Raw genomic sequence first — 111,856 nt, forward strand, 5'->3', positions numbered from 1 at the left:
CGAAGGAACGGATGTGGCGCAGCCAGATTCGGTGCGGCAAATGGCGGAGAACTATGCAGATCTGATCCAGAAGTTCCAACCCAGCGGCCCGTACCGGGTGCTCGGCTGGTCATTCGGCGGTGTGGTCGCGCATCAAATCGCGGCCACCCTGCGCACCCGCGGGTGTGTGGTCGAACGGCTGATCGTGCTCGACGCCTATATCCACAAATTCACCGACCGGCCTGAAATGGATCGCGCCACCCTGACCGAAAGCGTGCTGGAGGAATATGTCCGGAACAACCAGATCGAATTGACTCCGGATCTAGGCCATCTCACCTACGAGAAGGTCCGAGAATACGCGGACCGACAGGGGCTGATCGACGTCCTGCCGCCGGACTGGTTCTTCGAGGTGATCATGGACAATATCATGCTGAACCGAAATCTGGCCGACAATCATGTTCCAGATGTCTTCGACGGCGATATCGACATGGTCGTCGCCGAAGTGGAAAAGCTAGAGGCCCTGCGGCCGGAAAGCTGGCGACAATATGTCACCGGGACGGTGCGCGAATATTCGGTGGCCTGTCGACACGCAATTATGCTGGAGCCCTCGGCAATGCGCTTGTATGGCCGACATCTGGCCGAACTATTGCGGCTATGATCGCCCGAACAAGTGCTTGCCAGCCGGGTTTGGTGGCTGGCGCGACCGCGCCGCACCCCCGGACGACCAGCACCGGGGATATGGGCCGCCGATGGCGGCGCAGTTGATCGCCGATACGCAGGCGTCGGGTGCTTCCCGAGCGAGGCGCGGTTCACCATGCACGCCGTGGACTCAACCGCGCCTGCACCGCATCGCACTCACCCAGACCGTCGATTGACACAGGAGAGATTCCCATGGTCGCAGTCGTCATCCGCCCGTTGGCGCACAGCGAGGAAATCTTCGCCGCTGCGCATGCCTACACCGGACATTCGGTCCGCGTACATGGCCGGTTGGATATCGGGGCACTTGCGGCGGCGTTCGACGCGGTGGTCCACTCTCATCCTGTGCTCGGAGCGCGGCTCGAACGGGACACCCATGGTCGGCACACGCTGGTTACTTCCGCTGCTCGCCCGCGCCTCTCGGTAACCGAAGGTGATCCCGACCAGCTTCTCACTGGTGCCATCCTCGATCAGGCTAGAGCGCTCGGCACCGTGTGCGTGGTGCGCGAACGTGCTCGGGCGAGCGTGACCCTGCTGACCAATCACTGCATCGCCGACGGCACCCATACCGTGACGATCTTCGCCGATCTGTGGTCGTACTACACCGATATCGTCGAAGGGCGCGCGATCCAGCCGCGCGAAGCCGGCTTTCCGCTCCCGGCCGAGGAGCTGCTGGTGGCGCGGGGCATCGAGAAGTTGCCCCTTGATCAGGCCGATCCCGACCAGACCCAGGTGCCGCCACCGATGCCGGAGCCCGATCCGCAACCCGTCGACGACGCAGGGTTCCTACTGCTGCACACCACTCGCATCCGGCTTACCCGGGATCAGACGGGTGCCCTGAGTGCGCTCGCGCGTGATGCGAATGTGACCGTCAACGGGTTGGTCTCGGCGGCAATTCTTCTGGCGGAATCTCGCTTCCGCGGGCTCACCATGTCCGAGCTGATCTTCACCTGCGCCGTCGACCTGCGCACGCGCGTCAGCCCCGCGGTGGGGCCGACGGAGGGAACCAATATGGTCGGGTCGGCGGTCTACACTCCCACCGACGCGTCGCCGACGGATCTGGTCGAATTGGCGCGCGACATCAATGCGTCCGTCCGTGACCAGATCGCGGACGGCATCCCGCAGCAGATGCCGCTGCACATCGCTGACATGTCCGCGGGCGCTGTGGTCGTCCCGACCCAGCTGATCGTCGGCGCGACGAACCTGGGCCGCGTGCCACACCTGCCGACTCCCGCGGACCTCACCCTCGACGACTTCCGAATCACGATGGCGGGCAAGCCCTTGGCAATCGGTAGCCCGCGCGCATCAAGCGCCAGTTGCAATATCAGCATCTTCGACGAACGGCTCAGCATCGAGGTCCACCACGCGGAATCCGCGTGCACTGCAGAGCGCCGGCGAATGGATCTCATCCAAGCCGGACTGCTCGCGGCCATCGCTGGCTGATCGCGCCCGCACGCGGGCACGCGCATCAGGTGCGCCACGGCCGCCCGCCGGCGTTCCGGGTCTAGAAGTCCTTCAGCGACGCATGGTCACCAGAGCGGCTTAGCGAAGTGAAGCGCACTTGAGCGGTAAAGCCGATTGAGGTTCCCCTGCTCTCTCGGAGGGCTCTGATTGTGGTCCCGATAAGCTCGGAAGGAGTCATTCTTGGCAGCACCGAAGTACCCGATGAGTTGAAGACGCGGGCCGTGTGGCTGTATCGGGAGTCCGATCCGCAGCTGACGATCCGCAAGCTGGCCGAGTAGGTCGGGATGCATCACGAGGCGTTGCGGAACTGGATCCGCCAAGCCGAGGCCGATGCCGGCGAACGCACCGACAGACCGAGCACTGACATGCTCGCCGAGAACCACGCCTTGAAGAAACGAGCGGCGGAGTTGGAGCGGGCCAACGAGATATTGCGTTCTGCGAGTGTGTATTTCGCCTGGGAGCTCGGCCTGACCCGGCGGTGATGCGGTTCATCGAACAGAACAGCCAACACCCGGTCGAGCTCCTACTACGGGTCCTGGGCATCGCGTCCTCGACCTACTACGAATGGAAGAAGCGCGCGCGGCAACCGTCGGATCGCCGGGTCGAGGTGCGGACCGAGATCAGCGTTCGACCGGTAGCTGTGATCCCGAAGGGCCAGCCACCCGGCCGCCATCTTTCGCAGTGGAATCAGTCGGGCCACCGAGTCGGCACGGCACCGATGTTGTCCACGAGGGTCGACATCGCCTGATCGAGTAGCTTTGGCAGCGAAGCAGTTTCGCCTTCCAGCCACGTTTCGTATGCAGCCAGTGCCAGTGCCAGTGCCAGTGATACTTGGGCGACCATGCGGGGCTTCAAATCCGTTGCGCTACAGCCGGTTCCGGCGGCGACGAATTCGGCGATCACATGGCGCCAGGAGGTGCTGCGCAACACCGAATGGGCCAGCAGCTCCGGTGTGGTGAGGATCAACTGCATCCGCTTCTCGATGGGGTGGGGCTCGCGTTCTCGGGAAACTCACTGAACTGCAGCACCGCTCGTTGCACCACCATCGGCAGGGGAGTTTCCGCGGGCGTATCACACTGATCGGACAAAAGACGGCACCGGCAGGCCTCGCCACCAACGGACACTGCCGCCGATGCAGCGAAGGGGCCTGTGTTGTTGGATAATCGCACGTTGTGTGGCCGGCAACATGACAGCATCCCCGCGAAAGCCGGAAGATTTCTATGCCAGTAGCTCGACGCGCTTGGTTTCATGGACTGAATACACTGCGAAAACTTGGTAAGAGCATCGAAAAAGATCAAGTCTCCAGTGGCCGAAAGTTGCTCTGAACTGGATGTTTTGGGCAGAGCGACGGGACTCGAACCCGCTAGGACCAGTTCCACAAACTGGTGCCGCGACCGCTTTGGCTTCGCTCTGCGTGGACCCGATCGGACTTGAACCGACAACCGACTGCGTGCAAAGCAGTTGCTCTCCCGGTTGAGCTACGAGCCCGGGAATGAAAAAGGGCCGCTACCACTTTCAGTGGTGCGGCCCTTGACAGGTTTTGAAAACCCCTATCAAGGACCGATCGGATGCGAGGCATACTTCGAGGAGCCGGCGACTCGCCGCTTCGCCTCGAATTCCTGATGCCCGGTCATTTCCGATCCCTCCGTCGTTGTGTGTAATCAAGGTAGCAGCAGAACCGCACCCACAAAACTGATTTAATTCGAGCACCCCCGCACGTCTCCGGGGGTTCGGAAACGCCCGACCGCGTTCCAATGTTGTTGCAGGTAACAGGCTTACGGTCCGCCACCTGTCGGTGCCCGCGGTGATGACCTCTCCCATCCCCGACGACCCGGTCGTCACTATCGCCGACAGCGACCTGAGCACGTGTGATCCGCCGAAGCCGAAGGAGTACCGCGCCGATCTCTCTTTCCTGCTCGCGTCCCAGGACAGTCGATTGGTCGCGATCATCGAGCCGCAGACCGCGGCTCCGAAGCCGCACAAGCGGCGCAGCTGGCCGGCGTATGTGGTCAACGCGCACCGCACCCACCACTGCGACGCTCATCTGCTGGTGATCGCCCGCAGGCAGCAAGTCGCTCGCTCGTGTGCCAAGCCGATCCGTCTCGGCCATCGCGGTTTCACGCTCGCACCGCATGTCATCGGCCCGGACAACACTCCTGATCCCACCGACCCCGCCTTGACTGCGGCCAATCCCGAACTCGCGGTACTCGCCTGCCTGACCGGCGCACTGGACTTGGACATAGTCGCCAACCAGCACCTGATCCTCGGGTTGATAGCGAACCTCGATGAGGACCGCAAACGCCGCTACAATTCCGCCATACGCGACGCATCCTCCCCGCAGATCCGACACTCCATGGAGGCGCTCATGACGACCGTCTATCGAGATAAGTTCTACGAGAAGATCAAGGCTGAGGGGCGGGCCGAAGGGGCTGCGGAGCTGCTGCTCGACATTCTGCGCGAACGAGAGTTCCCGGTGTCGTCCGAGCTGCGCGAACGCGCGATACACGCAGACGAGGAACAGCTCCATGCGTGGGCGTTGCGGGCTATCAAGGCGACGTCCATTGAAGAGGTCTTCCTCGACTGAGGGTGCTCAGTCGGGCATACCCGCCGCGACCCCATCCAGGATCAACTCCAACCCGAATCGAAAGTCATCGCCGGTGGGGTCGTCGCTCGGGGGTGCGCTCTCGAAGAGGCCGGATGAGAACAGGGCTGCCGCGTCGGGGAACCGGTTGGGGTCTACCAGGATTGCCATTTGACGCCCGTAGTCCTGCTCGTGCTGGGGCTGGGCCCCGCCGTCGGCCAGCCAACCGTCGGAGAGCTGCTGAGCCAGTAGGTCGGCGTGGCGGACGTAGCCGCCAACGACGGTGAGAATACCGAGTTTTGCGCCCGGGTCCGCCCCGGTGTCGCGCAGGGCGCGTAGCCCGGAGTCGACCCAGGCGAGGAGGTGCGGGCCGCGTGGGGGGCCGGCGATGGGGAGTTGGGCCAGCCAGGGGCGGCGGCGGTGGACCGCCCACTGCGCTAGCGCCCATTGCCGCAGCAAAGCACGCCAATCATCGTGCGGGGGAGCATATTCCGGTGGTTCACCGAATCCGAGGTCGCCCATCAGGGTGAGTAGTTCATCTTTGGAGCCGACGTGGCGGTAGAGCGACATCGGCGTCACTCCGAGTTCGGCGGCGAGCTTGGGCAGGGTGGCGCCCGCCAATCCGTCGCGGTCGGCCAGCTCGACGGCGGTGCGCACGACCCGCTCCACGTCCAGTCCGGCGGGCCGCCCGAGCCGGGATCCGCGCTGTAGCCGCCACAGCCGGGCGAGATCGTCGGGCAGGTCGGTCAAGGATCTCACTCTCCAGTCTGATGCGGGGCCGTTCGAAGTGAGGGTATAACACTTAAAGTATAAGCAATATACTAATGGTCACCGACGCGACCGTCTGGAGTGAAACCCCATGGACAGCACCATGATCCGCAAAGTCACCGGCACCGCGGGCCTGATCGCCACCCTCCTCACACTGGTCGAACTACCCCTCTACTTCGTCTACTCCGGACCACCCCCGGACTGGAACGTCTTCACCCGCAGCATGTTCGGCCTCACCGGCCTCACCTTGTTCGTGGTGTTCATGTCCGGCATCCGCTACCTGGTCAAAATCCACGCCCCGGAGTACGAATGGGCGGGCGGGCTCGCCACGGCGGCCGGTCTGATGTGGCTCACCGTCGCGTTCGTCTCCACCGGTCTGGAAGTCGGCGCGGTGATCGAGGCCCCCGAACCGATCGACCCGACCATCGCGGTGACCGGCACCTACATCCTGTACGGCTCGATCTCGAAGCTGCTGATGGCACTGTTCCTGTGCGCGTTCGCCTTCGGTATGGCCAAGGCGCGGCTGCTGCCGCGCTGGACCATCCGATCCGCCTACGTCCTGGCCGCGGTGCTGCTGCTGTTCGTCCCGTCGATGTACTTCGGGAACAACCCCGCGGACTTCTACGCCGCCAACGGCTGGGGCACGACCGCCACCATGGGCGGTGTGATGATGCTGTGGCTCGGGTCCGTCAGCATCGCCCTGGTGCGCGCTACCTGATCCCGATCTGCAATTCCAGCGAGCCGTCCGGACCGGTCGCGTGCAGCGCCTGCGAGATCAAGCTGCCCAGGTCGATCCGCGAGATCGGGCCGGGCACCATCGCGAACAGCGGCTCGAACACCGGCAGCAGCGTGCGCAGCTCCGGCCCGAGCGTGCCGATTTTGACGGCGAGCTCATCGAGCAGCGGCACCAATCCGATCACCTCCGGGGTGTCGGTGAGGTAATCGCCGGGAGTGTCGCCGATCCGGATGACCCGCGCGATCGCGCCCGCGACCTCGGCGACGCGCGGTCCGAAGTCGGCCCAGGCCCCGGCGGCACCGCTGAGTTCCCCACCGCCCCAGGCCATCTGCTCGGCGTGGGCCTGCATGTCGATGAGCATCCGGCGGATCAGATCGGTGCGGCTGAGCAGCGTGGCCGCCAGCAGGTCGGTGGATCTGGACAACTGCGGGATCACCGCGTCGGTGCCCGCGAGGCCGACGCTGAGATTGGTGACGATCGCGCTCAACGCTTGCGGATCCACCTGCCGCAGCAACTCGGTCGCGGTGCGCGCGACCTCGGGGATCGACACCGGAGCGCTGACCATCGCGGCGTCGACGCGCTGCCCGTCGCGCAGGTAGGGCCCGCCGCCGCGGGCGGGCCGGAACTCGAGGTAGGGCTCGCCGAGCCCGGACAGCGCCTCGATCCGCACCGCGCTGCTGAAGGGCAGTTCGTAGTCGGCGTCGTAGTCGAAGGCGACCTCGATACCGTCGCCGATGTGCCGAAGCGTGGTGACCGTGCCGATCTCGATGCCGGACAGCAGCACCTTCGAGCGCGGCAGCAGCCCGCCGGAATCCGGCACCACCAGGACCGCGGTCCGGCGTTCGGCGAACCAGTCGACCTTGACCACACCGAAGCTGAGATAGGCGACACCGACCACCAGGATGATCCCGATCGCGGCCAGCGACACCAGCGGGCCGAGGCGCCGGGCCGCGCTGTCGTCGGGATTCATCGCACCACTCCGATCATCTTCAGGGCGTTGATGATCGCCGCGACCTGCTCGTCGGTGCCGACCGCGGGCGCGCCCTCGATCTCGACCCGCCCGATGTTCAGCCTCGGCGCCTGGGCGAACGGGATGATCTCGTCCCGGATCAGCGACACCAGCCGATTGAGGTTCGACGGCGCGTTCAGATCCAGCGGCCGGTTGGTGAACAGCAGGGGGACAAGGGCTTTGGCGGCGGCGTCGCTGGCTTCCAGCAGCGGCCCGAGCCACGCCACCGCGTGCCCGATGATGCCGAGCCCGCCGATCACGCCCAGGGTCAGCACCAGCGACTTGGCATCGGCGGGAATCTCGACCGCCCCGCGGGCGCTGAGCAGTTCGTCGAGCTCGCGGGGATTCTCCAGGACCGCACCGAGATCCTGTTCGATGGCGTCCAGGAACCGATCGACCGAATTCAGGTTCCCCGCGACGTCTTCCACGTCCTTGCCGAGCACGTCGAAGACGCGCGCGGTCTCGGCGGGTTGCTCGGGCAGCACCCGGTTCAACCGGTTGATCATGTCCTGCACCTGCTGCACCGCACCGCCGCCAACGAAGGTCGACATTCCCGAGAGCAGGTCCTCGATCTGCAGCGCGGGCCGGGTCCGGGCCAGCGGGATGGTGCCGCCGGGCGGAATGGTGCGATCGAAACCGGTTGCGGGCGTGCTGAGTCCGAGGAAGATGTCACCGAGGATGGTGTTCTGCCGCAACTGCACGGTGGTGTCGACGGGCAGCCGCACCGTCGCGCTGATGTCGACGACCGCCTCGACCCGGCCGGGCCGCTCCGGGGCCGGATCGACCACCCGCACCTCGCGCAGGCTGCCGATCTGGGCGCCGTTGGCCACCACCTTGGCCTGGGCGGGCAGGTTGAGCGCGTTGGCCAGTTCGATGCGCACCTGATAGGTGGGGCCGGCCACGGTCGCGCCGGGGACCGGCACCTGGGCGGGGTCGAAACCGCATCCCGTCAGCAGCAGGATCGTGGCGACCGCCAGTACCGATTTCCTCATGTGCCCGCCGATCCGAGAAGTAGTGGCACCAGGCTCGCGTCGGTGCGGCACCGGCCGGGCACCAGCACGTTGACGGCCGCGCAGATCTGGTCGGCCTGCTCGCGCGGCAGCGCCACCCGCGGCGGCGCGTAGGTCAGCCGCGGCTTCCCGGTGACCGGATCGAGTATCCGCACGAAGGAGTCCACGATCGGCGGGATCATGGTGATGAGCTGTTGCAGCGTCCCCACGTTCGCCGAGAGCAGCCGCAGCCCGGGCAGCGCCCCGTCCAGCGCCCCCAGCAGCGGCCGCCCCCACTCCCGCGCCAGCTCGTTCAACCACGGCAGGATCACCAGCAGCGAGTTGATCAGCTGCACGGTGGTGTTCCACAGCTGGTTGATGAACGCGATGCCGGTGCTCGCCCGGGCCAGCACGACGGTGATGTCGTCCCAGTTGACCGCGATGCTGTTCATCAGCCCCGCATACGAGTCCAGCAGCGCCCCGATGTGGCCGACGGCGGCATCGGGGGCGCGCAGGGCTCGGCCGAGGTCTTTGATGAGCTTGTTGAGTGCGGGCCCGGTGCCCGCGGTCGCGTTCTCGAAGGCCAGCACGCTGTCGTGGATGCGGGTGCGCTCGCCGGGTTGGGTGGCGCCGTTGAGCTGGCCGGCGAGCTGCGAAAAGCCTTGCAGCGTCTGGCTGATGCTCTTCGGGGTGAAGGTCTTGGTGATGCAGGTGCGGGGGTCCCAGCGGTCGGCGGACATGGAATCCCCGAGCACCGCCAGGTCGCGGTCGGCGACGAGGCTGTCCGACACCGTCGTCGCGGTGACCTCGCCGCGCAGGGCATGCTCTGCGTTGAGATGGAACTCGACGCGCACCCCGGTGCCGTCGGGCCGGATGGAATCGACGCCGCCGATCGGGATGCCGAGCATGGTGACGTGGTTGCCGGGGTAGAGGCCGACCGCGTCGGGCATCAGCGCGCAGTAGGAGATGGTCTTCTTCATCGGATCGAACACGACCAGATAGGCCAGGATCGTGACGACCGCGAGCACGAGCGTGCCCGCCACGGTGACGAAACCGGGTGCGCCGAGTATCCGTTTGAGCATTTCAGCACCCCCGGCCCGGCACCGGCACGCACACGTTCAGCATGGAGTGATCGATGACAAGGCCCTCCTCGGAGGTGGACGCCGCGACGAGCCGGTCGCGCAATTCGCGCCACGCGGGCAGCGCCGCGTCCAACTGGCCGCTGAGCTGCCCGAGTTGCGGCAGCAGTTCGCGTAACCGGCTGGTCATCGGTTTCAGGATGTCCTGGTAGGAGGGTTCCAGCGCCGCGATCCGGGAGAGCAGTTGCGCGGCAATCGTCAGCGCCACCTCGATTTCGGCGCGCTTGTTCAGGCCGAGCACCATCAGCATGCCGAGCTCGCGGACGAACGTGCCCAGCAGCGACTTGTTACCGTTCAGGGCCCGCAGATACTCGTCCATCACGGTCAGCGCCCGGGACACGTCCTGGTTCTGGCGCTCCAGGATGGTCACGAAACTCTGTGCGGCCGTGCCCATCTGGCGCAGCGCGTCGGGGCTGTCCCGCATCGATTCCTGGAGCGTGGCGAGGTTCGCGCGCAGTGTGTCGCCGTCGACCTCGGCGACCGGAGCGGCGGCGTCCTGCAGGGTCTGCACCAGGCTGTAGGGCAGGCGCACGCGGTCGGGCGGAATCATCGTCTTGCCCAGGGGTTTCTCGCCGGCGGGGAACACCGCGAGATAGTGCCCGCCGACGGCGGTGAGCATCCGAATCTCCAGGCTGGTGTCCGCGCCGAGGAAGACCTCCCGGTCGACGGTGAACCGCATCCGCACCCGGTCGGGCAGCAGTTCCAGCTCGGTCACCGAGCCGACGGTGATCCCGGCGACCCGCACCTGCGCCCCCGCCCGGATCGACTGCGCCTCGGAGAGCTCCGCGGTATAGGTCGTTTTGCCCAGGGGGAGTACATAAATGACGGCGGTGGCGAGCAGGAGCAGGGCGACGAAGGCCGCGCCCGCGACGCCGAGCCGGAACTCGCGGCGGTTCTTGGCCGCCTCGTGCCGGTCGGGGGTGTGCGGCAGCCACCGTGCCGCCGCGAACAGTGTCATCCGTTGCATATCGCCACCCGCTGTCCGGCCACCAGCACCGAAAGAACCTGGGGCAGTTCGGCATTACCTCTGGAGCAGGCCAGGCTGACCTGACCCGCGCCCGCATTCGCCGGCGGCAGCAGGTTGCTCATGGTCTGGAGCAACCCCGGTAGTCGGCCGATCGCGTCGGCGGCCGCTTGCGGATCCGGGAACAGCAGCATCAGGTCCTGGTAGACGTCGGGATTCGCGGACTCGGTGAACCCCAGGGTGTCCAGCAGTCGATTCAACGGCCCCAGTGCCGTCGGGGCGACGGCGGCGAAGTCGAGCAGGCCGTCGAGTTTCGCGCGGAAGGCGGTGAACACGTCGGCGATGCCTTGCAGCAGTGTCACCAGATGCGGTGACTTGCCGCCGATCTGGGTGGAGATGGTGTGCAGGTTCGCCACGATGGTGGCGATCACCGCCTGCCGGTCGGTGGTGTAGCGACTGAGTTTCTCGATCGCGTCCAGCGCGGGCCCGATCCCGGAGCCGTTGCCCTCGATGACGGCGAGCATGCTCTCGGTGAACTGGTTGAGCGCGCCGGGGGAGAACTCCTGGATCACCGGCTGCAAGCCGTTGAACAGTTGCGTGATGTCGAACGAGGGCACCGTGTTGGTCACACCGATGGCCGCGCCGCCGCGCAGCAGCAGGCCGGGCCGGTCCGGCTGGCGGATGTCGACATACCGCTGACCGGTGAGGGTTTGGTAGCGGATGGCGAGCACGCTGGTGTCGTACACGGGCCGAGCGCTCTGGACGGTCAACCGCACCGCGGCGTGGGTGCCGCGCAGATCGATGCCGACCACCTTGCCGACGCCGACGCCGAACATGCGCACGTCATCGCCGGTCTTCAGGCCGCTGGCATCGGTGAATTCGGCTGTGTAGGAGGAGGTGTCGCCTTCGATCGGCCGGGTGATGGCGTTCACCACGATCAGCAGCAGGGCGATCATGGCCGCGGCGAACAGCGTCAGCCGGACCAGGATCGCGCGCAGGGACAGGGGTTTCACCGCACCGCTCCCAGCGCGTCGTAGCTCTGCTGCCCGAGCAGCGGGACGGCCAGACCGGGCATGCCGCGCAGCGTCACCGCCACCGAGAGGGCCGGGCCGTCGGGCGTCTGGACGAACATGGCGTGCAGCCGGGTGATCAGCTCGTCCATCTCGGCCTTGGACCGGCGCGGATCGGGCACCGTCGCGGCAAGGGCCGCCACCACCGGCGTCAACGCCGTGGTGTACCCGTCGAGGTAGTGCTGTGCCACCGCGCCCACCCGTCCGATCGCGGGGAAGGCCCCACCGGTGACCATCGCGATGGTGGCGTCGTAGCGCGGCCGGTCGCGCAGGAAGATCTCGATGTTCAGGATGTCGCTGACCAGCCGGAAGGTGGAGCCGGTGAAATCACCCACGCCGGTGAAGAACGCCGCGTACTGATCGAGCAGGTAGTCCGAGGGGTAGCGCTGGGTGTCGGCCACCGCGGTGCTCAGCGTGAGTATCGCCTCGAACAGTGGTGTGAAGGAACGCAATTGGCCGCTGAACTGGTGGATCAGTTCGCTCAGTCGTGGGGTGAGCACGTCGGTGGAGGTCTCGGTGAGCGCCCGCAGCAGCTCGCCCATGGTGACGTCGTTGACCTTGCTCGCGTTGAGCCCGGACAGGTCGACCAGCGCGCCGTCCCGCAGGGGCGCACCGCCGGTGGCCGCGCGCAACGTGACCGCGCTGACCCCGAAGAGGTTTTCCGGGGCGTAGTCGACGCTCAAAGTGTCGGTGAGCGAAGCGGTTTGGCCGCGATCCAGGTCCAGTGTGATCAATTGCTGGCCCTGACCGACCGGCTCGATCTCGGCGACCGAGCCGACCAGCATCCCGTCCAGCCGCACCCGCGTGCCGGGCAGGACGCCCTGTCCGATCTGCTCGGTGCGCAGGTGTAGTCGCAGTAGGTCGTCGGGTCTGTCGTCGAGTCCGGCGCGCCAGGTCAGCGCGGCGACGGCGGCCGCGACCAGCGCGAGCGCGCCGAGGGTGCGGGCGCCGCGCCGGCTCATGGTCACCCCGGGAATCGTGTAGTTCGGCATGGGCTCACCCGGGGAATTCGATAGCGGAATTGATGCCCCACAGCGCGATGGTGAGCACCATGTCCAGGGCGATGATCGAGACGAAGCTGGCCCGCACCGCGCGGCCGGAGGCGATACCGACGCCCTCGGGTCCGCCGGAGGCGAAAAAGCCGTAGTAGCAATGGATCAGGATGACGGTGACACCGAAGATCAGGATCTTCACCACCGCCGCGAAAATGTCGTAGCCGCTGGTGAATTGGAAGAAGTAGTGGTCGTAGACCCCACCGGCCTCGCCGTGCAGCGCCACGATGACCGTCGCGCAGGCCAGGTAGGACAGGATCAGCGCGATCAGGAAGGTCGGCACGATGGCCACCGCGCCGGCGATCACCCGGGTGGTCACCACGAACGGAATCGACCGCAGCCCCAGCGATTCGATCGCGTCGATCTCCTCGGAGATGCGCATGGCGCCGATCTCGGCGGTCATCCGGCAGCCCGCCTGGGCCGCGAACCCGACGGCGGCGGCGATCGGCGCGAGTTCGCGGGTGTTGGCGAAGGCCGAGACCACCCCGGTGACCGGGCCGAGGCCGATCAGGTCCAGCGCCGCGAAGGATTGGATGCCCACGCCCGCACCCATCGCGACACCCAGCACGATGAGCATCGGCACGGTGCCGCCGCCCACGATGAGCGAGCCGCGGCCCCAGGTCATGTCGGTGATGGTGCGCATGGTCTGGGCGCGATAACGCTTGAGCGTCAACGGAATCGCCCACAGCGCCTGGAAGACGAAGCCGAGCAGGAAGCCGGTGTGCTCGACCGGCTGGAGCAACCGGCCGGGCCGGCGCGCGACGCGGTAGGCCCAGCCCAGGCCCTTGGGCGCGTACGGTGCGGCCGTCATCACGCCACCCGCAGCGGCATGAACATGGTGACCACCTGGGTGATCACCAGGTTCAGCAGGATGATCGAGGCCACCGAGACGACCACCGCCGCGTTCACCCCGTCGGCCACGCCGCGCGGGCCGCCTTTGGCCTCCAGCCCGCGCTGGCACGCCACGATCACCACCAGGAACCCGAACAGCATGGCCTTGGCCAGCGAGATCCATACGTCGGCCACCACCGCGAAGGAGCCGAAGGTCGCCCAGTAGCTGCCCGGCGTCACGTTCTGCGCGCTGATCGCCACCGCGTACCCCGAGATCACGCCGACGAAGATGATGAGGATATTGAGCAGCGGGGCCACCAGCAGCATGGCCGCCACCCGCGGGATCACCAGGCGCTGCACCGGCGAGATCCCCATGGTGCGCAGCGCGTCGATCTCCTCGCGTACCGTGCGCGCGCCCAGGTCGGCCGCGATCGCGGAAGCGCCCGCGCCGCCGAGCAGCAGCCCGGTCGCGATCGGAGCGCCCTGCTGGATCACCCCGAGCCCGCCCGCGGCGCCGATCATCGAGTCCGCCCCGAGCTGATGGATCAGGTTGCCCACCTGCACCGAGACCACCACCCCGAACGGTACCGCCATCAGGATCGCCGGAATCGCGGTGACGGTCACGAGATACCAAGCCTGCCGGAGCATTTCGTTCCATTGGAAGCGCAGGCCGATCAGGTCGGCGACGCCGCCACGCACCGATTCGAGGCCCATGTCGACCGCGCGGCCGAAGGTACGGATACCGGAAACGATTGTGCCGGTGACATTGTGGCGAACGATCTGCAAAGCGGTCGCCGGACCGCTGTCGACAGGAGCCGTCGAGGCATCCTTCATGAATCCTCCCTCACCCGCCGCGCCGACGCATCCCACCGTCGGCACCGGCTCGGACAACCGTAAAACAACGACGTCAATTTCGCGTCGAAACCGATGAGGAGCACGTAGGATTCGAGGAATTCCCAGGTGTGCGCTCCGACGGTGCGGTACTCGTTGAGTAAACTTGCGCGGCCGGGTCCAGCGAACCGGGGATTCCAAGAAAGCGACCGACCATGATGGAGGAGAGGGTGCCGTCCACGAGACGTGAGCACATCCTCGACACGGCACGCGAACTCATCGTCCGGGACGGCTACGCCAGCGTCAGCATGCATGCCATCGCCCGCGCCGCCGGGCTCACCCGCCCCGCCGTCTACACCGAATTCAGCGATCGCGACAGCCTGCTGGACGCGCTGCTGGACCGGGAGGAAGAGCGAGCGCTGCTGATGGCCTCGGCCGCCATCCCGGAGCTGGAACCGGGCTCCGATCCCACCGAGGTCGCGGTGCGGGGCACCGACATCTTCCTCGACATCGTGCTCGAAGCGCCCGACACCTGGCGTTTCGTGCTGATGCCCGGCGAAGGCATGCCGCGCGCCGCCTACGAGCGCGTCGCCGCCGGCCGCAACGCGCTGCGCAGCCGGGCCCAAAGCCTGCTCGGCTTCATCGCGGCGATGGGCGGCAGCGACATCGACGCCGAATTGTTCAGCTACGCGGTGATCAGCGCGGCGGAGACCGCGGCGCGGCTGGTGCTGGCCGAGGACGGCCCGCAGCGCCGGGACGCCGTCGCGGCCACCCTGCACTGGCTGACCCGCCGTGCCGTCGCCGCGGCCGGCGCCGGAAGGGCTTGACCGATGGCCAGAGCGCGGACCGAGCCGCCGCCCCGGCGCCGCTACGCCAAGCGACTGCTGCCCGCCGATCGTCGTGAGCAACTGCTCGACACCGCGTTGCGCATCGTCGCCGCGGCGGGTTTCACCGAGGTCACCATCGCCGCGGTCGCCGAGCACGGCGGGGTGACTCGCCCGGTCGTCTACGACTCGTTCGGCAATCGCGACGAACTGCTCGCCGCGCTCATCGAACGCGAGACCTCCCGGATGCGCGCGGCCGTCACCCGGGCGCTGCTCGACGACCACGACTCGGGCGACGGGCCCCGCGAGGTGCTGATCACCGCGCTGCGGCGGTTCCTGTCCGACGTACGCACCATGCCCGGCACCTGGCGGCTGGTCTATTTTCCGATCGACGGCGTCCCGCCGCTGCTGCGCGACCATATTCGCAAGGCCCGCAACGAGTTCCGGCTCCCGCTCCGGCTGCGGCTGGGGGAGTGGCTGGCGAGTCAGCCGCCGGCTGCGGGCGGGGACGCGGTCGACCTGGACGTCTTGGTGGAGATCGTGCAGGGCGGTTTACAGACCCTGGCGCGCCGCGTCCTGGACGACCCGGAGCAGTTCGGCGTCGAGCGGGTGCTCGCCGCGATCGAGCTGCTGCTCGGCGAAATCGCCTGAGCGGCACTGCCGCGCGCCTCGGTGGCGCGACTGTCCCAGACGTGACGAGTGGTGCGGTGCGGGGTGGTGGCCGAAGAAGCAAGCCGTTGTCCATGGTGGCCAGTTGCGGCACCTGTGCGTTATGGCTGGTAACAATATTTCGTAATTTCGTGTCCAGATCGCCTGGTCGATTGATACATTTCGCCAAACAACACTGTAATTTTGAGGACCAGCACCATATGTTCGACTGGGATATCCTGCGCAGCACCTCGAGTGTCCACGTACTCATCCGGCTCGCCGAGGAACGCGGGATGACCGCCGCGGAGTGTCTGGAAGGCAGCACGCTCAGCGCCGGGGCGGTGATTGACCCAGACGCCGAGATCACCGCGCGCCAGGAAGTGGTGGTGGTGCGCAATCTGCTCGCGCGTTTCGGCTCCGAACCCGGCCTGGGCGCGGAAGCCGGTGCGCGCTACCACGTTTCGCTCGACGGCCCGTGGGGTTTGGCACTGCTGTCCAGCCGCACGCTGCGCGAGGTGATCGAGGTGGCGCTGCGGCATCTGGATCCGGCGGTCGCCTTCGGCCGGCTCACCTTCGCCGAGCGGGCCGGTGAGGGCCGATTCTTGTTGGACGGCAGTGACATTCCCGAAGACGTGCGGGCCTTCCTCACCGAACGGGTGCTCGCCGGGGTGCAGGCCTTCGGCAAGCAGCTGTTCGGCGTCGCGGCGCCGGTGCTCCGGGTCGGTTTCCGGCACGGCGCACCCGCGGACACCTCGCGCTATCGGACGATCTTCGGTGTCGAACCGGTTTTCGGGGCGTCCGCCGACCTGGTCGCCTTCGACGCCGCCGATCTGGATATCCCGTTGCCCCGGGCGGCCGACTGGGCGCGCGGCACCTGCGAACAGCTGTGCCGCGAACTGTTGACGCAGCGGCGTGCCCGCACCGGCGTGGCCGGGGCGGTCCGGAATCTGCTGGTGCGCAACCCGGGGGAGATCCCCGATCAGGCCGCGGTCGCCTCGGGGTTGTTCATGAGCGCGCGCACGCTGTCGCGGCGGTTGAGCGAGGAGGGGACCTCGTTCCGCGCGTTGCTGGACGAGGTGCGTCAGATGCTCGCGGAGGAGCTGCTCGCCCACACCGATATGACCACCGAGCAGGTGGCGGCCCGGCTCGGGTACGCCGAGGCGGCCTCGTTCATCCGGGCGTTCCGGCGCTGGAAAGGTTGTCCGCCACAGGAATACCGGGCTCGGACGGCGGGGCCGGGGGAGCGGCGGGTGCCCGAGCTGGTTGGGTAGTCGGCACGCGTCGTCTCCAGGGGGAGTCGACTCCACACCTGTCAACTCGCTGGGCACCTGAGCGGGACCCTGATGAAGCGTCGGCGCTGCTGTGCGCCTCGGATATAACATCCCAGTCTGTAGATATGCGCATCTATGTATGTGTGCGCTGGCTTTCGTCAATTCAGGGGTCACGTACCGAGGTTCAGCGGATTCGGTCTGTGGTCCATCGACCAGCTGACGAAGGGGGAGCGGCCTATCCGGTTCGGGTGATGATCGCGAACCAGGCGGGAGCGCCGTTCTCGTGATACCTGGTGGAGATACGGTCCGGCTCGAGGGTGACGACCGCCCAGCCCGTATCGAACGCGGCCAGCAGATCCGGCCCGCTGACCGGGTGCGGCCCGGTATCGGGCCCGATGTCGCTGAAGCACAACAGGTACAGCGTGGCGCCGGGGTCGGTGACCGACGCCAGGCTCGCTACGTATCGAGGTCGCTCGTCCTGGTCGAAGGTGTGGAACAGCCCGGAGTCCAGGACCGTGGCGAAGCGGCGTCCCAGCCGATCGAGGCGGAACGCGTCGGCCACGGCGAACTCGGCGGGGATCGCGCGCTGTTCCGCTGATTCGCGGGCAATGACCAGGGCGGTCTCGGCTACGTCGACGCCCAGCACCGGCACACCCAGCGCCGCGATGTGCAGGGCGTTCTCCCCGGTGCCGCAGCCCGCGTCGAGCACCGGGCCGGTGAATCCGCCCGCGGCCGCCACCCGCGCGACCGCCGGTTGCGGGCCGCCGACATCCCAGGGCGCGGGGCCGTCCTGGTAGGAGGCGTCCCACGGTTGCCCCGTCTGCTGCTCGTGGCTGGTGGGAGGTCGGCCGTCGAACGGATCAGCACCCATGCGCCCAGCCTATTACCGAATCGGCCGAAAGGGTCAGCGGTCCAGCAGGGCGAGCAGATCGTATTCGATCTCGGCGATCCGACGTCCGATCCGCGCGGCCTGCACCGTGCGCTCGGCGCCGCAGCGGAAACCGATGGTGCGGCTGAGGAATACGCCCGCGGTGCGGAGCGTGGTCAGGACCTCGCCGTAGTGCACCGCGCGTTCGTCGAGGCGGGTGCCGCCGGCGGCCTGGTAGGCGGCGAAGAAGTCGGCGCGCGTGCCGATGCCGGTGAACTCCTGATCGTCGGCGCCGAAGCGCCAGGTGCGCAGGCATGCGTGGGCGAGGTCGGTGGCGGGGTCGCCGAGATGGGCGAGTTCCCAGCCGAGCAGGGCGCGCAGTCCGTCCGGCCCGACGGCGTACCTGCCGGTGCGGAAGTCGCCGTGCACCAGGCACATCGGGCGCGGGCCGAGCCGCGGCAGGTGATCGCGGCACCAGCGCAGTCCGGCTTCCAGCGCGGGGCGCGGCGGGCCGCCGAGATCGAGCAGGGTGCGGACGAGCTCGAGTTGGTCCGCGAGCGGGCGCTGCGGCAGGAAGGGAAGGTCGGCCGCGGTGCGGGAGTGGACGCGTGCCAGTGCCGCACCGAGTTGGCGCACCAGTCGCGGGCGGACCTGGTCGAGGGCGGCGGTGCCGATGAGGGCCCAGGGGCGCGTTTCGCCGTCGGCGCGTTCCATCACGTAGCAGTCGTCGAGTGCGTCGCCGGGTTGGGCGGCGGCGACCGGGCGGGGCACCGGGATTTCGGCGGCGTGCAGGTGACGCAGGAGGGCGAACTCCCCGGCTCGGTCGAGCGCGTCCGCACGGCCCGCGATGATGTCGGGGTTGCGGGCGCGTCCGTCGGCGCGGTCGCGGCGCAGGATCAGCGGGTGACCGACGCCGGCGGCGTCGAGGACGTCGAAGGACCAGGTCGCGCTCGACCCGGGGAGCCGCTGTAGGTCGAGCACGGTGAGCGGGCCGGGCAGTTCGCGGGACAGCAGTTCGGTCAGATCGGCGAGCGATGGTGTGCCGGTGGACATCTCAGCTCTCGGTCCGGGTGTACTCGGGGTTGGCGATCCGGAGCCGCTCGGCGGCCGAGGCGCGCAGGTAGGTCAGTGTCCGTTCCCAGTCCGGTAGCGGCGCGGGGTCGCGCAGGCGCCGGACCAGGGCTAGTTCGAGGTCGGCGTAGGAGTTCTCGGCGGCGAGCAGGCGGCGTAGCCGGTGCTCGTCGGCCAGGCGGATGCCGGCGCCTGCCTCGATCTCGCGTGCGGCGATCAGCAAGAGATCTGTGACGGTCCGGGTTTCGGCGGCGGCCCGGCTGCCGAGTGCGGGGAGTGCTCGCTTCGTCAGGTATCGCGCGACGGCGTGCAGCAGGACGACGCGGCCGAACGGTAAGTCGCGCACCAGTTTCAGGATTCCCGCCGCGGCCGCCGCTTCCAGGGCACGCGCTCCGGGTAGCGCGGCCCGGGTGTGCGTGGCGAGGTGCGCGGCGGCCACCTCGACGAGGTCGTCGGCGGCAGGCAGATCCTGCGGCATGCGTGCTCCTGTTCAGCCGGGCCCCGGGTCGTAGCCCCGGGATTGGCCGAGGGCACGGCGAACAGTTCCGCGGCGATGCGGCGCAGCTGCACGTCACCCGCGCCTCGATGATGCGGTAGCGGCGCTGCCTACCGTAGAGGTGTTCGAGCGGCGTGTGGGCTGAATTGCGCACGCCGCCACAGGTTTATCCGGGCGCTGGGTGGACCGGCCGGGTCAGCGGCCGGTCCAGCGGGGCTCGCGCCGCTCCAGGAAGGCCGCGATGCCCTCGCTGGTGTCCGCGGAGGCCAGCGTCGTGAGCATCGCCTGCTCGGTGGTCGCCCACGCGGCGGCGTCGTTCGCGGCGTTGGTGCGCTCGACGGCGATCAGGCTCTCGCGCACCGAGATCGGCGCGTTGCGGCAGATGCGGTGCGCCAGTTCGGTGGCGAGTTTGAGCGCCGTGCCCTCCTCGGCCAGGGTGTTGACGAAGCCGACCTGGTAGGCCCGCTCGGCCGGCAGCGGATCGCCGGTGAGCAGCATTTCCTTGGCGATGTTCAACGGCAGCGCGCGCTGGGTGCGGAACAGCGCGCCGCAGGTGGCGATCACGCCGCGGCGCACCTCGGGCAGACCGAACTTGGCGGTGCGCGCGGCCACTACGAGATCGCAGGCGAGCACGACCTCCATGCCGCCGCCGAACGCGAAGCCCTCCACCGCCGCGATCAGGGGTTTGGTCCGGTGGCGGCGAATAACGCCGTACTCGCCGCCGCGTTCGGTCTGCCCGCCGGAACCGGCGGCGAGGTCGGTGCCCGCCGAAAAGCCCTGTCCCACACCGGTCAGCACGACCGCCCACACCTCGGGGTCGTCCTCGGCCTCGTTGAGCGCCCGGTCCAGCCCCGCGGTGAGCGCGGCGTCGAAGGCGTTGCGCTTCTCGGGGCGGTTGAGCCGGATCACCGCGACCCGGTCCAGCTTCTCGTAGTCGACTGTCATCGCACGCTTTCTGCTCGGTGGACGAACCGCTGTCATCCTCACACCCGAGCCGCCGGGTCAGGAACGCAGTGCCGGGAGGCGACGGCGGCCGCGCGCGGCCATGCCCTGGAGCAGGGCGATCAGCGCCCGGGTCTTGCGCCGCGACACCGGGAACCAGGTGACCTCGGACTGCTGCGTCGGCAGCCGCGGCACCGTGATCGCCTGCTGGCGGCAGTATTTGCGGATACCGGCCGCGCCGCCCCAGCGGGCGCCGATGCCGGACTGCTTCCACCCGCCCATGGGCAGCGCGAAGCTGAACATGTTCGCGAACGTGTCGTTGACATTGACCGCGCCCGCCTCCAGCCGCCGCGCCACGCGCAGGCCGCGCTGTTTGTCGCCGGTCCAGACGGTGGCGGAGAGGCCGTAGACGGAGTCGTTGGCGAGCCGGACCGCTTCGTCCTCGTCGGCGACCTTCATGACCGGGACGGTGGGGCCGAAGGTCTCCTCGGTGAGGCAGGACATGCTGTGGTCGACATCGACGAGCACGGTCGGTTCGAAGAAGGTGCCGGTGCCCGTGGGCTTTCCGCCGACGGTGGTGCGCGCGCCGGCGGCGAGCGCCTCGTCGACGTGGCGCTGGACGATGTCGCGTTGCGCGGGCGTGGCCATCGCGCCGACGTCGGCGGTGTAGGGCTCGGCGTCGTCGCCCTGGCGCAGGGCGGTGACGCGCTCGGTGAGTTTGGCGACGAAGTCGTCGTAGACCGGTTCCTCGACGTAGACGCGTTCGACGGAGATGCAGACCTGGCCGGAGTTGAACATCGCGCCGTAGGCGATGCCGTTGGCGGCGCGGTCCAGGTCGGCGTCGGCGAGCACGATCGCGGGGTCCTTGCCGCCGAGTTCGAGGCTGCACGGGATCAGGCGGTCACCGCAGGCCGCGGCGATCTTGCGGCCGGTGCGGGTCGAGCCGGTGAACTGCACGTAGTCGACGTTCTCCACCACCGCGTGCCCGGTGTTGCCGGCGCCGGTGACCACCGCGAAGATCGGGGGCGCGCCGATCTCGGTCCAGCCGCGGGCGATCTCGACGGAGCTGAGGGGTGTCACCTCGGAGGGTTTCACCAGGACGGCGGCGCCGGCCATGAGCGCGGGCAGCGCGTCGAAGAAGGGGTTGAGCAGCGGGAAGTTCCACGGCGTGATGACCCCGACCACCGGATAGGGCCGGTAGCAGGTGGTGAGCTGTTTGGTCTTGCCCAGCAGGTTGTGTGGTTTGGGGTGGTCGTCGGCGAGGAAGCGCGCGGCGTTGTTGGCCCAGTACTTCATCAGGTCGGCCGCGGCGGGCACCTCCATATCGGCTGTGGCGTGCGGTTTCCCGGTTTCGGAGCGCACCACCTCCGACAGTCGCGCGGCGTTGTCGATCAGCCAGTCCTGCCAGGTGAGCAGCCAGGTCCGCCGGCCGGCGGGGCCGAGCTCCTCCCAGGCGGGCTGGGCGGCGCGCAATGCCGTCACCGCCGCCGTCACCGCCTCGCGGTCCTGGTCGGGCACCTGCCCGACCACCGTCCCGTCGGCCGGATTGTGTACCTGGATGGTGTCGTCGCTGTGCACGGTGGTCATCACAGACCTCCACTGTCGCCGGATATTTCGGTCTGTCTCCATGCTGGACGCCGCGTCGCGCGCGCGGGGCGGAATCCGGCGGGTAGGTGCTGGTGGGATTGATCCGGGACGCGCCCGGAGGATAAATAGACAACACTGTTCGTAAACGGCTATGGTCGTGGTATGACGAAGTTCGACGGCAAGAGCTGCCTGATCACCGGCGCGGCCAGTGGCCTGGGCCGCAGTACCGCGCACGCGGTCGCCGCCAAGGGGGCGTCACTGGTACTGACCGACATCGACGACACCGGGTTGCAGCGTACCGCCGCCGACCTGCGCGCGGCCGGAGCCACAGTGCACCTGGCCGAGGCCGCCGATGTCAGCGAGCACGCGGCGGTCGTCGCGCTCGCGGCGAAGGTGCACGCCGAATTGCCCAGTGTCGACGTCGTGATGAACGTCGCGGGCATCGCGACCTGGGGCACGGTCGAGCGGCTCACCCACGAGCAGTGGCGGCGCACCATCGATATCGACCTGATGGGCCCGATCCACGTGATCGAGGAATTCCTGCCGCCGATGATCGCGGCCGGGAACGGCGGGCACCTGGTGAACGTCTCCTCGGCGGCCGGTTTGTTCGGGCTGCCCTGGCACGCGCCCTACAGCGCGGGCAAGTTCGGCCTGCGCGGCGTCTCGGAGGTGCTGCGGTTCGACCTGCGCCGGCACCGGATCGGCGTCAGCCTGGTCTGCCCGGGCGCGATGGCCACGCCGATGGTCGACAGCGTCGACATCGCGGGCGTCGACCGCGAGACCGAGCAGGTGCGGAAGGCGATCGGGCTGTTCGTGCGGCACGCGGTCACCCCGGAGGCCGCGGCCCGGTCGATCGTGCGGGGCGTGGAGCGCAACCGCTATATGGTGTTCACCTCGCCCGATATTCGCGTCGGCTACTACGCGCAGCGGTATCTGCCGCTGACCTACAACCTGGCCATGCGCGGCCTGAACTGGGGCATGCACCGCATGCTGGATCAGGCGGGGGTCGACAAAGCGGAGACGGTGCGCGCACGATAGTCGGCATCTGAGACAGTCGTCGCGAGGGGTCGCCATGGGTCAGCCGTTGTCCACCGCCACCGGTTCGATCACGCCGGACACCCGCTTCGACATCGGACCGGTGCGGTACCCGAAGTTGTTCGGGCGCAATACCGTTCCGATTCCGATGTCGGACGGCGCGGTGCTCTCCGCGGATATCCTGCGCCCCGGCGACAGCGCCGGACCGACCGGCGAACCGCTGCCCGCGATCATCAACTTCACCGCCTACAACAAGGCCCTGAACCGGCACGGCATGCGTTTCCACACCGTGCTGCGCCGCGCGGCCGCGCGGCTGGCGCCCTCCGATCGCACCCGGATGACCGCCCGGGACGTGCTGCGCACACCCGCCGGCGGCGTGCTGGAACCCTTCGCCATCAACCGCACCGCGGTCGCGCGCGGTTATGTCGGCCTGATGGTGGACGTGCGCGGCACCGGAAGTTCCACGGGCACCTGGGATTTCTTCAGTCCGCGCGAGCAGCGCGACTATCTCGAGGTGGTGCGGTGGGTGCGCGCCCAGCCGTGGTGCGACGGCGACGTCGCGGTGCAGGGCCTGTCCTACGGGGCGATCGCGGCGCTGCTCACCGCCGGTCAGGGCGCCGAGGGCGTCAAGGCGTGCTTCGCGATCGAGGCGGGGGAGAACCCGGTGCGCGAACTCGGGCTCACCGGCGGCGTGCCGACGCCGGGCATGCTGGTCTGGATGCTCGCGGTCACCGGCGGTAAATGGCTGCCGGCCTGGCCGGGTCTGCTGCGCGCCGGGCTGGCCGGGAAGTTCCTGCGGGACCGGCTGATCGGCGACACCGGCTGGCCCGCTCGCGCGCTGCGCCTGGCGCTCACCGCCGAGCACGAGGACGGCTATCTGAATCCCGGGTGGGACGCCCGCCTGTGCAAGTACGAGGACATCACCGTGCCCACCTGGATCCACGGTGGCTGGCACGATGTCTACAACCGGTCCAATTTCCGCCTCTACGACCGCATTCCGGTGCCCGGCGGCCCGAAGCAGGTGCTCGTCGACGACTCCTATCATCTGACGCCCGGCTCGGGATTCGGCGATCCCGGCAATCCGCAGGCGCTCGACGAACTCCAGTGCGCGTTCTTCGACCGGTGGGTCAAGAGCATCGACAACGGCATCGACGGCTACGGGCCGATCACCGTGCGCCGCCAGGGTGATGGCGCGTGGATCCGCCGCGACAGCTTCCCGGACCCGGCGGCCGGGGTGCGCAGGCTCTATCTCACCAGCGAAAGCAGCGGCACGGCAGCCCATTCCGCCGCCGACGGCGGCCTCGCGGACATCGCCGCCGACGCCGAACACCGCCTGCCGTTGCCCGCGCGCCGGGGCAGCGCCGCCTCCAGCAACACCGCGGTGCTGAGCATGGGCATCGCGCTGCTGTTCGGGCCGGAATTCGGCAACGACGACCGCCGCAACGAGGCCACCGCCGTCACCTTCACCAGTGCCGCGTTCGCGACCGACACCGTGCTCACCGGCCCGATGAATCTGCACCTGCGCGCGGTAGCGGAGGGTACCGACGCTTTCTGGTCGATCACGATCTGCGCGGTCCGCCCGGACGGCGCCTCGGTGCCCCTGACCCGCGGCGCGCTGCTGTCCTCCTTGCGCGCAACCGATTCGGCCCGCAGCGACTACGTCGACGGCGAACTGCTCTTCCCGCTCCATACCCTGACCGCCGAGACCGCCGCCCCGCTGACGCCGGGCCTGCCCTTCGACATCGACATCGAGATCAACCCCACCGAGGCGCTGCTGCGCGCGGGCGAGCGCCTGCGGGTCTCGGTCAGCTGCAGCAGCTTCCCGCGGCACTTCATCGCGCCCTGGAAGCAGCGCCAGATCCGGGGCCAGGCAATCGTTCTCGACCCGGCGCACCCCAGCTACCTGAGCTTGCTGACGGCCCCGAAGTAGCGCCCGCACCCCCGCCGGTTAATAGGCGGCGCGGGGCTAGCCGCTGACGTACTATCGCGAGCGGAGACACCGGCCGGGAGATGAAGGGGGGACGGTGTGAGACCTCGCCTACCAGCGGCGGCGCGTAACGGCGCCGGATGGTTGCGGCGCTTCGCCGCGACGACGCCGGGCGCGATCGGGGTGGTGGTGCTCGTCGTCGTCACGTTGTGCCTGCTAGCCGGGTTTACCAGCGCGAATCAGCTGAGCGGCAAGATATCCCGGCACGAGACACTGCTCGATCGCACCGAGCCGCTGGCCTACGCCGCGCAGAATCTCTACGTCTCCCTGTCCGCGGCCGATGCCGCCGCCGCCGAGGCCTTCCTGTCCGGCGGTATCGAAGCTCCCGACGTGCGCGTCCGCTATCAGACGGCGCTGGCCGACGCGGCCGCCGCGCTGGCCGAGGCCACCGTCGGCGCCAACGATCCGCAAACCCGCCTCATCGTGGCCCGGGTCAGCGCCGAACTCCCCGCCTACACCGGCCTGGTCGAGGCGGCCCGCGCCAACAACCGCCAGGGCTTCCCGGTCGGCGCGGCCTATCTACGCGAAGCCTCGGCGCTGATGCAGGATTCGCTGCTGAAGAACGCCGAGCAGCTCAGCACCGACCGCTTCACCGCCGTCAACGCCGAGCAGGGCCGGATCGGCGCCCTGCCGTGGACCACCATCGGGTTGCTGCTGCTGGTGCTGATCGCCTGCGGCGCGGGCTCCTACGTCCTGCTGGAGCGCACCAATCGCCGATTCAACCTCGGGCTCGCGGCCGCCGCGGGCGCGACCGTGCTGGCCTTGATCTGGGCGGTGGCCGCGACCACGATCGCCGGGGCGGCGCTCGACGGCGGCGATTCCGGGGCGGCGCACCGGTTCGAAACCCTGGCCCAGGCCCGGATTCTGGCGCAGCAGGCACGCACCGCCGAAACCTTGCAGCTGATCACCCGCGGTGACATCGCCGAGGGCGAAGAGGTCTTCACCCAGCACACCACCGGCGTGCGCGACCGGCTCACCGCGGTGACCGGCCCGGATTCGGCTGCCTCCCAACGCTTCCAGGGCTGGACGGCCGGGCATCGCAAACAGGTCGAGGCCTATCAGGCGGCGAAGTTCAACGAGGCGGTCGATCAGGCCATCGGCCGCGGCCCGGAGACCTCGGCCGCCAAGTTCACCAGCCTGGACGAATCCCTGCGCACCGAACTCGGCGAGGTCCGCGGCGAATTGCGCGGCGGCGTCGACTCCGCCGGTGACGCCCTGTCCTACAGTCCCTCCGCGACCCTGCTGCTGATGCTGTTCGCGGCCGCGGCCGTATTCGTCGGCCTGTGGCCGCGGCTCAAGGAATTCCTGTGAGGGCCCGCGCGCTCGCGCCGCTGCTGGGGGCGGTGCTGCTGCTGGGCGGCTGCGCGGCCGATTCCTCGGTGCCGCAGACGAACCCGGTCGCCCTGGTGAATCCGGCGCCGCCGGAACTCACCCCCATCACCTCGGCCCCGCAGGCCGAGACCGACTGCGACGCCGAAACCAGCCTGCGCCCCGGCCCGCTGCCGCAGCCCGGCGCGATGCCCGCCGGTTCCCCGATGGCCGCGATTGTGGCCAACGGCCGGGTCCGGGTGGGCGTCGACCAGAACACCTACCTGTTCGGGTTCCGCAACCCGACCACCGGTGAGCTCGAGGGCTTCGACATCGACGTCGCCCGCGAGATCGCCTACAGCCTGTTCGGGGACCGCGGCAAGGTGGAACTGCGTTCGGTGACCGCCGCCGAGCGCATCACCGCGCTGCGCGATCGCCAGGTCGACCTGATCGTGCGCACCTTTTCCGCCACCTGCCAGCGCCGCCGCGACGTCGACTTCTCGGGCGTGTATTACCGTGCCACCCAGCTCATCGCGGCGCCCCGGACCTCCGGCATCCGCAGCGCCGCCGACCTGGCCGGCAAGCGGGTGTGTGTGGCCACCGGCACCACCGCCGCGGGCCCGCTGTTCACGCTGCCGTTCCGGCTGACGGTGCTCGGGGTGACCAACTGGACCGACTGCCTGGCCGCCCTGCAACAGGGCCATGTCGACGCGATCAGCGCCGACGCGCCGATCCTGTACGGGCTGATCGCCCAGGACCGGCACCTGGCGGTGCTCGGCGACTCGATCGGCAGCGGCGCCTACGCGGTCGGCATCGCCAAGAACAACCCGGATCTGGTCCGCTTCGTCAACGGCGTGATCGAACGGCTGCGCACCGACGGCAGCTGGGAGCGCATCTATGCCACCCACCTGTCCCAGCTCGGCCCCTCACCGGGCCCGCCGGCGACGCGATACGGCGAGTGAGGCCCGCCGCGATGCTGCCGCTCTCCGTCGCCGAGATCGATCGTGAACTCGCCGATCGCACACAGCAATTCGACGCACTGACCAGCACCCTGCTGGAGCTGGACAATCATTCCGGGCTGAACCTGGTGCGCCACTTCCCGCCCGCCGGGCTGACCGCGCAGCGCTGGGAGCCGGTGCGCCGCGCGCTGGATCTGATGTGGGAGGACCACGGCCGGATGAAGGCCATCCTCGATCAGGCGCGCGCCCTGCGCGGCACCCGCCACCGGCTCGACGATCGTGCCCGGGTGGAGTTGACGCAGCTGCTGCGCGGCCGCCCGCACGAGGCCGGGCGCACTCCGATCCCGATGGCGCAGCGTTCGCTCACCGGTCCCAGCGAACACGTGCTGTTCGTCGGTCTGGCCGATACGTTGGACCGTATGCGCGCCACCTTCCCGCGGATCGCCGAGTTCCTCGAGGGGGTCGACGCGGTCAACAGCCGGGTGGTCTCGGGGCTGGGTCCGTTGCAGGCGCAGGTGGAGCCGGTCAAGGGCGTGTCGCCCGAATTCCGTGCCATCGCCGAGGATATCGACGCGTTGCTGCGCAGTGCGGGCACCGACCCGCTGGCGCTCACGGCGGGGGAGATCGACGCGCGGATCGCCGAGATCGGCGCGGCGGTGCGGCAGCAGTCGGCGGTGCTCGCCCAGCTGACCGCCCTCACCAAGGATTGGCTCGCGGCCGTGGCCGAGACCCGGCGGCAATGGGAGGCGCTGCGCGCCGCGCGGGATCGAGCCGCCCGGGTGAAAGCCGACGCCGAGCACCGCATCCTGACCGCGCCGCTTCCGGTGCGTACCGACCCGACCGAGCGGCTCGGCGCCGAGTTGTCCACCCTCGCTACCGCTGGGCCCGATGGCCGCTCCGCAAGCTCCGTGAACGCCGGCCCGGCGGCGGCCCTGCTGGGCCTGCGCCGCCGGATCGTGGCCGCGACCGACGCCGCCGCCGCGGACGAGGCCCTGGCCCAGGGCCTGCTCGAGCGCCGCGCCGAGCTGCGCGGGCGACTCGGCGCCTACCAGGCCAAGGCCGCGCGCCTGGGCATCAGTGAGGACCGCGAAGTGCTGGCGGCCCACCAGATCGCGGCCGGGTTGCTGACCCGCACGCCGTGCGATCTGGCGGCGGTCACCCGCGCCGTCGCCGACTTTCAGCAGTTGATCGGGGAGAAGAAAGCCGGGAGATCGCGATGACCTGCAACGAACCCGGATGCGGCGGCACCATCGAGGACGGCTACTGCGATGTTTGCGGCAGCGCGCCCTCGGAGGCGAAAACGATCGAATCGGTCGAGCAGACCCCGCCGACCCAGCCCACCGAAGGCCAGTCCTGCGGCGAACCCGGCTGCACCGGAACGATTTCCGACGGCTACTGCGATGTCTGCGGCGCGGCGCCGAGCCAGCCTACGACCTCGGCGACGATGCCGACGACCGAGGCCTCGACCGGCACCGGGCGCTCCTCGCGGTCGGTCCGCACCGGGCGCTCGTCGTCGAGCCAGAGCAAACGCGGCGGGCTGGGCGGCGGCCTGGTGGAGATGCCGCGCCAGCCCAAGGTGAACCCGCTCGCGGCCATCCTGACCAATCCGCAAGTGGCCGAGGACAAACGGTTCTGCGGCAGCTGCGGGCGCGCGGTCGGTCGCGGCCGCGACGGCAGACCGGGCCGCACCGAGGGGTTCTGCCCGCACTGCGGCACGAAGTTCTCCTTCACCCCCAAGCTGGTGGCCGGCGACCGGCTCGGCGGCCAGTACGAGGTGAAAGGCTGTCTCGCCCACGGTGGTTTCGGCTGGATCTATCTGGCGGTCGACCACAATGTCGGCGGCCGGTGGGTGGTGCTCAAGGGCCTGCTGAACTCCGGTGACGAGGACGCCATGAAGGCCGCGCTCGCGGAGAAGCGGTTCCTGGCCGAGGTCGAGCACCCCAGCATCGTCAAGATCTTCAACTTCGTCGAGCACGTCGGCGAGGACGGCATCGCGGTCGGCTACATCGTGATGGAGTACGTCGGCGGCACTTCGCTCAAGCAGATCCTGCGCCGCCACCGCGACACCGAGGGCGGGCACCTGCCGCCGCCGCAGGCCATCGCCTACACCCTGGGCATGCTGCCCGCGCTGGGTTATCTGCACGCCAACGGCCTGGCCTACTGTGACTTCAAGCCCGACAACGTGATCCAGTCCGAGGATCACCTCAAACTCATCGACCTCGGCGCGGTCATCTCGATGGACGACGAATCGAGCCCGATCTACGGCACGCCGGGCTATCAGGCGCCGGAGATCGCGGAGACCGGCCCCACGGTCGCCACTGAGATCTACACGGTCGGGCGCACCTTGGCGGTGCTGATGCTGCGCCTGGGGCTGCGCAACGGAATCCTGGGGCCGCTGCCCGATCCGGCCGAGGAACCGCTGCTGGCGACCTACGATTCGCTGCACCGATTCCTGTTGCGCGCCACCGATGCCGAGGCCGAGGCGCGGTTCCCCTCCACCGAGGAGATGACCGATCAGCTGACCGGTGTGCTGCGCGAGGTGCTGGCCACCGACGACGGCGTGCCCCGCCCGGGTATGTCGGCGTTCTTCGGCCCGCCGCGCGCGGTCTTCGGAGTCGGCGCGGACGCCGTCATCGCGGCGGCCGATGTCATTGCGGCGCTGCCGGTTCCGCTGGTCGACCCGAGCGACAGCGGCGCGCCGCTGCTGGCCACCACCGGCGGCACCGCGCCCGCGGAACTGGAACCGGCCTTCGCGGCGGGCCTGCAGGCGGTGGTCACCACCGGCGAGCGGTCGGTGGAGATCCCGCTGCGCCTGGTGCGCGCCGCGCTCGACATCGGCGATCACGACGACGCCTTCCGCCGCATCGAGGACCTCGCCGCCACGCTGCCCGGCGACTGGCGCCTGGCCTGGTATCGCGGCCAGGCCCGGCTGCTGGCGGGTGACTTCCGTGACGCCTACGCCGATTTCGACGCTGTCTACGCCGCGCTACCGGGTGAGCCCGCGCCGAAACTCGCCCTGGCCGCGGTCGCGGAACTGGCGGTGCACGCCGCCGCGGGGCGTCGCGACAGCGGCAACGGCGCGGCGGAGGGGGACAGACAGATGGCGGGTGTGCCCGCGGATCGATTCCAGGCGGCGCGATATTACGAGCTGGTGTGGCGGACCGACCGCACCTTCGTCAGCGCGGTATTCGGCCTGGCCCGGCTGCGCCGGCACGCGGGCGACCGCGACGGCGCGGTGGCCGTGCTCGATCAGGTCGACGCCTCCTCGGCGCTGTATACCGAGGCCCGGATCGCGGCGGTGGCCACGATTCTGGCCGATCGCGGCCCGGACGACCTGACCGAGCAGATCCTGCGTGCAGCGGGTGATCGGGTGCAGGCGCTCAGCATCGACTCCACCCGTCGCCGCGCGCAGGTGCGCATGCAGGTGCTCGATGCCGCGCTGGGCTGGCTGAACGCGGGCAAGGCCCCGGCACAGCACACCTCGCTGCTGGGCGCGCCGCTCGATCACGCCGGCGTGCGCACCGGCCTGGAACGCTGCTATCGCGACCTGGCGCACGAAACGCCCGATATGTGGGCGCGTTTCGAGATGGTGGATCGCGCCAACCGCGTCCGCCCGAGAACCACGCTATGAGCGCCGATCCGCCGCCCGACGCGGCGCCGGCCACCCGGTCCCTGCCCGACTCGACCCCCACTGTGAGCGCCGACTTGACTCCGACCACGCTGCCGACCGAACCGCTGCCGATTCCCGAGGCACGCCGGCGCACCGCCTGCCCGAACTGTCAGGCCCCGGTGGGCGTCAAGGACCGGTACTGCGAGGAGTGCGGGCAGGAGATCGGGGCGCGCCGGGTCGCGCTGCCCCGGCCGGTGGCCGAGGCCGACGCGCAGGCCGGGCCGACGGTCTGTGAGAGCTGCGGCGGCCAGGACCACGACGCCGACGGCTACTGCCGCGGCTGCGGCCAATTACGGTCCCAGCCGGATCGTTTCGAAGCCGACCTGGGCGCGGTCTACCTGGCCACCGATCGCGGGCTCAGTCACGCCCGCAACGAGGACTCGGTCGCGGCCGCCGTCATCGATGCCGCGGGCGGTATCCCCGGCACCACGGTGATCGTGGTCAGCGACGGTGTCTCCTCCTCGGAGGATCCGCAGGCGGCCTCCGGCGCGGCGGTGCGCGCGGGCGTCGACGGCTGCCTGGGCGCGCTCGCCGACGGCGACTCGCTCACCGAGGCCGTCTATGCCGGGTTGATGGCCGCCATCGCCGCGGTCCGAGGCGTCGCCAAGCCCAACGGCCAGGCGCCCTCGTGCACCTATGTCTCGGCGATCGTCCGGGGTTACGGCACCGGCGAATTCGAGATCGCGCACGCCAATATCGGTGACAGCCGGGCCTATTGGCTGCGCACCGAAGGCTCGGGCGCGACCGGCCGGCCCTCGCAGCGGCTCACCAAGGACGATTCCTACGCCCAGACCCTCGTCGACTTCGGCACCGACGACGAAACGGCCATGCAGCATCCGCGCGCGCATCACCTGATGCGCTGGCTCGGCGCCGATTCCGGCGCCGACCCGAGTTCGGACAGCTGCGTGGGCACCTTCACCACCACCGGCCCCGGCGTGCTGCTGCTGTGCAGCGACGGCCTGTGGAACTACCGGCCCGGCGCGGAGGATCTGGCGGCCATCGCCACCGCGGCCGATCGTATGCCCGCCGCCCGCGAACTCGTCGAATTCGCGTTGCGCAGCGGCGGCCGCGACAACATCACCGTCGCGGTGGCACCCATCACCTGAGCATCGAGCAGGAGTAGACAGTGAGTTCGCTGGAAAACCAAGGCATTTCGGTAGCCGTCGACCAGAACGAGTATCTGGCCGAGGGCGCGGACACCGTCGATGCCATCGTCACCGTGGAGGCGGGCGCCGATTTCGTCGCGGCCGAACCGCCGCCGGAGCGGGTCGAGATCCTGATCATCGACTGTTCCGGGTCGATGGCCACCGGCCGCAAGTTCCAGGGCGCGCGCGAAGCGACCCTGGCCGCGATCGACGTGCTGCCCGAGGGCACCCGCTTCGCCATCATCGAGGGCACCGCCAAGGCGCGCTTGATCTTTCCCAAGGACGAGCCCTCGCTGCCGGCGACCCGGGCGAACGTGGCCGCGGCGCGGCGCCAGCTGGACAAGCTGCGCCCCTCCGGCGGCACCGCGATGGGGACCTGGCTCGGGCTGGCGCGTCAGCTCGCCAAGAAGCACGAGGGCGCGATGGTGCACGCCATCCTGCTGACCGACGGCAAGAACGAGCACGAGGAGCCGGAAACCCTCGCGGCCGAGATCAAACTGTCCGAGGGCCTGTTCACCTGCGACTGCCGGGGAGTCGGCGCAGATTACGTGGTCAAGGAAATGCAGCTGATCTCCAACGCGCTGCACGGCGGCACCGACGTGGTCAAGGACGCCGAGCACCTGGCCGCCGATTTCCAGGCCATGATGGCGACCTCGCTCGCCAAGGCGATTCCCGAACTGACGCTGCGGGTCTGGACACCGGCGGGCGCGGTGGTGAACTACGTCAAGCAGGTGGCCCCGGCCATCGTCGACCTGACCGGGTTGCAGTCCGAGAACAGCCCGCAGGTCCGGGATTTCCCGCTCGGTTCCTGGGGTGCGGAGGAGCGCGAATACCACTTGCAGGTGCGTGTCGAACCGGCCGCGCCCGGCCGGGAGAAGGCCGCCGCGCGCGTCACCGTCTTCGCGGGGGAGCAGGAGGTCGGCAAGGGGCTGGTGCGCGCGGTCTGGACCGAGGACACCGAGCTGTCGGCCCGGATCAGCGAGCGGGTCGCCAAGTACACCGATCAGGCCGAGCTCGCCCAGGTCGTGCAGGAGGGCCTGGATGCCCGCAAGCAGGGCGACGTGGACACCGCGACCGCGAAACTGCGCCGGGCCGTGGAGCTGGCCACCCAGGCCGGCAATGTCGAGACCGCGAAGCTGCTGCGCAATGTGGTCGAGGTCGACGAGCACGACGGCACCGTGCGGTTGCGCGCCAAGGTCGAGGCGTTCGACGAGAAAGCGCTGGAGGCCCGCTCGGTCAAGACGGTCCGGATCCCGCCGAAGAAGTCCTGATGGTTACCTGTCCGGACGGGCACTTTTCGCTCTCGACCGACTATTGCGACCAGTGCGGTACGCAGATCGAGTCGCCGCCCCGGCCCGAGCCGGCCGTGGCGGACCGCTGCCCGGAGTGCGGCACCCCGGGCGCCGGCAGCCGTTTCTGCGAGGGCTGCGGGCACGATTTCGTGCTGGGCACCCCGGCCCGGCCCGAACCCACCCTGATCGGCCCCGCGCCGACCCTGGTGGGTAGGCCCCCGGAGCTGGCGACCATTCCGCCCGATCCGCGCCCGATCCCGGAACTCACCTGGATCGCGACGGTCACCGCCGATCGCGCGTTCTACGAGCGGGTCCAGGCCCGCAACGGCCCCGACGCCGACCAGGTCGCGTTCCCGGCCTACTTCCCGGAGCGCCGGATTCCCTTGCACGGCAGCGACATCCTGATCGGCAAGCACAGCGTCTCCCAGGGTGTGAACCCCGATATCGACCTGGGCATCCCACCCGCCGACGCCGGCGTCTCGCGCGCGCACGCCACCCTGCGCCTGACCCGGGACACGGCCACTATCACCGACCTCGGCTCCACCAACGGCACCAGCCTCAACGATTCCGAGACGGATATCCCGCGCGATACCGCCGTCCCGGTGCACCCGGGCGACCGTATTCACCTGGGTGCCTGGACCACCATCACATTGAGCCGGGGGTAGGGCCGGCTCAGCCGTTGCGGGTGCGGGCGGTGAGATCGTCGAGCAGGATCATCAGCTCGCCGGTCTCCTTGGTGACCGCCATCAGGCGGATCTTGAGGCCGAGCAGGTTCGCGCCGTCCACGGGGGTGTCGAGCTGATGCTGGACGTGCTGCCACTCCGCGCTCGCGGTGACCTTGCCCAGCTGCACATCGCGGGTGCTGCCGTCGGTGCTGCCGAGGCTGGCGAACAGGCGGATCGAGGCGTGCGGGGAACGCACCCAGAGATTGAGCGCCTCCAGCTGCCCGGGGACCGCGAAGGATTCGCCGGACTTGGTGACCAGGTCGACCTCGAGATCGTCGACGGCCGATTTGATCAGCAGCACCAGGGCGCGATGGTCGGCGCGGGGCCGCCCGTCGGCGTAGTCCCGGAGTTCCTTGGCGGGAGCGCCTTCGGCGAACGTGGTGAGATGACTGCGGCCGGCGCCCGGGCCGGCGACATCCCAGTTGTCCTTGTTCTCGAAGTCGTCCAGGAGCACCTCGTTCGAGGTTTCCGACATCCCCGCTGTCCCTTCGTTCGCTCGGCGACCGGACATGCTCCGGCGCTGTCCGTAACCCTACAATTTCGTGCGGCCGATCGTGCGTGCGCGCCGGGCGCCGTCACGAAAGCGGCTGGGCGTTCCTGGCGGTGAGCAGGGCGGTCATCTGCCCGGCCTCGTTGCCCTGCTCGTTCACCATGTCCAGCGCGACCCGTTTGATCACCGCGTTGGACCCGGTGTTGAACGCGGCCTGCGCCATCTCGATGCCGCCGTGATGGTGGCGAATCATCAACTGCAGGAACAGGATCTCGGCGTCCGCGCCACGCAGCCCGGCCAGCCTGGTGATCTCGGAGGTGGCCGCCAGGCCCGGCATCGGCGGCCCGCCGTGCGCGTGCTGCCCGGCCATCCAGGCCATGGGTTCGGCGGTGGTCAACGGCAATTCGTGCAGTTGCAGCCAGCCGCGCATCTGGGCGATCTCGCCGGTCTGGGCAAGCACGATGCGCTCGGCGATACCCCGGATCTGCGGGCTCGCGTCGGCGGCCAGCGTGCGCGAGAGCAGCACCGCCTGCTCGTGGTGCACCGACATGTCCTGGGCGAAGCCGATATCCACCGCCGAGAGCGTCACGGCGGGCGCCTGCGGCGCCGGCGCGCGGACCCAGAAGCCCAGGACCGCACCGGCCAGCAGGCAGGCGACCGCCAGCAGCACCTGCCTACGCGCCAATGGTCGGCTCCTGATCGGCGGGCGGGGTGTACACGCCGTTGTCCAGCTCGAAGATCAGGAATCCGTTGTCGCTGCACGTGGTCCAGATCTGGGTGCCCCGGAACACCGGCGGCGACAGGCACATGTCGGCGGACATGTCGTTCTTGGTCACCATGCCCGAGCGCGGCCCCAGCGCCTCGCCGGGTTGCAGCTTGCCGTTGAGCATCTCCCGGGCCAGCGGCACGAAATTCCAGACCGGCACGCCGACGAAGGCCAGATCGGAGTTCACCGAATTGGGCAGCTGGAAGGCCTTTCCGGTCTGCGCGGGTGGATTGAAGTAGGCGATCTCGCGGATCGCGCCGGGATCGCGCACGTCGAAGACGCGGATGCCGGACGCGAGCCAGCTGCAGGCCAGCGCGGTCGGATCGTTCGGGCGGTCGGCGACGCAGTAGTGCGCGTCGTAGGAGAACAGCGGGCTGCCCGCGGCCGAGCGGGCGTGCTCGCCGAGCCGGGCGGGGGTGTTGATCTCGAGTTTGACCGTGGCCTTGCGCACGGCGCGAGCCGGATCGGTGACATCGATGAGTTTCACACCGCCGGAACCGGCTTCGTCGCCGACGAAGATGTGCGGGCGACCGGCGTAGGTGACCGGCACCGCCTGCTGGTTGAAGTACCCGTCACCCCAGTGATAGGTCGCGATCTGCGGCACCACCGGGTAGGGGTCGCGGCGCTGGATCGCGCTGATGTCGAGAATGTTGATCCCGTTCTGGATCGACAGGTACATCTCGGTGCCGTCGGGACTGATGCCGAAGCCGTGCGCGGTCAGCGATTGCAGTCCGTGCCAGATCACCCGCGGGGTCGACGGGTCGCTGACATCGATGGCGGTGACCAGGCCGGGGCTGGTGCTGGTGGCCCAGTAGGTGTTGCCGTCGGGGGAGAAGCCGCCCTCGTGCGAGAGGAACGGCAGCGGCATGGTCAGGTCGGTGCCCGGCCCGGGGTTGAGCAGGCGCGGGTGCGCGCAGTCGGAGATGTCGTAGATGGAGAAGTAGGCGGTGCCGGTGGTGATCGGCACGGCGGTGGCGGCCAGCAGCTTGCGGGCGTGGTTGACCTTGAGGCTCTCCCAGGTGCCCCCGAGCATGGCCGGTTCGTCCAGGCTCGCGGTCTGCACGGGGTTGGCCGGGTCGGAGGCGTCGATGACGTGCACGCCCGGCGCGGCGCCGTTGAGCAGATTGCCGGGGAAGAAGGTCCCGGTGTAGGAGCAGTGGTCATAGACCGCCGACAGTGTGCCGCCGCCCTGCTGCTGCAACCCGCCGACGAAGGAGGTGTTGCAGCGGTAGCCCGCGGCGCTGCGCCCGCTGAGCCGGTCCTCGGCCGGAACATCGCCCTGCACACCGGTTTCCGGTAGCGAGCCGGGGCCGCAGTCGGCGCGCGGTACCGCGTTCTGTTCGATCTCGGGCCAGTTGTACACCGCCGCACCGGCGGGCCCGGGTGCGATCCCGGTACACGAAACAGCCAGTGCCACAGCGGCGGTCAGCAAGGACAGTCGAGCCACGGAGCCCCTCCCAAAGTCACGCTTGCACAGCTCTACCGCGCCACTCGGCAGCCCCTCCTAGGCGGTAGATCTGGAACACGTTACAACTCTGCCGTGGTTTTCCGAGGCGATTGCGAGAATTCCGGCTCGGTGCACCGCACCCGCCGGGAATGGCCGAAACTGAGGCGTTCGTCCGACGGGCCGGGCCGCGAAGGTCAGTGCGAGGTGTGCGGGAGGACGTGGGGTGTCAGGCCTTTGGTGGCCGGGCCCTCCAGGACGGTGCCGTCCGGGGCGAAACGCGACCCGTGCAGCGGGCAGTCCCAGGATTTCTCCTCGTCGTTCCAGCGCACGATGCCGCCCAGGTGCGGGCAGACCGCGGAGACCTCGGTGGTGGTGCCCTCGACCGTGCTGACGGCGGTCGGCTTCAGGCCGTGCCGTTCGATCGTCCCGCAGCCCTCGGCGGGCGCGGTGCCCGGACCGCCGGCCAGTCGCAGGGACCACCCGCTCGCCATCTGCTGGGCCACACCGGCATTGGCCTTCAGCGCGGCGAACCACCCCTTGGCTTCGGACGGCTGCCAGGAAGCGAAGGCGCCGGCCCACGCGGGCGGTTTGCCGGTACGCCGCCCGGCCAGCGCCATCGCCGCGGCGACGCCGTTGGTGAGGCCCCACTTGGCGAAGCCGGTCGCCACGGTGATCCGGTCCTGGCCCGGCAGCAGCGGGCCCACATAGGGCAGTTCGCCGATCGGGTGATAGTCCTGCGCCGACCAGCGGTACAGCGGTTCCGCGCCGGGGAACCAGCGCCGGGTCCAGTCGATCAGGGCTTCGACCTGCGTGCTCGCCGAATCGGTGCGGCCGACCCCGTGCGCGCCGCCGCCCACGAGCAACAGGTCACCCTCCGGGGACGGGCTGTATCGCAGCGACTTCGTGGGCTCACCCGCGCTGATGAACATCTCGCGCGGAATATCTTGCGGCACACGGTAAGCGGTGAGGTAGGAGCGTTGTGGTTCGAGCCGGGCGAAGAACCCGCCGCGATCCAAAATCGGTGTACCCGTGGCCAGCACCACCGAGCGGGCGGCGAGTTCTCCGTGTTCGGTGTCGATGATCAGGTCACCGGCGGTGCCGCCGCGTACGCCGAGCGCCCGGGTGGATTCGTAGATCGGCGCGGCATACGCCTCGACCTGCGCGGCCAGGGCCGCGATCAGCGCCATCGGGTCGACCTGCATCTGATTGTCGAGCCGCACCGCACCGTGTGCGGGAAAGGGCATGTCGAGCCTGCCGAGCAGTTCGGTGGGCAATCCGGCCCGCTGCGTGACGTCGTACTCGGCCCGGACCCGCTTCAGCTCGCCGGCGGTCTGGGCGTAGGTGAGCGCCGGGACCCGCTGATGGACGACATTGCGTTCTTCGCAGAACCGTAGGAGCCAGTCCTGGGCATCGCGATTGGCGTCGATGTACTCGGTCAAGGTACCGAGGGAGTGCCGGTCGGCGATGCGCTGTGCGCGCGTGCCCTGCAGCAGGCTGATCTTGCCGGTGTTGAGTCCGCTGGCGGCGGCGCCTACGCGGCGCGCCTCGAGCAACGCCACCTCGATGCCGTTCTCCGCCAACAGCAGCGCTGTCACCAATCCGGTGATTCCGCCGCCGATCACCACGGTATCGAACCGTAGTCCGGCGGTCAGCCGCAGCCGCGCAGGCACTTCGGCGTCGTTCATCCAGAGTGACGTCATATTCGGGGCATAGCCGATCGGGCCGCCCCGAAACCTGAACGGCAATGTTCCGGATTCTGATTGAGCCCGAAAGCGTGGGGTAGACGGCCAGTGTCCACCTGATTACCGAAATATCGGAGGTAGATAGTGACCGAGCATAAGAGTGGTCCCCGCGAAGGCGTCGAGGGCGTTGTCGAAGACGTGAAGGGTAAGGCCAAAGAGGCGGCCGGCACGGTTTTCGGAAAGGACAGCGTCCGCGAGGAAGGCCGGGCCCAGCAGGACAAGGCCGAATCCCAGCGCGAAGCCGCGAAGAAGGAAGCGGAAGCGGAGAAAGAACGCGCGGCTGCGAGTATCGACGAGCAGCGCCAGCGCGCCCACCAGCGCGGCCAGGACTGATACTTGGCGATAATTCCGCGGATCGCGAAAAATGGGCCGCCCGGCCGAATAAGCCGGGCGGCCCGTCTTTTTCACCGGATGACTTTGTTCTCCATGGTCGGCAGCTGCCGGGTAATGGCCAGTTGACGCTCGGCCGCATCGATGACCTCGATGGCGCCGACCCGCAGCAGCCCCGGATCGGCCTCGGGGGCGTGCGGATCGCCGATCTGCCCGGCCCACAACGCGATATGGGTCGCGTTCTCCGGCGGCGGGCCGGTCTGCGCGGGGGAGTTCGGGCCGAAGATCAGCACCGAAGGTGTGCCGAACGCGGTGGCCAGGTGCCCGACACCGGTGTCACCACAGATCACCAGGGCCGCGCCCGCGACCGTGGCGGCCAGCTGCTGGAGCGTGAGTTCACCTGCCACCACCGAGGTTTCGGGCAGGCCGGCGTGCTCGGCGACGTGGCGGGCCAGTGCGAGTTCGGCGGCCGAGCCGGTCACCAGGATCGGATGACCGGCCGCGTGCAGGCGCGAGGCGACGGTGGCGAAGCGTTCGGCCGGCCACTGCCGGGCCGGGGTGCTCGCACCGGGATGAATCAGCACGTGGGTGCGCTGGCCCAGGGCCTCCGGTGGCGGATCCAGCTCGATCCGGGCCGGATCCGACGGTATCCCCGCCGATTCCAGCAGCCGGCACCAGAGCTGGGTCTCGTGCAGATCGGGCGGCCACTCCGGGCCGCGCACCAGCGGGAACTCCGGATGCCGGTAGGTGATGAGCTGCTCGGGGTCGATGGCGTAGAGATCGGCGATGCCCTGCGGGCCCGGCCCGTGCAGGTTCACCGCGCTCGTCGGCGGCGGCGCGTTCCAGCGCAGATCGCCCAGGATCGGGGTGGCGTGCAATTCGTCCACGCACCCCGTCAGGTCGACGATCGGGCGTAGCCAGCCGGGCGCGGCCAGCACGATGCGGTGATGCGGGCGGGTCGCGCGCAGGCCGCGCAGCGCGGGCAGGGCGGTGAGCAGGCCACCGAGGCCGCGCGCCCGCAGCACCAGGGTCACCGCGGGGTCAGCGGTCGAGGACATGGGCGCCTCCCGGCGTTCGATCGTCGGCGCCCGGGCACGTCGGCGGCCCGGGGCGAGAACGCCACCGGGCCGCGAAGTCGCGGGCCGTCCTCTCGAGTGATATCCCGCCCGAGTGACCCGAAACAAACTGGAGTGTTACTTCGGCACGAGAATGCCGGTGAGATCGGCCTTGTTGATGGGGGTGTCGGGATTGGACTGGGCCGCGCACATCAACTCGATCGCGGTGATCGAGTTGTCGATGGTCTGATCGTTGGGCACGTCCTTCTGGCCCTGATCCTGCTCCAGGAACTTCGCCACCGTGGTGCGCTGCTTGTCCTTGTCCTGCTTGGTGAATTCGCTACAGGGCGTCTCGCCGCCCTTGCTCACGGCCTTCTCGGCTTCGGAGCACCCGGAGGTGAACAGCGCCACCGCGGCGAGGCCGGCCACCGCGACGGTGGTCACACTACTCAGACGTTTGTTCATCGATTTCTCCTGTGGGTGAGGGGGATTCAGAAACCGGCCAGGCCGGAGGCGAGATCGGGAATGTCGAGCGCCGCGAGCACCTGGTCGCGCGTTTCCGGGCAGGCGCCGATGGTGGCGGTGTCGACCACGGTGCGGTCCCGCACGATCAGATCGTTCAGGCCGCCGTTGCGCGCGCCCCAGTTGTGCACGGTGCCGTTGTAGGCGACCCGCGCCAGCACCGAGCCCTGCGACTGCCAGTCGCCGACCTCGTCGCGGAACATCTCGCAGAGCTGATTCGCCGCTTCCGGCGTGATCTGATCGGCGTTCGGAATCTCCGAGCTCTTGGTCGGCGAATCGAAAGTCATCGTGATCTTGGGCTGGGACGGGGTGGCGGGCCCGACCGGGCCGTCCGGCGCGGCCGGAGTATTGGTGCACCCGGCGAGCGCCAACGCGCCCGCGGCCACCAGGAGAGCCAAACGGTGTGCTTTCATCAGTGCCCGCCGTCGTCCGAACTCAGCGTTTCGTGCTTGCGGACCCGGCGGTGCTCGGCGTAGACGACGAAGGCGCCGATACCCAGGCACAGCACGGTCGCGATACCACCGATGATCGCCCAGCCCGCGAAGCCGTAACCGGCCGCGGTGACGGTCAGCGCGAGCCCGACGATGCCGAGCATCACCAGGATGATGCCCGGCCAGTTCCGGGCGTCCTCCAGGGTTTCGCCCGCGTGGCTCCGGGTGGTGCGTTCATGATCCGGGAAACCTTGTTCATCGACCATGGCAAGCTCCTTTCTCGGCCGAACTGTCGAGCAGCCGCTGTGGCAGCGTTACCCCGGTTCGGCGGCGTCAATCGTGACGTCTATCGGCTGACCAGCGGCGCGGGTTCGAGCTCGTAGATGGCATAGGCCGCGCGGAGGACCGGTTCGGCCACATTACGCACCCGGATGCCGCCCGGCGTGGTGCCGCGCTCGGTGCCGGCGTGGGCGTGTCCGTGCAACGCCAGATCGACCTGGAACTCGTCGATCGGCTCGCCGAGCAGGTAGGAGCCGAGGAAGGCGTAGATTTCCGGCGGCTCGCCGTGCAGGGTGTCGCTGACCGGGGAGTAGTGGGTGAGCACGACCGTCACGTCGGTGTCGAGTTCGGCCAGCGCGCTGCGCAGCGATTCGGCGACGTCGACGGTGTGCCCGGCGAATTCACGCATCAGGCGCTCACCGAAGATGCTGGCGCACTTGCCCGCGAAGCCGCCGCCGAAGCCCTTGCATCCGGCGATGCCCAGGGTCTGGCCGTCGATCTCGAGGGTGACCGAGGTGCCCTCCAGCACGGTGATGCCGTGCTCGACGAGCAGGGCGGTGATCTCGTCCTGCTGGTCGCTGTGGTGGTCGTGGTTGCCGAGCACCGCGACCACCGGCAGGCCGAGGTCGGCGACCTCGCCGGCCACCACCCGGGCCTCGGCCACGGTGCCGTGCCGGGTCAGGTCACCGGCCAGCAGCAGCGCGTCCGCGCGCTCGGGCAGATCGCGCAGCACCGGGCGGAGCTGACCGGCCGATTCCGTGCCCAGGTGGATATCACCGACGGCCGCGATACGCATGGTGCTCAACTCCTTTCGGGCGCGGTGAGGTCTTCGGTCCCCTCCGGTGCGCAGGGCAGGGTGACGTGCACGTCGTTGTGGATGCGCGCGGTGGGCAACTGCTCGCGGACCACGGTCTCCATGGCCTGTTTGCGCTGCACACTGCTCACCTCGCCGCCCAGCACCACCACGTCACCGCGAATGGTGACGTGGATGCCGAGTTCGCTGGTGCGCGGATCCTCGGCCAGTGCGCGGCGCAGACGCGCGACCACGTATTGCGGTGTCTCCATCTACTCGACTCCCTCGGTGTCGGTGCCCCCGTTGCTGATTCCCGTTTTCGCGATACCCAGATCGGCGAGCAGGCCCAGGAAGGCGCGCGCGTAGGGCGAGTGCTCGGTCCGCTCGCGCACGGCCGCCCAGTCCACCTGTTCGCGCAGATCGCGGGCGATCTGCAAGAGCGGGCTCAGGTCCAGCCGGTGCGCGTCGAAGACGAGCAGTTTGTCGACCATCAGGTCGGTGCCGCTGACCACGGGCGCGGTCGTCGGGCCGATCCGCAGGGTCTGGGCGCGGTCCAGCAGGTCGTCGGTGACGTCGCGGTTGTTGGGCCGGAAGATCACGTCGATCAGGGTGTCGCCGTCGTAGACCTTGCTGAGCCAGTCCTCGGGTGGTTCGCACACCCGCAGGCCGTCCGCGGCCAGCGCTGCCATCGCCGACTCGATGTCCTCGGGTTTGACGAAGATATCCACGTCGTGCTGGGTCACCGGGCCACCGCGCGCATACACCGCGCAACCACCCGCCACCGCGAACCGGATGCCCGTGCCCGACAGCACGGTCACCGCGCGGGTCAGCGCGTGCAGCAGTTCTTCGGTGGTCGGAACCATAGGGCGGTGGTACCCGGCGCTTTCGCGGTTAATCCCGGCCACCGGGGGTATAACGCGTTCTACCTCGCGGGTTGGAGGCCAGGTGGATGTAGACAATGGGCACACCGGCGAGAGCGGCTACCGCCAGGCTCGAACCGAGACCGAGACCGAACGGCTGGACCGCAACTGGGAACACCTGATCCAAGAATTACGCGTCGTCCAGACCGGCATCCAGTTCCTGATCAGCGCCCTGCTGATCCTGCCCTTCCAATCCGGCTTCGCCCAGCTCTCGGACCCCCTGCGAGTGCTGTACCTGGCCACCTTGTCCGCCGCCGTCAGCGCGACCGTATTCCTGGTAGCGCCGGTGTCCTGGCATCGCACCCTGTTCCGCCGGCGCCGCCTCGGCAAGATCGTCGCCGCCGCCCACCGCTGCGCCCAGGCCGGCCTGGTCCTGCTGGGCATCGCCCTCGTCGGCGCGGTCATCCTCGTCTTCGAAATCGTGGTCCCCAGACCATGGGCAGGGGTCTTGGCGGGCACGCTGGTCGCCCTGCTGTTCACCATCGCCTGGCTGATCGCGCCATGGCGCTGGCGCCATGATTCCGAACCCGGTCCAGCGCCCGTCGTGCGGCGGAAAGACGAGCTCGACTGCTAGCTATCGCGGATGATTTCGGCCAGGACCGCCGCGGCGCGTAGTAGGGCGAGTTGGCGGCGGGCGATGGTGTGTAGACGGTTGTCGAGGGTGGTGCGCGAGTCGCCTACGTCGTGAAGGTCCCGGATCGCTGTGATCGCTTGTCGCACTTCGGGAATGCCGTAGCCGGCGGCCCGGAGGGCGGTGGTGATGCGGGCGTCGCGGATCGCGATGAGCGGGTAGCGGCGGGCGGAGCCGGAGCGGGTTTCGACGCGGTCGGGAGTGAGGAGGCCGGCCTGTTCCCAGAAGCGGAGCGTGGAGGCGCGCAGGCCGAGCGCTCTGGATAGTTCGGTGATGGTCATCGTGTCTGCTGCGACGGGTTCGGCGTCGGTGGTGGCTTCTGCTTCGATAACTCTCAGAGCGGCGCGGGCGGCGAGGGCCTGGTCGCGTTCCCACTCGAGCCGTGCGGGCAGTGCACAGATCAGGGATGCGGCCTCGGCGAGCGGGAGAGCGCGAATCGCGCGCATCGCGTGCCGGGCCTCGACCGGGCCGACAGCTTCGGCGAGGTCGCGGTAGGCGTGCAGGTCGCGGACGTGGTCCGCGCCGAACTGCCGGTAGCCGTTGGGTGCCCGCATCGCGGTCGGGATGACGCCGAGCCGCTCCAGGTCGCGGATCTGCTGCACCGAGTAGCCGGTCGCCGTCGCGACGGCGGTGACAGTCAGCATCCCAACCCTCCATAAGCACTTCAAGTTCATGCTTGAACCATGAGTATGGACCAGATCCTGGAAGCGCTCCGCGGCTGCGAGGGAGTACTCGAGCTCGCACCGGCGGCGGGCGGCCCGTTCCCGGAGATCGCCTGGGGTGACCACTTCTTCTATTACGCGCCCGACGGCCAGGTGCCCCAGCGGGAGCAGCCCTACGCGACCATCGTGACGAAGAACTACCCCGACGACAGCGCCTGCGACCTCGACCCACCCGGTCGCTGGCGGATGAACATCCACGTCGGCAGCGACGTCTTCACCGAACTGCTCGGCATGGCTCCCCGGGCGGAACCGGAGGCCGTGGACTTCACCGCGGCCGACGTCGTCCTCCCACATCCGGTGTATCGCCGCCAGGGCTGGATCGCGATCGTCAACCCGGGCGTGCGCACCCACGCACTGGCGCTGGGCCTGCTGCGCGGCGCGCACGATGCCGCGCGGCTTCGGGCGATGCGCCGGGTGCGTGCCGGAGATTAGATCACTGTGCCCCGGTGTACGCAGACCATGCAGTTCCCCGGCCTAAGAGTCGAAACAGCCGTAGGACAATAGAATTGCGCAATCCGCAGCCAGCTGGCACGCGCTGGTCGGGGTTCGCGTGCGCTGTTACTCGCTCGAGCCGCTGCCCGACCCGCGGTTGGGCCGACGATGCACCGGTACAGGGTGATGTCGTGATGAATACCGGCTAGCGCGCGGTCGCGACCGCGGGCAGCGGGACCGGCCGGATGGGGGACCTGCGTATCGGGGTGGCGCGCTCGTAGGCCGCCACCGTATCGGCGGCCACACGATCCCAGATGAAACGTTCGGCGACTCGCTGCACCCCGGCCGCGCCCCAGGCTTCGCGCACCGGCGCATCGGCGAGCAGGGTGTGCACGGCGCGGGCGATGGTGGCGGGTTCCGATGGCGCGACCAGCCGCCCGGTGACCCCGTCGAGCACGGTATCGAGCATGCCGCCCACGGCGGTGGCGACCACCGGCTTACCGCACGCCATCGCCTCCAGCGGGACCAGCCCGAACGGCTCGTACCAGGGCGTGCACAGCACCACGTCGGCCGAGCGGTAGAGCCGCGGCATGGCGGCGTGTGAGACCGGGCCGAGCATCCGAAGCCGTTCTGACACACCGCAATCGGCGGCGAGGCGGCGCAGGCGGCGGGTTTCGGCGTCGGCGTCGAGGTCCTCGTCCACCGCGCCGCCCGCGATCACCAGTTCGGTCTCGGGGAGGTCGGCCAGGGCGCGGACCGCGAGGTCGAATCCCTTGCGGCGCACCAGTCTTCCCACCGCCAGTATGCGATGCGGCTGGTGGCGGGTGGCGGCGCCGCCGTCGGGGGTGAAGGTCGACGGGTCGACACCCCCGGGCACCACCGAGATCCGGAATCGTGGAATCCCCATGCGCGAGAGTTCACCGACCTCGTCGGTGCAGGTGGCCAGGACCTGGGTGGCGCGGGTGGCGATGAGCCGTTCGAAGCGGATGCGCGGGCGCGGGCTGGTGTCGGCCAGGCCGTGGAACCGCCGTCGCACGGTGCCGAGCCCGTGGAAGGAGACCACGACCGGTAGTGCGTGTGAGCGCGCGGCCAATTCGGCCGCCAGCGCCGACATCCAGAAGTGCGCGTGCACCACGTCCGGTCGCCGCAGCGCCCAGTGCTTGCGCAGGAAGGTCCCGAATTCACCCAGGTAGGGCAGGATTTGATCGCGCGGCAGCGGGCGCGGCGGCCCCGCGGGCACGTGCACGACCCGATAGCCCTCCCGCGCGCAGACCTCGGTGCGGGTGTGCGGGTCCTGGCGCCGGGTATACACCGTGACTTCGTGTCCGGCCCGGACCAGCGCCGTGGCGAGCGCCCCGATGGCGACGGTCCGGCCGCTGGCCGGGCCTCCGCCGAGTTCGGTTAGCGGAGAAGCGCATTCGGCCACCATCGCGATTTTCACGGCGGACTCCTATCACAGACACCCAGGTAGTCTGTGCCGGTTATGCCCCGGGATGTGCCCGGGCAAACGTCGCCGGCGGCGCTTATCCCGCCGTCAGCGCGGGAAATTGCGCGGCGCGTCTGTCGCGGGCACACACTCGCCGGTGCGGGAAGCCGTCGTGGCGCGCGCGATCAGAACCCGCTCGAGTGTCGAACCTGAACCGGCGCTGCGATTTTCGTCCCGGATTCCCCTCCGATGGCCCGCGGGCGGAGCTACTTTCGTCCGGAACCGTTTCGCCCGGCCGGCCGCCGCGCCGGTTCGGTGTACAGAACTGAGCGGGCGTGCCAGACTATGGGGAGGTTGAGACTACAGCCGACCCCGGTTCTCACAGCGACCGCCTCGATGGGGAGACAGTCGGTGCCAGGTCGGCGGAAGTGGTTGCGGCAGGATGAAGCCGCACGCTCCCCGCAGGCGCCGCAGCTGGCGCGAATCGGAGATCCCCCCAGCTAGTGGGAGGTAAGTCATGTCCACGGATGCAGTTGTGCTGCACCCCCAGACTGGTGCGCAGGCGTCTAATACCGAAGGCGCCACCGAGCCGGATTCCACCCCGCGATTCCATCCCAGCCGGACATGGTCGCAGCGCGACGAGCGCCGGCGCCAATGCGTGGTGGTGCGGGTCGAAGGTGAACTCGACGCCGCCGTCTATCCGGCTTTTCGCAGCACGCTCGACGACGCGATCGATGCCGGCGCGTCCGCGGTGGTGATCGATCTGCGTGGCGCGCGGTTCGTGAGTCTGCGGGCTGCGGCCGGCCTCGGTCCGGCCAGTCAGCGCGCGGCACGCAACGGCGTCGACCTGCGCCTGGTGACCGGGCGTCCCGAACTCGAGCGGTCCTTCGAAGTCACCGGTGTGCGAGCGTTGTTCGCGTTCTACCCCTCGATGCGGGCCGCCCTGGACGCCTAGATGACGTAGGTCCTCGAACCCTCCGATCCGCTCGCCCGCTCGCCGCCCGCGTCGCATACTGGCGCTTGTGATGGAGAGTGGATCGGTGCACGAGGCGGGGGCGGGCTCCGATGACCCCGTGGCGTTGAACCGTGTGATCGGAATGGGTAAGCCGCAGAGCGTCGGCAGCTTTCGGTACTGGTTCGACGCGGAGCGCTGGGAGTGGTCCGACGAGGTGTCGCTGATGCACGGGTATCCGGCCGGCACCGTCACCCCGACCACCGAGTTACTGCTGACCCACAAGCACCCCGAGGACCGCGCTCAGGTCGCCAGCGCGCTGGCCAAGACCGCCGAGCACGGCGATCCGTTCTCCAGCCGGCACCGCATCATCGACACCGCCGGGCACGTGCACCACGTCATCGTCGTCGCCGACCGGATGCGCGACGAGGACGGCGTGGTCGTCGGTACGGCCGGCTACTACATCGACGTCACCGACACCCTCGAGGAACACCGTCAGGAGACCCTCGACGACACCCTGCCCGAGCTGTACGAGGCGCGCGCGGTGATCGAGCAGGCCAAGGGCGCGCTGATGCTCGTCTACGGGATCAGCCCGGAGCAGGCGTTCAAGGTGCTGAGCTGGCGCTCGCAGGAAACCAACGTCAAGCTGCGCGCGCTCGCGGCCCGGCTGATCGCCGACATCGCCACCATGGTGCATTCGACGGTGCACTTGCGCACCGAATTCGATCATCTGCTGCTGACCGCGCACGAGCGAATCGAGGCGGGCGGCTGACCAGCTTCGGGTTTGCCCCCGCTCGCACCGGGTAAGCGCCACCGTGAGGAACGTCGCGGTAGGCGCAAGGCGGGCTGTGCCCGGTGGCCGGACCGCGCAACCGGCGACGCGAGCAAGGTGGTGATGGGCGATGGGGGAGTGGACTTCCCGATCCTCAACGAAAACGACGACGATCGGGGTGCAGTTGCCCGCTCGGTTCGAACAGCTCACGATGCTGCGCGCCCTCGCCGAAACCGTCTCTCTCATCGGCGATTTCGCGCTCGACGAGGTGACCGACATCCGGCTCGCGCTGGATGAGGTGGCGACCTCGCTGATCATGGAGGCGGTGCCCGACTCCATTCTGGATTGCGAATTCAGTTACGACGACCGGCAGATGCTCGTGCACGTCGCCTCGGTGGCGAGCTCGGAGGCCGTGGTCGGCCAGGCCGGATTCGGCTGGCACATCGTGCGCACGCTGACCGCCTCGATCGCCGCGGTGCAGGAGCCGTTCGACGTGGAAGTCGGCGGCTACCCGACGATGGTGGACTTCAGCTGGGTGCGCGGAGTGGCTGATGACGGGTGAGTCGCGATCCCCCGGTGACAGCTACGACAATATCGAGCCGCTCTTCGAGAAGATCGCCGCACTGGCCCCGGACGACCCACGCCGGGAACCCATGCGGGAGGAACTGATTCAGCGCTGCCTGCCACTGGCGGAGCACATCGCGCGCAAATTCTCCGGTCGCGGGGAAATCTTCGACGACCTGCTGCAAGTCGCCCGCCTGGGTCTGGTGCAGGCCGCGGACCGCTTCGATGTGACCCGCGGGTCCTCGTTTCTGGCGTTCGCGGTGCCGACCATCATGGGCGAGGTGCGCCGGCACTTCCGGGACAACACCTGGGCGGTGCGAGTTCCACGGCGGGTCAAGGAGATTCAGCTCAGCATCGGGCCCACCATCGAGCGGATGTCGCAGCGGCTGGGCCGGGTGCCGCGGGCCCGGGAGATCGCCGCCGAACTGGATGTGGATCTGGTCGAGGTGACCCAGGCGCTGATCGCCGGCAACGCCTATCAGTCCCAGTCCATCGACGCGGTCGCCGGCGACGATATCGACAACGCCCCGCTGCCGCTGCTGGAGAGTCTGGGCGAGGAAGAGCAGTCCTACCACCTGGTGGAGGACTTCATGGCGGTCAAACCGTTGATCGAGGACCTGCCGGAGCGGGAACGGCAGGTCCTGATCATGCGGTTCTTCGAGAACAAGACCCAGACCCAGATCGCCGAGGTGCTCGGCGTCTCCCAGATGCACGTCTCCCGGATCCTGTCCAAGACCCTGAGCGCGCTGCGGGAGCAGGCGCTACGGGACTAGCGCTAGCGCGGTACCGGGGGCGGCCCCGGCACCGGCGGCTGTGGTGGCCGCGGATCGTCCGGATTCGGCGCGGGGCTCGGGTCTCCGGGCTGTGGCGGCACCGGGTCGGGCGCGGGGAAGGGGTCGGGCGCGGGGTACGGCGGCACCGGGTCGGGGGCCGGCAGGGGATCGGGCGTGGGCTGCGGTCCCGGCAGCGGTGGCTGCGTCAACCCGGGCTCGTCGATCGGCGTATCAATCATGGTTGCCGGGTACCCAGGGCGAGAAGCGCAAACCGGAGCCGATCTCAGCTAACTGTCAGCGCCCGGTTTGCCGTGTGCGCGCATCGGGTACTAGGTAGGGAACCGGAACCACCGCTCAGGGCGCTAAGGAGGGTCGTCATGGACCGCCAGCGACGGCCAGTCGCCCGGAATCCGCATATCGGACCGGGTGATTCGCGGCCGCTGAAATCTGCACAGCAAATCAATTCGCCCAGCGAACAGCCCGACTGCGAGGACCAGACCCTGGTCACGCGCAATCACGAGGTGATCCGTCGCTGGGCCGAACAACGCGGTGCGCGCCCGGCCACCACCCCGTTCAGCGAGATGAACGGGCGGCTGGGCAACCTGCGCTTCGACTTCCCCGGCTACGGCGGCGCGATTCTGCAGCCCGTCGAGTGGGAGAAGTGGTTCGACACCTTCGACGCGCGGCATTTCCGGTTCCTCTACCAGGAGCGGCACCCCGACGGGAGCCGGAGCAATTTCAACCGCCTGGAACCGCCGCGCGACGAGCTGTGAAACACCTTCGCTGAGACTGCCTTTCGAGGGGCGGGGTCCGTGATCTACGTGATCGCGGGCCCCGCTTTGTGCGTCCGGTAAGTACCGCATTCCCGAATTGCCTGGATGTGGCCAAGCTCACCGCTGACTTGCTTTTGGGCCGGGTATAGGCGAAGGGTTGGAGATAGCCAGCAACTAACCCTTCCGCTTACGGAGGTTTACCGGACGGTCGGTCCGGGTATTCCGGCGGTTGGCAAGTTGCTCGAAGGCGGAATGTCGCGTCGGTATGGGGATGCGAATATTTCCGTACTGCACGCGGGTCCGCTCTGGCAAGGGATGAGGACCTTTTGAGCACCAACCTGATGATCGTTGACGAGGACGAAAACGTTAGGGGCGAGTTGCGCCTGGCGATGGAGGGCGAGGGCTACCACGTATCCGAGGCGAACGAGGCCGAGGACGCGCTGTCCTACCTGCGGAGCAAGGGCGCACCGGATGTGATGATCGTCGAGCTGATGCTCGGCGACATGGATGGCTTCGATTGCATCCGGGAGATCCGCCGCCAGCACGACGTGCCGATCATCGTGATCAGCTCCCGCGACGACACCCATGACGTGGTGGCCGCGCTGGAGGCCGGTGCCGACGATTTCGTCACCAAGCCGTTCGAGATCAAGGAGATCTCCGCCCGGATGCGCGCACTGCGCCGGCGGGCCCGTCTGACCGCCGAGCGCGACGCACCCAAGGAGATCGTGCTGGACGCGCACCCGGACGCACCGCTGGTGCTGACCCCGGAATCCGGCGCGGTCCGGCGCGGCGCCGAGGAGATCCATCTCACCATCACCGAGTTCCGGCTGCTGTGTGAACTCGCCGAGACGCCGGGACGTGTGCTCTCGCGCGCCCTGCTGCTCGAACGAGTGTGGGACGACGGCTTTTTCGGTGACGAGCGCATCGTCGACGTCCACATCCGCCGGCTGCGGACCAAGATCGAAAGAGACCCCTCCGACGCCCGCATCGTGGTGACGGTGCGCGGGCTCGGTTACCGGCTCGATCTCCAGTAGTAACAAGCCGCTTTTTCTCGCTCGAATTGTGACGAAGCTTATTTCGTCATGCCCGTTTACCAGGCGTTGTGATCTCGTCGTAACACAACCGCAAAGCGTTCGACACGATCACCGCAAAGTTCAGTCGTAAGGCTGTTGTCAGTACTGCAGACCCGCCGCTTGCGACTTCTCACAAGTCGCTCGAAAAGGTCAGAGGGAGTTGTATGTCCACACCAACCTTGCCCATGCTCGACGACGGCACAGTTGCCGAAATCGACAGGCTCGCCGCACCGGTCATGCGCACGCCGCGCGTCGGTGACGCCGCGCAGATCTGGCGAATCGCCAAGGATTCGCAAGTGCTCGATACCAATTCGAGCTACGCCTACCTGCTGTGGTGTCGCGACTTCACCGGTACCTCGGTAGTGGCCGAGGTCGACGGCCGTGTCGTGGGCTTCGTCATCGGATACCTGCGGCCGGAATCGCCGGACACGGTGTTCGTGTGGCAGGTGGCCGTCGAGCAGGCCCAGCAGGGCCTCGGCACCGGCACCGCACTGATTCAGCATTTGCTCGACACCGTCGCCCCGCACGGGGTCTCGGTTCTGGAGACGACCATCGCGCCGGACAACCCGGGTTCGATCGCGATGTTCGGCTCGGTGGCCCGCCGTCGTGGCGCGGAGCTCGCCAAGGCGCCGATGTTCGATCCGGAGTTGTTCCCGGACAACCACGAAGCCGAAGACCTGTATCGCATTGCCCCTATCGATCTGGAGGCCCGCAAGTGATTACCGCAGAAACGACCATCTTCGAAGATCTGGAATCGAATGTCCGCGGCTACTGCCGGTCCTGGCCCGCGCTGTTCACCACCGCGAAGGGCAGCTGGATCCGCGACGAGGACGGCAAGGAGTACCTCGACTTCTTCGCCGGCGCCGGCGCGCTGAACTACGGGCACAACAACGACGTGCTCAAGCAGCCGCTGCTGGACTACATCGCCGGTGACGGCATCACCCACGGCCTGGACATGTCCACCGCGGCCAAGCGCAAGCTGCTCGAAACCCTGCGCGACACCATTCTCAAGCCGCGAGACCTGGACTACAAGGTGCAGTTCCCCGGCCCGACCGGCGCCAACGCGGTCGAGGCGGCCCTGAAGCTGGCCCGCAAGATCACCGGCCGCCAGACCGTGCTCAGCTTCACCAACGCCTTCCACGGCATGACCCTGGGCGCGCTGTCGGTGACCGGCAACGCCGCCAAGCGGGCCGGCGCCGGCGTGCCGCTGGTGCACGCCGCGCACATGCCCTTCGACGGCTACTTCGACAACACCACCCAGGACTTCCAGTGGATGGAACGGGTGCTCGACGACACCTCCTCGGGCTTCGACCGCCCGGCCGCGGTGATCGTGGAGACGGTGCAGGGTGAGGGCGGCGTGAATCTCGCTCGCCCGGAATGGCTTCGGCACCTGGCCGGCCTGTGCGCCGCGCGCGAGATCCTGCTGATCGTCGACGACGTGCAGATGGGCTGCGGCCGCACCGGCCCGTTCTTCTCCTTCGAGATCGCGGGCATCACCCCCGATATCGTCACGCTGTCCAAGTCGATCGGCGGCTACGGCCTGCCGATGGCGCTGGTGCTGTTCAAGCCCGAGCACGACGTCTGGGCGCCGGGTGAGCACAACGGCACCTTCCGCGGCAACAACCCGGCCTTCATCACCGCCGAGGCCGCGCTGCGGCACTACTGGTCCGATGCCACCCTGCAGCAGTCGACCGAGGCCAAGGGCGTGCGGATCGGCGAGGCGCTGGGCCAGGTGGCCGACTACTTCCCCGGCATCACCACGCGTGGTCGCGGGCTGGTGCAGGGCATCGCCTTCGACGATCCGTCGCAGGCGGGCAAGGTGGCCCAGGTGGCCTTCGAGCGCGGGCTGCTGGTGGAGACCTCCGGTTCCAGCGACGAGGTGGTGAAGCTGCTGCCGCCGCTGACGATCACCGACGAGGAGCTCGATCTCGGCCTGCACCTGCTCACCGGCGCCATCGACACCGTGTGCACGGGCTGGCAGCGTCTGCACAAGGGGGCGAACCAGTGATCGTTCGCACCACTGCCGAAATCACCGGGACCGAGCGCGATGTCGCCGACGAGGGCTGGCGCAGCAAGCGCATCATCCTCGGCGGCGACGGGGTCGGGTTCTCCTTCCACGAGACCACCATCGAAGCCGGCACCACCCACGTCTTCCACTACCAGAACCACGTGGAGGCGGTCTGGCTGGTCGAGGGCGAGGGCACGCTCACCGATCTCGACAACGACGTCACCTACCCGCTCGGCCCGGGCTCGATGTATCTGCTCAACGGGCACGAGAAGCACCGCCTGGAGACCCGGACCCGCATGCGCATGCTGTGCGTGTTCAATCCGCCGGTCACCGGGCAAGAGGTTCACGACGAGAACGGCGTCTACCCACTGGTGGCGTCGTGAGCAACTGAGGGAGGTAGCGAATGGTGTTGCAGCACACCGTTGATACGGGACTGCTCGATCAATACCCCACCCGGACGGGCGAACCGCTCCAGCACATGGAGCGGGTCGACCCCACGGTATGGGGCCAGATCGGCACCGAAGCCCTGACCGGATTCGGCACCGACGGCTACGCCGTGCTCGACGATCTGCTCAGCCCCGCCGAAGTGGCCGAGTTCAGCGCCGAGATCGCCCGCCTGGCCACCGATACCTCGCTGGCCGAGGACGATCGGGTGGTCCGGGAGCGGTCCTCGAATCGGGTGCGGTCGGTGTTCGAGGTGCACAAGCTCAGCGCCGCGGTGGCCGATCTGGTGCGGCAGTCCCGGATCTCCGGACCGGCCCGCGAGGTGCTCGGCTCGGAGGTGTACCTGCACCAGACCCGGATCAACTACATGCCCGGGTTCCGCGGCAACGGCTTCTACTGGCATTCCGACTTCGAGACCTGGCATGCCGAGGACGGGATGCCGGCGCCGCGCGCGGTCAGCCTGTCGATCGCGCTGACCGACAACTACCCGGTCAACGGCAGCTTGATGGTGATGCCCGGTTCGCACCGCACCTATGTGCCGTGCCAGGGCAGCACGCCGGCCGAGAATTACCGGGAGTCGTTGCAGGAGCAGGAGTTCGGCGTGCCGACCCCGTCGGATATCGCGATCCTGGCGGAGCGGCACGGCATCACGCAGTTCACCGGCCGGGCCGGTTCGGGGCTGCTGTTCGACTCCAACATCATGCACGGCTCCTCGAACAACATCACTCCCTATCCGCGCTCGAACATCTTCCTGGTGTTCAACAGCGTGGAGAACACCCTGGCGGAACCGTTCGCCGCGCCGGCCCGGCGTCCGGGCTATATCGCGGCGCGCGACTACACGCCGGTCTAGAACTCCGCTGTCCCGCGTGCGCCTCGGTCGTCGGGGCGAGAGGTGCACGTGGGCAGCGGACCCGGCTCAGGCATAGATGTCGAGGGTGACACTCAGCGTCGCCAGGCGGCTGTCGAGCCGCAGATCGCTCACGCGCCGCTGCAGATCGGCCCGCACGGACGGGGTGAGCAGCGCCCATACCTCGCCGAGCAGGGCCTGGGTGTCGACATCGGCCTCGGCCAGCAGCCGCAGCAGCGCCGGCCAGATCCGCGCCTCGGTGGCCGCGCCGGGCACCGCGAGCAGGGTCGGATCCGTCAAATCGGTGATCAGCGCCGCGATTCGGCGCTGCACCTGGAAATCGGCGCGCTCGATCCAGCACAGCAGCCCGCGCCACAGCGCCGGCTCGTCCGCGCCCTCCAGCGCCGCCACCAACGCCGACATCCTGGCATCGTCGCCGACGATCGGGTTGGCCCCCAGGCTGTCCAAGGCCGACGGGCGCAGGCTCCCGGCGAAGCGCAGCAGCTCGGGGATCGACCCCGCGTCGATGACGGTGCCGAGCATCGCGGTGATCGCCTCGGTCGAGCCGAACTCGAACATCAGCTCGCCGACCGCGCCGACCACGTCGCTGTCGCAGCGGGCGAAGACCGACAGCGCCGCCAGCTGCAGTTCGGCCGAACCGTCCAGCACCGTCGCCACCATCTGCGGAATCCGGTGTGAGCGCCCGTGCAGCAGCTGGCGCATGACGCCGCTGAGGTTCTCGCCGGAGTACGCGTAGGCCGCCGAGCGGATCAGGCCCTCGTCGTCGGCCACGCCCGCCTCGATGGCCCGGATCAGCGCGGGTGTGGCGTAGGCGAGGAACGGGCCCGCCGTCACGTAGTCACCACGGCGCAGCACCTCGTTGGTGATGCGCACGATCGGCTCCGGCGGGGCCACGTCGGCGAGCTGCCCGACGGTGTGCGGGTCCAGATAGGGTGCGCAATCGGCGGCGTAGCCCGGCTCCAGCATCCAGACGGCATCCGCTGCTTTTTTGGGATACTTCACACCTACGGCACCGGCGGCTCTTCCAGTCATCATGGGCGGAACGAGCCGCTGTACCAAGGGAATCGAGATACTCAGCGGAATCACCGGCACCAGTTTGCTGATCCGCTCGAAGGTCGCGGCATGCTGGGCGAAGATCACCGCCGCCATGCGCTGTTGCAGCTCGTGCAGGGCGGCAGCGCCGATTCGCTCCAGATGCGCCAGCCGCTCGACGGGTACGTGCAGCGTCCGGGCGAGCAGGACCAGCTGCGCGTTGGTAACCAGGTCTGTCATCAGCCGAGCCGATTGCCGAACATGATCTTCTTCGCGGGCGTGCGCAGCGGCCAGGGCAGGATGCCGACGACACTGTCCACCGATTCGTTGAGCATGGCCGCCTCGGTGCGCCGGGCGCTGCGGAAGGTCATCAGTAATTCGCGAATTTCGGCGTCGGAGAGCAGGTCGAGGGCGGTTAGCGGGCCGCCCAGTTCGCGTTCCAGTTCGGCTCTGGCGGTCATGGTTCTCCCGTTCTGCTCATCCTCGCGAACAACGCTGCGCGCGTGGATTTCTCGATCATATTCTGCCGGGATGTACAGAAAGCTGGGATGTTTTGCGCGGCGAAGGGCATTGACAAGCCAGCGGCAATCATCGAGCAAAGAAATCGGCTCTTGACCTTCACACGCCGATCTGTCTGCACCTTCGAGGTCGGCCGACAGAATTGCACGCCATTGGTCACCGATGTCATCACAGTCGAGCTCGAATGCGAGGTCGACCGCACGGCGATGTGGGATCTGCTGCTGGAGCCGCAGACCTACACGCGAATGTTTTCGGGTATCGGAGCCGCTGGGCAAGAAACTTCAGAAACACAAGTGATTCTGTTGATTCGAGCCAGTGCGTCCGGTACGGAAATCACCGTACCGCCAATCCATCTCGTTGTCGCGCGGGAGCGGGAAATACTCGAATTGCAGTGCCCGAGCACCGGCAGTTTCGTTTCCCTGCGGCTGCGCAGCACCGTCGACACGACCCTGGATTCCGAGCGGACCCGGGTCGCGGTGACGGTCTTCGGCGCGGGCCGGATCCACCCGAGCCTGGCCGCTTACGACAACGCGGCGGTAATCGCTTGGGTGCGAGCGGGTTTGACGCGAGTGGCCGAAGCCGTCCAGGGTGCGCCCACCTCGATCCTGATCAACGGCGAGGACTCGGCGACACGCTTGCAGATCGGCATCGCCAGGCAACTGGTCACCACCGGCGTGGTGCGCAGTTTCCGGTTCGATCGCGGCGTCAAACAGCTCGGCGGACTGGCCAAGTGGGGATTCAACCTGGCCGGCGGCTACGCCGCGGCCGCGGCCTACACCCCGAAGCGGCTCGGGCTGCTCGATCCCGATGTCGGCTACACCTTCAGCGACGTGCACCAGCGCACCCATCGGCTCGCGGCGGCGCTGGCCACCCTCGGCCTGGGCGCCCGCACCAGCATCGGGCTGCTCGCCCGCAACAGCGCGCCGATGGTCGAAATCATGGTCGCGGCAGGCAAAGTGGGCATCGACACGGTGCTGCTCAACACCGGGCTCTCGGCGGGACAGCTCGAAGAGGTAGTGCAGCGGCACGGCCTGGCCGCCGTCTTCCGTGACGACGAGTACGACCACCTGCTCAAATACGTCTCGCCGCTGTTCCACACCTGGGGCCTGGCCGCGCTGCAGATCAGCACCCCGATCCGCGCGAGCGTGGTGCTGCCGGAACGCTTCGACGCCGAGGACACCCTGCGCCTGATCGAGAACCACCGGGTGAGCGCGCTCATCGTGGTGCCGGTGATGATCAATCGCATCCTCGACCTGCCCCCGCGCGTGCTGGCCCGATACGACTGCTCCAGCCTGCGCATCGTGGCCAGTTGCGGTGCGCCGCTGGATGGTTCGACCGTGCAGCGATTCCAGGACACCCTCTACAACGTGTACGGCTCCACCGAGGTGTCCTGGGCCACCATCGCCGACCCCGCGGATCTGCGGGCCGCGCCGACCACCGCGGGCCGGCCGCTCTTCGACGGCTACACCGACGCGACGCCGCCCGCCGAGGCCGAGGGCATGCTCGACACCGGCGATCTGGGCTTCATCGACGCCGACGGACTGGTGTTCGTCGCCGGGCGCGACGACGAGATGATCATCTCGGGCGGTGAGAACGTCTTCCCGCGACCGGTGGAGGAGGCGCTCGCGCACCTGCCTCAGGTGAGCGAGGTCGCGGTGGTGGGTGTGCCGGACCGGGAGTTCGGGCAGCGGCTCGCGGCGTTCGTGGTGACCCGCGAGGGGCTCGGGCTGGACCGGGACATGGTGCGCAACTACATCCGGCATCGGCTCAGCCGCTTCCCGGTGCCGCGCGACGCCACCGGAAAAATCTTGAAACGGACACTCGTTCAACCGAGCTGACAAAAATCCGACCCATCCGTCCGATCCACCGAGCCGAATAACCGTGGTGCTCGGGACCCTTCCCGAGCCGAGCTCACGCTCGGACTCCCACGGTTCGGAAAGGCTCTACATGAAACTCCGTGCATTCGGTGCCGTCGCCGCGGCCCTCGGCCTGGTCGTCGCCCTGTCGGGCACCGCACACGCCGACCACGAGATGGTCGTCCTCGCGGCCAAGGCCGGCGAGGCGCCCTCGGCCATCTGTGAGACCGCCGGCTTGAAGCAGGCCCTGGTCGCCCAGGACACCGCCGAACCCGTCGCCCTGCTGCAGAAGGAGAAGGTCGCCAGCGCCTTCGTCGGATCCGCCGGCGAGGTCAAGGCCGACCTGGTGCTGCGCGACAACGGCATGGTCACGCCCTACGTCCAGCAGATCAACGACACCGATCACGCGCTGTGCACCAAGGCCGACGCCGTCACCCCGGCCAAGACCGACAACTGAGCGCAGGTCAGCCGACGACGATGCGTTGCAGCGCGTTCAGGTCCTTCTCCAGCATGCGGAACAGCCAGTAGATGGCGAGGAAGGCCAGCGCGCTGCCCACGCACAACACCCGGATGGCCAGGATCACCGCGCCGATGTCGTCGACCGGAATGAAGGTGGCCCCCGCCACGCCGAGGAGCGGGACCGCCGCGGCGATGGCCAGGAAATAGGTGCTGCGGCGGTCCAGCTGCTCCAGCCGGACCGCGTCGTCGCCGCCGATTCCGCCGTGCGGCAGGAACATCGGATACAGGCAGCGCACCGCGTAGAAGGTGACCAGGAAGTACGGGTACGCCATGGCGATTGCGCCGCAGACGATCTGGGTGATGAAGAAGTGCAGATAGTCGGCCGCGTCGAGGTGGTTGCCCGACAGCCGCACCGTCAGCGGGACCACGATCCCGGCCAGCGCCCACAGCGCGAAACAGGTCAGCACGTTGCGGGTGCCGAGCCGCAGCGTGTCCGCGCGCACCCGCGCCAGCGCCGGTGCGTCGTAGCGGGTGCCGCGGCGCAGGCCGCGCGCGGTCGACCACAGGCGCATCAGCAGCACATTGGTGACGATGAACCCCACCAGGAAGCACAGCCCGTAGGTGGTCAGCGCGACCTGATCGAAGCGGTGCTGTGCCGAGGCGTCCAGTTTCCCGATGATCAACGTTCGATTGTGGTGGTAGCTGTACCAGATCGCGAGGGCGTTCGGAATCGCGATGGCGCAGGCCATGATCGGATGCATGAGCATCCGGGCGCGCAGCCGGGCGCTGTGCGGGGGCGGATCCACCAGGTCGCGCGCGCGGGCGTCCAGGCACACCTCGAATTGCTGTGCCAGCTCAGCGCCGTTCGGCCAGCGCTCGGCCGGATCCGGTTCCAGCGCGCGGACCAGGGCCCGGCGTAGCGCCGCCGGGCAATCCGCGGGCAGATTCTCGTACGGCAGCGCCGCCGGACCGGCCTCGCGGCGCTCCAGCATGCCGTCCAGGGTGGTGCGGTCGCCGCCGGTGACGCCGTCGTCGGCGAACGGCTTGGTCCCGGTGAGCAGCTCCCACAGCACCACGGCCAGCGCGAACAGGTCACTGCGAACGTCGAGGTCGGCCGCGGTCCCGGGCTTGTCCGGGTGCACCGCGGCCAACTGCTCCGGCGACATGTAGGCCAGCGAACCACCGAAGTAGGCGACCGGGCTGTCCCCGGAGACGCTGCCGCTGAAGCTGATGTTGAAATCCGCCAGCTTCGGCACACCCTCCGCCGTCAGCAGCACATTGGCCGGTTTGATGTCGCGGTGCAGGACGCCGCGGTGATCGGCGTAGTCCAGCGCCTCGGCCAGCCGCCGCCCCAGCCACGCCACCGCTTCCGGCCACGACAGCCCGGCCAGCTCCGCGCGCACCGATGATTCGCCGGGCCGGATCTCGCCCTTGCCGGCCAGCACGCCGTCGATGACCTCCAGCAGCAGCGCACCCGAACGCTGCGCGGGCACGGTCTCGCGGACCCGCTCCAAAACGTTGAACAGCGTGCCACCCGGCACGTACTGCATGTACAGCAGCCGCAACCCGCGCTCCTCCAGGATCCGCTGATCGAAGACCCGCACGATGTAGTCGTGATCGAGCTGGGCCAGCGTCTGCGGTTCCGAGCTTCGGTCCTGCGAGATCTTCAGCGCGACCAGCCGCTGCATCGACCGCTGCCGCGCCAGGAACACCCGCGCGAACGCGCCCCGGCCCAGGCCCGTCATCAGATCGAAGTCGTCGATGCGCTGCCCGGGCTCGATGTCGTCCAAGCCCGCCGGCTCCAGCGCCGCCGACATCAGCGTGCTGTGATAGTCGTCGGTGGTCAGCAGCTCCGAAAGCTGTTCCGCCTGAGCGGGATAGGTGGCGGTGTACTCGGCGATCTCCGGCGTCTCACCCGCCCGCTTCCGGACGTGGAACTCCTCGTAGATCAGATCCGGCGGCAACGGCCAGGACCCCAGCTCCGGCAACTCCAGCACATAGTCGACCAGCCGCTTCGGCTGCTGCCCCCGACCCCACCGCTGCGCCAAATCGACCTTGATCAACTCGATCAGCGAGACCCGGCGGATCGCGGGCGAATCCGGCAGGAACGCCGGCAACTCCGGCGGCTCGTCGTCCTCTCGCCAAGCCTGCGCGAACCGCTCCACCACCTCGGCCACCCCGGTTCCCGGCGACCGGCCCGCCGCGACCGTCGCCCCCGAAACCACCGGAGCCGGATGCGCCATGTCCGCATCGTAACGCTGGGTGGTGACACGGGCGGTTCATCTGGGAACAGAGGCGGTGGGTGGAAGGGGAGGGGTGGAATTTCATTGCTGAGGTTGGTGGTGCAGATCGGGCCGGGGCCTCAGCTGCAGCTTGGACCCGCTACTGGGGCTGTTGGTACTGCGGTGGCGCTGGTTGGCCGCCGTGGCCCCACTGCGGAGCAGGCTGCGGGGGTGCCCATTGCGGTGCAGCGGGCGGGCCTGCCCACTGCGCGGGGGCTTGCGCCGGTGCCTGCGGCCCGGAACCCTTCGCCGAAAGAATCGCCAAGACCAGCGCCGCCAAGGAAATGATCGTGGCGAGCAGAACGATCACGAACTGGGCGTACCCCATACCGAGATAGCGCCCGACGAAAACGGCTTGAGTGAACGCCGAAGTGAACAGCATGCCCGCCGCGCCCGCGCCCAGCGCGGGAATCGCCGGTGCCCGCAGGCCGATCAGCAGAACAACGGCCGCGCCCAGACCCACAAGAGAGATGACCGCGAGCGGAACATCACTCCACAGATCCATTCGGAAATACCCGCCGCCCCAGATCAGACGTTCCGCGATGTTCAAGATCGTGCCGAACAGCAACAACCCGCCCGCCACGCGCCCGAGCGCAGCACCCGGTCGACCCTGCCGCGGCGAATTCCCCGGCCGCTGGCCGTACCCCGGCTGCTGCGGAAATGGCTGCCCCGCAGCCGGATACGAATATTGCTGCCCTGCCTGACCGCCCGGATACGGCTGTGCCGGATGTCCCCCACCCGGATATGGCGGCGTCGGTTGCTCACCACCTGGATACGCCGCCGCCGTCGGCCCACCAGCCGCATAGGTATTCGGCGGAACCTGCTGCCCACCGCCCGGATATGAACTCTGCGCGCCTGGCTGCCCGCCACCCGGATACGAACCCTGCGGCGCACCACTCGGGTCCGCGCTCTGCGCCGCTTGCCCCGGATTCACCTGCCCTGCAACCGGATACCCGCCCGGCCCTCCCGGACCCCCTGATTGCGCTTGCGGCTGACTCGGATTCGTCACCACCGATTCCTCCCCGGGCGAACCGACCGCCCCTGTAGTTGACTCAGCCAGCAACCCTAGGCCAATCCGCCACCGCCCGCGCCCCTTCTCTACCCGCTCAACACCGGTACGGGACGCGCCAAGTTCGCATGTCACGTCGCCCACCTGGGTATCGAGGGCGAACCGCATGCAGCCAGCAATGCGCTCGCGAGTACACATCTCTTTCTGCGGCTTCACTCTTCCCGTTGCACTGGTGATGTCCTGGATAGCGCTGTGAGGTCATCAGACGCGAGGGAAGTCGCAGATAGCGCTGTGAAGTCGCCGCGTCGCAGGCGAGGCAGCCGGCTGTTTCGTCAGGCGGCGAAGACGGTGCGGACGACGGCCTCGTCACCCTCGATCTCGATCAGTCCGAGGGCGCGGGCATCGCTCAGGGTGAAGGCGCCGGCGGCGAGGCCGAGGATGTAGGCGGGTTCGGCGCGGAGGGTGGCGTCGAGGGCGCGGCCGTCCCGTGGGACTACTTGGAAGCCGGAACGGGTCGCGCGCAGTTGAAGGGGGGAGTCGCTGATCTCGAGACCGACGGTCGCCGCGGCGCGGATCGTGACCCGGGTGTCGAGCAGGGCGGGGACGGCGAGGGCGAGCCACTCGGGGCGGAAGGAATCTCCACCGGGGCCGCGGACCATCAGCGGGGTGGACCAGCGGATCAGGCTTTCGATCGGCTGACGTAGCTCGGCGCCCCAGGGGGTGAGGGCGTATTCGACCGCGCTGCCCGCGCCGGCTAGTCGGCGCTCGATCACGCCCGCGGCCTCGAGGTCCCGGAGCCGGTCGGCGAGCAGGTTGGTCGCGATGCCGGGGAGCCCGTCGATCAGGTCCCGGTAGCGGGCGGGGCCGATGAGGAGCTGGCGGACGATCAGCAGGTTCCAACGGTCGCCGACGACCTCTAGCGACCGGGCGAGCCCGCAGTACTGTCCGTAACTTCGCATCGCATCCTCTACTTGACTATCTAAAGTGAGATTGACAAACTCAAGCTTACGGCACGACCGAACCGAGAGGTGGCCGCCATGGCCGATACCACCGAGAGCGCGCGGCCCGCCTGGGTCGACGACGCCCTGTTCCCGTTCGAGAGCCATTTCATCGAAATCGACGGGCACACCGTGCATTACGTCGACGAAGGGTCGGGCCCCACCCTGCTACTCCTGCACGGCAACCCGACCTGGTCGTTCCTCTGGCGTGAGGTCATCAGCGCGCTGCGCGCCGACTATCGCTGCGTCGCCCTGGATTACCCGGGCTTCGGGCTCTCGACGTCCGCGCCCGGCTACCGCTACTTGCCCGCCGAACACGCGGACGTGGTCACCGGTTTCGTCGACACGCTCGGCCTCGACGGTGTCACTCTGGTCGGGCAGGATTGGGGCGGCCTGATCGGTTTGGCAGTCGCGCAGCGCCGCCCGGGCGCCTTCGATCGGCTGGTACTCGCCAACACCTGGGCTTGGCCGGTCAACGGCGTCCTCCACTTCGAAGCCTTCTCCCGCACCCTCGGCGGCACCCTGGGCCGCTTCCTGGTCCGGCGGTTCAACCTGCTCGTCAACACCTTCATCCCCACCGGCCACCGCAGGCGGAAGCCGACCGCGGTCGAGATGGCCCACTACCGCCAGGCGCTGGACACCCCCGCCCGCCGCAGCGCCTCCGCCGAATTCCCACGCCAGGTCCGCGCCAGCCGGGATTTCTTCGCCGAGGTCGAGGCCGGCCTCGCAGGTATCGCCGACCGGCCGACTCTGATCGTGTGGGGTGACGCCGACATCGCCTTCCGGCCGCAGGAGCGCGAACGGTTGGAAGCGACGTTCCCCAATCACAAGACGGTGATCGTCGAGGGCGCCGGCACCTACGTCGAGTCGGACGCACCCGAGGAGTTCGTCGCCGCGATCCGCGGCTGGGCAACGACTTAGCGGCGAGACGGCGCTGAACAGGGGCCCGTGGCCGCGGCAGGTTTGCGCTGCGGCCACGGGGGAGCGGCGTCTATCGGAGCGTGGTGAACACGTTCAGCCACTGGTCGGGTCGGACCAGGCCCACTGGCTGATCGAGTGGAATGCCCGCGCCTGCACAGGCTTTGCGCACGGCGCGGGAGGGGTGTGCCCGGCTCAGTGACGCGGCGAGGGAGCCGCCGACGCCGGAGAAGCCCAGTTCCACGAGGCGGCGGTAGTCGGGTAGCGCGCTGACCGGGAGTAGGAGGCGCGGGCGGATGTGCAGGATCGCGGCATCCACCTGCGGTACGGGACGGAATCGATTCCGGCTGACCCTCGGGCCCAGTTCCATTGCAGCAGTAGGCCAATGGGATATCGCAAGCTTGGTCCAGCGCCCGTAGCTCCCGGTGTGCTTGCGTGCGAACTCTTCCTGCACGAGCAGGGTGGCGGAGGTCAGCTGACGTGCGGACAGACACCAACGGACGATGTCCGTGGTGCTGCCGAACGGGATGTTGGCGACGACGGCGAACGGTTCGCACGGAGCGGCAATTGAGCGGAAGTCACTGTGGTAACAGTGAATTCGGCTGTCCTGGGCGTAGCGTCGACGCAGGCGCGCGGCATAGTGCCCGTCCAGCTCGTAGGCGAGAATCCGCCCGGCCGCGCCGAGCAACCGGCGGGTGAGCATGCCGTCGCCGGGCCCGATCTCGACGACGAGGTCGGCGGCACCGACGCCGGACTCGCGGACCAGCAGATCGGCGGTGCCGGTGTCGGCGAGAAAGTTCTGGGACAGGCGTTTGCGGGTGCTTCCGGTGTGGCTGCTGCGGGCACGCGGAAGCGAACGATGGCGGGACATGGGCGTCCTCCGGACGGAGTGGTCGAATCAGGAACCAGTGATTCGCCCGGACCCATGCCGGTGCACCGACGGAAGGTCGGTCAGGAATCCGATCAGCGCCGCACTATCGGCGGCGGCGGTTCAACGCGCGATCGGGAATTCACGGTGCGCCGGCCGAGCCCAGGCCACCGTGCGCAGTCGAAGGTAGAACGCGCCGACAGCGCACGCTCCATTCATGCCGGGACTACCCATGCCGGACAACATACCGAGCGACACCTGCCGGGCGAAAGCGGTTTTATCCCGGTGCGGTGGTAGTTGCGGTTTGGTGACGGTTCCCAATAGCTAATGAATAGCTAACTAGCATCGCGGGTAGGTCGGGTTTGTCCCGTGGAACAACCGATTCCGGTGGAGGACCCAAATATGCGTACCAGTCATAGAGCTCGCCTATCTGCCCTGACGCGGTGGCTCGCCCCCGCGGGTCTCGGGGCGGCGCTGGTTTTCACCCCGCTGGCGATACCCGTCGCGCATGCCGACGCCGATTACGGCGGCGGCTGCGTTCTCTACGAGGGTAATCGCGCGGCAACGGTGGATTCCCTGCGTTTCCGCTGCAACCCCGCGCAACAGGACGCCATCTTCCGCGACGCCTCCCCGGGCGCGGTACCGATGGGCGTGAAGAACGGCTGGGTGATCCGGCCGATCGACATGCAGGCGTGGACACCCGCGCTGTGGATCGGCAAAACCTTCTACACCGGCCCCGACGGCGGTTACGTGCTGAACCGGATCACCGGCGCCGGCATCGAGGGCTATCCCGCCGACGTGTTCCGCGGCCCCGCCCTGCTCGACGGCGGCCCGTCCTGGGTGCTGGACTACCGTCCCTCACCGAGTCCGCAACTCTATGACGAGATCCGGGAGATCACCCCGGGCGTCTGGTTCGGATACTCCTGGTCGCGCGATCCCGGCGGCCCGGCCCAGCTGCTCAGCTTCGCCCTCGCCTGACCTAACTCGCTTGACCTGTCCCCGACCTGCGGCAGACTGACCCGTGTGAGCATGCGTTCGGCCGAAGAGTTGGCTACATTCCTCCAGCGCGGAGGACGGGTGAAATATCTGAAGTTCTGGGGTCACCAGCCGCAGCGCGAAGGCAGCATCGGGTCCGCGGCGCTGAGCCAGTGGTGGCCCGCGGAGTTCACGGTCGAAGGCGAGACCTTCCGCAGCGCCGAGCACTACATGATGTGGGGCAAGGCGATGCTGTTCGGCGACACCGAAACCGCCCAGCGAATCCTGGCGGCCGGGCATCCCAAGCAAGCCAAGGATCTCGGCCGCCAGGTTTGTGCGTTCGACGAGAACGCCTGGAATGCCGCGCGATTCGACATCGTGGTGGCCGGGAACGTGGCGAAGTTCGGGCAGCACCCCGACCTCGCGGACTATCTCCTGCGCACCGGTGACCGGGTCCTGGTCGAAGCCAGCCCGGTAGACCGCGTCTGGGGAATCGGCCTGGCCGCCGACGACCCCCGCGCCGAAGATCCTTCCCGCTGGCGTGGCCTGAACCTGCTCGGGTTCGCGCTCATGGCGGCGCGTGCTGATCTACGCGCTCAGGTGATCGACTGATCGGTTAGCGAGCGTCCGCGTCTGCTCGCATCGAGTGGTCGGCATTCGGTTGCCGGCCTTCCCGCTCGCTCAGACCGACTGGTCGACCCGCGCAAGCTCCTCTTCCGCGTCCGCGCGCCAGATTCGCGCTTCGGCGTGATTCCCCTGGCGGTCGAGTAGGCCCGCGAGTCCGGCCATCGCGCGGGGCTCGCGGAGGTCGGCGGCGGCGCGCCACCAGCGTTCGGCGTCACCGGCGTCGCCGCGGCGGAATCGAACCACGCCGAGGTCGTAGGCGGCGCCGACGTGCCCGGCTTCGGCGGCCTGGGTCCACAGCCCGCAGGCCTCGTCTTCCTCGCCGCGGTTGTACATGCCTACGCCGAGCTCGTAGAGCGCGCCGCGGTAGCCAGGATCGGGGTCTCGCGCGGCACCTGCCTGCCAGCCGGTGGGGCCCGGGCGCTGGCCGGGTTCCCATTCGGGGGGGACGACGGCCGGATCCATGGGGTCGTAGGTCGGTGCGGTCAGCCAGTCGCCGCCGGGACTGGGCGCAGGTTCTGCGACTTTGCTGGGGCTGAACCAATCCCGCTGCCCGCCACTCGCCGTGTGCGCGGAGATAACCTGCTGCGCGACCTGCACCTGCCAGGGAAACTCGGTGGCCGAGAGCACCGGCGGACTGTCGTCACCGTTCAACGAATCCACCGGGCGCTCGTTTCCGAACCAATCCCGTTTGGTCGCAACGGGAGCGGCTGCGCTCGCAGTTTCCGGTGCATCTAGTGGAACATGCGCATTCCCCGGAGTTACTGCCTCTGCTGATGCGTGCGCGGGGGCGTGCATCGGCGCCCGGACGTGCATCGGAGTCGGCGTGTTCGCAGAGTCCGATGTGCTTGCTGGCGCTGGTGTGTGAGCTGAGGCCGATGTGTGAGCTGAGGCCGATGTGTGAGCTGAGGCCGATGTGTGAGCCGGGGCCGATGTGTGAGCCGGGGCTGGCGCGTGAGCTGGGGCCTGTGCATCAGCAGGGGCCGGCGCATTAGCCGGCGGCGATGCGTGAGCTGGGGCCGACGCGTGGGAGGGCCCGCTCATCGATGCCCGCCTGCTCAGCCGAGCCGGACCGGCTGGGTTCCCTGAGGCCGAGGAATCCAGCAGATCGGGTGTGCTCGATGGAGCCTGCGCGTCGACCGCTGCCCAATGGCTCATTGGCACCGGCGCGTTCTCGGGAACAACTGCGCCGAATGGATCCTGCGCGTTCCTCGAAGGAGGCGCACTTAGCGGAGCCCGTGCATCCAGGCGAGCCGGAATCCCCGAAGCCGAGGAGTCCGCCGGAGCGGGTGCGCTCATCCGAGCCCGCGTATTGCGTGGTGCCGGTTCGCTCATCGAGCCCCGTGCGTTCGAAGCCGGCGTGTCCCCGCGAGTTGGAACCGATGCGTCCTCCGAAGCGGCTGCGCCGAACGGATCCTGCGTGTTGATCGAGGCCGGCGCGCTCATCGGAGCCCGTCCGTTCAGCGGCGGCAGGCCGGTCGAGTTCCACGAGGAGGCTGGGTCCACCGGTGCAGGCGGACTCATCGGCGCCCGCATGCCCAGCGGATCCAGCGTGTTCGAGGAAGTCGATGCGCTCTCGGGGGCGGCTGCGCCGAAGGGAGTACGCGTGTTGGTCGCGGGGGGCGCGCTCATCGGAACTCGTGCGTTGAGCGGCGGTAGAGCTGGTGGGTTGCCCGAGGCCGATGGGTCCAGCGGTGCGGGTGCTCGCATCGGATCCAGCGCGTTCGCGGGAGTCGACGCGCTCGTGGGAGTGGCTGCGCCGAACGGAGACCGCGTGTTGGTCTCAGGAGGCGCGCTCATGGGAGACCGCGCTTTCAGCGGCGGTAGAGCTATGGGATTCCGCGAGGCCGCTGGGTCCATCGGTTCGGGTGCTCGCAGCGGATCCGGCGTGCCGATCGGTGCCGGTGTGCTCATCGGCGCCCGCCGGTGCAGCGGCTCCGGTGTGTTCGCGGGAGCCGAGGTGTCCGCCGGGTCCGGCCCGCTCATCGCGGCCCGCGCGTTCATCGGGGTCCGCGCACTCAATGGGGCTCGCCCGTTCGCGGCACCCGATGCGTCCGCTAGACCCGGCCCGCTCATCGGAGCCCGCGTACTCAGCGGCGCACTCAACGGGTCTAGTGCACTCGCCCGGGGCGCGGGCTCAGCGAACTGATCCGGCTCGAATCTCGACTGCCAATCCGCACCGAACCCGCTCTGCGTAGCGGCCGAGCCGTACCCACCGAACGGATCCGATTCCGCGGTTGGCGGCGGCAACCGTTTCTGGTGTGCGGCAGCGGGTCTCGCGGGTGGATCGGCGTACCAGGCTTGATCGTCGGAGAGGGCGGGGATGTCGGGCGGGGAGATGGCGGCGTACCACTCCGGCGAGCCGATCGCGGGTGCGACGGGCGCCGCCGCGGGTGCGGGCGCGACCGGTTCTGGTTCCGGGTCGGCGATGATCTGCCCGGCGGTCTCGAACCACTCCTGTGACACCGGGATCGGCGCGGCCGATTCCGCGACCTGCCCGGACTCGGACGCCACCGCGGCGTCCGGTTCGCCCGCGAACCAGCTGCGCGGTGCGGAGGTGGCCGTGGTGTCCACCCCGATGACCAGGTTGGCGAAATTGGGCGGCCCTTCACCGACGCTGCACCACAGCGCCATTCGCCCGTCGGTGGCGGCTTCGATCACGATGCCGTAGTTGCCGGTCCACGATTTCTGCGCGCCGGTCTCGTCGACCCAGACCGGTGTCAGCGTGAACATCGCCTGCGGGCCGGCGGGGGTGAGTTCGAAGGTGACCCCGCCGGAGAGCACGTCGCTCCAGACGTCGACGCCGCCGAGCTGGCGCCCTTCGATGCCGATGTATCCGTCGGTGACCGAGAGCCCGATGCCGTGCCCGCGTAGCCCGGTAGGGGGAGCGGCCGACACCGTGTACATGGTGAGCGTGATGGCGCTGGGCCCGAATCGCTCGGAGTACATGGGATAGACCAGGCTGCCGTGCCACCGGATGGGGTCGGCGGATTGGTATCGGGCGGCTAGCGGTAGTTGATCGGCCGAATTCTGGGCAGGCAGGTGCGAATACGGCTCATTCATCGGTAGCGCTCCGCCTTTCCGCGATGATCATCGCCATGTCTGCGCTGTGCGGCGCGCTACACCGTACTCGCTGCCGGACGACTCGCCGATGCCTATCGGCGAGTCGGGCATAGGTCGCGGAAAATAGACGTCTTCGCTTGTTCTGTAAAGGATTTCGGCTGCGATCCCGAACGGGAAAGTATCTGTAACCGACGGTTACAGATACTTCGGCTTCTCGAAAATTGGGGGAGTGGCCGAACGGCCGGGGCACCGGAAGAGGGTGCGCGATGCACTCACCCTACCCGGTGCCCGTGAAATACGCAGAACGAGGGGGTGCCTAAACCCCGACGGTCTCCTCGATTTCCTCCTCGACCGCAGCCGCCCGAGGTTCGGCAGGCGCGTCCTCGCGCTCGTGCCGCGCCGCGACGAACAGCAGTGCCAGCCCCGCGACCAGCCACAACGCCAGGCTCGCGAGCCGCCCGCCGAGCCCCGCACCACCGTCGAAGTAGAGCAGGCTGCGCGCGCCCTCGACGAAGCCCGCCCCGTTCCAGAACGAGTGCAGCGCACCGAAGAATCCGTTCTGCAACTCGGGCCGGTAGATGCCGCCGGAGGAGGTGAAGTTGAGCATCACGAACAACACCATCAGCACGAGGGTGGTCCAGCGCTTCAGGAAGGTGTGCAGCCCGATGCCGACGAGCACGATGCCCGCGGAATACAGCCACGACAGGCCCCAGATCGCCGCGTAGGAGTGGTCGACGACCCCGAACACCGGCCCGGCCACCACGACGCCGATGATGCTGACGATCAGCGAGGTGACCACGCCGATCAGGGCGCGCATTCGCATGCTCAGGCCCGCCCCGGCCGCGCCGATGGCCGCGACGCTGGCGTAGGAGCCCACGCTGAGCGCGACGAGCAGGAAGAAGATGCCCTGCCCGGTGGGGTCGCCGGGCGCGGTGGGGGCGATGTCGGTGACGGTCAGCGGCACGCCCTGCTGGCCGGAGACCTGTTTGAAGACCACCTCGACCGCCATCGCCGTGGTGTCCGAACTGCCCTTGGCGACAAGCAGTTCCGGATGCTGCGCGTCGGGGACGTAGGCGCCGGCCAGGCCGCGGTCGCGCAGTTGACTGATCGCGGCGTCGCGGTCGGGCAGGGTGACGACCTCGAGCCCGTCGCCGGCCTTGTCCTTCAGGGTCTGGGCCAGGACCATCTCCTGCGGCGCGGTGCCGACGACGGCGACCTGCAGGTGATGCGGTTCGGGCTGATGGAACGCGCCCAGGTAGGCCAGGGCCATGCCCAGGCACATGAGCAGCGGGGTGACTAGGTGCGCGGCCACATGCCGCAGCTGTGCTGCCGAGGTCTTCAACGGATCGACTCCCAATGGTTGGTAAATGCAACTATGCCATTGGTTGTATCATACAACTATGTCGAACGAGTTGCCTCGGGGGTCCGCGATCCTTTCCATTCAGCGCGAACTGACCGCGTTCGCCCGCCGCGCCCGCGGCCGGGCCGCCGAATTGCATCCGGAGCTGTCGCTGGTCGCGGCCAGCATCCTGGACCTGCTGATCGAGCGGGACGGGTGCCAGGCCAGCGAGATCGCCGAGCACTTCCTGCTCGACAAGTCGACGGTGAGCCGGCAGATCGCGGCCCTGGAGGCGCAGGGCTATCTGAGCCGGGAGGTGGATCCGGCCAACCGCCGGAATCTGCGCGTGCATCCGACCGCGGCGGGCCGGCGCATCGCGGGCGAGGCCGAGGCGGCCCGGCGCATTGCCTTCACCGCGCGCTTCCGGGACTGGTCGGACGACGATTTGACCCGCCTGGCCGAATACCTCACCCGCTATAACGCAATACCCTGACGAACCAACCAAGCACTTGCTACGCTTCGCCGATGATCCCCACTGTGGTATGGGGCACCGGCAACGTGGGCCGGGCGGCGATTCGCGCCGTCGAGGCTCACCCGGAGCTCGAACTTGCTGGTGTTTTGGTACACAATCCCGACAAAGTGGGCCGCGACGCGGGTTCGCTCGCCGGGCTCGACTACGAGTTGGGGGTCGCCGCCTCCGCCGATATCGAGGCGATCCTGGCTTCGCGTCCCGGCGCGGTCGTCTACGCGGCCTCGGGGGAGATCCGGCCCGAGGAGGCGCTGGCCGACATCGCGAAGGCCATTCGCACCGGCGCCGTGGTGGTCACGCCCGCGCTCTACCCGCTCTACGATCCGCGCAACGCCCCGGCCGAATTCCGGCAGCCCGTTCTCGACGCGATCGAGGCCGGCGGCGGTTCGCTGTTCGTCTCCGGCGTCGACCCGGGCTGGGGCAACGACGTGCTGCCGCTGCTGATCAGCGCCCTGGCCGGCACCGTGGACGTGGTCCGCTGCCAGGAGATCTTCGACTACACCACCTATGACCAGCCCGATTCGGTGCGCTGGATCATCGGCATGGGCCAGCCGCTGGAGTACGACCCGCCGATGCTCGCCCCGGGTGTGCCGACCATGGCCTGGGGCGGCCAGATCCGGATGCTGGCCCGCGGCCTGGGCGTCGAACTCGACGAGATCCGCGAGACCGTGGATCGCCGGGCCCTGGACGCGACCGTGACCACCGAGCTCATGGGTGAGTTCGAGGCCGGCACGCAGGGCGCGATCCGCTTCGAGGTGCAGGGCATCGTCGAGGGCGAACCGCGCATCGTGATCGAGCACGTCACCCGCATCCACCCCGACTGCGCCCGCGACTGGCCGCTGCCGCCCGACGGTGTCGGCGCGCACCGCGTGATCATCGAGGGCCGCCCGCGGATCGAGGTCAGCATCGAAGCCAGCGACGAGGGCGGCAACCGGTCGGCGGGCGGAAACGCCACGGCCGTAGGCCGATTGGTGAACGCGCTGCCGTGGCTGACCGCGGCCGAACCCGGCCTCTACGACGCACTGGACGTGCCGCTGACTCCAGCGGTCGGCAAACTCGGAAGGAAAAACCCGTGATCATCGATGTACCCGAGGGCAAAGACCCGATCGGCTATGTATGGGGCGAAATGGTGCCGGGCATCGGCCTGCCCGCCTCGGCCCTGGCGCTGTCGGTCTACGAGCACTCCACCCTCGGCCTGCGTGAATTCGAGGCCGCCCGGCTGCGGATCGCCCAGATCAACGGCTGCATCTTCTGCCTGGACTGGCGCACCGAGCGCGACGGGCAGAAGGTCGAGGAGGCCTTCGCCGACGCCGTAACCGACTGGCGCACTACCGATCTGTTCGACGAGCGGACCCGCCTGGCCGCGGAATACGCCGAGCGCTACGCCAGCGACCACCACAACCTCGACGACGAGTTCTGGAAGCGGATGTTCGGCCAGTACAGCCAGGCCGAGGTGGTCGAGCTGTCCATGAGCATCGGTTCCTGGCTCGCCTTCGGCCGCCTCAACCACGTGCTCGGCCTGGACGCCGCCTGCGTGCTGCCGGGGCACTGAGGCACGCAAGCGCCGTGTAAGCCCGGCGCAATCGCGCGGCGGCACAGTCGGTCTCATGAACGAGACATTCGATGTGGTGGTCGTCGGCGCCGGGCCGGTCGGGTTGATGCTGGCCTGCGAGCTGGCCCTCGGCGGGGCGCAGGTCCTGGTCGTGGAGCGGCTGACGGAGATCGACCCGACCGTCAAGGCGGGCGCGATCAATGTGCCCACGGCGCAGGCTTTCTACCGGCGCGGTCTGCTGCCCGACCTGGTCGAGCAGCAGACCGCGTTGCTGTCCCGGATGGCCGGATTCGCGCGGCCCGGCGGGGGCGCGAATTCGCGGCCGCCGTTCGTGGGCCACTTCGCGGGCATCATGATCGACAGCACGCTGATCGATTTCGACGATCCCGCCTTCGCGAATCTCGGCCCGGCCGCCGACGCGTGGCTGGTGCCGCAGCAGGCGGTCGAGACCATCCTCGCCGCGCGTGCCGCCGAACTCGGCGTCACGGTGTGGCGCGGTGTCGAGCTGGCCGGGTTCGACGACGACGGCGACGGTGTCGATATCCGATTGGGCGACAACACCATTCGCGCGCACTGGCTGGTCGGCTGTGACGGCGGCCGCAGCACCGTGCGCAAACAGGCCGGATTCGATTTCCCGGGCCTGGATCCCGAGATCACCGGCTATCAAGCGGTGGTGGAGATGACCGGAGCCGAGGAGTTGCGCTCCGGCTGGAACGCCACCGGCACCGGCATCTACGTCCACGGCCCGATGCCGGGCCGGATCGGGGTCATGGTCCCCGACGGCCCGCACGCCGACCGCACCGCGCCGATCACCGCCGCCGAGTTGCAGGAGAAACTGCGCTACGTCTCCGGCGTGCCGGTGGTGATCACCGCCGTGCACACCGCGACGCGCTACACCGACAACACCCGGCAGGTGCCCGACTATCGCAGCGGCCGGATCCTGCTGGCCGGTGACGCGGCGCACGTACATTCGCCCTACGGCGGGCAGGGCCTCAATCTCGGTGTCGGCGACGCGGTGAACCTCGGCTGGAAGCTGGCCGGCGTGGTGACCGGTCGCCTGCCCGAGGCAGTCCTCGATACCTACACCGCCGAGCGGCATCCGATCGGCGCCTGGGTACTGGAGTGGACCCGCGCCCAGATCGGCGTCATGCGCACGGATCCGCGTAGCCGCGCGCTGCGCGGCGTCATGACCGAGTTGCTGGCCACTCGGGACGGCGCCACCACGATCTTCAAGAAGATCGCCGGTGTCCTGCACCGCTACGACCTGGGGCCCGGCCCCGACCTCGTCGGCGCCGCCGCGCCCGATATCGAACTCACCGACGGCACCCGGCTCGGTGACCATCAGCGGACCGGCCGGGTCGTGCTGCTCGACCTGGCCGACGACCCCGCGCTGCGCGCGGTCGCCGAGCCCTGGGCCGGACCCGTTCGAGTCGTGACCGCGAAAGCGGTTGATCCGCAGCCGTTTACCGCGCTGCTGGTGCGCCCGGACGGCCACGTCGCCTGGGCGGCAGACGATTCCGGCACCGAGGGCCTGCCCGCCGCCCTGACCCGCTGGGCCGGTGACCGGCCCTGAGCGGCTACCGGTCCCGGTCGGCCGGTTCCAGCGTGTGCCGGCGCGCGTCGTAGATGGCATAGCCGAACCCGGCGAGCAAACCCTCGATCATCCGCCGCACCGCGGGCGCCGCGTAGTCCACCGCGGACCCGCGGGTCCGGCGGCGGCCCACCCGGTCGGAAGCGGTGACGCGCACCGCGTTCCCCGCGGCCTCCAGGCGGACCCGGGCATGGGAGCGGGAAGCGGGCAGCGCCCGGTTCCACGACTCCATCCCGGGGATCAGCGTCAATTGCAGATCCGCCTCGACCGGTTTTCCGGCCTGCGACCGGAAATACGCCATAACTTGATCAGGTGAGGACACGACCCCCGCGGGCACGATGATGTACTCGTAGCTCACCAATCCAACCTAACCGGTGCGGGCGAATTACGTTGCCGCTCACGCCTCTACCGGTGTTTCGGTCGGCGGTTCGGCGACCGTGCGCTTGGGCCCGGTGAACCAGCGGCGCGCCGAGGCGAACCACCAGATTCCGATGGCGCCGACCACCGCCACCAGCGTGATGGGCGCGTAATTGACCACCGTCCAGGTGAATTCGCTGTGCCACGGATAGCCGCGATCATCGAAGGGCAGAATGAACAGCACGCTGATCAGCCCGATCCAGATCAGGGCGACAATGCCGATCGGCCGATACCAGCCGCCGAGTTGCCAAGGGCCGGTCCGGAATCGGCTGCCGTGTAGTTGCCGCAGCAGAATCGGGATGCCGTAGGCGATATAGAGGCCGATGGTGGCCACCGAGGTGGCGGCGGCATAGGCGACGGGCGCGTTCTCCGCGGGCACCAGCATGGACGGAATCAGCAGGACGAACGCGAAGAAGGAAATGAACAGCACCGCGTTCACCGGCACCTTGCGGGCCGACAGTTTCGACCACAGCGCCGACCCGGGCACCGCGCCGTCGCGCGCGAACGCGAACAGCATGCGCGAGGCCGAGGTCACCGAGGCGTAGCCGCAGAACAGCTGCGCGACCGCCGCGATGATCAGCAACGTGCCGGACCAGAACGAATTCAGCGAATTCTCCAGGATGTAGATCACCGGGTAGCCGCTGTTCTTCTCCGGATCCAGCGCGTCGTCGAGATTCGGGATCGCGAAGGTCACCGCCATGATGAGCAGATAGCCCGCGACGGCGGAGACGATGATGGTGTTCACGATGCCCTTGGCCGCCATCCGGGCCGCGTCGTGGGTCTCCTCGCTCATGTGCGCCGAGGCGTCGTACCCGGTGAAGGTGTACTGCGCGTGCAGCAGGCCGAGCAGGAAGCTGAACGCGACGCCGCCGAAACCGACGGCGCTGTTGTCCACGGTCTCGGTGAAAACGAATCCGATGCTCTGATGGTTCTCCGCGCCGATCCCGAGCACCAGGACGAATACCGCGACACCGGCCACATGCCACCAGGCCGACACATTGTTGATGACCGCCGACAGGTGCGGGCCGATCGCGTTCAGGACCGCGTGCAGCACCAGGATGACGGCGAAGACGCAGAAGATCGCGGTGCGGTCGGTGCCGATCTCGATGCCGATCACATTCAGCACCGAGGTGGTGAAAATGGCCGCGCCGTAATCGATGGCGGCGGTCACCGCGATCTGGCCGATCAGATTGAACCAGCCGGTGAACCAGCCCCAGATCGGGCCGCCGAGTTCGGAGGCCCACCAATACAGGCCGCCGGAGGTCGGGTAGGCGGAGGCCAATTCGGCCATCGCCAGGCCGACCATCAGGACCATGATCGATACCAGCGGCCAGCCCCACGCCATGGTGATCGGGCCGCCGTTGGCCAGGCCGATACCGTAACTGGCCAGACCGCCGGTCAGAATGGAGACAATGGTGAAACTGATCGCGAAATTGGAGAATCCGGACCAGGATCGGGCCAATTCTTGTTTGTAGCCGAGTTCGGCGAGCCGGCGTTCGTCATCGGTAGTGCTCATAGATGCTCCCACAGCGAAAACACTGCCCTCACACAGCGTTTGCAGAAGATCAGTCTGCGGTAAACGCCGGTTTATCGCAGCGCAAGTGGCGAAACTCGCCGGATGCTGTGCGCACCGCCTGCCGCGGGCACGCCGTAGCGTGGTCGGCATGAGTGAGCGATTGGTGATCGTCGGCGCGGATGCCACCGGCATGTCCGCGGCCTCGCAGGCCCGCCGGCTGCGCACGGCGGACCAGCTGGAGATCGTGGTCTTCGAACGCGGCCGGTTCGCCTCCTACTCGGCCTGCGGTATTCCGTACTGGGTCTCCGGGGATGTGGCGGATCGGGACTCGCTCATCGCGCGCACGCCGGAGGAGCATCGTGAGCGCGACATCGATCTGCGGCTGCACACCGAGGTCACCGAGCTCGACGTCGACGGCCGCCGGGTGCGGGTGCGCGACGCCGACGGCGCCGAATCCTGGTGGGACTACGACAAACTCGTCCTGGCCACCGGCGCCCGCCCGATCCGGCCGGAGCTGCCCGGGATCGACGCCGAGGGCGTGCACGGCGTGCAAACCCTCGAGGACGGGCAAGCCCTGATCGAAAGCCTCGAGCAGATCGAGGGCAAGCAGGCGGTGGTGGTCGGCGCCGGGTACATCGGCGTGGAGATGGCCGAGGCGCTGATCAAGCGCGGCTACGACGTCACCATGATCAACCGGGCCGCGCAGCCGATGTCGACGCTGGACCCCGATATGGGTGAACTGATCCGGAAAGCCCTGTGCGGCTTGGATATCGAGATCGTCGGGGACGCGGAAGTCACCGAGATCCGCACGGGGGAGTCGGGGCGGGTGGCCGCGGTCGTCACCGCCGACAAGGAGTATCCGGCCGACGTGGTGGTGCTGGGCATCGGCGTGCAACCCGAAACCACCCTGGCCGCGGCCGCGGGCCTGCCGCTCGGCGACCACGGCGGCCTGCTGACCGACCTGTCGATGCGGGTGACCGGCCACGACGACATCTGGGCCGGCGGCGACTGCGTCGAGGTGCTGGACCTGGTGTCCGGCCGCCGGGTGCACATCGCGCTCGGCACGCACGCCAACAAGCACGGTCAGATCATCGGCACCAATATCGGCGGCGGCTACGCGACCTTCCCCGGCGTCGTCGGCACCGCCGTCAGCAAGGTGTGCGATCTCGAGGTCGCGCGAACCGGGTTGCGGGAGCACGACGCCCGGGCCGCGGGGCTGCAATTCGTCAGCGTCACGATCGTGTCCACCAGCCGGGCGGGCTACTACCCGGACGCCGCCGAGATGACCGTGAAAATGCTCGCCGAACGCCGCACCGGCCGGCTGCTCGGCACCCAGATCGTCGGCCGCGAGGGCGCGGCCAAGCGCGTCGACATCGCCGCCGTCGCGCTCACCGCCCGCATGACCGTCGAACAGATGACCGCCCTGGACCTCGGCTACGCCCCGCCGTTCTCCCCGGTGTGGGATCCGGTGCTGGTCGCCGCCCGCAAGGCGATGGCCGCCGTGGCGAAGGACCGCTGAGCTACTGCTCCTTGCTCAGCGTCTCCAGCAGTTCGGTCTGACCGAACATCTCCGCGGTGTCGCGGGCCGAGGGTGTGCCCGCGTCCAGGTCTGCGCCCGCCTCGAGCAGCAGGCCGATGATCTCCCGGTCGCCTTTGAACACCGCCCCCGACAGCGGTGTCTGGCCGCTGTCGTTGAGCCGGTTGGCGTCGGCGCCGCGCAGCAGCAGCACCGCGACGGCGTCGCGGTGACCGTGGTAGGCGGCGAGCATGAGGAGACCGTCGCCGCGATCGTTGGTGAGGTTGGCCGGCACGCCGGCGTCCAGGTAGGCGGCCAGGGTGTCGGCCTCGCCCTGGCGGGCCAGATCGAAGACCTTGCCCGCCAGTTCGATCACCTTGTCGTCGTCAGTGCTCATCCGGCTATTCCATCATGGGCGGGCGGCGGGCCAGGTCATTGCTCGCGGGAGGGTTCCACGCCGACGCAGTGCAGGGTGAAGCGGTGATAGGGGCTGTTGTTGCGGAAATACTCGCTACGGACCTGCGCGGGCGCTTCGAAGCCGAAGTCCCGCAGGAGCGTGACCGCCAGCCGCGCCGCCGTTTCCGCTGATTCGGGGCCGGGTGCGAGCTCGCGGGCCCAGGCGCCGTAGCCGTCGAGCGCGAGGCCATGGCCGGCCATCACCGCCTCCGGCTGCCCGTTCGCGGCGATCAGCATGATCAGCTCGTCGCGGCCTTGCGAGAGCTGCAGCCACCGGTTGTCGTTCTCGACCGGGTCGGCTGTGCGCAGCGTGATGACCGCGTTGTCGGAGAAGGGCGTCGCCGCGCCGTCACCGAGCACTCGCATCCCGAAGTGGATGTCGCGCAACGTCATGGTGAGCGCCTCGGCGAGTTCGTCCCAGCTGTGCACGAGCCGCCCGCCGAAGTAGCAGCCGAGCAGGCTCGGATGGTTGTTCTCGCCGATCCAGGTGTAGGGCACCTCGCCGAGCCCCTCGCCCCATTCCCAGCTGCGGTAATCCCAGCCCTCCCAGGCCTCGGTGGCGAAGACCCGCACCGTCAGGTCACCGGCGCGGTTCACCTCGAGCTGCTTGGTGGTGAATCTGCGCCGCCAGCGCACGAACGTGTCGCCGTTGCCGCCGTACAGGGACGGCTCACCCCACACCTCGGTCGCTACCGCGAGATAGTCCCGGAAGTCCTCCGGGGCGATGGCGGCCGCGCACAGATAGATCTGCATCATCTCCGAATCCCCGCCGTGCCGCCGATCCCAGTTCTCGGTGAGATACGCCCCGCGCACCACCCCGGGCACCGCCGCCGTCTCGCACCGGGGCAGCTGATCCCGCGACACCTCCCACCCGAGCGCCGTGCAGGCCGCCACCACGTCCGCATGCCGCCAAGCCCCGAAATCGGCGGTTCCCAAATCGGTGAGCAGCGCCCGCAATTCGTTCGGTCCCAACCCCGTCATGCGCAGCACGCTACGCGCGGGCACCGACAAGGAACCAGGGCCGACCGGCTGCCGAATTTCCGTCGCGGCGCGATCGTCCGGTCAGGCCCGGCAGCCGTCCAGGGTGGCGTTGGCGAGTTCGGTTACCACGTCTCCGACGTCACCGCGCTGGCGGAAGGCGGCGAGCTGGCGGCTGGCGCCGTTGCCGCGTTTGAGGACGGCGGCGACGGTGTCGATGACGAAAGGGTGGTCGCCGAGCTCCTCGAGCGCGGGGGCGACGTGGTCGACGAGCTCCATGAGCAGATCGCGGGCGGGCAGGATGCGGCCGTCGACCGGGTCGACCGCGTCGCCGTCCAGACCGGTCCGCGCGGCCTTCCAGTACGCCGCCAGCAGCACGTCGGCGGCGACCGGGGGCGCGGTTACGCCGCGCGCCAGCGACATTCGCGCCCGCAGCACGGTCGCGCGCACCAGTGTCGCCAGCAGCGCCGTCTCCTCGACGGTGAGGGGCACATCGCTGACCCGGATCTCCACGGTCGGCCATTGGATCGAGGGCCGGACGTCCCAGTAGACCATCTTCTCGTCGAGCATGATCCCGCTGGACAGCATCATCGCCACCCGTGCGTCGTAGTCGTCGCCGGAGCGGAAGTACGGTGGCGGCCCCGCGCTCGGCCAGCGCCGCCACAGGATGCTGCGCCAGCTGGCGTATCCGGTCTCCACGCCGCGGTAGATCGCCGAATTCGCGGTCAGCGCCAGGAACATCGGCAGCCAGGGCCGCAGGTAGTTGCTCACCTGGACGGCGGTTTCCCGGTCCGGCACCGCGACGTGCACGTGGCAGCCGCACAGGCCCTGCTCCTGGGCGAGCATGCCGAATCCCTCGGCGATGCGCTGATAGCGGGGTGTGTCGGTGACGGGAAACCGGCCGGGGACGGTCGGCGGCACCGCGACCGCGAGCAACCGCGTCCCGTTCTCCTCGGCGCAGGCGGCCACCTCGCGCCGCAGCCGGCCCAGTTGCGCGAGCAGTTCGGGGGTGCGGGTGTGCACATCGGTACTGGTCTCCACCTGGCAGCGGGTGAGCTCCAGCTGCAGGGCGATGCCCCACTCCTCGGCGGTGCGCGCGACGGCCTCGTTCTTCGCGGCGGGCGCGCCCGTCTGTGGATCGGCGAGCAGAAACTCCTCTTCGACCCCCACAGTCGACGAGACCGCGTCCATCCATCAAGATTACGCCGCACGCCACCGCCGGCGAGCGCGTTTGCCTGCGGCGCTACCCGCGCGTAACCGAATCCGATTCCTGCACAGGGCATTCTGGGGGGCGGCCGGTCAATCCCTGCCCGGGCTGCCCCGGCGTGCGAGACTTGCGGGCGTGAGCAGGCTCAGCGAGGCATTCGACAGCGGTAAATCGGGCGACCTACCGGAGCGCGGCCAGGTCATCGGCCGCGGTGTCCTGTGGGTGACCAAGTGGGCGCTGTGCCTGGTGGCGATCGCGGCGGGCGCGTGGGTGCTCGGCAACATCATGGCCAAGCTGTGGGTGGTCATTCTGCCCGTCCTGCTGGCCATCGTGGTCACCACCGTGCTGTGGCCGCCCGCGGGCTGGTTGATGAAGAAGGGCTGGCCGCCCGCCGCCGCGGCCTCGGTGTCGCTGCTCGGGTTCGTCGGTGTCCTGGCCGGCGTCATCGCGCTGATCATCCCGACGGTCGCCGATCAGGCGCCCGACCTCGCCGAGAAGGCGACCGACGGCATCGAACGGGTCCGCAACTGGTTGCAGGGCCCGCCGCTGCGGGTGCGCGACGAACAGCTCGACTCCGCCGTCGAGGCGGTCACCGGGCGCTTGCAGTCCAGCGCCGAGCAGATCGCCTCCGGTGTGTTCTCCGGCGTCACCACCGCGACCTCGGTGCTGATCACCCTGTTCCTGGTGCTGGTGCTGGCCTTCTTCTTCGTCAAGGACGGGCCGCGTTTCCTGCCCTGGCTGCACCAGGTCACCGGCAGCCGCTGCGGCACCCACCTGGAGCAGGTGCTGGCCCGGGTCTGGGTCACCCTCGGCGGGTTCATCCGCACCCAGGCCGTGGTCAGCCTGATCGACGCCGTCTTCATCGGCGCCGGCCTGGTGATCCTGGGCGTGCCGCTGGCGGCGGTGCTCGCCGTGCTGACCTTCCTCGGCGGCTTCATCCCCATCGTCGGCGCGTTCGTGGCGGGCGCCCTGGCGGTGCTGGTCGCGCTGGTCGCCAACGGGCCCACCACCGCGCTGATCGTGCTGGGCATCATCATCGCCGTGCAGCAGCTGGAAGGTAATGTGCTGCAACCGGTCCTGCAGTCGCGCAGCATGAAACTGCATGCCGTGATCGTGCTGCTCGCGGTCACCGCGGGCGGGTCGCTCTACGGCATCGTCGGCGCCTTCCTCGCGGTGCCGGTGGCCGCCGTGGTCGCGGTGATCATTCGCTACATCGGCGAGCAGATCGACCTCGAGACCGGCGTGGCCACCGAGCCCGGCGCCCCCGAAGAGGTGGATGCGACCGCCCCCGACCACGATCACAGCACCGAAGTCGTCCGGGGCACCAAGGATTCCGAGTAGTTACCGCGCCGGGCCGCCCAGGTAGCGGGCGCCGAACCGGCGCAGGATCTCCATCGGGACGGTGATCGACTCCTTGTGGCCGAGCTCGGTCAGGTAGTCGGCCTCGGCCGGATCGAAATAGCCCGCGTGCCGGTAGGTTTCGATGCGCAAGGCCAGGCCGTTGCCGTCCAGTTCGGGATGGAACTGGGTGGCGTAGACGTGCTGCCCGACGCGGATCATCTGCACCGGGCAGCCGGCGGAACCGGCCAGCAGCACCGCGTCCGGCGGGACGGCCTGGCAGGCCTCCTTGTGGCCGACGAACGCGCGGAACGTCCGGGGAAGGCCCCGCAACAGCGGGTCGTCATCGGCGGCCTCGTTGAGTTCGATGGTTTGCGCGCCCGGCGATTCGCCGTAGTTCTCGCTGCCGACTTTGCCGCCGAGGACATCGGCGAGCATGCCCAGCCCGTAGCAGGCGCCGAGATAGGGCAGATCGCGCCGGACGATCTCGGCGACCAGCAGGCGTAGTTTCGGCTCGAATTCCAGTTGGTAGTCGTACTTCTTGGCGTCGGGGTTGCTGACGTTGCTGGGGCCGCCGCCGACGATGACCGCGGCGTAGTCGTCGAGTTCGAGATCGGGGAATCGCTGGTCCATTCGGACCCGCACCATCTGCTCACGCTCCAACTCGCTCGCGCGCAGAATGGCGAAGTACTCGTCGTCGGCGGCGGAGTCCTCGGGACGCAGCTGCAGCAGCAGGCAGGGTTTCGGCATGGCTCCGATTGTGGAAGATCGCGGGCGCACAATAGGTGAGGTCGGCGATATGGCCGTGTCGCGGTCAGCCGATGATCGGCAGGGTGCGCTCGTCGGCCAGGCGTTTCAGCGCGGCCTGCATGATGCCGGTGACGTGTTCGTAGGCGCGGTCCTGGTCCAGCTCTTCGCCCAGCGTGGCGCGTAGATCGATCGGGTCCAGGAATTCCACGGTCACCTTGGTGGGCAACGGAATATGGCCCGCGAGATCGCCGAAGTTGACGCCCCACGGCAGCGCGAGTGAAATCGGGAAGACCTTCAGCCGCAGCATTCGATCCAAGCGCAGTAGCCGGGCCAGGCGGTCGCCGCGGGTGAGGATCAGCTGATTCTCGTGCGCGCCATAGTTGATCACCGGGACGATCGGCACCTTCGCGTCCCAGGCCAGGCGCAGAAAACCGGTGCGCTGCGCGAAATCGATCTGATCCTGCTCCCAGGCGGGCCGATGCACTTCCCAGTCACCGCCCGGATACACCAGCACCGCCGCGCCGCTGTCCAGTGCGGCGCGGGCGCTGGCGGGATCGGCGGCCACCGTCCCGAACTTCCGCAGATAGCCGCCCAGCACCGGGAACGCCATCACCAGATCGTGCGCGAGCTGATAGAACGGCCGCTCCGGCCCGAAATGCCGGGTGAACGCCAGCGTCGTCACCACCACCTCCGGTGAGACGTTTCCGCCGGAATGGTTGCCCACCAACAGCACCGGCCCCTGCGCCGGCACCCGCTCGATCCCCTTGATCTCGGGCCGGAAGTACACCCGCACCAGCCGCCAGCTGAATTCCAGGCTCCGCGCGATGAATTCGGGATCCCGGTCCGTCATATCCGCTCTCGGCACCCGCGCCCTGACCTGCTCGGTCACCCACCCGGCGGCCCGGTCGAACGGTACTGATCCAGGAATCCCGAAGGGCACGGCGAACCTCCTCGTAACGCAAGTCACATCCTCGACGGAATGCCTCCACCGCCCGCCCCCAAACATCGACCGCTAGCATCGGGCGATGCTCGACCGTGAAAACCTCGCTCCCTTCGCCGAACTCCCGCGCTGACCATGCAGGTGGGCACGATCGATCAGATCTGGCGCTATCCGATCAAGTCGACGGGTGGCGAGCGGTTGCGCGAAGCGGAGATCGACGCACGCGGGATCGTGGGTGATCGCCGCTTCGCTGTGCGCGACGGGAACGGAAAGTTCTGCTCCGGCAAGAACACTCGGCGCTTCCGGCGCATGGACGGCCTGCTGCACCTGAGCTCCCGTCTCACCGCCGAGGGGCCGCGGCTCTTCGACCCGCGCGGTCGCGCGATGCCGGATGCCGGCACCTATCTGCGCGCCTATCTCGGGCGCGATGATGTGGATATCGCTGAGGAGGGCGACATCTCGCACTTCGACCAGCTCGCGCTCTCGGTCCTGACCACCGCCACCCTGGACTGGCTGGCCGACCAACTCCCCGGAATCCCGGTGGACGCCCGCCGCTTTCGCCCGAACATCGTCGTGCGCACCCCACCCGGCACCCGCCCGTTCGCCGAGGACGGATGGTTCGGCCGCAAAGCCCGAGCCGGTCGCGCCCGAATTGCGTTCGACCGCGCCAGCATCCGCTGCGTCATGGTCGACGCCGCCCAGCCGGACCTGCCCTACTCACCGTTGGTCCTGCGCACCCTGGCCCGGGCGCACGACTCCCGACTGGACGCCCTGGCCGAAGTCGTCACCCCGGGCACCATCCGCCTGGGCGACGAGATCACCCTCCTCTGAGCGCGCGTACTCAGGACCGGGCGGCGGGGTGGCGGCCGGGGACCGCGGGGTGGATCTGTTCGATGCGGTCGCGGGTGGCGTACATGGTCCAGTAGTGCTCGGCGAGATCGTCCGGGTCGACGGTGGGGAAGCCGGATTCTGTTGTGGCGGAAACCGATTCGGCGATCTCGCTGCGGGTGATGTAGGCGGCGATGGCGAGGGTGCCGACGTAGATGCCGGTGTCGGCGAGTTCGCCGTGCAGGGAGTAGGCGTAGTTGCGGGCGGCGGCCATGATCGGGCCGACGCCGCTGAGGTGCGGGAGGGGTTCGACGGCGGAGTAGCCGTGGGTCAGGAGCAGGGCGCCGTCGCCGCGGGCGGTCCACTCCGGAAGCAGCGCCCGGACCACTTCGACCGGGGTGAGCAGCAGCAGGGGGATGAGGCTTTCCAGGGTGGCGGCGTCGAGTTCGGCCGCGGGGGTGAATTCGTGGTCGAGGCCGATGGGACCGTACTCGACGACGTCGACGCGGCCGAAGTGGTCGTGCAGCGCGCCGATCAAGGCCGGGACGCTCGCGGTGTCGGTCAGATCGGCGGGGAAGGCGGCGGCGTCGATACCGTCGGCGGCGAGGCGCTGGGCCAGCGCCTCGAGGCGATCCTTGCGGCGCGCTATCAGCGCGACCCGGAAACCTTCGCGCCCGAAACGCCGGGCGACGGACTCGCCGAGCCCGGTACCGGCTCCGAAGACTGCGATGACTTTCGACATGTGATGCTCCATTTCCTGGTGTGGAGGACCAGGATGGAACATCGAAAGAGACCGTACAAAAGGCACATTCATGTCTGTGCCGGAGGGAAATGTGCGCTATGGAGGTCAACCCGCGAATCGCCCGGATCGGGCCCTGCGCCGATATCCCACCCGAGCGGATGGACTCGATACGCCGCGTCCTGGGCCGCGTCGGCGACAAGTGGAGTCTGCTGGTGATCGCGGTCCTGGAGAACGGCCCGCTGCGCTACGGGGATCTGCACTACGGCGTCGCCGGCATCTCCCAGCGCATGCTGACGCTGACCCTGCGGCAGCTGCACGAGGACGGGCTGGTCAGCCGGACCTCCTACCCCGAGGTGCCGCCGCGCGTGGAATACGCTCTCACTCCGCTGGGCGCGGGCTTGCTCGAAATCGTTACCGCACTGGTCGGCTGGGCCTCGGAGCATCACGAGGAAATGGACCGCAACCGGGAACAGCGCAACGGCTCCCTACCGCGGTAGGGAGCCGTCGCGAGAACTACTGCGCGATCGCCGCGGTTCGCTCGGCGACCCGCCCGAAGTCCAGTTTCACCAGCTGGTCGGCGCAGTCGAAGTACCGGTCGTCGTGGGTGATGACGATGACCGTCTTCCCGCGCTGCTTCAGGTCCAGGAGGATCTCGCGATAGAAGACGTCGCGGAACTTGGGATCCTGATCGGCGGCCCACTCGTCGAAGACGTAGATGGCGCGGTCTTCGAGCAGCGCGGTCAGCAGGGCGAGGCGTTTGCGCTGGCCCTGGGACAGATCGAGGGTGGACAGCCGGCCGTTCTCGACGGTCACCTTGTGCGAGATCTGCAGCTCGTCCAGGTAGCGCCGTACTTCGCCGTCGAGGTCGGGCCGGTCGAAACCGAGGTAGTCCTCGAACAGGTGGAAGTCGGTGAACACCGCCGAGGAGTTCTGCCGGAACCACTCGATGTTCTCGTGGTCGATCTGCTCGCCGTTGAGCGAGAGCCGGCCGCTGCGCGGAACATAGAGTCCCGTCACGATTTTGGCGAGCGTCGACTTGCCGCTGCCGTTGCCGCCGACGACGAAGCTGATCTGCCCGGGCTCGAAGACCAGGTCCAGCGGGCCGAGGTGGAAACCCTCGTCGCCGTCCGGTCCGGCCAGCGGTGCCATCGGCATCGGCATGCCGTCGGCGCCACCGTGGTGGATGCGCTTGTGGCCGTTGACATCCGGCCCACCCGGTCCGCCGGGCGGCGGGCGATGCGGGGGCCGCTGCCCCTTCGGCGGACGCGGCGCACCCGGACCGGGCGCACCGGGGCCGGGCGCACCCGGTGGTGGGAACGGCGGCGGCAACTCGGTCCGGTAGCTGTAGCCGACCCCGCTGAGCTCGAGCCGCGCCGATTCGATCGCGGGACGCTCGGTGTAGGGCAGCTGCTGCTCGTCGTGCAGCGTCTCCATCGACAGGTTCATGGTCCGGATCTTGGCCAGCGCCACGTCACCGCGCAGCAGGTCCGGCAGCCGGTGCATGAAGTTCTGCATCGGCATCGACAGGAAGGTCGTCACCAGGACGTAGGCGACCATGACATCCTGCGGCAGCTGCAGCGCCGAGGCGATGACGAACAGGATCAGCGCCATCGTGCCCAGCTGCAGGATCTGCCCGACGCCTTGGGCCACCGCGAATTTCGAGCCGGCGTCGACATTCTGGTCGCGCAGCTGCGCGGAGGTGCCGAGCAGCTGCCGGTCCATGAAGTCGCGCCGCCGCCCGCGGTGCAGCTTGAGCTCCTTGATGCCCAGCGTGACGGCCTGGAAGGACCGCAGCAGCGCGTCCTCGTTCTCCCGCGACGCCTGGTAGATGCGGCGCACCCGCTTCAGGAACGTCTCCACGCAGGCGATGCCGAGCAGGGTGCCCGCGATGGTGATCGCGAAGATCGGCCCGGACACCACGGCCAGGAAGACGAAGCAGCCGATGATGGTGGCCACGTCGATGCAGATGCTCGGGATCGCGGTCACCGCCTGCGACAGCGAGCGCACGTCCTCGGTCAGCGTCGCCATCAGCCGGTGCATGCCGAGCCGTTCCAGATGCTCCAAGGGCGCCGAGACGATGCTGGAGCTCAGGTCGGCCCGCAGCCGGTAGATGGCGTCCTGGGCCAGCCGGAGCAGCAGGATCTGCGAGAGCACACCGCTGACCAGGATGACCAGCCCGGTCAGGGCGAAGGTCTGCACCGTGATCGCCGGATGCGGCTCCGGCGACACCACGCCGCGGATCAGGGTCAGCAGATAGGTGTTGGCCGCACCGCAGACGAGGCCCGCGACCACCACGGCCGCGATCCGCAGCCGGGAAATCGAGAGGAGGAATCTGATCAGTTGCATTGCTACTGCGCTTCTTTCGAGAATTTCGCGGCGACTATCGACGGATGATGTCGAAGATCATGCCCTCGAGGGTGACCCCGGGCGCGAAGGAGAACGCGACGCCCGTGGAGATCGGGGCGGCGGACTCCGCCTGCTGAATCATGTTCTCCAACACGAAGATCAGCGAGACACTGAGCATGTTGCCGTGCTCGGCCAGGATGTCCCAGCTGGGCGCGGCGGTCTCGGCCGGGATGCCCAGCGAGTGCGCGGACTGCTCGATGATCTTCGGCCCGCCCGGGTGGATGGCCCACAGCGCGACATCGGATTTCCGCAGGCCGTTGCGGTGCAGCGCCTCGGTGATCACCGGGTCGACGCCGTGCAGGATGTACTGCGGCAGGCTCTCGGCGAGCTCGCAGGTGATGCCGTTGTCGTTGACGCGCAGCACGATGCCGTCCTCGGCGTCGTCGAAGAGCCGGCTGAAGCTGTCGCGGATGACCACGCTGCCCGGCGCCAGCGGCTGATGCACCTGACCCGCGCCGATCACCACCGCGCCGCAGCCGTCGCCGAACAGGCTGTGGATGATGACGTCGTTGATGTCGTCGTCGAACACCGCGTTGACCGAGCTCAGTTCCAGCGCGATGACCAGCGCCTTCTTGTCCGGGTGCGCCCGAACGTAATCCGCGGCCGACCGGATGCCGTTCATCGCGGCCGCGCAGCCCATGAAGTTGATCAGCACCCGCCCGATCGACGGCGAGAGCCCGAGCTTCTTGACCACCGCGACGTCCACGCCGGGTGCGATGAACCCGGTGCTGGTCACGAACACCAGCAGGCCGATATCGGCGGCCGGGTCCGCGACGCCGGCGATGGCGCGCCCGGCCACGTCGACCGCCAGCGGCACCGCGTGCTCGTAGAACAGATCCATGCGCTCGCGGATGGTGGCCGGTTTCCGGCTGTAGGCCAGGAATTGGGGATCCAGCGGGTCGACCGCCAGGCGGCGGGTGTCGATTCTGGTCTTCTCGTAGACCCGGGGAATGCGGGCCTGCTGGACCGGATCGGCGAACAGCGCGGCGACCTTGCCGGCCGCTTCGGCCTGGGAGTAGGTCTCACTCGGTGATCCGGTGGCGATGCCCTCGATCACCGCCACCGTGGTCGGGGGAGCAGGCGGCAGCGCTCCGTATCCGTGCTCGGCCCCCACCAAGTGCCGGCCAGTCTCGGGCCGAGCGCCACCCTCATCGATAATCACAGACACGAATTTCTTCCTTTCGAGAAAAGACAACTTCGGTGACCGCCCGTCACCCTCCAGACGGTGCGGTCGCCGATAGCGGTGGAGGCGGTTTATACCGTTCCGATTCCGGTGAATCCCTGCACCGTGTAGGTGGCACAGGTTTTCAGAGCGGAGGGCGCCAGATGCTCGCGCATGAAGCCCCACTTGTTTTCCTCTGCCTCGCGGGAGGGCGAGAGCAGGTAGGTCTGAATTTGCTTGGGGAATCGGTCGGTGAAGAAACTCTTCGCCGGTAGCCATTCCACCCCGAATTTCTCGGCTTCCTCGCGCACCACGTCCTCGGTCGCGATATTGGCGAAACCGCTGCGCTGGTAGGGCAATACGTGATGCACCCGGTGCGAGCTCAGGCCCGCGGACAGGAAGCAGTCGACCCAGCGGTTGCCGACCACCTTGAGGTCGTAGGCCTGCTCGAGCTGGTTCACGCCCCAGTCCTCGGTGTCGGAATGCAGTTCCTCGGTGTCGGCGTCGAAGTCGTGGCTGGCCACCACCAGGAACGTGCTGACCCACATGGTGACCACGAATTGCAGGACCCAGGCCCAGAAGTCGCCGGCCAGCGTGAACGCCACCAGCTCGGCGATCAGCAGGAAGCGCACGCCGAAGGAGCCGACGAAATGGCCCAGCGCGCCGCGGCGGGTGCCGTACATGTCGCGCACTCCCACCTGCCGGACCAGGCGGCAGACGTCGAGCAGCCGGATCAGCATGCCGGTCAGCGTGTGCCCGAACTTGTGCATGGTGTGCACCGGAATCCGGTACAGGCGCGGAATCTGGGTCATCATCGTGAAGACGTTCTTCTTGATGTCGACTTCACTCTGCGTGTGCGGATGGTGCAGCAGCGCGTGCCCGTCCGCGGTGACGAACGCCAGCGCGACATAGTTCATGTCGAAGGCGTTGACGGCGATCTTGTTCCACTGCGACTTCTGCGCCCGGTGGATCGCGTAGTGCCCGAAGCCGGCAAGTGAACTGCGCAGGACCACCATCGCGAAGACGAACAGCGGCAACGGCATCCAGTTCGGCTCGGCCAGGCGCAGGCCCTGCACCGCGAAGTACAGCACCGCGAGCACGCCGACCACGATGTTGAACAGCGTGTCCATCCGCTTCAGGCGGGCCGCCAGTGCGGGATCCTTCAACCGCGCCTTCACCTGGTGCAGCAGGTCGTTCTTGTCGTCGAACCGGTACTTCGGGGTGTCGCGCCAGCTGTCGAAGCCCTCCTTGAACAGAAAGTCGGGCGCGTTGGCCTTGGGGTGGATGTCTTCCGGAATCGCCTGCCGGTCCAGGGCATAGCGTTCGATCATGCGCCCGATCCGCTCCGGATCCTTGTGGTAGGAGCCGATGATCGAGGTGATGTCGCGATTCTTGGTGCGGCCGATAAAGAATTCCCCGCCGGGATGCTTGGAGATCCACTGGCTCAGGTCGTAGGCTTTCCCGTTGTACACCCAGACGTTCGACACCGGAGGGGGGCCGGGCGGGGGGCCGGGCGGCCGACGGAAGTCCTGCTCCTCGGTAGCGGGGCGGTCACTCGTCGTCATGTCTTTCCTTTGGAACAGGGTTGTAGCTTGCGGCGCGGGCGGAGTTGTTCTGAGCGTTACGACAGAATCTTCCGTGCGGCTGCTTGCATCTCACTGAACAATCTCTTAAACCGGTTTAGGCGTTGCAGGATTGGGTAGTGGTGTTAACGCAACGCACCGCTCCCAAAAACGGGAAAGCCGGTCCGGAAGCAGGGGACAGCCGAAGCCGCCCCCACACTCCCGGACCGGTCCTGACAACCCGGTCGGCGAAAATCAGCTGCCGGGCTTGAGCACGTTGACCGCCTTGCCGTGATCGGTCAGGGTCAGCTTGATCTCACCCTGGTCCTTCTTCACGATGGCGCGGATCAGGTTCGGGCCGGTGCCCGGCGACGCGGCCGTGGACGGCAGCTGGGTGGCCGAAGTGGTCGGCGGCGCGACGTCCTTGATCCACACGGTGATCGGCAGATCGCCGATGCCCTCGCCGGCCCGCGGCACGATCGGATCGATCGCCGAGCCGCTGATGGTGCCGGTAACCTTGACGGTGTCGACGCCGTCGATCTTCTCGCGGCCCTCGGCCTTCGCGTTCTTGATCTGGGCGATGACGTTGGCCAGGCCCTTGTCCTTGTCCAGCAGGACGCCCGGATCGTAGATCTTCTCCGCCGGACCGATCTTGGTGTAGGTGGAGCCGTCGGTCAGCGCGTAGAGCGTCTTGTCGACGACCAGGAACTTGGCCTCGATGAAGTCCGCTTCCGGCTTGGTGCGGATCTTCGCTTCGCCCTGGGCCGCCCCCTGGCCCTGTGGCTGATTGGTGACACCCGCGTCGATCTTCTCCATCGGAAGATTCGGGATGTTGGTGATGTTCAGTGCCATGTGCACCGACTGCAGCGTCTGGGTGGTCTTGGAGCACTCCGAGACGAGCTGGCTGCCCTCGGGCAGCTGCGAGGGCGGCGGTGCCGTGGTGGTCGAGGAGGAGGATTCGGAGGAGTTGCATCCGGCCACCAGCGCGGCGAACATCGACGCAGCCAAAACGACTGGCGCGATGCCCCGCCGACCGACCCGGAGTCGGTGGGTGATTCGCGTACGCGTGGTCAAGTCACTCATATAAAGCCCCTGATTGAGGTGTCGATCTACCAGCTTTTGAAGGGCATCTGCCGCCCCCCAACGCAGTAGTATGTACTACTTGTCTGGCTTTTGGGTTCATCGGTTCGGTTTCGAGACCCCTAACCGGGGCGGCATTCCGGTTGGGTTCCGGTCCGCTGTCAGCGTTCTCGTAGCAACGCTCGCGGCGCCGCCGCTCAGCGCTCGGCGGTGAGCAGGGCGAGCAGGGTGCGGCGGATCGCGGCGGAGGCCGCCTCGGTACCGAGTGCGCGCCGTTCGACGAGGTGATGGCGGGTCGGCCAGCCGAGGGCGGCATCGATCAGGTCGAGCAGTTCCGGGTCCCCGTCGAGTTCCGGGGCGAAGGCCGCGTCCAGGGCGTCGCGGATCCGCTTGTCCGTCAGTCGCATTCGCTCGTCGATGCCGGGCACCGCGGGGGAGGCGAGCAGCCCCAGCAGGCGCGGATTGCGCTGGTGCGCGTAGATCGCGGCGCTCTGCTCGACCGCCAGGTCCACCCGCCGGGTCAGCGGCCAGGCCGGATCCGGGCGTGCGATGAGCGCCTCCACCTTCTCCGATTGCGCGTCCGTCGCGGCGACGAGGAGCTCGTCGCGGCCGGGAAAGTGCACGAAGATGTTGCGCTCGGAGACGCCGGCGCGGGCGGCGAGGGATTTGGTGGTCGGCTGGAAATCGCCCTCGTGCAACAACTCCAGCAGGGCGCCGATGATCACACCCCGGGTCTGCTCGGGGTTGCGCCGGCGCCGGGTGCCTTCGTCGGTCATACCTGTCATCCGATCACAGCGCGGGCGTCGTCAGGGGCAGTGGGCGCGGCGGGTCGATCAGGGAGGCGCAGGTCACACCACTATTGCAGTGTGACTGCAATAAGGTGCTAGGATTGCAGTAACCAGAACATTGCTGCGGTGCGAAACGGGAGAACTCATGACCGGCGATCCGGGAGAAAACGCGGAGGAGCGGCGCGCGGGGGTGTCCCGCCGCGGCGTGTTCGGGGTCGGCGCGGCCGCCCTGGCGGCGGCCGGAATCGGCGTGAGCCTGAGCGGATGCGACGAGGCCGGAGAGGTGAACCCCGCGGCGACGCAAACCGATCCGAGCGAGCACGTCACCGCGGCGAACCAGCGCGCCGCCGCCACGCTGCCCTTCGACGACACCGCCGACTTCGCCGACGCCGACCGCGGCTTCCTGGCCGCGCTGAACCCCGGGGTCGTTCGCGATGCCACCGGAAAAGTCGTCTGGGACAACGACTCCTACGATTTTCTGGGCGACCCCTGTCCGCACTCGGTGCACCCGAGCCTGTGGCGGCAATCCCAGCTGACGGTGAAGCAGGGCCTCTACGAGATCGCGCCGGGCTTCTATCAGATCCGCGGCCTGGACCTGTCGAACATGACCCTGATCGAGGGCGACACCGGCGTCGTCGTCATCGATCCGCTGGTCTCCACCGAAACCGCGGCCGCCGGTCTCGCCCTGTACCGCGCGCATCGGGGTAACCGGCCGGTCACCGGACTGATCTATTCGCACTCCCATGTCGACCACTTCGGCGGGGCCCTGGGCGTCACCACCAGCGCGGACGCGCTGGCCGGTCGCTGCCCGGTCCTCGCGCCCGCAGGTCTGGTCGAGCACGCGGTGGCGGAGAACGTCTACGCGGGCACCGCGATGGCGCGGCGCGCGGCGTATATGTACGGCGCCGCGCTACCCCGGGGCCCGAAAGGTCAGGTCAGTGCGGGGCTCGGGCAGACCGTCTCGGTCGGCACCGTCTCCCTGATCGCGCCGACCCGCGACATCACCCGCACCGGTCAGCAGGAGACCGTCGACGGCGTGCGCATGGTGTTCCAGCTCACGCCGGGCACCGAGGCGCCCTCGGAGATGAACATCTATTTCCCGGACCGGCGCATTCTGTGCATGGCCGAGAACGCCACCCACACCATGCACAACATCCTGACGCTGCGCGGCGCCCTGGTCCGCGACGCGCACGTCTGGTCGCAGTACCTGACCGAGTCGATCAATCTGTATGCCCGGCAATCGGATCTGGTCTTCTCCTCCCATCACTGGCCGACCTGGGGCACCGACACCATCGTCGAATACCTGTCGCGGCAGCGCGACCTCTACGCCTACCTGCACGATCAGACCTTGCGCCTGCTCAATCAGGGGTACGTGGGCGCGGAGATCGCCGAACAGCTGCAACTACCGCCGCAGCTCGCCCGGAACTGGTCCACCCAGGGCTATTACGGCTCGGTCAGCCACAATGTCAAAGCCATCTATCAGCGCTACATGGGCTGGTTCGACGGCAATCCCGCCCATCTCTGGGAGCATCCGCCGGTCGAGAACGCGAAACGGCACGTCGACGCGCTCGGCGGGACCGCGGAGGTGCTGCGCAAGGCGGACAAGGCCTACGCGGCAGGCGACTACCGATGGGCCGCGCAACTGGCGAACTACGCGATCTTCGCCGACCCGTCCAGCAAGAAGGCCAAGGATCTCCAGGCGAGTGTCTTCGAACAGCTCGGCTACGGCTCCGAGAACTCCACCTGGCGCAACTTCTTCCTCAGCGGCGCGCACGAACTGCGCAACGGCTCCTTCGGCACGCCCACCCAGGCCAACTCGAAGAGCCTGCTCGGCGCGCTCACCGTCGTGCAGGCCTTCGACGCCATGTCGCTCTACATCAACGGCCCCAAGGCCTGGGACCTGCGACTGGTCTCGGACTGGCGGTTCCGCGACGAGAACGATCGCGTGCACCGGGTCGAACTGCGCAACGGCGTGTTGATCCACTACGACCGCTTCGCGGGCGACGGACTGCCCGCGCCCGACGCCACCATCACACTGACCCGTGCCGCGCTGATCGGGACCATTCTGGCCGGCGCCGATGTGATGGCGGCGGTGCGGAAGGGCGACATCGCCATCGAGGGCAACGGCGCGGTGCTGCTGCAACTGAAGACTGTGCTGGACAAGCCGGATCCGGGTTTCGCCCTCGTCACGCCCTAGCGGCGGCGGACGAGAATACGCACCCGGGCGGAATTGGTCGGATGAATCCTTTATCCTTTTAGCGCGATGAATTACTCCGTGACGGTGGTGCACCTGGTCGCCAGGCTGCACGTAGACCTGGGCCGCCTCGCCGCCCACCTGTGTCGCTGACCCGCGCCCGTAGCCCGGTCAGTACCGTTCCGCTTGGAGTTTTCCCATGTCATCCCCTGTTTCGCGCACCCTCAATCCCGCGCGCTGGTCGTTCGGCGTGCAGATTCTGCTCGGCCTGGCGGTCGGTATCGGCGCGGGCCTCATCGCCCGCGCCACCGACGCCGCCTGGCTCACCACCACGCTGACCCAGATCGGCAGCATCTTCGTCCAGTTGCTCAAGCTCGCGGTGCCGCCGCTGGTGTTCACCGCGGTGCTGGTCAGCGTCGCCGGACTGCGCCACGTCACCAATGCCGCCCGGCTGGCGGGGCGCACGCTGCTGTGGTTCCTGGGCACCTCGCTGATCGCGGTCGCCGTCGGCATCACGCTCGGCCTGATCAGCAACCCGGGGCGCGGCGTCGAGCTGTCGCTGACCGGGGTGAAGGCGCCCGAGCACAAGAGCGGCTGGACCGACTTCCTCACCGGCATCATCCCGACCAACGTGGTCGGGGCCTTCACCAACGGCAACGTGCTGCAACTGGTGTTCCTCGGCCTGGTCTTCGGCATCGCCGCCCTGAAGCTCGGTGACGCCGCCAAGCCGTTCCTGGACCTCGCCGATTCGGTGCTGCAACTGGTGCAGAAGGCGCTGTGGTGGGTGATCCGGCTGGCCCCGATCGGCACCGCCGGCCTGATCGGCAAGGCCGTCGCCAGCTACGGCTGGGACCTGGTCCGGCCGCTGGCCACCTTCACCGCGGCCATCTACATCGGCTGCATCATCGTGCTCGCCGTGGTGTACCCGGCGCTGCTGCGCTTCGCCGCCGGCGTCAACCCGGTCCGCTTCTACGCCAAGGCCTGGCCCGCGCTCGAGCTGGCGTTCGTTTCCCGCTCGTCCATCGGCACCATGCCGCTGACCCAGCGGATCACCATCGAAAGGCTCGGTGTCCCGCGGGAATACGGCTCCTTCGCGGTGCCGTTCGGCGCGACCACCAAGATGGACGGCTGCGCGGCGGTCTACCCGGCGGTCGCGGCCATCTTCGTCGCCCAGATCAGCGGCATCGACCTCGGTATCAAGGACTATCTGCTGATCGCCTTCGTCTCGGTGGTCGGCTCGGCGGCGACCGCGGGCCTGACCGGCGCGATCGTGATGCTGACCCTGACGCTGTCCACCCTGGGCCTGCCGCTCGCGGCCGCGGGCCTGCTGCTGGCCATCGACCCGATCCTGGACATGATCCGCACCGCGACCAACGTCGCCGGTCAGATGGTGGTGCCGGTGCTGGTCGCCAAGCGGGAGGGCATTCTCGATCAAGAGGTGTTCGACCAGCCCGCGGCCCCGCTGACGGCCGCCGAACCCGAACCGAAGCCGGAACCGAAGCCGGAGCCGGTTCCCGCCTGAATGCCCGGGGTTGACCTTGACGCAGGGTCAACCCCGCAGCATGGGGACATGACTACGAAAAGCCCTGCGGTGCGGCAGTTCACGGTTCACCACGACGGCGTCACGATTCCGGTGACCCGCGGCGGTCAGGGACGGCCGCTGGTCTTCGTTCCCGGCCTGACCTCGACGCAGGCCGAACTGCATGAACTCCTCGCGCTGTTGCGGCGCGACTTCGATGTGCTGTCTTTCGACCTGCGCGGCCACGGAATGTCCTCGGCCGCCGCGACCTACAACTTCGCGGCCTTTCTCGCCGATCTCACCGCGGTGCTGGCGAGCCCGCAGACGCCCGCGGCCCCCATACTCGCCGGTCATTCGCTCGGGGCGGACCTGATCGTGCACTACGCCGCCGCGCATCCGGTCGCTGAGCTGGTGCTGATCGACGGGGCGAATCCGATCCCCGAACCGTTCATCACTGACCTCGACCTCCCGCAGTTCCGGACGCTGTGGGCGGACGCGGCACGCTGGCACGAGACCCACCGGGGGACCGAGCGCCAAGTGCTGCTCACCGCACAGCAGATCCTCGATCTCAATCTCGAGCTGGATGTCCTGCGGGCGGAACTGCTTACGCGGTACCGCGGGATCGACTGCCCGATCCACCTGATCGCGTCGACCGCGATGGCCGGCGACAGCGCGGACGGCCGGGTGCCGCGGCACAACCGGCTCTGGCGGGCCGGGATCGACCGACTGGTCGCGGCGCGACCGCGTCTCACCCCGGTCTGGCTCGACGCGAGCCACGGACTGGTTCTCACCCACGCTCCCGAGATCGCACAGATCCTGCGCGACCTGTAGGAGGCTGGTTCGGTGTTGACGATCGGGGAACTGGCGGCCTACGCCGGCGTGACGGTCCGGGCGGTGCGCCACTATCACGCGAAAGGGCTGCTGCCGGAACCGGAACGGGACCGATCCGGGTACCGCGCCTACGACGCCGGCGCCGTGGTCGAACTGATCAGGATCAAGACCCTGGCGCAGGCGGGTGTCCCGCTGGCCCGCGTGCGGGAGTTGCTCCGCGCCGGGCCGGACGAGTTCGCCGCGGCCATCGCCGAGATCGATGAGCGGTTGCGCGCGGAGATCCGGGAACGCCGGCGCCACCGCGAGCGGATCGCCCGCCTCGCCGCCGGGGACAGCCTGGCGCTGCCGCCGGAGATCGTCGAGTTCCTCGATCGGTTGCGCGAGCTCGGGGTCGACGAGCGGATCGTCGAGGTCGAACGCGACGGCTGGATTCCCCTGGCCGCGCACGCGCCGGACCTGGTGCCCGCGTTGATCGCTCGCAAGCGCGCCCAGCTCGCCGAGCCGCAACTGCTCGACTTCTACCTGACGCTGGGCAGCGTCCTGGACCGGAACGCGGAGGGCCCGGAGCTGGTGCGGCTGGCCGACACCATGGCGGCCTACCTCACTCGGCTGGCCGAGGAACAGGGCGCGGACTACGTCGGCGGCGGTATCGAGTCCGCGCTCGTCGAGTTGCTGGACACGCTGGTGTTCGACACCTGGCCCGCGGCCCGGCGCCTGCTCGAGTTGTTGCGCGATCGTGGCTGGACTGGCTGGACCAGGCTCGAACGCACCCCGTAGTTATCTACTGTTGACCCAATCGATTACGTGTCGCAACCATCCAAACGAAGTTGATCAATCTTTCGACAATCCGCTGCTGCAACGGATTCGGCCGAATATCATCAGACAGCGCCTGAATTGCACTGAGCTGTCTGTTATTCGAATATTTCGCCGTCAACCGTCCGGGGATCCTTTTCGAGATAAAAGGGCATGTGTCATGGTGAACGATTTGGTTTGGCAATTGCTTGTGCCCGTTGTTCTCGGGATCGCGGCACTCGTCATATTTCTTGTAGGAGACCGGCTTCGGCCGAAATCATGGTGCCAGGACGAGGGGTCGGGCACCGTGGTCGTCGATCTGATCAACACGCTGTTCATCGCCGTCGCCGCGTTCGTCGTGGTGATCTGCTGGCAGCAATACGACAATGCGCACAATCACACCGTCGCGGAATCCAAGGCGCTCGTCGAGGTCTACCAGTCCGCCGACGAATTGCCCGCGCCCGAACACGACCGGGTGCAGGGCCTGGTCCGCGATTACACCCAGGAGGTCGTCGGAGACGAGTGGTCGGTCATGGACGAGAAGAGCCGGCTGAGTCAATCGGCCCAGGACACCCTCGATGACGCTCGCGACACCGTCTCGGGGATGCAAACGACCGACCCCGATGTCTCCGACGTGCGCGACAGCGTGATCGCCGGTCTCGACGCGGTCGAGCAGGCCCGCCACGACCGTGCGCTGGATGCGAGCCTCGAGATGCCCGGATTCCTCTATTTCGCCCTGTGGTTCAGCGCGATCCTGCTGCTGTTCAGCGCGGTGCTGTCCGGCGTGCTGGTCACCCGGCGCAGCGTGGTGATGACCGGGCTGCTCGGCATCGTGCTCGGCGTGACCATCGTCGCGATCTACGGGCTGGACCGGCCGTTCGGCGGCGCGAACACCGTCTCGAAAGTCGCCTACGAACTCGCGCTCTCGCGCTTCCAGCAGATCACCTGGCGGTGATCGAGATGGCGCACAGCAGAGCACTGACCCTCCTGCCGCTCACCGCGGTACTGCTGGCCGGTGCGCCGGCGGCCGTGGCGGCCGATCCGCTGCCGCCCTGGGTCGGTGAGATCGTCACCGGCAGTGTCGAATCGGGCTCCGCGGAGACCGGGAGCGCGATCGACGGAACCGAACTGGGCCTGGGGCCGAGTGCGGCGCCGGTGCGGATCGGGACGGGCAGCGCCGGCGGCGCACCCGCATCCATCCCGATCCCCGCACCGGTCCTCGCACTCGAGAGTGAACCGGAAGTTGTGGCCGAAGTGCCCGCCGAGCCACCGGCACTGGATTCGGGAAGCGTGAAAACGGCATGTGCGGCCGGCCTCGCCGCCGGCAGCGCGCTGATCTTTCTCGGCAGCGCCACCGGCAGCGCGTCCGGAAGTGGCTTCGGCAGCGTCATCGGGCCGGCGCTGATCGGCGTGGGCTCCAGCGGTTCCGGCACGGGCAGCGCCGCGGTCGGGAGCGCGGCGGTCGGCAGCGCGGTGACCGGTAGCGCGCTGCTCTGCCTGCTGTGGCCCCTCGACGGCATGCCCGCGCTGCCCGGCATCCCGCTCCAGCTCGGCCCGCTGTTTCCCGCCGCGCAACCACCCCCGATGGCCACGCCGGCGCCGATCCCGGTCGCGGCACCCGAGCCCGTTGTGGAAGCACCGAATCTGGTTGCGGTACCCCGAGTTCCGAAGGGGGTGTTGCCGGAGGATCCGCCGGAGCCCGATCCGGTCGCCTGGAATCTCTTGCAGTTGCTGGCGGTGCTGGTGGTCACGGTGCTCAGTACGGTGCGCGGCGTCGCGGCGAGTAGGCGCCGGGCCGGGCGGTGAGTTGGCCCGCGGCGCGGGCGAGGTGAGGGGTGGCGGTCCCGGCCCGCGGCGCGGGCGGGGTGGGGGTGCCGGACATAAACTCGCGCAATGGTCGAAACGCCCGCCGCCGCCCGCTGGTCCGGTGGTCTCGTCCTGACACCCGGCCTGATGGCGTTCACGGGGGATATCGGCGACACTGCGGCGCATTCGCATGCGGCGGTCCAAGTTCTGCTGGTCACGCGGGGACGGGTCGTGCTCGCCGATGCCGCCGGTCGCACGAGGCCCGCGCACCTCGCGATCATCCCGCCCGGCATCCGCCACGAAGTGCGCGCAGGCCCGGGCAGCACGGGCCTGCTCGCCTATCTCGACCCTGACAGCGTCGCCGGGCGAGCGGCCATCACGCGCATGCAGGGCCTGCCCGCCGACGAGGTCGCGAGTTGGATCGCCGCGGCCACACCCCGTTTCAGCGCATCGGGGGCAGACGGGCCGGGGCCGCACATGCCTGGCCTCGGGTTGCCGAGTTCCGGTCTGTCGGGCACCGGCCACGGCGCAGCGGACTCCGAAATCCCGGACCCCCGTATCTCGGGCTCCGGCAATTCCGGCGAGCCGAGTAGACGTCCGCGCTCGGATTCTCATCCCGCGGTGACCGCCGCACTCCGCTTGGCGACTGAAAGCCCCTCCGGGCCACCCTCATTGGTAGAGATGGCGGATCAGGTGGCACTGTCGTCGAGCCGCCTCTCGCATATCTTCGCCGCGCACATGGGACTGCCCTACGCGGCGTGGCGGCGCTGGACCAAACTGCTGCGCGCCCTGGACGCCGTCCAGACCGGCGCCTCGCTCACCGAGGCGGCGCACGCGGCGGGCTTCGCCGACAGCGCCCACCTCACCCGCACCTGCCGCGACCTGTTCGGCATCACCCCGACCGAGGCCTTGCAGGCGACCGGCCGGCGGACCTGACTCGAGGTCAGCAGATTTCTTCAAGCGCCGCCGGCCCCCCACCGGCGAGGCTGAAACCATGGTCAAGCTCCTGCAACCCCTCGTCCGCTACGGCTACGCCCCGCTGCTGCTGCTCGGCGTCAACGGCGCCGGCGTCGCCCTGGCGGCGTCCGGCGCGAACAAACTCTGGCTCCTCGGGCTGCTCGTCGTCGCGATCGCCCTGTCCTTCGCCGCCGAACGTTTCCTGCCATACGAGCAGGCGTGGAACAACTCCCACGGCGACGTGCAGCGCGACACGGCGCACACCTTCGTCAACGAAACCCTGATCCTGGCCAGCGTCGCCGTCATCCCGCTGCTGGCCGCTCTTGCCCCGGGTGACGGAATCTGGCCCACCGCACTACCTTTCGTGATCCAGGTGCTGATCGCGATCCTGGTCGCCGACCTGGGCGTCACTCTCACCCACTACGCCAGCCACAAGATCGCCGTGCTGTGGCGGTTCCACGCCGTGCACCACAGCGTCAAACGCTTCTACGGCCTCAACGGCCTGATGAAACACCCCCTGCATCAGACCATCGAAATGGCCGCCGGTGTCGCCCCGTTGATCGTGCTCGGCCTGCCCGTTCCGGTCGCCGCCGCCCTGTCCCTCGCGGTCGCCGTCCAACTACTGCTCCAGCACTCCAATACCGACTACCGCGTCGGCCCACTGAAGTACTTCCTCGCGCTCAACGAAGGTCACCGCTTCCACCACCTCAAGTGGGCCGGTATCGGCGACGTCAATTTCGGCCTGTTCACCCTGCTGTGGGACCACCTGCTCCGCACCCACAGCTACGACCCGGCCCGCCGCTTCACCAGCGATGATCTCGGCATGGCCGCCAAGCCGGATTACCCCGTCGAGTACCTGGCGCAACTCGCCGAACCGTTCACCCGGCGCGGCGCCTGACCCGTCACCGCGGCGACCGAACAACCTGGACCCGGTCTCCGCGGTACGCGTCAGTGTCGAGTCGCGAGATAGACGGTATTGGTCGACCGGCTCCGGGTGAGTGGATTGTCGAAGAACACTTCTTCGGCCTCGACGTCGGTGAAAACGGCACCGAGCACCGAAAGGAATTCATCATCGGGCGCGTCATCGGACCACAGGGCGAAAGTGCCGCCCGGTGCGATGTGCTCCGCGAATGCTCGCAGCCCCGCCTCGGTATAGAAGGCCGTATGCGGGTGATGCAGGACGTGGCGCGGCGAATGATCGATATCCAGTAGGACCGCGTCGTAGGTGCGCCCCGGGTGCTGCGGGTCGAACCCCGTCGTGCCCGCGGCGGCGGCGAAAAAGTCCGCACAGACCAGTTCGACCCGGCTGTCGGCGGCCAGCCCTACGGTATCGGGAAGCAGGTCACGCCGATGCCAGTCGATGACCGCATCGGTGTATTCGATGACGGTCAGCGTCCGAACCCTGTTGTCGAGCAAAGCTTCTCGTGCGGTGTAACCCAGGCCGAGCCCCCCGACCACGACATCCAGATCCGCACCGGGCGTCCGCGCCAGTCCCAGCCGCGACAGCTCACGCTCCGCGGCGGTGAACAAACTCGACATGAGGTACTCGTCGCCGAGCTTGACCTCATAGATATCGGTGCGCGCCGTCGGCTCGAATCGGCGACGCAGACTGATCTCGCCCATGGGAGTCTGCTGCCAGCCGAGTTCTTCGAAGCGTGTGCTCATCGCAGTGACACTAGGCGTGATGCCGCCGAACTCCGCACAGCCGGGCCGAGGCCGGGGCGATTTGGTTACCGGTTAGCCTGAGTGGCCCGGGCGCGGAACGGCAGCGCGATTGGTGGGGTCCGGCACCAATTCCGTGACACCGCAACAGGTTTCCACCCACGACTGACCGTCGAATTCCCGGTAGCGATCCTGCCCGCAATGGTCACCGACCATCGCCGGCACCTCGCGTGCGAGTTCTCGAACTGGATCGAAGCGGCGACTGAAGGTGCGCCGCGATGAGCTCCGCTCTTGAGCCTGACTAGCCGGCGTCGCGGGATCCCTCCGCGCAGGCACGCGAGGTCCTCGAAACCCTGGCCGCGCCCCTGTACTTCAGACTGCTGGTGACGGCGGAGCCAATCGATGCCGAACTCACCGCCCGGTGCATCGAGCACACGATCACCCTCTATCGACCAACGCCGTAGTATTGGGCCTGACTAATCACGGCGTGGCCGAACGAGCGAACGGCGGAGGCGAAGAATGACCGACGAGGAAATCGTCGTCTCGTTCGCGCTGACCAGACTGGATAACGCGAACAGCGACCTCGATCTGGAAGACATCGCCGCCCTGGTAGTGCGCCGCCTGACCCCCGATCAGATACTCGACCTCGCCACCCGCACCCTGGCCGCACGAAATGAGCTCCGGGGAGCGTTGTTCGAGTCCGCGGTCGAGCACGTGCTCAGGACCGTCCTGACCGCCCGAGGTCCTGTCGACTAACGAATCGGCACAACACCAGCCGGCCGGTTGTTCAGCCGACGCCAGAAGCCATCGGCCTGTTGATCCTCTCCGCGCCCGCGCTGGCGGCTTCCGAACGCGCGGGTCGCGGCGGCGGTCGAACTCGGACTATTCGGTGATACCCAGGGCGTGGCAGATCAGCGACGGGTCCATCTCGTCGACGATGAAGTCGTACATCTCCTGGAAGTTCTCGTTGACAAAAGCGGTGCGCTCGTCACTCGAGCTGCCCTGGGACTGAGCGAGAGCGAGCATCAGTTGTTTGACCTCCTCCTCGGTGCTAGCGGGAGTGAGCTGCTCTCTGATGTCTCGCACCAACTGTTCACAGAACTCGAATTCGGGGTTTGCCATCATCAGGTCCTCTCCGTGAAGACTGGACCGCCCCGGCCCAGCACTCCTCGAATCAGATCATGAACTCCGTTCTCTCCGCAGTGATCCGGCGGTTCCCGTCAGCGCGGTCGAGAGGTGACCGCCACGGTGACCTCGAGGTTGTCGCGGATCCCTACGAGTGAACTCGCTCGACGAGAAGTCGGTCAACCGTGAGCCGTGCGGCGTTCCCGCAGAGCGGCACCGAGCGTGCGCAGCGCAGGCACCGCGGCCGCCAAGGCGATCCGCTGATCGTGAGTCAGCACGGCGATCCCGTCGGCGACGATGCCCGCCCAAGCGTCCTCGATCAGCGCCATGCCGTGCTCGGCGTCCCGCGTGGGATACAGCCGCACGGCACGGCGGTCACGCGGATCGGTCTCGCGGCGGACGAGGCCGAGCGCGACGAGTCCGCGCACCACGGCGCTGACATTGCTGGAATGCAGGCCCAGTTCCTGGGCGAGCACTCGCGTCCCTGTGCCGGGTGCGTCGAGCACGTACCGCAGCACTTCGAGCTCCGAGGGAGCCAGCGACGGCAGTTCCGCCTCGGCCACCCCGCGAAATCGCAGGACCCGCGCGAGCGCGTAGAGCGCTGGGGTCAGCTCTAAGGCCTCGCGCTTCAGGACCTCGTGGTCGGCTGCGGAGTCGGTCTTGCGCATACCCAAGCTTAGCAGTAGATATAGATATATATTTGTACCTATCTCACCAAGGAGCCACGTTGGCCACCCCTGCCTCCCCATCGGCCGCGCTGACCACGACACTCGCCTTGCTGTCGTTCGTAGTGCCCTTGTCCACCGATATGTATCTACCGGGCTTTCCCGCGATGGCCCGCGAGCTGGGCACAGATGCCGCGGGTGTCCAACTCACCCTCACCGCGTTCCTCGTCGGCCTGGCGGCCGGGCAGCTGGTGCTCGGCACCCTCTCCGATCGCTACGGACGACGCGGGACGATCCTGCTCGGAGTCGGGATCTGCACCCTGGCCACCGCGCTGTGCGCTGTCGCCCCCTCGATCGAGGTGCTGCTCGGCCTGCGGTTCGTCATGGGGTTCACCGGCGCGGCCGGGGTGGTCGTGGGCCGAGCCGTGGTCACCGACATCGCTACCGGCGCCGTCGCCGCGAAGCTCTTCGGCCTGCTGATGGGATTGGGCGGCATCGCCCCCATCGTGGCGCCCCTCGCCGGTGGGTTCGTCGTCGAGGGCGCGGGCGGATGGCGCGCGGTGTTCTGGGTGCTCGCGGGCACCTCCGCGCTCATGTTCCTGGCCGCGGTGTGGTTCGTGCCCGAGACCCTCCCCGTCGATCGCCGCCACACCGAAGGCGACGGCAACACTCTGAAAGTCGTCGTCTCCGTCCTCGCCGACCGCTCCTACCTCGGCCACACCTTCGCCTTCTGCCTGGCCACCGCTGCCCTCTTCTGCTACATCTCCGCTTCGCCGTTCCTCCTGCAGAACGTTCTCGGTTTCAGCGTCAGCGTCGCGTCGACCGTCTTCTCGATCGGCGCGCTCACCGCCACCGCCTCCACCCTGATCACCAGCCGCCTAGTCGGTCGCTACCACCCGCGGCTGCTGCTGCGCATCGGACTGGCCATCCTGCTGACATCCAGCGCTTCCGCCTTGCTGATCACCCTCACCGGGCAACTCACCCGGGCATGGGTCCTCGGCCTCGTCGGCGTCGGATTCATCGGCCTCGGCCTGGTCTTCGCCACCGCCCCCGGGCTCGCGCTCGAGCGCGTGCCCCACGCGGCCGGAACGGGTTCGGCCCTGCTGGGCGCGTTGCAGTACGTTCTCGGCGCAACCGTGGTTCCACTCATGGGCATCGCCGGCGAGCACTCCGCCGTTCCCCTGTTCATCGGAATGACCCTATGCACCCTGCTCGCCGTATTCGCACTGTCATTGACGAAGAGGGCGTCCGCGAGCGTGTCGGGAAGCTATACCAGCCAAGCCTTCTGATCCGCCGACCAACGCGCGCCACGCGGCACGTGCGGACGTCTCGGTGGCATCTGTGCAGCCGCTCCGGAACCCGGATTTCGGCGGGACTACCGGAGTCCTACTCTCCAGCCAGGTTTCGTGCCGACATCTCCTCCCGCAGACTCACCTGCACATACCCCATCGCCTCGAACGCCGCCGGCTCGGCGAACCGCGCGACCAGCTCTTCCGGCGCAACCTCTTCCACCCGCTCCTGCAACCACCACAGGTGCCCCTGCGGATCCCGCACCCGGGCAACACGTTCACCGAAAGCCAGCAACGTCGGCCGAGTGACCACCCGCGCCCCCGCCGCCACGGCCCGGTCGACACTCTCCTCGACACTCGAGACATAAACACGCAAATGCGACGGCGTCGACGGCCAACCCGGTTTGGCATCGAACAACATGATGACGCTGTCATCCAGCTCGACTTCGACGTGCCCGATATCCCCGTCGGGATCGGGCATCCGCGACCCGGGCGTTTCGATCGCCGCGAACACCTCGGTCAGAAACCGCACTTCGGCATCGGTATCGACACTGATGACCCACGCATTGACCCGCGCGTACCGGGCAGGAACCTGAACTTGATCATGATCTGACACCTGCCCAGAATGCCAGCGCACAACCACCGCCGAGAGTCCCGAAAACCATGGGGGAGAAAGGACCTGGTGCCATATGTACGCGGCATCTGATGCGGCGAACGCACGACACTCGGCAGATCAGTGTGTTCCTCGGCCGGCGCCGCAGCTCTCAGGATCGCGCGCTCCGCGGCGTTGCGGAGAGTCGTTCAACGCCTAGTCGCCACGAAGACTTCCAGACTTACCGGTTCGAAAAGCTGTCCATCAGGGGAGAACGAACTCAGGGCGCGAGTGGCCTCTTGCTCGAAGGACTCGCGATCGTCCAGCAGGCGCCGTAGCGGCAGCGAGGTCGAGTACAGATATCCGATTGCCTGCTCGATCGTCCACCGCCGCCGAAATTCGTAGACTCGTCGATCTACCTTCGGAAACGCCGAGCGACGCAGTACCGCGTCATGGGACAGGTAGTTGTCGGATATCTTGGGTCGCTGCGACTCATTCGTTGGCACGAAACGGTTTTGGATCTCCTCGAGCCTTCGCTGCCAGTCCGTGACCGGGCGCACGAGGCAACTGTCGTTGGCGATCACCAGACCGCCGTCGTCCTCGACCATCCCGCTGAGGCCGGCGAGCACTTGCTCTCGATCCATCCAATGAAACGAGCGGCCCATGGTGACGACGTCGAATCGACCCAGTCCGGTTGGCAGATTCGCCGAACTACCTTCTATCCAGATCGCATTCGTGACGCCAGCGCGGTCGGCGTACTCCGCGGCCTCGATCAGCATATCCGGCTCGGGATCCACCCCGACTGCCTCACGTGCTGTCTTGGCCAGGGGCACGGTCAATTGGCCTGTGCCACAACCTAGATCGAGGACTCGACGACTTCTGTCGAGACGGAATGTGGCGATGATCTGGTCGAGGAACTCTCGCGGATAGCCCGGCCGGTAGCGCGCGTAATGCCACGCGGTACCCGCGAAAAGACCGTCCACCAGACCCCCTACCAATCGAAACCAATCTAGCCGCCCTGTCTGAAATCCGGTCATCCCGCGGGCGATAGTTGCCCGGTATTCGGCACTATCGTGCGTGCGTTCGGCGCCAGAAGCTGCCGGCCGGTTGATCTTCCACGCGGTTGGTACTGGCCACCTCACTCAGCGTCAGGGCGAGCCGGCCATGCACCGGCATCAGCCGGGGCAATAGGCAGTCTCGGCGGCGTTCACGAAGGCCATCGCCGAGCCGTACTCGCCTGGCTCGCCGCTCATGAACTCGACCAGATCGTGCTTCGATATCCCGCTCGCGAGCACTTCGCAGACGGCATGACCACCCGCGGTAATGCTCGGGAAATCCGCGATGATGCCGGGAAGCACCTCAATGCCATCCCGCTGGACGAGCAGGAACCCGAAATGCGCGTCCTGTAACAGGCCGTAGTTGTGGGGGCCCGCGACCGGCTGAAGCTCTGCCGACGGCAATGCCGAGGCGGGGGCGGCGAACAGAACAGCAGCGCCCGCGGTGGCGAGCCCTGTAGCGATCTTCGAGAAGTGCAAGACGATTCCAATCGTGGGACAACTGCGCGACCCGGTGATCGCCACGAAGATCGTAAATGAGGTCGCCGAACTCCGCAGGGCGCGCCTCGAGGCAACTCCACGGTCACCTCGCTTTAGCTGGCTCTAGCGAATCCGAGTGCGCACTCATGCCGCGACCCGGGCGATTCTGCGGGCTGCACTTCTGATCTTCGCCAACACATTCCGCCTTCTCGGCGCGTTCTAGCGATAAATGCAGCGCCACAGATATATTGACGTCTTGCTAATCGAGATCCCTTTTGGTAGAGCACAGTCAGGTGGCAGGCATGTTGGTGCGCTTCCGCTCCCGTCGCTAGGCTGTTGTCGATTGCCGGCGCCGACCGCTGTTCATTAGCACGGCAACCATGTTCATCCAGTACATCTCGATGTTTGATGGGACGGTTCGATGAAATCAGGTACCCGCTCGGCCCTACTACGGATCGCCGCTATCGCCGGCCTCGCAGTAACCGCCGCGGGCGCGCCCGCCGCCTTCGCTGCCCCGAATGATCCAGCGGCCCCGGTATGCACAATGAGTTACCCCGTTCCGGTAGAACCGTTCCAGACTCCGGCTTCCAGCGAAGTCTTCGCGATCTCCGCCAACGGTTCGATCGATCTGAAGCTGCACACCAACGCGGGCACCGATTTCGCCTATGACCAGAAGTTCTCCGTCAACTGGGCGAATCTCGACACCGGCAGGAGCGGGGTGGGAGACACCTCCGCCCAGGTGAAAGGCCCCGACAACACGTTGACCATCACCGGCCTGGAGACCAAGCCCGGCCGAATCCTGCTGAACCTGAACGTCTTCAACCACGGCGAGGGCCAGAATTACACCAACGGCGAGTGCAGCGCGGAGTACCAAGTGAGCTGAATTCGGACAAGTACCCGGCCGATCGACGGCCGGGTGCGCGGATGCCTGCGAGCTGCTGTCGTCGAGATTCCTATGGATGAACGCTGGACGGCCACGTTACCGGCCGGAGTAGTACTTGCCCTGGACGCCGGGCGACTCGTGCACCACGCGGTCCGGGCGGCGCCACCCGATCCCGTCGCAGGAGTTGCATTGCTGGTATCGCGGTGGGTCTGTGCGGTGACGTGGCGCGAGCATGATGTCGCCGGTGGCGTCACAGGAGGCACAAGGGTGCCAGCCCTTCGGAACGTTGCGGGGCCGTACCGGTTCGGATGAAGTCATGCTTCAAGGCTATGGCAGATTCTGGGTGTGCCGGAGGAAGTTAGTTCACCGGCCGCTGACGGGAGTTGACCGTGCAGATGTCAGCCGCCGCGCGGACACGAAATGGGCAGCGCCGTCGGGGCATCGCGCACCGCGTCCAATTTCGCCGAATACGCGCGGATCGCTCGACAAGCGGAATGACAGGATATTCGTGGTGAGCACGGAGAACGCCGACGACAACACGTCACTTCCAGCCGGCTGGACCATTGGAGATGTGCGGCAACGCTCTCAGGACAACGCGGCACGGTTGGTGGACCCGAGCACGCCGGTGTATCTAGCCCCCAACGGACCCGGCCAGAGCGCCCCCTTGGATGTCGACCTCATCATGGACTTTTCCGGTCTGTATCTCGCACGCTGCGTCGATGACAGCGAGTGGTACATGGGTCAACGGGCCACCCCGGACGAACCGATTCTGTGCTGGTCGAGCTACAGCGATGATCTAGGTACCGCGATCGACAACCTCTGACACCTGAGCCGGACTGGCAACTGGCGCAGTAGGGTTCGATTGCGGTCGAGCCTCGATCCACCACACTCAATTCGGCATTTCAGTGCGTTGATCCGGTACTGCGGCGTTCGCGAAGGGCATTTCCGCCTGCTCTGTGTTGTTGGGCGAGGGTTTTGGCTCAGCTCAGGACGACCCCGACACGCCGTGCGCTCGGACACGCGTCAGCCGTAATGGTGGTCGACGGCAGGCGATATCACGCGCAAGAACCGACAGGAGGGTGGATGGTGGACCTCGTCATCGAGTTGTTGATCCTGTTCGAAACGGGACGCCCCAGCCAAGAGGACGAGGACGACGCGGTGACCCTGCGGCAGTTGGCCCGACGGGTGCACTACGCCGTCTCGGCGAGACTCCGAACCGACCCCGCACTGCGGCAGTTGATCATCGAAGCCCGGAGTGCGGAGGGCGTTTCCGAGCACACGTGGCGGGCTGTCCACCGGCTACTGACTGACATGGCCGTGCAGGACCCGAGATTCGCACATGACCTCCAACGCGCGCTCGGCCCAGCGGATCCCTGGCCGGAGTCGGGTAGCCCGCCCGAACCTACGGGTATGCGCGGTTCCGGTGACGATACCGTCGTCTCCGGAGCAGGCCGCGATATGCCGGAGGTGGGCACTATGCCACCGTGGCTGTGGCGTCTGCGGCGGCCCCGCAGACAAGGACGCGACCGGCCGATCGACCAAGATGATGTCCGCACTCATGGTTATCCGGCCCAGATTCCGATCAGCGACTATCGGGCTTATCCGCGCCTGGAAGTGCGGGACTTCCTGCTCGCCCGCAAACCGGTCGACGTCCGGGTCGGTCTGGCGCCGCACTACGACCCGACCCTGTCGATCACCGGTGAAATCCACTTCCCGGCGATCGAACCCGCGCTCGTGCTCGAGGCCGAAGTCCTGTTCGATCCGCGATCGTTCACGGTCGACGGGCCGACCACGATTTCGTTGAAAGTCTCCGCGGAAGAACCATTTCCCTCCCAGGTCGTCCGGCTCACCCCGCAGACCGACCCGCATCTCACGGCCGAACGGACACTGCGGGTGCTGTACCGCCATCACGGCAATATCATCGGCATCGCCTCCCGGACGATCGAAGTGGTCGGTTCGGTGAACGAAATCGTCGGCCGTAACCAACGTGGCCGGCCGGCCCATCAACTGCTCGATCTGGCGCCCCTGCTGCACAGCGGACCACCCGATCTGGTGCTTGTCGTCTTTCGCGCGGACGAACCCGACACCTACGTCTGGGATGCCTACCCCTTCGCCGGTCATGTCAGCCTGTCCGATGGGAATCGGCGTAGTCGGATCGACTCCGGCGCGAAGGACTTCGCGTCTTTCACCCGGCGCGCCATCCGCGCGCGGAAGCTGTCCGGCATACCTGTCTATGACCAGCTCGTGGGCTACGGAGATGTCATCCACGAGGCGATACCGGCCGGGGTCCGAACCATCCTGCGGGATCTGGTCGCCGATCGGTCGCAAGCGCCGACCATGTTGCTGCTGACCGAAGAAGCCTTCGTCCCCTGGGAGCTGGCGGTCTTCGATCCACCGCTCCGGACCGAATTCGGTGGTGCCGCACCGTTTCTCGGCGCGCATATCGCGGTCTCGCGGTGGCCGTTCACTGCGGCGGACACACCCTCGCCGATCAACCGCCAGGTGCACCACGTTGCGCGGCAAGCGGTCGTCACCGCCGATTACGAGGGTGTACTGAACTGGAAGCCACTGCCCGCCGCGACCGCTGAGGCCGATCGCTTCCGCCAGTTGCACGGCCCGGTGGTCACCATCGAGGCCAGCCGGGAGAAGCTCATCGAATGTCTCGACGGGCGTGAGCCGGTCGATCTGCTGCACGTCGCCATGCACGGCGCCTACGACAGCTCCGCCGAGGAGGACGGCCTGGTATTCCCGCTACCGGACTTCAGTCCGTCCTACCTGACGTCGTTGCAGGTGCGCGGGTTTCGCAACCGGACCACCACGCCGTTCGTCTACCTCAATGCCTGCGAGGTCGGGGCCGGAGACGCCACCCTCGGCAGCTATGCGGGCTTCGCGGTCGCGGTGCTGCGTACCGGTGCGATCGGCGTCATCGCTCCGCTATGGAACGTCGATGACCACGCCGCGGCCGAGCTGGCCGGGCAATTTTACGCCGGAGCGTACGGCCGGCCCCCGGTGCCGGTGGCCGAGCTCTTGCGGCGTATGCGCAGCGGATACACCCGAGCGGCCGTCGCCGAGCGGGAAGCTATTACTCCGACGGCGATCGCCTTCGTCGCCTTTTGTCACCCGCGCCTCACCCTGCTGCGCACACCGACCCCCGAAAGCTGAGCACATGACCGAAGAGTTCGCACTGGATCGCGACGGCCGCGCTGTGACAATCCATCGACGGGCGTCGCTGCGGACACCGGGACTGTCCGGTCGCGCCTACGTCTCGAGTGATGGCGCGCCCGGCGCGCGTGGACCAGAACAGAGCACCGCGGCCCTGTCCGACGCCTTATCGGCGAACGAATTCCAGCGAGATCTGATCATCGAGATCGTGGACGCTCGCGAACACGAGGCGAGCCTCGGTTCACGCGGTTCCGGCGGACCCGACGACATGGTGCTGGAGGTGCAGGATCCCGGCGGCGCCTGGGGACAGGTGGTGCTGTACGAGTCCGAGGACGGGGTGCTTTCCTGGCACTTTCCCGACCCGCGGCCGGGCCATCCCGAATCACCGACCCTGACCTATCGGCTGCCGCGCCAGGTGGCAGTACCGGATCCGGAGGACGAGACGGCGCATCGCGGCCTGATCGGTGCGCTCGGCAAGAAGATTCTGCAGATCTTCGTGTTCCGGTTGGTGCGTGACGGATCGTCCTGGGTCGGCGCGGCTTTCGTCAAGGAGGTGGAACGACGCCGCTGCCCGCACACCCTCCGCTCATTCACCGTCGAGGACTACGCGACCAAGATCGCAGCGAGCTCACCGGCCGATCACCTGCGCCACTGCGCCTCCGGTCGGTCATTGCTGGTCGTGCACGGCACATTCAGCAGCACCCACGGCGGGTTCAGCCGGCTGCCCGTCGAGACTGTCAAACAGCTGCATCACGCCTACGAGGGGCGCGTTCTGGCCTTCGATCACCCCACCGTGTCGTGCACTCCGACCGAGAATGTCCGCTGGCTGAGCAAATATCTGCGGCAGCAGCAGGTCCGGCTCGACGTGGATATGCTCTGCCATTCGCGAGGCGGGCTGGTAGGTCGCGTGCTCGGCGAACGGCCCGATCTCGGCCAGAGCACGGAGGTGATATCCGTCGGCAATCTCGTCATGGTCGGCACACCCAATGCCGGTACACCCCTGGCGGACGTCGCGCGGATCGAGCACCTTCTCAATCGCTACACGACGATGCTGCAGTTCCTGCCGGACAACGGCATCACCGACATCGTCGATATCATCGTCGCGCTGGTGAAACAGATCGCCGCCGGCGTGGCCACCGGGCTGGACGGGCTGATGGCGATGGACCCGGCCTCGAAATTGCTCACCTCGGAGCTCGGCCGGGTGCACGGCGCCGCGCGCTACTACACAGCCGCGGCAAACTACGATCCGCCGGCGGGGAAATCATTGCTGCGGATCGCACGCAGTGGGGCCATCGATCTGGTATTCGGCCACGAGACCAATGATCTCGTCGTGCCGATGAGCAGCGCACTAGCCGACGGGAATCTGCCGACCGTCGAGCGCCTCGGATTTGATA

General features: G+C 68.2%; 114 protein-coding genes, 2 tRNA genes and 1 pseudogene (2 of these 117 running past the window's edge). 58 read left to right on the forward strand and 59 right to left on the reverse strand.

The genetic code is table 11. The features are described 5' to 3' along the window. The 3 genes from AB0H76_RS33375 to AB0H76_RS33385 form a co-directional block, all read left to right on the forward strand. Positions 1-637 carry the 3' end of a non-ribosomal peptide synthase/polyketide synthase gene (locus AB0H76_RS33375; RefSeq protein WP_357331052.1) on the forward strand. The gene continues 24,347 nt to the left of window position 1, outside the view, so the window shows 637 of its 24,984 coding nt (coding positions 24,348-24,984); its start codon lies off the left edge, out of view; it ends in the stop codon at positions 635-637. A gap of 233 nt (positions 638-870) precedes the next feature. Continuing rightward, positions 871-2,118 (forward strand): hypothetical protein, encoded by a 1,248-nt coding sequence (locus tag AB0H76_RS33380; protein ID WP_357331053.1) that lies wholly within the window; start codon positions 871-873, stop codon positions 2,116-2,118. A gap of 305 nt (positions 2,119-2,423) precedes the next feature. Continuing rightward, entirely contained in the window at positions 2,424-2,621 is a 198-nt protein-coding gene (locus AB0H76_RS33385) for a hypothetical protein (protein WP_357331054.1), read from the forward strand. A 205-nt stretch (positions 2,622-2,826) separates the two neighbouring features. Here AB0H76_RS33385 and AB0H76_RS33390 read toward each other — a convergent pair. The 3 genes and pseudogenes from AB0H76_RS33390 to AB0H76_RS33400 all read right to left on the reverse strand — a co-directional run. Then, positions 2,827-3,129, reverse strand: a pseudogene (locus AB0H76_RS33390) (mycofactocin system transcriptional regulator); the annotation flags it as partial. 346 nt (positions 3,130-3,475) lie between these two features. After that, positions 3,476-3,552 (reverse strand) — tRNA-His (locus AB0H76_RS33395). 2 nt (positions 3,553-3,554) lie between these two features. After that, positions 3,555-3,627, reverse strand: a tRNA-Ala gene (locus AB0H76_RS33400). 319 nt (positions 3,628-3,946) lie between these two features. On the opposite strand from AB0H76_RS33400, the gene AB0H76_RS33405 reads away from it, so the two are divergent. Then, positions 3,947-4,723 (forward strand): hypothetical protein, encoded by a 777-nt coding sequence (locus AB0H76_RS33405; RefSeq protein ID WP_357331055.1) that lies wholly within the window; start codon positions 3,947-3,949, stop codon positions 4,721-4,723. Between the two features lie 6 nt (positions 4,724-4,729). Here the strand turns inward: AB0H76_RS33405 and AB0H76_RS33410 are convergent, their stop codons facing one another. Then, positions 4,730-5,470, reverse strand: a complete 741-nt coding sequence (locus AB0H76_RS33410) for a TetR/AcrR family transcriptional regulator (protein ID WP_357331056.1) — start codon at positions 5,468-5,470, stop codon at positions 4,730-4,732. Between the two features lie 109 nt (positions 5,471-5,579). Between AB0H76_RS33410 and AB0H76_RS33415 the strand changes: the two genes are divergently transcribed. Further along, positions 5,580-6,206 carry a hypothetical protein gene (locus AB0H76_RS33415; protein WP_357331057.1) on the forward strand — a complete coding sequence of 209 codons (627 nt, stop codon included), beginning with the start codon at positions 5,580-5,582 and terminating at the stop codon, positions 6,204-6,206. Here the strand turns inward: AB0H76_RS33415 and AB0H76_RS33420 are convergent. Genes AB0H76_RS33420 through AB0H76_RS33455 form a run of 8 tightly spaced genes read right to left on the reverse strand, consistent with a single transcriptional unit; the run spans position 6,199 to position 14,112 of the window. Then, positions 6,199-7,194, reverse strand: a complete 996-nt coding sequence (locus AB0H76_RS33420) for an MlaD family protein (protein ID WP_357331058.1) — start codon at positions 7,192-7,194, stop codon at positions 6,199-6,201. The two genes, AB0H76_RS33415 and AB0H76_RS33420, sit on opposite strands and share 8 nt — an antisense overlap. Continuing rightward, positions 7,191-8,225: an MlaD family protein gene (locus tag AB0H76_RS33425; RefSeq protein ID WP_357331059.1), complete on the reverse strand. Its 1,035-nt coding sequence runs from the start codon at positions 8,223-8,225 to the stop codon at positions 7,191-7,193. The genes AB0H76_RS33420 and AB0H76_RS33425 overlap by 4 nt, the downstream gene beginning before the upstream one ends. Continuing rightward, positions 8,222-9,304 carry an MlaD family protein gene (locus AB0H76_RS33430; RefSeq protein WP_357331060.1) on the reverse strand — a complete coding sequence of 361 codons (1,083 nt, stop codon included), beginning with the start codon at positions 9,302-9,304 and terminating at the stop codon, positions 8,222-8,224. The genes AB0H76_RS33425 and AB0H76_RS33430 overlap by 4 nt, the downstream gene beginning before the upstream one ends. Position 9,305: 1 nt before the next feature. Beyond that, positions 9,306-10,328 (reverse strand): MlaD family protein, encoded by a 1,023-nt coding sequence (locus tag AB0H76_RS33435; protein ID WP_357331061.1) that lies wholly within the window; start codon positions 10,326-10,328, stop codon positions 9,306-9,308. Beyond that, complete coding sequence (locus tag AB0H76_RS33440; RefSeq protein WP_357331062.1) at positions 10,316-11,338, reverse strand: MlaD family protein; 1,023 nt, start codon at positions 11,336-11,338, stop codon at positions 10,316-10,318. The genes AB0H76_RS33435 and AB0H76_RS33440 overlap by 13 nt, the downstream gene beginning before the upstream one ends. Continuing rightward, entirely contained in the window at positions 11,335-12,387 is a 1,053-nt protein-coding gene (locus AB0H76_RS33445) for a mammalian cell entry protein (protein WP_357331063.1), read from the reverse strand. Before AB0H76_RS33445 ends, AB0H76_RS33440 begins: the two co-directional genes overlap by 4 nt. 4 nt (positions 12,388-12,391) lie before the next feature. Further along, positions 12,392-13,258 (reverse strand): ABC transporter permease, encoded by an 867-nt coding sequence (locus tag AB0H76_RS33450; protein ID WP_357331064.1) that lies wholly within the window; start codon positions 13,256-13,258, stop codon positions 12,392-12,394. After that, a complete protein-coding gene (locus AB0H76_RS33455) occupies positions 13,258-14,112 on the reverse strand; it encodes an ABC transporter permease (RefSeq protein WP_357331065.1) in 855 nt (284 codons plus the stop codon). Before AB0H76_RS33455 ends, AB0H76_RS33450 begins: the two co-directional genes overlap by 1 nt. 227 nt (positions 14,113-14,339) lie before the next feature. Here AB0H76_RS33455 and AB0H76_RS33460 point away from each other — a divergent pair, with 227 nt between their 5' ends. From AB0H76_RS33460 to AB0H76_RS33470, 3 genes are all read left to right on the forward strand, one after another. After that, a complete protein-coding gene (locus tag AB0H76_RS33460) occupies positions 14,340-14,936 on the forward strand; it encodes a helix-turn-helix domain-containing protein (RefSeq protein ID WP_357331066.1) in 597 nt (198 codons plus the stop codon). A 3-nt stretch (positions 14,937-14,939) separates the two neighbouring features. Further along, positions 14,940-15,584, forward strand: coding sequence for a TetR/AcrR family transcriptional regulator (locus AB0H76_RS33465; RefSeq protein WP_357331067.1), 645 nt, complete (start codon positions 14,940-14,942; stop codon positions 15,582-15,584). 218 nt (positions 15,585-15,802) lie between these two features. After that, on the forward strand, positions 15,803-16,852 hold the full coding sequence (locus AB0H76_RS33470; RefSeq protein ID WP_357331068.1) for an AraC family transcriptional regulator: 1,050 nt from the start codon (positions 15,803-15,805) through the stop codon (positions 16,850-16,852). Between the two features lie 235 nt (positions 16,853-17,087). On the opposite strand, the gene AB0H76_RS33475 is transcribed toward AB0H76_RS33470, so the two are convergent. The 5 genes from AB0H76_RS33475 to AB0H76_RS33495 all read right to left on the reverse strand — a co-directional run bounded on the left by AB0H76_RS33475 (position 17,088) and on the right by AB0H76_RS33495 (position 21,816). Next, on the reverse strand, positions 17,088-17,723 hold the full coding sequence (locus tag AB0H76_RS33475; RefSeq protein ID WP_357331069.1) for a class I SAM-dependent methyltransferase: 636 nt from the start codon (positions 17,721-17,723) through the stop codon (positions 17,088-17,090). Between the two features lie 33 nt (positions 17,724-17,756). Further along, on the reverse strand, positions 17,757-18,773 hold the full coding sequence (locus AB0H76_RS33480; protein WP_357331070.1) for a phosphotransferase family protein: 1,017 nt from the start codon (positions 18,771-18,773) through the stop codon (positions 17,757-17,759). A gap of 1 nt (position 18,774) precedes the next feature. Next, the gene (locus AB0H76_RS33485; protein WP_357331071.1) at positions 18,775-19,269 is read right to left on the reverse strand and encodes a DUF6285 domain-containing protein; all 495 of its coding nucleotides are present in this window, start codon (positions 19,267-19,269) and stop codon (positions 18,775-18,777) included. Positions 19,270-19,482: 213 nt separating this feature from the next. Beyond that, positions 19,483-20,232, reverse strand: a complete 750-nt coding sequence (locus tag AB0H76_RS33490; RefSeq protein ID WP_357331072.1) for an enoyl-CoA hydratase-related protein — start codon at positions 20,230-20,232, stop codon at positions 19,483-19,485. Positions 20,233-20,289: 57 nt separating this feature from the next. Beyond that, the gene (locus tag AB0H76_RS33495) at positions 20,290-21,816 is read right to left on the reverse strand and encodes an aldehyde dehydrogenase family protein (RefSeq protein ID WP_357331073.1); all 1,527 of its coding nucleotides are present in this window, start codon (positions 21,814-21,816) and stop codon (positions 20,290-20,292) included. Positions 21,817-21,978: 162 nt separating this feature from the next. Here AB0H76_RS33495 and AB0H76_RS33500 point away from each other — a divergent pair, with 162 nt between their 5' ends. From AB0H76_RS33500 to AB0H76_RS33540, 9 genes are all read left to right on the forward strand, one after another. Further along, on the forward strand, positions 21,979-22,854 hold the full coding sequence (locus AB0H76_RS33500) for an SDR family oxidoreductase (protein WP_357331074.1): 876 nt from the start codon (positions 21,979-21,981) through the stop codon (positions 22,852-22,854). 34 nt (positions 22,855-22,888) lie between these two features. After that, the gene (locus tag AB0H76_RS33505; protein ID WP_357331075.1) at positions 22,889-24,781 is read left to right on the forward strand and encodes a CocE/NonD family hydrolase; all 1,893 of its coding nucleotides are present in this window, start codon (positions 22,889-22,891) and stop codon (positions 24,779-24,781) included. A 96-nt stretch (positions 24,782-24,877) separates the two neighbouring features. After that, the gene (locus AB0H76_RS33510; protein ID WP_357331076.1) at positions 24,878-26,149 is read left to right on the forward strand and encodes a hypothetical protein; all 1,272 of its coding nucleotides are present in this window, start codon (positions 24,878-24,880) and stop codon (positions 26,147-26,149) included. Further along, positions 26,146-27,108 carry a glutamate ABC transporter substrate-binding protein gene (locus AB0H76_RS33515; RefSeq protein ID WP_357331077.1) on the forward strand — a complete coding sequence of 321 codons (963 nt, stop codon included), beginning with the start codon at positions 26,146-26,148 and terminating at the stop codon, positions 27,106-27,108. Before AB0H76_RS33510 ends, AB0H76_RS33515 begins: the two co-directional genes overlap by 4 nt. Positions 27,109-27,119: 11 nt before the next feature. Beyond that, the gene (locus AB0H76_RS33520; protein ID WP_357331078.1) at positions 27,120-28,325 is read left to right on the forward strand and encodes a hypothetical protein; all 1,206 of its coding nucleotides are present in this window, start codon (positions 27,120-27,122) and stop codon (positions 28,323-28,325) included. Beyond that, a complete protein-coding gene (locus tag AB0H76_RS33525) occupies positions 28,322-30,736 on the forward strand; it encodes a tetratricopeptide repeat protein (RefSeq protein ID WP_357331079.1) in 2,415 nt (804 codons plus the stop codon). The genes AB0H76_RS33520 and AB0H76_RS33525 overlap by 4 nt, the downstream gene beginning before the upstream one ends. Further along, positions 30,733-31,881: a PP2C family serine/threonine-protein phosphatase gene (locus tag AB0H76_RS33530; protein ID WP_357331080.1), complete on the forward strand. Its 1,149-nt coding sequence runs from the start codon at positions 30,733-30,735 to the stop codon at positions 31,879-31,881. The genes AB0H76_RS33525 and AB0H76_RS33530 overlap by 4 nt, the downstream gene beginning before the upstream one ends. Positions 31,882-31,901: 20 nt before the next feature. Continuing rightward, the gene (locus AB0H76_RS33535) at positions 31,902-33,191 is read left to right on the forward strand and encodes a VWA domain-containing protein (protein ID WP_357331081.1); all 1,290 of its coding nucleotides are present in this window, start codon (positions 31,902-31,904) and stop codon (positions 33,189-33,191) included. Beyond that, positions 33,191-33,877: an FHA domain-containing protein gene (locus tag AB0H76_RS33540; protein ID WP_357331082.1), complete on the forward strand. Its 687-nt coding sequence runs from the start codon at positions 33,191-33,193 to the stop codon at positions 33,875-33,877. The genes AB0H76_RS33535 and AB0H76_RS33540 overlap by 1 nt, the downstream gene beginning before the upstream one ends. Before the next feature lie 7 nt (positions 33,878-33,884). On the opposite strand, the gene AB0H76_RS33545 is transcribed toward AB0H76_RS33540, so the two are convergent. The 4 genes from AB0H76_RS33545 to AB0H76_RS33560 all read right to left on the reverse strand — a co-directional run bounded on the left by AB0H76_RS33545 (position 33,885) and on the right by AB0H76_RS33560 (position 38,340). Beyond that, complete coding sequence (locus AB0H76_RS33545) at positions 33,885-34,412, reverse strand: hypothetical protein (protein WP_357331083.1); 528 nt, start codon at positions 34,410-34,412, stop codon at positions 33,885-33,887. Between the two features lie 100 nt (positions 34,413-34,512). Continuing rightward, entirely contained in the window at positions 34,513-35,112 is a 600-nt protein-coding gene (locus AB0H76_RS33550) for a DUF305 domain-containing protein (protein WP_357331084.1), read from the reverse strand. After that, on the reverse strand, positions 35,102-36,640 hold the full coding sequence (locus tag AB0H76_RS33555) for a hypothetical protein (protein ID WP_357331085.1): 1,539 nt from the start codon (positions 36,638-36,640) through the stop codon (positions 35,102-35,104). The genes AB0H76_RS33550 and AB0H76_RS33555 overlap by 11 nt, the downstream gene beginning before the upstream one ends. A 194-nt stretch (positions 36,641-36,834) precedes the next feature. Beyond that, positions 36,835-38,340, reverse strand: a complete 1,506-nt coding sequence (locus tag AB0H76_RS33560) for an FAD-dependent oxidoreductase (RefSeq protein ID WP_357331086.1) — start codon at positions 38,338-38,340, stop codon at positions 36,835-36,837. A 126-nt stretch (positions 38,341-38,466) separates the two neighbouring features. On the opposite strand from AB0H76_RS33560, the gene AB0H76_RS33565 reads away from it, so the two are divergent. Beyond that, on the forward strand, positions 38,467-38,715 hold the full coding sequence (locus AB0H76_RS33565; RefSeq protein WP_357331087.1) for a CsbD family protein: 249 nt from the start codon (positions 38,467-38,469) through the stop codon (positions 38,713-38,715). 71 nt (positions 38,716-38,786) lie between these two features. On the opposite strand, the gene AB0H76_RS33570 is transcribed toward AB0H76_RS33565, so the two are convergent. The 7 genes from AB0H76_RS33570 to AB0H76_RS33600 all read right to left on the reverse strand — a co-directional run bounded on the left by AB0H76_RS33570 (position 38,787) and on the right by AB0H76_RS33600 (position 42,655). Next, positions 38,787-39,770, reverse strand: coding sequence for a glycosyltransferase family 9 protein (locus AB0H76_RS33570; RefSeq protein WP_357331088.1), 984 nt, complete (start codon positions 39,768-39,770; stop codon positions 38,787-38,789). Between the two features lie 135 nt (positions 39,771-39,905). Further along, a complete protein-coding gene (locus AB0H76_RS33575) occupies positions 39,906-40,232 on the reverse strand; it encodes a hypothetical protein (protein ID WP_357331089.1) in 327 nt (108 codons plus the stop codon). 26 nt (positions 40,233-40,258) lie between these two features. Further along, a complete protein-coding gene (locus AB0H76_RS33580; RefSeq protein ID WP_357331090.1) occupies positions 40,259-40,702 on the reverse strand; it encodes a hypothetical protein in 444 nt (147 codons plus the stop codon). Beyond that, complete coding sequence (locus AB0H76_RS33585) at positions 40,702-40,986, reverse strand: hypothetical protein (protein ID WP_357331091.1); 285 nt, start codon at positions 40,984-40,986, stop codon at positions 40,702-40,704. The genes AB0H76_RS33580 and AB0H76_RS33585 overlap by 1 nt, the downstream gene beginning before the upstream one ends. Before the next feature lie 80 nt (positions 40,987-41,066). Continuing rightward, positions 41,067-41,795, reverse strand: a complete 729-nt coding sequence (locus tag AB0H76_RS33590) for a metallophosphoesterase (RefSeq protein ID WP_357331092.1) — start codon at positions 41,793-41,795, stop codon at positions 41,067-41,069. Between the two features lie 5 nt (positions 41,796-41,800). Next, on the reverse strand, positions 41,801-42,064 hold the full coding sequence (locus AB0H76_RS33595) for a BON domain-containing protein (protein WP_357331093.1): 264 nt from the start codon (positions 42,062-42,064) through the stop codon (positions 41,801-41,803). Continuing rightward, positions 42,065-42,655, reverse strand: a complete 591-nt coding sequence (locus AB0H76_RS33600; protein ID WP_357331094.1) for a nucleotidyltransferase family protein — start codon at positions 42,653-42,655, stop codon at positions 42,065-42,067. An 82-nt stretch (positions 42,656-42,737) separates the two neighbouring features. Here AB0H76_RS33600 and AB0H76_RS33605 point away from each other — a divergent pair, with 82 nt between their 5' ends. After that, positions 42,738-43,286 carry a DUF6328 family protein gene (locus AB0H76_RS33605; protein WP_357331095.1) on the forward strand — a complete coding sequence of 183 codons (549 nt, stop codon included), beginning with the start codon at positions 42,738-42,740 and terminating at the stop codon, positions 43,284-43,286. On the opposite strand, the gene AB0H76_RS33610 is transcribed toward AB0H76_RS33605, so the two are convergent. Beyond that, positions 43,283-43,987 carry a MerR family transcriptional regulator gene (locus AB0H76_RS33610; protein ID WP_357331096.1) on the reverse strand — a complete coding sequence of 235 codons (705 nt, stop codon included), beginning with the start codon at positions 43,985-43,987 and terminating at the stop codon, positions 43,283-43,285. The genes AB0H76_RS33605 and AB0H76_RS33610 overlap by 4 nt on opposite strands. Positions 43,988-44,026: 39 nt before the next feature. On the opposite strand from AB0H76_RS33610, the gene AB0H76_RS33615 reads away from it, so the two are divergent. Continuing rightward, positions 44,027-44,497, forward strand: coding sequence for a DUF6194 family protein (locus AB0H76_RS33615; protein ID WP_357331097.1), 471 nt, complete (start codon positions 44,027-44,029; stop codon positions 44,495-44,497). A 205-nt stretch (positions 44,498-44,702) separates the two neighbouring features. On the opposite strand, the gene AB0H76_RS33620 is transcribed toward AB0H76_RS33615, so the two are convergent. After that, positions 44,703-45,938 carry a glycosyltransferase gene (locus AB0H76_RS33620; protein ID WP_357331098.1) on the reverse strand — a complete coding sequence of 412 codons (1,236 nt, stop codon included), beginning with the start codon at positions 45,936-45,938 and terminating at the stop codon, positions 44,703-44,705. Between the two features lie 502 nt (positions 45,939-46,440). Between AB0H76_RS33620 and AB0H76_RS33625 the strand changes: the two genes are divergently transcribed. From AB0H76_RS33625 to AB0H76_RS33640, 4 genes are all read left to right on the forward strand, one after another. Further along, positions 46,441-46,878: an STAS domain-containing protein gene (locus AB0H76_RS33625; protein WP_357331099.1), complete on the forward strand. Its 438-nt coding sequence runs from the start codon at positions 46,441-46,443 to the stop codon at positions 46,876-46,878. Positions 46,879-47,020: 142 nt separating this feature from the next. Beyond that, positions 47,021-47,647, forward strand: a complete 627-nt coding sequence (locus AB0H76_RS33630) for a PAS and ANTAR domain-containing protein (RefSeq protein ID WP_357331463.1) — start codon at positions 47,021-47,023, stop codon at positions 47,645-47,647. A gap of 178 nt (positions 47,648-47,825) precedes the next feature. Next, a complete protein-coding gene (locus tag AB0H76_RS33635; RefSeq protein WP_357331100.1) occupies positions 47,826-48,209 on the forward strand; it encodes an anti-sigma factor in 384 nt (127 codons plus the stop codon). Beyond that, on the forward strand, positions 48,199-48,984 hold the full coding sequence (locus tag AB0H76_RS33640; protein WP_357331101.1) for an RNA polymerase sigma factor SigF: 786 nt from the start codon (positions 48,199-48,201) through the stop codon (positions 48,982-48,984). Before AB0H76_RS33635 ends, AB0H76_RS33640 begins: the two co-directional genes overlap by 11 nt. Before the next feature lie 2 nt (positions 48,985-48,986). Here the strand turns inward: AB0H76_RS33640 and AB0H76_RS33645 are convergent, their stop codons facing one another. Beyond that, positions 48,987-49,223 (reverse strand): hypothetical protein, encoded by a 237-nt coding sequence (locus AB0H76_RS33645; RefSeq protein ID WP_357331102.1) that lies wholly within the window; start codon positions 49,221-49,223, stop codon positions 48,987-48,989. Positions 49,224-49,361: 138 nt separating this feature from the next. Between AB0H76_RS33645 and AB0H76_RS33650 the strand changes: the two genes are divergently transcribed. The 6 genes from AB0H76_RS33650 to thpD all read left to right on the forward strand — a co-directional run bounded on the left by AB0H76_RS33650 (position 49,362) and on the right by thpD (position 54,132). After that, positions 49,362-49,757: a hypothetical protein gene (locus AB0H76_RS33650; RefSeq protein ID WP_357331103.1), complete on the forward strand. Its 396-nt coding sequence runs from the start codon at positions 49,362-49,364 to the stop codon at positions 49,755-49,757. A gap of 326 nt (positions 49,758-50,083) precedes the next feature. Continuing rightward, positions 50,084-50,791, forward strand: coding sequence for a response regulator transcription factor (locus AB0H76_RS33655; RefSeq protein WP_357331104.1), 708 nt, complete (start codon positions 50,084-50,086; stop codon positions 50,789-50,791). A gap of 224 nt (positions 50,792-51,015) precedes the next feature. Beyond that, positions 51,016-51,549 carry a diaminobutyrate acetyltransferase gene (gene ectA / locus AB0H76_RS33660; protein WP_357331464.1) on the forward strand — a complete coding sequence of 178 codons (534 nt, stop codon included), beginning with the start codon at positions 51,016-51,018 and terminating at the stop codon, positions 51,547-51,549. Then, the gene (gene ectB / locus AB0H76_RS33665; protein WP_357331105.1) at positions 51,546-52,838 is read left to right on the forward strand and encodes a diaminobutyrate--2-oxoglutarate transaminase; all 1,293 of its coding nucleotides are present in this window, start codon (positions 51,546-51,548) and stop codon (positions 52,836-52,838) included. The genes ectA and ectB overlap by 4 nt, the downstream gene beginning before the upstream one ends. Then, positions 52,835-53,221 carry an ectoine synthase gene (locus tag AB0H76_RS33670; RefSeq protein ID WP_357331106.1) on the forward strand — a complete coding sequence of 129 codons (387 nt, stop codon included), beginning with the start codon at positions 52,835-52,837 and terminating at the stop codon, positions 53,219-53,221. The genes ectB and AB0H76_RS33670 overlap by 4 nt, the downstream gene beginning before the upstream one ends. A 20-nt stretch (positions 53,222-53,241) precedes the next feature. Next, positions 53,242-54,132, forward strand: coding sequence for an ectoine hydroxylase (thpD, locus tag AB0H76_RS33675; protein WP_357331107.1), 891 nt, complete (start codon positions 53,242-53,244; stop codon positions 54,130-54,132). Positions 54,133-54,198: 66 nt separating this feature from the next. Here thpD and AB0H76_RS33680 read toward each other — a convergent pair whose 3' ends face one another. Both AB0H76_RS33680 and AB0H76_RS33685 read right to left on the reverse strand, forming a co-directional pair. Continuing rightward, a complete protein-coding gene (locus tag AB0H76_RS33680) occupies positions 54,199-55,422 on the reverse strand; it encodes a hypothetical protein (protein WP_357331108.1) in 1,224 nt (407 codons plus the stop codon). Beyond that, positions 55,422-55,976 carry a hypothetical protein gene (locus tag AB0H76_RS33685; RefSeq protein WP_357331109.1) on the reverse strand — a complete coding sequence of 185 codons (555 nt, stop codon included), beginning with the start codon at positions 55,974-55,976 and terminating at the stop codon, positions 55,422-55,424. Before AB0H76_RS33685 ends, AB0H76_RS33680 begins: the two co-directional genes overlap by 1 nt. A gap of 18 nt (positions 55,977-55,994) precedes the next feature. On the opposite strand from AB0H76_RS33685, the gene AB0H76_RS33690 reads away from it, so the two are divergent. Both AB0H76_RS33690 and AB0H76_RS33695 read left to right on the forward strand, forming a co-directional pair. Continuing rightward, the gene (locus AB0H76_RS33690; RefSeq protein ID WP_357331110.1) at positions 55,995-57,539 is read left to right on the forward strand and encodes an AMP-binding protein; all 1,545 of its coding nucleotides are present in this window, start codon (positions 55,995-55,997) and stop codon (positions 57,537-57,539) included. A 109-nt stretch (positions 57,540-57,648) separates the two neighbouring features. Then, a complete protein-coding gene (locus tag AB0H76_RS33695) occupies positions 57,649-58,014 on the forward strand; it encodes a hypothetical protein (protein WP_357331111.1) in 366 nt (121 codons plus the stop codon). A 7-nt stretch (positions 58,015-58,021) separates the two neighbouring features. Here AB0H76_RS33695 and AB0H76_RS33700 read toward each other — a convergent pair whose 3' ends face one another. The 3 genes from AB0H76_RS33700 to AB0H76_RS33710 all read right to left on the reverse strand — a co-directional run bounded on the left by AB0H76_RS33700 (position 58,022) and on the right by AB0H76_RS33710 (position 62,266). Continuing rightward, complete coding sequence (locus tag AB0H76_RS33700) at positions 58,022-60,259, reverse strand: serine/threonine-protein kinase (protein WP_357331112.1); 2,238 nt, start codon at positions 60,257-60,259, stop codon at positions 58,022-58,024. 139 nt (positions 60,260-60,398) lie between these two features. Further along, positions 60,399-60,881, reverse strand: a complete 483-nt coding sequence (locus AB0H76_RS33705) for a hypothetical protein (RefSeq protein ID WP_357331113.1) — start codon at positions 60,879-60,881, stop codon at positions 60,399-60,401. 758 nt (positions 60,882-61,639) lie between these two features. Next, a complete protein-coding gene (locus AB0H76_RS33710) occupies positions 61,640-62,266 on the reverse strand; it encodes a helix-turn-helix domain-containing protein (RefSeq protein ID WP_357331114.1) in 627 nt (208 codons plus the stop codon). Positions 62,267-62,344: 78 nt separating this feature from the next. Here AB0H76_RS33710 and AB0H76_RS33715 point away from each other — a divergent pair, with 78 nt between their 5' ends. Continuing rightward, complete coding sequence (locus AB0H76_RS33715) at positions 62,345-63,226, forward strand: alpha/beta fold hydrolase (RefSeq protein WP_357331115.1); 882 nt, start codon at positions 62,345-62,347, stop codon at positions 63,224-63,226. Between the two features lie 70 nt (positions 63,227-63,296). On the opposite strand, the gene erm is transcribed toward AB0H76_RS33715, so the two are convergent. After that, complete coding sequence (gene erm, locus AB0H76_RS33720) at positions 63,297-64,094, reverse strand: 23S ribosomal RNA methyltransferase Erm (RefSeq protein ID WP_357331116.1); 798 nt, start codon at positions 64,092-64,094, stop codon at positions 63,297-63,299. A 399-nt stretch (positions 64,095-64,493) separates the two neighbouring features. Between erm and AB0H76_RS33725 the strand changes: the two genes are divergently transcribed. Then, on the forward strand, positions 64,494-65,069 hold the full coding sequence (locus AB0H76_RS33725; protein WP_357331117.1) for a hypothetical protein: 576 nt from the start codon (positions 64,494-64,496) through the stop codon (positions 65,067-65,069). Between the two features lie 99 nt (positions 65,070-65,168). Then, positions 65,169-65,678 (forward strand): NADAR family protein, encoded by a 510-nt coding sequence (locus AB0H76_RS33730; protein WP_357331118.1) that lies wholly within the window; start codon positions 65,169-65,171, stop codon positions 65,676-65,678. A 69-nt stretch (positions 65,679-65,747) separates the two neighbouring features. Here AB0H76_RS33730 and AB0H76_RS33735 read toward each other — a convergent pair whose 3' ends face one another. Beyond that, complete coding sequence (locus AB0H76_RS33735) at positions 65,748-66,353, reverse strand: tetratricopeptide repeat protein (protein ID WP_357331119.1); 606 nt, start codon at positions 66,351-66,353, stop codon at positions 65,748-65,750. A gap of 1,660 nt (positions 66,354-68,013) precedes the next feature. Between AB0H76_RS33735 and AB0H76_RS33740 the strand changes: the two genes are divergently transcribed. Then, a complete protein-coding gene (locus AB0H76_RS33740; RefSeq protein WP_357331120.1) occupies positions 68,014-68,361 on the forward strand; it encodes a hypothetical protein in 348 nt (115 codons plus the stop codon). A 708-nt stretch (positions 68,362-69,069) separates the two neighbouring features. Here the strand turns inward: AB0H76_RS33740 and AB0H76_RS33745 are convergent. Then, entirely contained in the window at positions 69,070-70,095 is a 1,026-nt protein-coding gene (locus tag AB0H76_RS33745; protein ID WP_357331121.1) for a hypothetical protein, read from the reverse strand. Positions 70,096-70,153: 58 nt separating this feature from the next. Here AB0H76_RS33745 and AB0H76_RS33750 point away from each other — a divergent pair, with 58 nt between their 5' ends. The 4 genes from AB0H76_RS33750 to AB0H76_RS33765 are packed head-to-tail and all read left to right on the forward strand — an operon-like array spanning position 70,154 to position 73,746. After that, complete coding sequence (locus AB0H76_RS33750) at positions 70,154-70,585, forward strand: MarR family transcriptional regulator (RefSeq protein ID WP_357331122.1); 432 nt, start codon at positions 70,154-70,156, stop codon at positions 70,583-70,585. A 32-nt stretch (positions 70,586-70,617) separates the two neighbouring features. Beyond that, a complete protein-coding gene (locus AB0H76_RS33755) occupies positions 70,618-71,697 on the forward strand; it encodes a dihydrodipicolinate reductase (protein ID WP_357331123.1) in 1,080 nt (359 codons plus the stop codon). Further along, on the forward strand, positions 71,694-72,173 hold the full coding sequence (locus AB0H76_RS33760) for a carboxymuconolactone decarboxylase family protein (protein ID WP_357331124.1): 480 nt from the start codon (positions 71,694-71,696) through the stop codon (positions 72,171-72,173). The genes AB0H76_RS33755 and AB0H76_RS33760 overlap by 4 nt, the downstream gene beginning before the upstream one ends. Before the next feature lie 55 nt (positions 72,174-72,228). Continuing rightward, the gene (locus AB0H76_RS33765; protein WP_357331125.1) at positions 72,229-73,746 is read left to right on the forward strand and encodes an FAD-dependent monooxygenase; all 1,518 of its coding nucleotides are present in this window, start codon (positions 72,229-72,231) and stop codon (positions 73,744-73,746) included. Positions 73,747-73,750: 4 nt separating this feature from the next. Here AB0H76_RS33765 and AB0H76_RS33770 read toward each other — a convergent pair whose 3' ends face one another. Next, positions 73,751-74,122 carry a hypothetical protein gene (locus AB0H76_RS33770; RefSeq protein ID WP_357331126.1) on the reverse strand — a complete coding sequence of 124 codons (372 nt, stop codon included), beginning with the start codon at positions 74,120-74,122 and terminating at the stop codon, positions 73,751-73,753. Positions 74,123-74,161: 39 nt separating this feature from the next. Beyond that, positions 74,162-75,697: an amino acid permease gene (locus AB0H76_RS33775; RefSeq protein WP_357331127.1), complete on the reverse strand. Its 1,536-nt coding sequence runs from the start codon at positions 75,695-75,697 to the stop codon at positions 74,162-74,164. Between the two features lie 148 nt (positions 75,698-75,845). Between AB0H76_RS33775 and AB0H76_RS33780 the strand changes: the two genes are divergently transcribed. Continuing rightward, on the forward strand, positions 75,846-77,216 hold the full coding sequence (locus AB0H76_RS33780) for an FAD-dependent oxidoreductase (protein ID WP_357331128.1): 1,371 nt from the start codon (positions 75,846-75,848) through the stop codon (positions 77,214-77,216). Between the two features lies 1 nt (position 77,217). Here AB0H76_RS33780 and AB0H76_RS33785 read toward each other — a convergent pair whose 3' ends face one another. From AB0H76_RS33785 to AB0H76_RS33795, 3 genes are all read right to left on the reverse strand, one after another. Continuing rightward, entirely contained in the window at positions 77,218-77,610 is a 393-nt protein-coding gene (locus tag AB0H76_RS33785; protein ID WP_357331129.1) for an ankyrin repeat domain-containing protein, read from the reverse strand. A gap of 35 nt (positions 77,611-77,645) precedes the next feature. Then, positions 77,646-78,650 carry a hypothetical protein gene (locus AB0H76_RS33790; protein ID WP_357331130.1) on the reverse strand — a complete coding sequence of 335 codons (1,005 nt, stop codon included), beginning with the start codon at positions 78,648-78,650 and terminating at the stop codon, positions 77,646-77,648. A gap of 81 nt (positions 78,651-78,731) precedes the next feature. Next, positions 78,732-79,838 (reverse strand): glutamate--cysteine ligase, encoded by a 1,107-nt coding sequence (locus AB0H76_RS33795; RefSeq protein WP_357331131.1) that lies wholly within the window; start codon positions 79,836-79,838, stop codon positions 78,732-78,734. 151 nt (positions 79,839-79,989) lie between these two features. Here AB0H76_RS33795 and AB0H76_RS33800 point away from each other — a divergent pair, with 151 nt between their 5' ends. Then, positions 79,990-81,195, forward strand: a complete 1,206-nt coding sequence (locus tag AB0H76_RS33800; protein ID WP_357331132.1) for an AI-2E family transporter — start codon at positions 79,990-79,992, stop codon at positions 81,193-81,195. Here AB0H76_RS33800 and AB0H76_RS33805 read toward each other — a convergent pair whose 3' ends face one another. Both AB0H76_RS33805 and AB0H76_RS33810 read right to left on the reverse strand, forming a co-directional pair. Further along, positions 81,196-81,942, reverse strand: a complete 747-nt coding sequence (locus AB0H76_RS33805) for a glutamine amidotransferase (RefSeq protein ID WP_357331133.1) — start codon at positions 81,940-81,942, stop codon at positions 81,196-81,198. Positions 81,943-82,006: 64 nt separating this feature from the next. After that, entirely contained in the window at positions 82,007-82,792 is a 786-nt protein-coding gene (locus AB0H76_RS33810; protein WP_357331134.1) for a 1-acyl-sn-glycerol-3-phosphate acyltransferase, read from the reverse strand. A gap of 231 nt (positions 82,793-83,023) precedes the next feature. Here AB0H76_RS33810 and AB0H76_RS33815 point away from each other — a divergent pair, with 231 nt between their 5' ends. Next, positions 83,024-83,713, forward strand: a complete 690-nt coding sequence (locus tag AB0H76_RS33815) for an MOSC N-terminal beta barrel domain-containing protein (RefSeq protein ID WP_357331135.1) — start codon at positions 83,024-83,026, stop codon at positions 83,711-83,713. 10 nt (positions 83,714-83,723) lie between these two features. Here the strand turns inward: AB0H76_RS33815 and AB0H76_RS33820 are convergent, their stop codons facing one another. Next, a complete protein-coding gene (locus AB0H76_RS33820; RefSeq protein ID WP_357331136.1) occupies positions 83,724-84,452 on the reverse strand; it encodes an SDR family NAD(P)-dependent oxidoreductase in 729 nt (242 codons plus the stop codon). Between the two features lie 158 nt (positions 84,453-84,610). On the opposite strand from AB0H76_RS33820, the gene AB0H76_RS33825 reads away from it, so the two are divergent. Further along, entirely contained in the window at positions 84,611-84,949 is a 339-nt protein-coding gene (locus AB0H76_RS33825; protein ID WP_357331465.1) for a helix-turn-helix domain-containing protein, read from the forward strand. A 16-nt stretch (positions 84,950-84,965) separates the two neighbouring features. Here AB0H76_RS33825 and AB0H76_RS33830 read toward each other — a convergent pair whose 3' ends face one another. From AB0H76_RS33830 to AB0H76_RS33850, 5 genes are all read right to left on the reverse strand, one after another. Next, the gene (locus tag AB0H76_RS33830; RefSeq protein WP_357331137.1) at positions 84,966-86,798 is read right to left on the reverse strand and encodes an ATP-binding cassette domain-containing protein; all 1,833 of its coding nucleotides are present in this window, start codon (positions 86,796-86,798) and stop codon (positions 84,966-84,968) included. Positions 86,799-86,832: 34 nt separating this feature from the next. Further along, positions 86,833-87,975 (reverse strand): 3-oxoacyl-[acyl-carrier-protein] synthase III C-terminal domain-containing protein, encoded by a 1,143-nt coding sequence (locus AB0H76_RS33835; RefSeq protein ID WP_357331466.1) that lies wholly within the window; start codon positions 87,973-87,975, stop codon positions 86,833-86,835. A gap of 137 nt (positions 87,976-88,112) precedes the next feature. Continuing rightward, positions 88,113-89,585 carry a fatty acid desaturase gene (locus tag AB0H76_RS33840; RefSeq protein ID WP_357331138.1) on the reverse strand — a complete coding sequence of 491 codons (1,473 nt, stop codon included), beginning with the start codon at positions 89,583-89,585 and terminating at the stop codon, positions 88,113-88,115. A gap of 252 nt (positions 89,586-89,837) precedes the next feature. Beyond that, positions 89,838-90,578, reverse strand: coding sequence for an LppX_LprAFG lipoprotein (locus tag AB0H76_RS33845; protein ID WP_357331139.1), 741 nt, complete (start codon positions 90,576-90,578; stop codon positions 89,838-89,840). Positions 90,579-90,859: 281 nt separating this feature from the next. Next, a complete protein-coding gene (locus AB0H76_RS33850) occupies positions 90,860-91,438 on the reverse strand; it encodes a helix-turn-helix domain-containing protein (RefSeq protein WP_357331140.1) in 579 nt (192 codons plus the stop codon). Positions 91,439-91,595: 157 nt separating this feature from the next. Between AB0H76_RS33850 and AB0H76_RS33855 the strand changes: the two genes are divergently transcribed. The 8 genes from AB0H76_RS33855 (at position 91,596) to AB0H76_RS33890 (ending at position 100,447) form a co-directional block, all read left to right on the forward strand. Then, on the forward strand, positions 91,596-93,647 hold the full coding sequence (locus tag AB0H76_RS33855; protein WP_357331141.1) for an alkyl sulfatase dimerization domain-containing protein: 2,052 nt from the start codon (positions 91,596-91,598) through the stop codon (positions 93,645-93,647). Positions 93,648-93,843: 196 nt separating this feature from the next. Then, positions 93,844-95,166: a dicarboxylate/amino acid:cation symporter gene (locus AB0H76_RS33860; RefSeq protein WP_357331142.1), complete on the forward strand. Its 1,323-nt coding sequence runs from the start codon at positions 93,844-93,846 to the stop codon at positions 95,164-95,166. Between the two features lie 48 nt (positions 95,167-95,214). Continuing rightward, positions 95,215-95,994 carry an alpha/beta hydrolase gene (locus AB0H76_RS33865; protein WP_357331143.1) on the forward strand — a complete coding sequence of 260 codons (780 nt, stop codon included), beginning with the start codon at positions 95,215-95,217 and terminating at the stop codon, positions 95,992-95,994. Positions 95,995-96,006: 12 nt separating this feature from the next. Continuing rightward, positions 96,007-96,771 (forward strand): MerR family transcriptional regulator, encoded by a 765-nt coding sequence (locus AB0H76_RS33870; protein WP_357331144.1) that lies wholly within the window; start codon positions 96,007-96,009, stop codon positions 96,769-96,771. A 322-nt stretch (positions 96,772-97,093) separates the two neighbouring features. Continuing rightward, positions 97,094-97,741: a DUF4239 domain-containing protein gene (locus AB0H76_RS33875; protein WP_357331145.1), complete on the forward strand. Its 648-nt coding sequence runs from the start codon at positions 97,094-97,096 to the stop codon at positions 97,739-97,741. Positions 97,742-97,746: 5 nt separating this feature from the next. Further along, entirely contained in the window at positions 97,747-98,592 is an 846-nt protein-coding gene (locus tag AB0H76_RS33880) for a hypothetical protein (protein WP_357331146.1), read from the forward strand. A gap of 87 nt (positions 98,593-98,679) precedes the next feature. Continuing rightward, a complete protein-coding gene (locus AB0H76_RS33885) occupies positions 98,680-99,528 on the forward strand; it encodes an AraC family transcriptional regulator (RefSeq protein ID WP_357331147.1) in 849 nt (282 codons plus the stop codon). Positions 99,529-99,586: 58 nt separating this feature from the next. Next, positions 99,587-100,447, forward strand: a complete 861-nt coding sequence (locus tag AB0H76_RS33890; RefSeq protein WP_357331148.1) for a sterol desaturase family protein — start codon at positions 99,587-99,589, stop codon at positions 100,445-100,447. Positions 100,448-100,497: 50 nt separating this feature from the next. On the opposite strand, the gene AB0H76_RS33895 is transcribed toward AB0H76_RS33890, so the two are convergent. Beyond that, a complete protein-coding gene (locus AB0H76_RS33895) occupies positions 100,498-101,214 on the reverse strand; it encodes a spermidine synthase (protein ID WP_357331149.1) in 717 nt (238 codons plus the stop codon). A 516-nt stretch (positions 101,215-101,730) separates the two neighbouring features. Here AB0H76_RS33895 and AB0H76_RS33900 point away from each other — a divergent pair. After that, a complete protein-coding gene (locus tag AB0H76_RS33900; RefSeq protein ID WP_357331150.1) occupies positions 101,731-101,967 on the forward strand; it encodes a hypothetical protein in 237 nt (78 codons plus the stop codon). A gap of 126 nt (positions 101,968-102,093) precedes the next feature. On the opposite strand, the gene AB0H76_RS33905 is transcribed toward AB0H76_RS33900, so the two are convergent. Together AB0H76_RS33905 and AB0H76_RS33910 are read right to left on the reverse strand one after the other, a co-directional pair. After that, the gene (locus AB0H76_RS33905; protein ID WP_357331151.1) at positions 102,094-102,237 is read right to left on the reverse strand and encodes a hypothetical protein; all 144 of its coding nucleotides are present in this window, start codon (positions 102,235-102,237) and stop codon (positions 102,094-102,096) included. Between the two features lie 278 nt (positions 102,238-102,515). Then, the gene (locus tag AB0H76_RS33910; protein WP_357331467.1) at positions 102,516-103,004 is read right to left on the reverse strand and encodes a MarR family transcriptional regulator; all 489 of its coding nucleotides are present in this window, start codon (positions 103,002-103,004) and stop codon (positions 102,516-102,518) included. A 59-nt stretch (positions 103,005-103,063) separates the two neighbouring features. Between AB0H76_RS33910 and AB0H76_RS33915 the strand changes: the two genes are divergently transcribed. Then, positions 103,064-104,290, forward strand: a complete 1,227-nt coding sequence (locus tag AB0H76_RS33915; protein ID WP_357331152.1) for a multidrug effflux MFS transporter — start codon at positions 103,064-103,066, stop codon at positions 104,288-104,290. Between the two features lie 97 nt (positions 104,291-104,387). Here the strand turns inward: AB0H76_RS33915 and AB0H76_RS33920 are convergent, their stop codons facing one another. The 3 genes from AB0H76_RS33920 to AB0H76_RS33930 all read right to left on the reverse strand — a co-directional run bounded on the left by AB0H76_RS33920 (position 104,388) and on the right by AB0H76_RS33930 (position 106,462). Next, a complete protein-coding gene (locus AB0H76_RS33920; protein WP_357331153.1) occupies positions 104,388-104,906 on the reverse strand; it encodes a VOC family protein in 519 nt (172 codons plus the stop codon). Positions 104,907-105,091: 185 nt separating this feature from the next. Beyond that, positions 105,092-105,865, reverse strand: coding sequence for a class I SAM-dependent methyltransferase (locus tag AB0H76_RS33925; protein WP_357331154.1), 774 nt, complete (start codon positions 105,863-105,865; stop codon positions 105,092-105,094). Between the two features lie 192 nt (positions 105,866-106,057). Next, positions 106,058-106,462 (reverse strand): DUF732 domain-containing protein, encoded by a 405-nt coding sequence (locus AB0H76_RS33930; protein ID WP_357331155.1) that lies wholly within the window; start codon positions 106,460-106,462, stop codon positions 106,058-106,060. 499 nt (positions 106,463-106,961) lie between these two features. Between AB0H76_RS33930 and AB0H76_RS33935 the strand changes: the two genes are divergently transcribed. Next, entirely contained in the window at positions 106,962-107,300 is a 339-nt protein-coding gene (locus tag AB0H76_RS33935; protein ID WP_357331156.1) for a hypothetical protein, read from the forward strand. Positions 107,301-107,396: 96 nt separating this feature from the next. On the opposite strand, the gene AB0H76_RS33940 is transcribed toward AB0H76_RS33935, so the two are convergent. Continuing rightward, a complete protein-coding gene (locus AB0H76_RS33940) occupies positions 107,397-107,618 on the reverse strand; it encodes a hypothetical protein (RefSeq protein ID WP_357331157.1) in 222 nt (73 codons plus the stop codon). A gap of 193 nt (positions 107,619-107,811) precedes the next feature. On the opposite strand from AB0H76_RS33940, the gene AB0H76_RS33945 reads away from it, so the two are divergent. The 3 genes from AB0H76_RS33945 to AB0H76_RS33955 all read left to right on the forward strand — a co-directional run. Continuing rightward, positions 107,812-108,123, forward strand: a complete 312-nt coding sequence (locus AB0H76_RS33945; protein WP_357331158.1) for a hypothetical protein — start codon at positions 107,812-107,814, stop codon at positions 108,121-108,123. 653 nt (positions 108,124-108,776) lie between these two features. Next, a complete protein-coding gene (locus AB0H76_RS33950) occupies positions 108,777-110,462 on the forward strand; it encodes a CHAT domain-containing protein (RefSeq protein WP_357331159.1) in 1,686 nt (561 codons plus the stop codon). A gap of 268 nt (positions 110,463-110,730) precedes the next feature. Next, on the forward strand, positions 110,731-111,856 hold the 5' portion of the coding sequence (locus AB0H76_RS33955) for a hypothetical protein (protein ID WP_357331160.1). 80 nt of this gene lie beyond the right edge of the window; the window shows 1,126 of its 1,206 coding nt (coding positions 1-1,126); it begins with the start codon at positions 110,731-110,733; its stop codon lies beyond the right edge, outside the window.

It is taken from the genome of Nocardia sp. NPDC050712 (genome assembly GCF_040654295.1).
Lineage (GTDB): Bacteria > Actinomycetota > Actinomycetes > Mycobacteriales > Mycobacteriaceae > Nocardia.

Excerpts from the sequence above, each read along its gene's own strand:
- thpD (WP_357331107.1), top strand. The coding sequence starts at position 53,242 with ATGGTGTTGCAGCACACCGTTGATACGGGACTGCTCGATCAATACCCC.
- AB0H76_RS33725 (WP_357331117.1), top strand. The coding sequence starts at position 64,494 with ATGCGTACCAGTCATAGAGCTCGCCTATCTGCCCTGACGCGGTGGCTC.
- AB0H76_RS33590 (WP_357331092.1), bottom strand. The coding sequence starts at position 41,795 with ATGCGTATCGCGGCCGTCGGTGATATCCACCTGGGCACGGAATCGGCC.
- erm (WP_357331116.1), bottom strand. The coding sequence starts at position 64,094 with ATGTCCCGCCATCGTTCGCTTCCGCGTGCCCGCAGCAGCCACACCGGA.
- AB0H76_RS33540 (WP_357331082.1), top strand. The coding sequence starts at position 33,191 with ATGGTTACCTGTCCGGACGGGCACTTTTCGCTCTCGACCGACTATTGC.
- AB0H76_RS33940 (WP_357331157.1), bottom strand. The coding sequence starts at position 107,618 with ATGACTTCATCCGAACCGGTACGGCCCCGCAACGTTCCGAAGGGCTGG.
- AB0H76_RS33615 (WP_357331097.1), top strand. The coding sequence starts at position 44,027 with ATGAGTATGGACCAGATCCTGGAAGCGCTCCGCGGCTGCGAGGGAGTA.
- AB0H76_RS33495 (WP_357331073.1), bottom strand. The coding sequence starts at position 21,816 with ATGACCACCGTGCACAGCGACGACACCATCCAGGTACACAATCCGGCC.
- AB0H76_RS33895 (WP_357331149.1), bottom strand. The coding sequence starts at position 101,214 with ATGAGCACACGCTTCGAAGAACTCGGCTGGCAGCAGACTCCCATGGGC.
- AB0H76_RS33780 (WP_357331128.1), top strand. The coding sequence starts at position 75,846 with ATGAGTGAGCGATTGGTGATCGTCGGCGCGGATGCCACCGGCATGTCC.
- AB0H76_RS33610 (WP_357331096.1), bottom strand. The coding sequence starts at position 43,987 with ATGCTGACTGTCACCGCCGTCGCGACGGCGACCGGCTACTCGGTGCAG.
- AB0H76_RS33820 (WP_357331136.1), bottom strand. The coding sequence starts at position 84,452 with ATGTCGAAAGTCATCGCAGTCTTCGGAGCCGGTACCGGGCTCGGCGAG.
- AB0H76_RS33750 (WP_357331122.1), top strand. The coding sequence starts at position 70,154 with ATGTCGAACGAGTTGCCTCGGGGGTCCGCGATCCTTTCCATTCAGCGC.
- AB0H76_RS33860 (WP_357331142.1), top strand. The coding sequence starts at position 93,844 with ATGTCATCCCCTGTTTCGCGCACCCTCAATCCCGCGCGCTGGTCGTTC.
- AB0H76_RS33740 (WP_357331120.1), top strand. The coding sequence starts at position 68,014 with ATGTCGGGCGGGGAGATGGCGGCGTACCACTCCGGCGAGCCGATCGCG.
- AB0H76_RS33855 (WP_357331141.1), top strand. The coding sequence starts at position 91,596 with ATGACCGGCGATCCGGGAGAAAACGCGGAGGAGCGGCGCGCGGGGGTG.
- AB0H76_RS33475 (WP_357331069.1), bottom strand. The coding sequence starts at position 17,723 with ATGGGTGCTGATCCGTTCGACGGCCGACCTCCCACCAGCCACGAGCAG.
- AB0H76_RS33480 (WP_357331070.1), bottom strand. The coding sequence starts at position 18,773 with ATGTCCACCGGCACACCATCGCTCGCCGATCTGACCGAACTGCTGTCC.
- AB0H76_RS33830 (WP_357331137.1), bottom strand. The coding sequence starts at position 86,798 with ATGCAACTGATCAGATTCCTCCTCTCGATTTCCCGGCTGCGGATCGCG.
- AB0H76_RS33485 (WP_357331071.1), bottom strand. The coding sequence starts at position 19,269 with ATGCCGCAGGATCTGCCTGCCGCCGACGACCTCGTCGAGGTGGCCGCC.
- AB0H76_RS33500 (WP_357331074.1), top strand. The coding sequence starts at position 21,979 with ATGACGAAGTTCGACGGCAAGAGCTGCCTGATCACCGGCGCGGCCAGT.
- AB0H76_RS33905 (WP_357331151.1), bottom strand. The coding sequence starts at position 102,237 with ATGCTCGCTCTCGCTCAGTCCCAGGGCAGCTCGAGTGACGAGCGCACC.
- ectA (WP_357331464.1), top strand. The coding sequence starts at position 51,016 with ATGCTCGACGACGGCACAGTTGCCGAAATCGACAGGCTCGCCGCACCG.
- AB0H76_RS33545 (WP_357331083.1), bottom strand. The coding sequence starts at position 34,412 with ATGTCGGAAACCTCGAACGAGGTGCTCCTGGACGACTTCGAGAACAAG.
- AB0H76_RS33710 (WP_357331114.1), bottom strand. The coding sequence starts at position 62,266 with ATGCGAAGTTACGGACAGTACTGCGGGCTCGCCCGGTCGCTAGAGGTC.
- AB0H76_RS33680 (WP_357331108.1), bottom strand. The coding sequence starts at position 55,422 with ATGACAGACCTGGTTACCAACGCGCAGCTGGTCCTGCTCGCCCGGACG.
- AB0H76_RS33865 (WP_357331143.1), top strand. The coding sequence starts at position 95,215 with ATGACTACGAAAAGCCCTGCGGTGCGGCAGTTCACGGTTCACCACGAC.
- AB0H76_RS33640 (WP_357331101.1), top strand. The coding sequence starts at position 48,199 with ATGACGGGTGAGTCGCGATCCCCCGGTGACAGCTACGACAATATCGAG.
- AB0H76_RS33385 (WP_357331054.1), top strand. The coding sequence starts at position 2,424 with ATGCATCACGAGGCGTTGCGGAACTGGATCCGCCAAGCCGAGGCCGAT.
- AB0H76_RS33445 (WP_357331063.1), bottom strand. The coding sequence starts at position 12,387 with ATGCCGAACTACACGATTCCCGGGGTGACCATGAGCCGGCGCGGCGCC.
- AB0H76_RS33505 (WP_357331075.1), top strand. The coding sequence starts at position 22,889 with ATGGGTCAGCCGTTGTCCACCGCCACCGGTTCGATCACGCCGGACACC.
- AB0H76_RS33465 (WP_357331067.1), top strand. The coding sequence starts at position 14,940 with ATGGCCAGAGCGCGGACCGAGCCGCCGCCCCGGCGCCGCTACGCCAAG.
- AB0H76_RS33520 (WP_357331078.1), top strand. The coding sequence starts at position 27,120 with ATGCTGCCGCTCTCCGTCGCCGAGATCGATCGTGAACTCGCCGATCGC.
- AB0H76_RS33840 (WP_357331138.1), bottom strand. The coding sequence starts at position 89,585 with ATGACGACGAGTGACCGCCCCGCTACCGAGGAGCAGGACTTCCGTCGG.
- AB0H76_RS33935 (WP_357331156.1), top strand. The coding sequence starts at position 106,962 with ATGAGTTACCCCGTTCCGGTAGAACCGTTCCAGACTCCGGCTTCCAGC.
- AB0H76_RS33530 (WP_357331080.1), top strand. The coding sequence starts at position 30,733 with ATGAGCGCCGATCCGCCGCCCGACGCGGCGCCGGCCACCCGGTCCCTG.
- AB0H76_RS33560 (WP_357331086.1), bottom strand. The coding sequence starts at position 38,340 with ATGACGTCACTCTGGATGAACGACGCCGAAGTGCCTGCGCGGCTGCGG.
- AB0H76_RS33795 (WP_357331131.1), bottom strand. The coding sequence starts at position 79,838 with ATGGACGCGGTCTCGTCGACTGTGGGGGTCGAAGAGGAGTTTCTGCTC.
- AB0H76_RS33695 (WP_357331111.1), top strand. The coding sequence starts at position 57,649 with ATGAAACTCCGTGCATTCGGTGCCGTCGCCGCGGCCCTCGGCCTGGTC.
- AB0H76_RS33600 (WP_357331094.1), bottom strand. The coding sequence starts at position 42,655 with ATGGTTCCGACCACCGAAGAACTGCTGCACGCGCTGACCCGCGCGGTG.
- AB0H76_RS33790 (WP_357331130.1), bottom strand. The coding sequence starts at position 78,650 with ATGACGGGGTTGGGACCGAACGAATTGCGGGCGCTGCTCACCGATTTG.
- AB0H76_RS33785 (WP_357331129.1), bottom strand. The coding sequence starts at position 77,610 with ATGAGCACTGACGACGACAAGGTGATCGAACTGGCGGGCAAGGTCTTC.
- AB0H76_RS33715 (WP_357331115.1), top strand. The coding sequence starts at position 62,345 with ATGGCCGATACCACCGAGAGCGCGCGGCCCGCCTGGGTCGACGACGCC.
- AB0H76_RS33430 (WP_357331060.1), bottom strand. The coding sequence starts at position 9,304 with ATGCTCAAACGGATACTCGGCGCACCCGGTTTCGTCACCGTGGCGGGC.
- AB0H76_RS33825 (WP_357331465.1), top strand. The coding sequence starts at position 84,611 with ATGGACTCGATACGCCGCGTCCTGGGCCGCGTCGGCGACAAGTGGAGT.
- AB0H76_RS33950 (WP_357331159.1), top strand. The coding sequence starts at position 108,777 with ATGCCACCGTGGCTGTGGCGTCTGCGGCGGCCCCGCAGACAAGGACGC.
- AB0H76_RS33405 (WP_357331055.1), top strand. The coding sequence starts at position 3,947 with ATGACCTCTCCCATCCCCGACGACCCGGTCGTCACTATCGCCGACAGC.
- AB0H76_RS33900 (WP_357331150.1), top strand. The coding sequence starts at position 101,731 with ATGACCGACGAGGAAATCGTCGTCTCGTTCGCGCTGACCAGACTGGAT.
- AB0H76_RS33575 (WP_357331089.1), bottom strand. The coding sequence starts at position 40,232 with ATGAACAAACGTCTGAGTAGTGTGACCACCGTCGCGGTGGCCGGCCTC.
- AB0H76_RS33570 (WP_357331088.1), bottom strand. The coding sequence starts at position 39,770 with ATGTCCTCGACCGCTGACCCCGCGGTGACCCTGGTGCTGCGGGCGCGC.
- AB0H76_RS33455 (WP_357331065.1), bottom strand. The coding sequence starts at position 14,112 with ATGAAGGATGCCTCGACGGCTCCTGTCGACAGCGGTCCGGCGACCGCT.
- AB0H76_RS33580 (WP_357331090.1), bottom strand. The coding sequence starts at position 40,702 with ATGAAAGCACACCGTTTGGCTCTCCTGGTGGCCGCGGGCGCGTTGGCG.
- AB0H76_RS33420 (WP_357331058.1), bottom strand. The coding sequence starts at position 7,194 with ATGAATCCCGACGACAGCGCGGCCCGGCGCCTCGGCCCGCTGGTGTCG.
- AB0H76_RS33470 (WP_357331068.1), top strand. The coding sequence starts at position 15,803 with ATGTTCGACTGGGATATCCTGCGCAGCACCTCGAGTGTCCACGTACTC.
- AB0H76_RS33380 (WP_357331053.1), top strand. The coding sequence starts at position 871 with ATGGTCGCAGTCGTCATCCGCCCGTTGGCGCACAGCGAGGAAATCTTC.
- AB0H76_RS33700 (WP_357331112.1), bottom strand. The coding sequence starts at position 60,259 with ATGGCGCATCCGGCTCCGGTGGTTTCGGGGGCGACGGTCGCGGCGGGC.
- AB0H76_RS33890 (WP_357331148.1), top strand. The coding sequence starts at position 99,587 with ATGGTCAAGCTCCTGCAACCCCTCGTCCGCTACGGCTACGCCCCGCTG.
- AB0H76_RS33755 (WP_357331123.1), top strand. The coding sequence starts at position 70,618 with ATGATCCCCACTGTGGTATGGGGCACCGGCAACGTGGGCCGGGCGGCG.
- AB0H76_RS33885 (WP_357331147.1), top strand. The coding sequence starts at position 98,680 with ATGGTCGAAACGCCCGCCGCCGCCCGCTGGTCCGGTGGTCTCGTCCTG.
- AB0H76_RS33435 (WP_357331061.1), bottom strand. The coding sequence starts at position 10,328 with ATGCAACGGATGACACTGTTCGCGGCGGCACGGTGGCTGCCGCACACC.
- AB0H76_RS33775 (WP_357331127.1), bottom strand. The coding sequence starts at position 75,697 with ATGAGCACTACCGATGACGAACGCCGGCTCGCCGAACTCGGCTACAAA.
- AB0H76_RS33850 (WP_357331140.1), bottom strand. The coding sequence starts at position 91,438 with ATGACCGACGAAGGCACCCGGCGCCGGCGCAACCCCGAGCAGACCCGG.
- AB0H76_RS33805 (WP_357331133.1), bottom strand. The coding sequence starts at position 81,942 with ATGCCGAAACCCTGCCTGCTGCTGCAGCTGCGTCCCGAGGACTCCGCC.
- AB0H76_RS33630 (WP_357331463.1), top strand. The coding sequence starts at position 47,021 with ATGGGTAAGCCGCAGAGCGTCGGCAGCTTTCGGTACTGGTTCGACGCG.
- AB0H76_RS33645 (WP_357331102.1), bottom strand. The coding sequence starts at position 49,223 with ATGATTGATACGCCGATCGACGAGCCCGGGTTGACGCAGCCACCGCTG.
- AB0H76_RS33845 (WP_357331139.1), bottom strand. The coding sequence starts at position 90,578 with ATGTTCGCCGCGCTGGTGGCCGGATGCAACTCCTCCGAATCCTCCTCC.
- AB0H76_RS33595 (WP_357331093.1), bottom strand. The coding sequence starts at position 42,064 with ATGGAGACACCGCAATACGTGGTCGCGCGTCTGCGCCGCGCACTGGCC.
- AB0H76_RS33625 (WP_357331099.1), top strand. The coding sequence starts at position 46,441 with ATGTCCACGGATGCAGTTGTGCTGCACCCCCAGACTGGTGCGCAGGCG.
- AB0H76_RS33415 (WP_357331057.1), top strand. The coding sequence starts at position 5,580 with ATGGACAGCACCATGATCCGCAAAGTCACCGGCACCGCGGGCCTGATC.
- AB0H76_RS33585 (WP_357331091.1), bottom strand. The coding sequence starts at position 40,986 with ATGGTCGATGAACAAGGTTTCCCGGATCATGAACGCACCACCCGGAGC.
- AB0H76_RS33765 (WP_357331125.1), top strand. The coding sequence starts at position 72,229 with ATGAACGAGACATTCGATGTGGTGGTCGTCGGCGCCGGGCCGGTCGGG.
- AB0H76_RS33650 (WP_357331103.1), top strand. The coding sequence starts at position 49,362 with ATGGACCGCCAGCGACGGCCAGTCGCCCGGAATCCGCATATCGGACCG.
- AB0H76_RS33910 (WP_357331467.1), bottom strand. The coding sequence starts at position 103,004 with ATGCGCAAGACCGACTCCGCAGCCGACCACGAGGTCCTGAAGCGCGAG.
- AB0H76_RS33880 (WP_357331146.1), top strand. The coding sequence starts at position 97,747 with ATGGCGCACAGCAGAGCACTGACCCTCCTGCCGCTCACCGCGGTACTG.
- AB0H76_RS33525 (WP_357331079.1), top strand. The coding sequence starts at position 28,322 with ATGACCTGCAACGAACCCGGATGCGGCGGCACCATCGAGGACGGCTAC.
- AB0H76_RS33450 (WP_357331064.1), bottom strand. The coding sequence starts at position 13,258 with ATGACGGCCGCACCGTACGCGCCCAAGGGCCTGGGCTGGGCCTACCGC.
- AB0H76_RS33810 (WP_357331134.1), bottom strand. The coding sequence starts at position 82,792 with ATGACGGACCGGGATCCCGAATTCATCGCGCGGAGCCTGGAATTCAGC.
- AB0H76_RS33490 (WP_357331072.1), bottom strand. The coding sequence starts at position 20,232 with ATGACAGTCGACTACGAGAAGCTGGACCGGGTCGCGGTGATCCGGCTC.
- AB0H76_RS33425 (WP_357331059.1), bottom strand. The coding sequence starts at position 8,225 with ATGAGGAAATCGGTACTGGCGGTCGCCACGATCCTGCTGCTGACGGGA.